At 43.0% G+C, this 115,343-nt stretch carries 90 protein-coding genes, 1 tRNA gene and 1 pseudogene; 27 read left to right on the top strand and 65 right to left on the bottom strand.

Features of this window, described 5'->3' with window-relative positions; genetic code table 11:
• Positions 1–11: 11 nt before the first annotated feature.
• The 3 genes from AAEY75_RS03110 to surE form a co-directional block, all read right to left on the bottom strand.
• A complete protein-coding gene (locus tag AAEY75_RS03110) occupies positions 12–1,316 on the bottom strand; it encodes a lytic murein transglycosylase (protein WP_110922330.1) in 1,305 nt (434 codons plus the stop codon).
• Between the two features lie 124 nt (positions 1,317–1,440).
• Positions 1,441–2,232, bottom strand: a complete 792-nt coding sequence (locus AAEY75_RS03105) for a LysM peptidoglycan-binding domain-containing M23 family metallopeptidase (protein ID WP_352258340.1) — start codon at positions 2,230–2,232, stop codon at positions 1,441–1,443.
• A 177-nt stretch (positions 2,233–2,409) separates the two neighbouring features.
• Positions 2,410–3,222 (bottom strand): 5'/3'-nucleotidase SurE, encoded by an 813-nt coding sequence (surE, locus tag AAEY75_RS03100; protein WP_352258338.1) that lies wholly within the window; start codon positions 3,220–3,222, stop codon positions 2,410–2,412.
• A gap of 485 nt (positions 3,223–3,707) precedes the next feature.
• On the opposite strand from surE, the gene AAEY75_RS03095 reads away from it, so the two are divergent.
• The gene (locus tag AAEY75_RS03095; RefSeq protein WP_110922327.1) at positions 3,708–4,142 is read left to right on the top strand and encodes an MCR_0457 family protein; all 435 of its coding nucleotides are present in this window, start codon (positions 3,708–3,710) and stop codon (positions 4,140–4,142) included.
• Between the two features lie 464 nt (positions 4,143–4,606).
• Positions 4,607–5,773, top strand: a complete 1,167-nt coding sequence (locus AAEY75_RS03090) for a D-alanyl-D-alanine carboxypeptidase family protein (RefSeq protein WP_201548491.1) — start codon at positions 4,607–4,609, stop codon at positions 5,771–5,773.
• A 129-nt stretch (positions 5,774–5,902) separates the two neighbouring features.
• Here the strand turns inward: AAEY75_RS03090 and AAEY75_RS03085 are convergent, their stop codons facing one another.
• From AAEY75_RS03085 to AAEY75_RS03030, 12 genes are all read right to left on the bottom strand, one after another.
• The gene (locus tag AAEY75_RS03085) at positions 5,903–7,840 is read right to left on the bottom strand and encodes a sensor histidine kinase (RefSeq protein ID WP_352258335.1); all 1,938 of its coding nucleotides are present in this window, start codon (positions 7,838–7,840) and stop codon (positions 5,903–5,905) included.
• Between the two features lie 184 nt (positions 7,841–8,024).
• Positions 8,025–9,449: a ribosome biogenesis GTPase Der gene (gene der / locus AAEY75_RS03080; protein ID WP_110922324.1), complete on the bottom strand. Its 1,425-nt coding sequence runs from the start codon at positions 9,447–9,449 to the stop codon at positions 8,025–8,027.
• A gap of 481 nt (positions 9,450–9,930) precedes the next feature.
• Complete coding sequence (gene bamB / locus AAEY75_RS03075) at positions 9,931–11,139, bottom strand: outer membrane protein assembly factor BamB (protein WP_352258333.1); 1,209 nt, start codon at positions 11,137–11,139, stop codon at positions 9,931–9,933.
• 255 nt (positions 11,140–11,394) lie between these two features.
• The gene (locus AAEY75_RS03070) at positions 11,395–12,192 is read right to left on the bottom strand and encodes a YfgM family protein (protein WP_201548500.1); all 798 of its coding nucleotides are present in this window, start codon (positions 12,190–12,192) and stop codon (positions 11,395–11,397) included.
• A gap of 63 nt (positions 12,193–12,255) precedes the next feature.
• Complete coding sequence (gene hisS, locus AAEY75_RS03065) at positions 12,256–13,545, bottom strand: histidine--tRNA ligase (RefSeq protein ID WP_352258331.1); 1,290 nt, start codon at positions 13,543–13,545, stop codon at positions 12,256–12,258.
• Between the two features lie 65 nt (positions 13,546–13,610).
• Positions 13,611–14,726, bottom strand: coding sequence for a flavodoxin-dependent (E)-4-hydroxy-3-methylbut-2-enyl-diphosphate synthase (gene ispG / locus AAEY75_RS03060; RefSeq protein WP_110922320.1), 1,116 nt, complete (start codon positions 14,724–14,726; stop codon positions 13,611–13,613).
• Between the two features lie 97 nt (positions 14,727–14,823).
• Entirely contained in the window at positions 14,824–15,639 is an 816-nt protein-coding gene (locus tag AAEY75_RS03055; RefSeq protein ID WP_197100690.1) for a helix-turn-helix domain-containing protein, read from the bottom strand.
• Positions 15,636–16,571 carry a type IV pilus biogenesis/stability protein PilW gene (gene pilW / locus AAEY75_RS03050; protein ID WP_352258328.1) on the bottom strand — a complete coding sequence of 312 codons (936 nt, stop codon included), beginning with the start codon at positions 16,569–16,571 and terminating at the stop codon, positions 15,636–15,638. The genes AAEY75_RS03055 and pilW overlap by 4 nt, the downstream gene beginning before the upstream one ends.
• A gap of 376 nt (positions 16,572–16,947) precedes the next feature.
• Positions 16,948–18,177 carry a dual-specificity RNA methyltransferase RlmN gene (gene rlmN, locus AAEY75_RS03045; protein WP_352258326.1) on the bottom strand — a complete coding sequence of 410 codons (1,230 nt, stop codon included), beginning with the start codon at positions 18,175–18,177 and terminating at the stop codon, positions 16,948–16,950.
• Between the two features lie 512 nt (positions 18,178–18,689).
• Positions 18,690–19,121, bottom strand: a complete 432-nt coding sequence (gene ndk, locus AAEY75_RS03040; RefSeq protein ID WP_201590058.1) for a nucleoside-diphosphate kinase — start codon at positions 19,119–19,121, stop codon at positions 18,690–18,692.
• Positions 19,122–19,463: 342 nt separating this feature from the next.
• Positions 19,464–20,753: an adenylosuccinate synthase gene (locus AAEY75_RS03035; RefSeq protein WP_110922316.1), complete on the bottom strand. Its 1,290-nt coding sequence runs from the start codon at positions 20,751–20,753 to the stop codon at positions 19,464–19,466.
• Between the two features lie 222 nt (positions 20,754–20,975).
• Entirely contained in the window at positions 20,976–22,277 is a 1,302-nt protein-coding gene (locus AAEY75_RS03030; protein WP_352258324.1) for an ATP phosphoribosyltransferase regulatory subunit, read from the bottom strand.
• A 480-nt stretch (positions 22,278–22,757) separates the two neighbouring features.
• Between AAEY75_RS03030 and AAEY75_RS03025 the strand changes: the two genes are divergently transcribed.
• The 3 genes from AAEY75_RS03025 (at position 22,758) to AAEY75_RS03015 (ending at position 25,265) form a co-directional block, all read left to right on the top strand.
• Positions 22,758–23,147 carry a DUF2237 family protein gene (locus AAEY75_RS03025; RefSeq protein ID WP_197218343.1) on the top strand — a complete coding sequence of 130 codons (390 nt, stop codon included), beginning with the start codon at positions 22,758–22,760 and terminating at the stop codon, positions 23,145–23,147.
• Positions 23,148–23,332: 185 nt separating this feature from the next.
• Positions 23,333–24,547 (top strand): magnesium/cobalt transporter CorA, encoded by a 1,215-nt coding sequence (gene corA / locus AAEY75_RS03020; RefSeq protein WP_197100678.1) that lies wholly within the window; start codon positions 23,333–23,335, stop codon positions 24,545–24,547.
• A gap of 274 nt (positions 24,548–24,821) precedes the next feature.
• A complete protein-coding gene (locus AAEY75_RS03015; protein WP_197218342.1) occupies positions 24,822–25,265 on the top strand; it encodes a hypothetical protein in 444 nt (147 codons plus the stop codon).
• Positions 25,266–25,445: 180 nt separating this feature from the next.
• On the opposite strand, the gene AAEY75_RS03010 is transcribed toward AAEY75_RS03015, so the two are convergent.
• The 17 genes from AAEY75_RS03010 to AAEY75_RS02930 form a co-directional block, all read right to left on the bottom strand.
• Positions 25,446–25,964 (bottom strand): phosphate-starvation-inducible protein PsiE, encoded by a 519-nt coding sequence (locus AAEY75_RS03010; protein WP_194196915.1) that lies wholly within the window; start codon positions 25,962–25,964, stop codon positions 25,446–25,448.
• A 108-nt stretch (positions 25,965–26,072) separates the two neighbouring features.
• A complete protein-coding gene (folD, locus tag AAEY75_RS03005; RefSeq protein WP_197218341.1) occupies positions 26,073–26,951 on the bottom strand; it encodes a bifunctional methylenetetrahydrofolate dehydrogenase/methenyltetrahydrofolate cyclohydrolase FolD in 879 nt (292 codons plus the stop codon).
• 297 nt (positions 26,952–27,248) lie between these two features.
• Positions 27,249–28,448, bottom strand: a complete 1,200-nt coding sequence (locus AAEY75_RS03000; protein ID WP_197218340.1) for a DegT/DnrJ/EryC1/StrS family aminotransferase — start codon at positions 28,446–28,448, stop codon at positions 27,249–27,251.
• Between the two features lie 102 nt (positions 28,449–28,550).
• Positions 28,551–29,174 carry a sugar transferase gene (locus tag AAEY75_RS02995; protein ID WP_197218339.1) on the bottom strand — a complete coding sequence of 208 codons (624 nt, stop codon included), beginning with the start codon at positions 29,172–29,174 and terminating at the stop codon, positions 28,551–28,553.
• The gene (locus tag AAEY75_RS02990; RefSeq protein ID WP_197218338.1) at positions 29,171–30,352 is read right to left on the bottom strand and encodes a glycosyltransferase; all 1,182 of its coding nucleotides are present in this window, start codon (positions 30,350–30,352) and stop codon (positions 29,171–29,173) included. The genes AAEY75_RS02995 and AAEY75_RS02990 overlap by 4 nt, the downstream gene beginning before the upstream one ends.
• A gap of 31 nt (positions 30,353–30,383) precedes the next feature.
• Positions 30,384–31,247 (bottom strand): glycosyltransferase family 2 protein, encoded by an 864-nt coding sequence (locus tag AAEY75_RS02985; RefSeq protein WP_197218337.1) that lies wholly within the window; start codon positions 31,245–31,247, stop codon positions 30,384–30,386.
• Complete coding sequence (locus AAEY75_RS02980) at positions 31,247–32,287, bottom strand: EpsG family protein (protein WP_352258320.1); 1,041 nt, start codon at positions 32,285–32,287, stop codon at positions 31,247–31,249. The genes AAEY75_RS02985 and AAEY75_RS02980 overlap by 1 nt, the downstream gene beginning before the upstream one ends.
• Positions 32,288–32,433: 146 nt before the next feature.
• The gene (locus AAEY75_RS02975) at positions 32,434–33,546 is read right to left on the bottom strand and encodes a glycosyltransferase (protein WP_227681510.1); all 1,113 of its coding nucleotides are present in this window, start codon (positions 33,544–33,546) and stop codon (positions 32,434–32,436) included.
• 53 nt (positions 33,547–33,599) lie between these two features.
• Positions 33,600–34,592, bottom strand: coding sequence for a glycosyltransferase family 2 protein (locus AAEY75_RS02970; protein WP_197218335.1), 993 nt, complete (start codon positions 34,590–34,592; stop codon positions 33,600–33,602).
• Positions 34,589–35,671, bottom strand: coding sequence for a polysaccharide pyruvyl transferase family protein (locus AAEY75_RS02965; protein WP_352258317.1), 1,083 nt, complete (start codon positions 35,669–35,671; stop codon positions 34,589–34,591). Before AAEY75_RS02965 ends, AAEY75_RS02970 begins: the two co-directional genes overlap by 4 nt.
• A 13-nt stretch (positions 35,672–35,684) precedes the next feature.
• Positions 35,685–36,875 carry a hypothetical protein gene (locus AAEY75_RS02960; protein WP_197218333.1) on the bottom strand — a complete coding sequence of 397 codons (1,191 nt, stop codon included), beginning with the start codon at positions 36,873–36,875 and terminating at the stop codon, positions 35,685–35,687.
• Positions 36,868–37,884 carry a glycosyltransferase family 2 protein gene (locus tag AAEY75_RS02955; protein ID WP_352258315.1) on the bottom strand — a complete coding sequence of 339 codons (1,017 nt, stop codon included), beginning with the start codon at positions 37,882–37,884 and terminating at the stop codon, positions 36,868–36,870. Before AAEY75_RS02955 ends, AAEY75_RS02960 begins: the two co-directional genes overlap by 8 nt.
• A 69-nt stretch (positions 37,885–37,953) precedes the next feature.
• Positions 37,954–39,270 (bottom strand): lipopolysaccharide biosynthesis protein, encoded by a 1,317-nt coding sequence (locus AAEY75_RS02950; RefSeq protein ID WP_197218331.1) that lies wholly within the window; start codon positions 39,268–39,270, stop codon positions 37,954–37,956.
• Positions 39,271–39,343: 73 nt separating this feature from the next.
• A complete protein-coding gene (locus AAEY75_RS02945) occupies positions 39,344–41,347 on the bottom strand; it encodes a polysaccharide biosynthesis protein (protein WP_352258313.1) in 2,004 nt (667 codons plus the stop codon).
• Positions 41,348–41,401: 54 nt separating this feature from the next.
• Positions 41,402–43,663 (bottom strand): polysaccharide biosynthesis tyrosine autokinase, encoded by a 2,262-nt coding sequence (locus AAEY75_RS02940; RefSeq protein WP_352258311.1) that lies wholly within the window; start codon positions 43,661–43,663, stop codon positions 41,402–41,404.
• A gap of 31 nt (positions 43,664–43,694) precedes the next feature.
• The gene (locus AAEY75_RS02935) at positions 43,695–44,171 is read right to left on the bottom strand and encodes a low molecular weight protein-tyrosine-phosphatase (RefSeq protein ID WP_352258309.1); all 477 of its coding nucleotides are present in this window, start codon (positions 44,169–44,171) and stop codon (positions 43,695–43,697) included.
• 9 nt (positions 44,172–44,180) lie between these two features.
• Entirely contained in the window at positions 44,181–45,272 is a 1,092-nt protein-coding gene (locus AAEY75_RS02930; RefSeq protein WP_352258307.1) for a polysaccharide biosynthesis/export family protein, read from the bottom strand.
• A 553-nt stretch (positions 45,273–45,825) separates the two neighbouring features.
• Between AAEY75_RS02930 and rluB the strand changes: the two genes are divergently transcribed.
• Entirely contained in the window at positions 45,826–46,773 is a 948-nt protein-coding gene (gene rluB, locus AAEY75_RS02925) for a 23S rRNA pseudouridine(2605) synthase RluB (RefSeq protein ID WP_194362818.1), read from the top strand.
• A 136-nt stretch (positions 46,774–46,909) separates the two neighbouring features.
• On the opposite strand, the gene AAEY75_RS02920 is transcribed toward rluB, so the two are convergent.
• The 3 genes from AAEY75_RS02920 to AAEY75_RS02910 all read right to left on the bottom strand — a co-directional run bounded on the left by AAEY75_RS02920 (position 46,910) and on the right by AAEY75_RS02910 (position 49,162).
• A complete protein-coding gene (locus tag AAEY75_RS02920) occupies positions 46,910–47,461 on the bottom strand; it encodes a hypothetical protein (RefSeq protein ID WP_352258305.1) in 552 nt (183 codons plus the stop codon).
• Positions 47,462–47,506: 45 nt separating this feature from the next.
• A complete protein-coding gene (locus AAEY75_RS02915) occupies positions 47,507–48,190 on the bottom strand; it encodes a hypothetical protein (protein ID WP_352258303.1) in 684 nt (227 codons plus the stop codon).
• 240 nt (positions 48,191–48,430) lie between these two features.
• Entirely contained in the window at positions 48,431–49,162 is a 732-nt protein-coding gene (locus tag AAEY75_RS02910; protein WP_352258615.1) for a hypothetical protein, read from the bottom strand.
• Positions 49,163–49,345: 183 nt separating this feature from the next.
• Between AAEY75_RS02910 and AAEY75_RS02905 the strand changes: the two genes are divergently transcribed.
• On the top strand, positions 49,346–49,948 hold the full coding sequence (locus tag AAEY75_RS02905) for a LysE/ArgO family amino acid transporter (RefSeq protein ID WP_197218320.1): 603 nt from the start codon (positions 49,346–49,348) through the stop codon (positions 49,946–49,948).
• 197 nt (positions 49,949–50,145) lie between these two features.
• On the opposite strand, the gene AAEY75_RS02900 is transcribed toward AAEY75_RS02905, so the two are convergent.
• The 4 genes from AAEY75_RS02900 to AAEY75_RS02885 all read right to left on the bottom strand — a co-directional run bounded on the left by AAEY75_RS02900 (position 50,146) and on the right by AAEY75_RS02885 (position 54,826).
• Positions 50,146–51,528 (bottom strand): trimethylamine monooxygenase, encoded by a 1,383-nt coding sequence (locus AAEY75_RS02900; RefSeq protein ID WP_352258301.1) that lies wholly within the window; start codon positions 51,526–51,528, stop codon positions 50,146–50,148.
• Positions 51,529–51,804: 276 nt separating this feature from the next.
• On the bottom strand, positions 51,805–52,446 hold the full coding sequence (locus tag AAEY75_RS02895) for a MarC family protein (protein WP_110922289.1): 642 nt from the start codon (positions 52,444–52,446) through the stop codon (positions 51,805–51,807).
• 332 nt (positions 52,447–52,778) lie between these two features.
• Positions 52,779–53,639: a carboxylating nicotinate-nucleotide diphosphorylase gene (nadC, locus tag AAEY75_RS02890; RefSeq protein WP_197218317.1), complete on the bottom strand. Its 861-nt coding sequence runs from the start codon at positions 53,637–53,639 to the stop codon at positions 52,779–52,781.
• Positions 53,640–53,809: 170 nt separating this feature from the next.
• Positions 53,810–54,826 (bottom strand): NUDIX hydrolase, encoded by a 1,017-nt coding sequence (locus AAEY75_RS02885; protein ID WP_197218316.1) that lies wholly within the window; start codon positions 54,824–54,826, stop codon positions 53,810–53,812.
• A gap of 418 nt (positions 54,827–55,244) precedes the next feature.
• On the opposite strand from AAEY75_RS02885, the gene nadA reads away from it, so the two are divergent.
• The 3 genes from nadA (at position 55,245) to AAEY75_RS02870 (ending at position 59,251) form a co-directional block, all read left to right on the top strand.
• Complete coding sequence (nadA, locus tag AAEY75_RS02880) at positions 55,245–56,384, top strand: quinolinate synthase NadA (protein ID WP_197218314.1); 1,140 nt, start codon at positions 55,245–55,247, stop codon at positions 56,382–56,384.
• 1 nt (position 56,385) lies between these two features.
• Positions 56,386–58,296 carry an L-aspartate oxidase gene (gene nadB, locus AAEY75_RS02875; protein ID WP_197218312.1) on the top strand — a complete coding sequence of 637 codons (1,911 nt, stop codon included), beginning with the start codon at positions 56,386–56,388 and terminating at the stop codon, positions 58,294–58,296.
• A 79-nt stretch (positions 58,297–58,375) separates the two neighbouring features.
• Entirely contained in the window at positions 58,376–59,251 is an 876-nt protein-coding gene (locus AAEY75_RS02870) for a phosphatidate cytidylyltransferase (RefSeq protein ID WP_352258297.1), read from the top strand.
• Positions 59,252–59,314: 63 nt separating this feature from the next.
• Here AAEY75_RS02870 and AAEY75_RS02865 read toward each other — a convergent pair whose 3' ends face one another.
• Genes AAEY75_RS02865 through AAEY75_RS02855 form a run of 3 tightly spaced genes read right to left on the bottom strand, consistent with a single transcriptional unit; the run spans position 59,315 to position 64,110 of the window.
• Positions 59,315–60,130 carry an SDR family NAD(P)-dependent oxidoreductase gene (locus AAEY75_RS02865; RefSeq protein ID WP_352258295.1) on the bottom strand — a complete coding sequence of 272 codons (816 nt, stop codon included), beginning with the start codon at positions 60,128–60,130 and terminating at the stop codon, positions 59,315–59,317.
• Positions 60,127–61,314: a patatin-like phospholipase family protein gene (locus AAEY75_RS02860; RefSeq protein ID WP_352258293.1), complete on the bottom strand. Its 1,188-nt coding sequence runs from the start codon at positions 61,312–61,314 to the stop codon at positions 60,127–60,129. Before AAEY75_RS02860 ends, AAEY75_RS02865 begins: the two co-directional genes overlap by 4 nt.
• A 3-nt stretch (positions 61,315–61,317) precedes the next feature.
• Positions 61,318–64,110 (bottom strand): alpha/beta fold hydrolase, encoded by a 2,793-nt coding sequence (locus AAEY75_RS02855; protein ID WP_352258291.1) that lies wholly within the window; start codon positions 64,108–64,110, stop codon positions 61,318–61,320.
• Positions 64,111–64,479: 369 nt separating this feature from the next.
• Between AAEY75_RS02855 and AAEY75_RS02850 the strand changes: the two genes are divergently transcribed.
• On the top strand, positions 64,480–65,391 hold the full coding sequence (locus AAEY75_RS02850; protein WP_197218303.1) for a LysO family transporter: 912 nt from the start codon (positions 64,480–64,482) through the stop codon (positions 65,389–65,391).
• A gap of 71 nt (positions 65,392–65,462) precedes the next feature.
• Here AAEY75_RS02850 and AAEY75_RS02845 read toward each other — a convergent pair whose 3' ends face one another.
• The 3 genes from AAEY75_RS02845 to AAEY75_RS02835 all read right to left on the bottom strand — a co-directional run bounded on the left by AAEY75_RS02845 (position 65,463) and on the right by AAEY75_RS02835 (position 69,444).
• A complete protein-coding gene (locus AAEY75_RS02845) occupies positions 65,463–66,686 on the bottom strand; it encodes a hypothetical protein (protein ID WP_197218302.1) in 1,224 nt (407 codons plus the stop codon).
• 56 nt (positions 66,687–66,742) lie between these two features.
• A complete protein-coding gene (locus tag AAEY75_RS02840; RefSeq protein WP_352258288.1) occupies positions 66,743–68,011 on the bottom strand; it encodes an FAD-dependent monooxygenase in 1,269 nt (422 codons plus the stop codon).
• Positions 68,012–68,109: 98 nt separating this feature from the next.
• Positions 68,110–69,444: an FAD-dependent monooxygenase gene (locus tag AAEY75_RS02835; RefSeq protein ID WP_197218300.1), complete on the bottom strand. Its 1,335-nt coding sequence runs from the start codon at positions 69,442–69,444 to the stop codon at positions 68,110–68,112.
• A gap of 567 nt (positions 69,445–70,011) precedes the next feature.
• Here AAEY75_RS02835 and AAEY75_RS02830 point away from each other — a divergent pair.
• Both AAEY75_RS02830 and ybeY read left to right on the top strand, forming a co-directional pair.
• Positions 70,012–71,103: a PhoH family protein gene (locus AAEY75_RS02830; protein WP_194197127.1), complete on the top strand. Its 1,092-nt coding sequence runs from the start codon at positions 70,012–70,014 to the stop codon at positions 71,101–71,103.
• A 190-nt stretch (positions 71,104–71,293) separates the two neighbouring features.
• Positions 71,294–71,908 (top strand): rRNA maturation RNase YbeY, encoded by a 615-nt coding sequence (gene ybeY / locus AAEY75_RS02825; protein WP_197218299.1) that lies wholly within the window; start codon positions 71,294–71,296, stop codon positions 71,906–71,908.
• 26 nt (positions 71,909–71,934) lie between these two features.
• On the opposite strand, the gene AAEY75_RS02820 is transcribed toward ybeY, so the two are convergent.
• The gene (locus tag AAEY75_RS02820) at positions 71,935–72,819 is read right to left on the bottom strand and encodes a mechanosensitive ion channel family protein (RefSeq protein ID WP_110922273.1); all 885 of its coding nucleotides are present in this window, start codon (positions 72,817–72,819) and stop codon (positions 71,935–71,937) included.
• A 122-nt stretch (positions 72,820–72,941) separates the two neighbouring features.
• Entirely contained in the window at positions 72,942–73,829 is an 888-nt protein-coding gene (locus tag AAEY75_RS02815; RefSeq protein ID WP_110922272.1) for an energy transducer TonB, read from the bottom strand.
• Between the two features lie 531 nt (positions 73,830–74,360).
• Here AAEY75_RS02815 and AAEY75_RS02810 point away from each other — a divergent pair.
• The gene (locus AAEY75_RS02810) at positions 74,361–75,158 is read left to right on the top strand and encodes a hypothetical protein (RefSeq protein WP_201589988.1); all 798 of its coding nucleotides are present in this window, start codon (positions 74,361–74,363) and stop codon (positions 75,156–75,158) included.
• Between the two features lie 108 nt (positions 75,159–75,266).
• Here the strand turns inward: AAEY75_RS02810 and AAEY75_RS02805 are convergent, their stop codons facing one another.
• The 14 genes from AAEY75_RS02805 to ndhC form a co-directional block, all read right to left on the bottom strand.
• Positions 75,267–76,100, bottom strand: coding sequence for a ferredoxin--NADP reductase (locus AAEY75_RS02805; protein WP_352258284.1), 834 nt, complete (start codon positions 76,098–76,100; stop codon positions 75,267–75,269).
• A gap of 271 nt (positions 76,101–76,371) precedes the next feature.
• Positions 76,372–77,850: an NADH-quinone oxidoreductase subunit NuoN gene (gene nuoN, locus AAEY75_RS02800; RefSeq protein WP_110922269.1), complete on the bottom strand. Its 1,479-nt coding sequence runs from the start codon at positions 77,848–77,850 to the stop codon at positions 76,372–76,374.
• Between the two features lie 3 nt (positions 77,851–77,853).
• The gene (gene nuoM / locus AAEY75_RS02795) at positions 77,854–79,479 is read right to left on the bottom strand and encodes an NADH-quinone oxidoreductase subunit M (protein ID WP_197218294.1); all 1,626 of its coding nucleotides are present in this window, start codon (positions 79,477–79,479) and stop codon (positions 77,854–77,856) included.
• 1 nt (position 79,480) lies between these two features.
• Positions 79,481–81,355 carry an NADH-quinone oxidoreductase subunit L gene (gene nuoL / locus AAEY75_RS02790; protein WP_197100601.1) on the bottom strand — a complete coding sequence of 625 codons (1,875 nt, stop codon included), beginning with the start codon at positions 81,353–81,355 and terminating at the stop codon, positions 79,481–79,483.
• 4 nt (positions 81,356–81,359) lie between these two features.
• Positions 81,360–81,668, bottom strand: a complete 309-nt coding sequence (gene nuoK / locus AAEY75_RS02785) for an NADH-quinone oxidoreductase subunit NuoK (protein WP_041753378.1) — start codon at positions 81,666–81,668, stop codon at positions 81,360–81,362.
• Positions 81,669–81,766: 98 nt separating this feature from the next.
• Entirely contained in the window at positions 81,767–82,504 is a 738-nt protein-coding gene (gene nuoJ, locus AAEY75_RS02780) for an NADH-quinone oxidoreductase subunit J (RefSeq protein ID WP_197218292.1), read from the bottom strand.
• Complete coding sequence (gene nuoI, locus AAEY75_RS02775) at positions 82,501–83,049, bottom strand: NADH-quinone oxidoreductase subunit NuoI (RefSeq protein ID WP_110922265.1); 549 nt, start codon at positions 83,047–83,049, stop codon at positions 82,501–82,503. The genes nuoJ and nuoI overlap by 4 nt, the downstream gene beginning before the upstream one ends.
• Before the next feature lie 55 nt (positions 83,050–83,104).
• Positions 83,105–84,148 (bottom strand): NADH-quinone oxidoreductase subunit NuoH, encoded by a 1,044-nt coding sequence (gene nuoH, locus AAEY75_RS02770; protein WP_194196871.1) that lies wholly within the window; start codon positions 84,146–84,148, stop codon positions 83,105–83,107.
• 1 nt (position 84,149) lies between these two features.
• Positions 84,150–87,239: an NADH-quinone oxidoreductase subunit NuoG gene (gene nuoG / locus AAEY75_RS02765; protein WP_352258280.1), complete on the bottom strand. Its 3,090-nt coding sequence runs from the start codon at positions 87,237–87,239 to the stop codon at positions 84,150–84,152.
• 10 nt (positions 87,240–87,249) lie between these two features.
• Positions 87,250–88,674, bottom strand: a complete 1,425-nt coding sequence (nuoF, locus tag AAEY75_RS02760; protein WP_227685736.1) for an NADH-quinone oxidoreductase subunit NuoF — start codon at positions 88,672–88,674, stop codon at positions 87,250–87,252.
• Positions 88,671–89,180 (bottom strand): NADH-quinone oxidoreductase subunit NuoE, encoded by a 510-nt coding sequence (nuoE, locus tag AAEY75_RS02755; protein WP_045444735.1) that lies wholly within the window; start codon positions 89,178–89,180, stop codon positions 88,671–88,673. The genes nuoF and nuoE overlap by 4 nt, the downstream gene beginning before the upstream one ends.
• 174 nt (positions 89,181–89,354) lie before the next feature.
• Entirely contained in the window at positions 89,355–91,130 is a 1,776-nt protein-coding gene (nuoC, locus tag AAEY75_RS02750; protein ID WP_102092975.1) for an NADH-quinone oxidoreductase subunit C/D, read from the bottom strand.
• Between the two features lie 106 nt (positions 91,131–91,236).
• Positions 91,237–91,905, bottom strand: coding sequence for a NuoB/complex I 20 kDa subunit family protein (locus tag AAEY75_RS02745; RefSeq protein WP_110922259.1), 669 nt, complete (start codon positions 91,903–91,905; stop codon positions 91,237–91,239).
• Between the two features lie 164 nt (positions 91,906–92,069).
• On the bottom strand, positions 92,070–92,693 hold the full coding sequence (gene ndhC / locus AAEY75_RS02740; RefSeq protein WP_110922258.1) for an NADH-quinone oxidoreductase subunit A: 624 nt from the start codon (positions 92,691–92,693) through the stop codon (positions 92,070–92,072).
• 773 nt (positions 92,694–93,466) lie between these two features.
• Between ndhC and AAEY75_RS02735 the strand changes: the two genes are divergently transcribed.
• The 5 genes from AAEY75_RS02735 (at position 93,467) to argB (ending at position 100,614) form a co-directional block, all read left to right on the top strand.
• Positions 93,467–95,500, top strand: coding sequence for a UvrD-helicase domain-containing protein (locus AAEY75_RS02735; RefSeq protein ID WP_352258276.1), 2,034 nt, complete (start codon positions 93,467–93,469; stop codon positions 95,498–95,500).
• Positions 95,501–95,615: 115 nt separating this feature from the next.
• Positions 95,616–97,019 (top strand): magnesium transporter, encoded by a 1,404-nt coding sequence (mgtE, locus tag AAEY75_RS02730; RefSeq protein WP_197218284.1) that lies wholly within the window; start codon positions 95,616–95,618, stop codon positions 97,017–97,019.
• Between the two features lie 104 nt (positions 97,020–97,123).
• On the top strand, positions 97,124–97,588 hold the full coding sequence (gene dut, locus AAEY75_RS02725) for a dUTP diphosphatase (protein ID WP_197218282.1): 465 nt from the start codon (positions 97,124–97,126) through the stop codon (positions 97,586–97,588).
• A 126-nt stretch (positions 97,589–97,714) separates the two neighbouring features.
• On the top strand, positions 97,715–99,493 hold the full coding sequence (locus AAEY75_RS02720; protein ID WP_352258274.1) for a phosphohexomutase domain-containing protein: 1,779 nt from the start codon (positions 97,715–97,717) through the stop codon (positions 99,491–99,493).
• A gap of 218 nt (positions 99,494–99,711) precedes the next feature.
• The gene (gene argB / locus AAEY75_RS02715) at positions 99,712–100,614 is read left to right on the top strand and encodes an acetylglutamate kinase (RefSeq protein WP_197133096.1); all 903 of its coding nucleotides are present in this window, start codon (positions 99,712–99,714) and stop codon (positions 100,612–100,614) included.
• Between the two features lie 114 nt (positions 100,615–100,728).
• Here the strand turns inward: argB and AAEY75_RS02710 are convergent, their stop codons facing one another.
• The 3 genes from AAEY75_RS02710 to AAEY75_RS02700 form a co-directional block, all read right to left on the bottom strand.
• Positions 100,729–101,088, bottom strand: a complete 360-nt coding sequence (locus AAEY75_RS02710) for a hypothetical protein (protein WP_197133099.1) — start codon at positions 101,086–101,088, stop codon at positions 100,729–100,731.
• An 85-nt stretch (positions 101,089–101,173) separates the two neighbouring features.
• Positions 101,174–101,551: an arsenate reductase gene (locus AAEY75_RS02705; RefSeq protein ID WP_352258272.1), complete on the bottom strand. Its 378-nt coding sequence runs from the start codon at positions 101,549–101,551 to the stop codon at positions 101,174–101,176.
• Positions 101,548–104,418 carry a pentapeptide repeat-containing protein gene (locus tag AAEY75_RS02700; RefSeq protein WP_352258270.1) on the bottom strand — a complete coding sequence of 957 codons (2,871 nt, stop codon included), beginning with the start codon at positions 104,416–104,418 and terminating at the stop codon, positions 101,548–101,550. The genes AAEY75_RS02705 and AAEY75_RS02700 overlap by 4 nt, the downstream gene beginning before the upstream one ends.
• Before the next feature lie 172 nt (positions 104,419–104,590).
• On the opposite strand from AAEY75_RS02700, the gene leuS reads away from it, so the two are divergent.
• Genes leuS through holA form a run of 3 tightly spaced genes read left to right on the top strand, consistent with a single transcriptional unit; the run spans position 104,591 to position 109,170 of the window.
• On the top strand, positions 104,591–107,278 hold the full coding sequence (gene leuS, locus AAEY75_RS02695) for a leucine--tRNA ligase (protein ID WP_352258268.1): 2,688 nt from the start codon (positions 104,591–104,593) through the stop codon (positions 107,276–107,278).
• Positions 107,279–107,337: 59 nt separating this feature from the next.
• Positions 107,338–108,039, top strand: coding sequence for an LPS-assembly lipoprotein LptE (locus AAEY75_RS02690; RefSeq protein WP_352258266.1), 702 nt, complete (start codon positions 107,338–107,340; stop codon positions 108,037–108,039).
• A 60-nt stretch (positions 108,040–108,099) separates the two neighbouring features.
• Positions 108,100–109,170, top strand: a complete 1,071-nt coding sequence (holA, locus tag AAEY75_RS02685; protein ID WP_352258264.1) for a DNA polymerase III subunit delta — start codon at positions 108,100–108,102, stop codon at positions 109,168–109,170.
• Positions 109,171–109,529: 359 nt separating this feature from the next.
• Here holA and AAEY75_RS02680 read toward each other — a convergent pair whose 3' ends face one another.
• Entirely contained in the window at positions 109,530–110,468 is a 939-nt protein-coding gene (locus AAEY75_RS02680) for a 3-hydroxyacyl-CoA dehydrogenase family protein (protein ID WP_352258262.1), read from the bottom strand.
• Positions 110,469–110,650: 182 nt separating this feature from the next.
• Here AAEY75_RS02680 and AAEY75_RS17520 point away from each other — a divergent pair.
• The 5 genes and pseudogenes from AAEY75_RS17520 to AAEY75_RS02655 all read left to right on the top strand — a co-directional run.
• Positions 110,651–110,827 (top strand): annotated as a pseudogene (locus tag AAEY75_RS17520) (IS5/IS1182 family transposase); the annotation flags it as partial.
• The gene (locus AAEY75_RS02670; protein ID WP_352258260.1) at positions 110,814–111,005 is read left to right on the top strand and encodes a hypothetical protein; all 192 of its coding nucleotides are present in this window, start codon (positions 110,814–110,816) and stop codon (positions 111,003–111,005) included. The pseudogene AAEY75_RS17520 and the gene AAEY75_RS02670, both read left to right, overlap by 14 nt.
• A 266-nt stretch (positions 111,006–111,271) precedes the next feature.
• Positions 111,272–112,606 carry an efflux RND transporter periplasmic adaptor subunit gene (locus AAEY75_RS02665; protein WP_352258258.1) on the top strand — a complete coding sequence of 445 codons (1,335 nt, stop codon included), beginning with the start codon at positions 111,272–111,274 and terminating at the stop codon, positions 112,604–112,606.
• Positions 112,607–112,729: 123 nt separating this feature from the next.
• Positions 112,730–114,745, top strand: a complete 2,016-nt coding sequence (locus AAEY75_RS02660; RefSeq protein WP_502944366.1) for a MacB family efflux pump subunit — start codon at positions 112,730–112,732, stop codon at positions 114,743–114,745.
• A 291-nt stretch (positions 114,746–115,036) separates the two neighbouring features.
• A tRNA-Lys gene (locus AAEY75_RS02655) sits at positions 115,037–115,112 on the top strand.
• Positions 115,113–115,343 lie beyond the last annotated feature (231 nt).

Genomic DNA, 115,343 nt, shown 5'->3' with positions numbered 1-115,343 from the left:
AATAGCTTCTCTCACCATGATGCCAATGAAGATGCGCTACGTTGGGTAATAAAGCCATCTGGAGTCTGACCATTATCTCCCTGCCAGCGTTGAAATGCCATACGAGTATTAGTACCAACGATGCCATCAGCGCCTTTTGTGTCGTAACCTGCACTGGTCAAACGCTGTTGTAAATTGCGTACCTGAGTAGTCGATAACGGACGCTCATAGCGCGGCCATGACTTTTGTAAGCCACCTTGTCCCGTGATTGCTTTACCCAATAAGCTCACCCCTAGCGCATAGCTTGATGAGTTATTATAGACCTTGATTACATCAAAGTTTGGGCTTAACAATAGTACTGGGCCATCCTTGCCAGCTGGCAGCCATAGCTCCATTTCTGTATTAGCATCTAACGACACATCCGCTATTGTGTCAACACCCATTGCGGCCCATCTAGCCGCAGACTGCTTGCTACCAACGGTTGAATAATCGAACGAGGTAGGAACCGTTGCTTCATAAAATGGTGCCAATCCACGAACCCAACCTGAGTTGCTTAGGTAATTAGCCGTAGAAGCCAAGGCATCACCAGTGGCCCATGGATTGCGATGACCATCACCATCACCATCGACGCCATGTTTAAGCCACGTAGCAGGGATAAATTGAGTTTGACCCATACCACCAGCCCAAGAGCCTTCAAGCTGTGACCATGACACATCACCACGCTGTAATAGCGTCGCTAATGACAGTAATTGAGTTTCTGCAAACTCTTGGCGGCGACCGTCATAAGCCAAACTACCCAATGAACTTGGCAGACTACTATTACCAGTCACAACGCCATATGAAGACTCCATGCCCCAGATAGCAGCGACAATTTCTGCACTCACACCATACTGTGATTCTAACTGCGACAGATATGCACGTTGCTCAGAAAACTTACGCTTACCAGTACTTACGCGCCCATCGGATACAGCAGAGTCTACATATTCCCAAGGCATCTTAGAGAACTCTGGCTGTCCTGAGTCTAATGAAATCACTTGTTGATTTAAGTAAGCTGAGTCAAGCAGACGACGAACAGTTGCCGCATCATTGCCTGATGCAATCGCACGCATAGAAAAATCCGACTTCCAGTCATAAAAGCTGTTATAGCTTGGCTTTGCCACTGGCGGCGGCGTGACTACTGGCTTTGGTGTTGGTTTCACTTGTATTGTTTGAGTCTGGGTAATCTCAACATTGCCTTGACGCACGGGCTTGTTAGACTCTTGCATGGCCTGTTGGCTCGTACACCCAACCATGACTAGAGCTGGGAAAAAAGCAATGTACTGTTTTTTTAACATCATAAAAATTCTCAGGTATGAATAAGTAAAGTGACTCAAACAACACAACTTTATGCAAATCGCGTTCATAAAGCAATATCAGTCGCGCCACTAAATTCGCCAAGCAATTAAAAACACGGTGTCAAACTTAACGTCCCAATACCGCACGTGGGTCGATAGGATTACCATTTAAACGTACTTGGAACTCCAATCCCACTTGGTTGGTTGTACCACTGTTGCCCATATTTGCAATACGTTGACCCAGCTGTACCGTATCGCCTTCTTTGACAAGTAGCTCACTATTGTGTGCATAGGCAGTGATGTAGTTATCACTATGACGAATCATAATAAGGTTGCCATATTCTGTCAGACCATTACCTGAGTAGAGCACTGTTCCTGCTTGGCTGGCAAGCACTGGATCACCAACATTACCAGCAAACCACATACCCATCGTGCCAGCTGACACATCGAAGTTACGAGTGACTTGATTGCGACTTGGATATTCATAACCTGACGTTGCGTTTGCAGTTACTGCATAGACAGGGTTTTGTGAGTTATTCTGAGGCGCACTGGTTACAGGAGGTGTATAGGTTTGCTTAGGCTGTGTATACGTGTTATTCGCTGTCGTCTCTTGGCTGCCTTGCCATAGCTTGAGCCACTGACCACTATAAATCGTATACTTGCTGTCTAAGTTATTAAGTGCGCCGATTTGACGGTAACTGACACGATAGCGCTCGGCGATTTGGCTGACCGTATCACCGCGTTGCACGCGATGATAGTTAGGAATGCCTTGTGCATTGGTGACAATTGTAGGACCAGCTTGATTAGCTGATTGGTAAGTAGGTTTGGTGGCACAACCGACTATCGTTAAGGTTGCGACTGTTAGAGTGCCAATCAATGCCACTGTTGTAAAGCGTGATCCAGCAATAAGCTTCTTCATACAAGGTTTCCTATTTTTTACGTTACTCACAAACGTCTTGTGTGACTCACAAGCATGTTGCTAACTTTTATACTACTTAAATTTTTGATAATGACCATCATCGGTCACTTGATAATAAACACGTTCCTTTGCCTTTTACCACTTATCTAGCGCCATTCATCGTTTTATACAGCGCATTTATAAGGCTAACGCAGATAAACTGTCTAGCGCGGCAGCTGGCGTATGATGGAGTCGCACTGGTGATAGGCTAATATAACCCGCTGCCACTGCTTGGTCATCTGTTAATTGTATGGCAGATGACGGCATATCTTCCGTTTTTTCTGGCAACTCATGTTTACATTTGCGTAGCGACAGCCAATAGGCATCTCGCCCGCGTGGATCAACCACATGGTGCACAGGACGGGCAACCTGACGATGCCCCAACGAGGTTATCTTACGACCTTTGATCTCATCGGCATGATTAACATCCGGAATATTAACGTTTAATACGTGATAGGGCAAATTTTTGCAGGCATCTAATAGTGATGTTTCGGCTAATAGCTTAACTATCTCATTTGCCGCCAGCTGATAATCACTAACTTGCTCTTGCCCATCCCTTTTGGCACCGCCGCCTACTAAAGAAGTTGCGATGGCTGGCACACCAAAAATCTGCGCGGTTAAGGCTGCTCCAAAGGTGCCAGAGAACATAACATCCTGCCCTAAATTAGCACCTGAATTAATACCTGTAATCACACAGTCAAAGCGCGTATGACGATACAACTCATGTAATGCTAAATAAATACAGTCCGCAGGCGAGCCATTCACAGCGATAAAGCCAGATGGCAGTTCATGAGTATGCAATGGCGTGGTCACACTCAATGCACTCGCGTAACCACTCTGCTCACTATTTGGCGCAACCACCACCACGTCACCAATGGTAGACAATGCCTGATACAGTGCCAACAACCCTGGCGCATAAACCCCATCATCATTACTAATCAAAAATTTCATTGCTACTCAATATATTTATAAATGACCGCCTGTCCACTTATGAACTTTATCGGCATAAAATTGCTATAATTAGAACCGAAAACATCACAGCTATGAAAAAAATTCACGATATTAGTTCAGTATATCAAGGCTATGGTGCAATCATAATGATGAAAGATTATACCCTACATAGTATCCTGACACGAACCCTGTCTTTGCTTAGAATCTAGCTGATTTGTTATTTTACCAACGACTTTATCCGTATAGTCGCTGAATCGGCAGAGGCAAAAACATTGCTCTCCACGTTACAATAGGCAACAACGGACAACAATATAAACTTATATTTTTATGCTGACGTAACTTACAAGTATATGCTGCTGATATGTTGCTAGGAAATGCCTTTGGCTCACAAGACATCTACACATAAGTCAATATTTTATGTGACTTTTGTTTTTTTAGCCATTAACATATGACCATCAAATAAAGATAAGCGAGTGTAATGCTAAATGAAAAATCAATCGATATTATCTATAGCTTCTGTCATAGCGAAAACTGCACCAAAATTTGGTCTTGCAGGACTAATCACGTCTGCTGCTATGCTATCTCAAGCATCTTTTGCGGCGAATAACCCTGATACAACCATACCTTTAGATATGGCTGGCGTAAACATAACCAAGCATGAAATTGCGGTAATGCAAGTGTTGTCAGAGATATGTCCACCGATGCTGAATGGCAACCAAAAACAGCGTTTTTATAAATCCTATGGCGTGCAGCTGCACGAACTGATGCCATCTCTAGAAGATCCGAAAGCGGCTATTCAATATCTATCAACTCAACAAGACTACCGTCAAATCCTACAAGGTATTCGTAGTTGGACAATGGGCTTCTCAAAGCAAGAAAATAAAGCACTATGTGAAGACCTAGCGAATGCTGAATATTAGTCGCTAGACATTAATAACTGGCTTATTAAACAGTCGCTTGATAAAACCCGCTACCATTAACGATAATAAAACAGCGGTATCAACTATATAGAATAGATTATGTCATCTCTATATAGAAATAGACTTAAAAACTGTGTGATTTACTTTGTAAAATTAAAAGCTTGCTGTAGCCCCGCTCAAAATAATAGACGGTGCAGCAGGCTTTTTTGTGGCTATAACTTTCCCTAAATATTCTTCTTTGTTTTTAGTCGCGCCTTATTTTTTGTATTTATCGATTCCCCATCGGTTGTCATTTTGCTAAGATAAGGCGTTAATTTTATGTCTATTGCGCAGTCATTCATATTTTCGTCGATACATTATTTTAAACACTGCATTTAAGATATGCTGCTTAAAATAATGTATGAAAATTAGTACAGAATACAAGCAATAGATACATTTGGTTCCATGATGCGGTGTAACAATATATGACAGTAAAGCGTGTAAAAAATCAGCTAGTACAGCTGGTAGTTGGTGTAAGTATCTCAATGAGTGCAGTGATGGCCAGTGCTGCCATACAGCCGCCCGAGATGGACAATACCGCCTATGTATTAATGGACTACAATACTGGTGAAATCTTGGCTCAAAAAAATGCCAACGAGTCACTACCACCAGCATCTCTGACAAAAATGATGACCAGCTATATCATTGAGCAGCGCTTAGCATCGGGTGACCTTAAAGAAGATGATCAAGTGTTAATGAGCCCAAACGCTTGGTGCCGTGGCAGTAGTAGCCAGTCTTGTATGTATGTGCCAGTGAATAAGACAGCTAGTGTCATTGACATGCTACGCGGTATTATCATTCAATCAGGTAATGATGCGTCAAAAGCAATGGCTGAGCACATTGCCGGTAGCGAAGCATCATTTGCTATCTTGATGAATGAGCAAGCAGAAAAAATTGGCATGGAGAACTCTAATTTTGTCAATGCTACCGGTATGCCTGATGAAGGCCACTTAGCATCTGCTTTAGATTTATCTAAACTTGCGCGTGCTATCATTAAAAACAGCGGCGATTACTACGGTATTTATTCAGAAAAAGAGTTTACCTATAACGGCATTACTCAAGGTAACCGTAATGCTTTGCTCATTACTGACCCAACCGTTGATGGTCTCAAAACTGGCCACACTGATGCGGCAGGCTATTGCTTGGTTGCTTCAAGTAATCGCGACGGTATGCGTCTGATTTCTGTCATTATGGGTACCAAGAGCCAACAAGCTCGTGCTGATCAATCACGTGAGCTTCTCAACTGGGGCTTTGGCCACTTCACTACCGTTACCAAAGCGCCTGCTGGACAATTCGTCAGCAAAGTCCCTGTATGGTTTGGTGAAGCGGATGAGGTTGAGCTAGCCACTGCTGACAACTTACAAATTCTAACCAGCAAAACGCAAAAGAATAAAATCACCACCGTGGTTGATATCCCTGAAAGCATAGAAGCACCTATCAAAAAAGGTCAAGAAATTGGTAAAATGATGGCTGTTATTGATGGTAAAGCCGTAGCCTCAGTGCCTATCATTGCGACTAGCGATATTGAAGAGTCAGGCTTTATGAGCCGTACTTGGCAACGTCTCGCACGTTGGGTACAGAACCTCTTTTAAGTATAATATTAGATATGAACAACATGCCTGATAAGCATGTTGTCCAATAAAAAAGACGCCTTGATATAGGGCGTCTTTTTTATTGATTGTGATAAGAGATAAAGGATAAGAGATAAGGGACAGCTTAGCTTATTTCCATATCAACCAACGCTGCAGCAGATCACTTAACGCCTTACCTTTATAAGTAGCACTACGACAGTAATCGATACCTGCAACCTTCAAACCATGTTCAAAACTGTCTAAGTACTGGGCTCGATGCGGTGAGTACCAATACACTAATAACGCACGATGCTCGCTTTCAGATCGACGGATGAGATCGGCCAAGGATTCGGCTTTATTTACCACGATATCCTCTGCAAACATGACCATATTTATTTTTTTGACGCTCATCTCATCCATAACCAGCTGCTCATGCTGATGGTAGATGACTGTCGCGCCCAAACGCTCCAACTCATTCCCTAAAAAACCCACTTCATGATAATAATAATAAATGATCGTCAACCCAGCCAATAGCTGTTGCTGCTGAGACTGATGCTGGTTAGGCATTATGACCGTCAGCGTAAAATCTGTACCTAATCCTAGCGTACTATCCACTTCGATAGTAGCACCCATAAGCTGCGCTATTTGCTTAACGACAGGCAACCCAACACCTGAGCCTTCATACTGCCGAGTTTGTGATGAATCCACCTGAAAAAATGGATTAAAAATATCCTCTATATGATTGCGATCGATACCAATACCGGTGTCTTTCACACTGATTTGCCAACGATTACTTTTATCAAAATGGGTCAATTGCGACGTAATAATCACTTGTCCAGCAGGCGTAAACTTGATTGCATTACTGAGTAACATCGATAGAATTTGTTGTATTTTTTCAGCATCGCCCGTAAGACTATAGTCGATATGATGAATACGACTGGTTAATACTAAGCCTTTTTTCTGAGCAGCTGGTTCAAACTCTGCCAAGATATCTGCAATCAATTGTAATGGATTGAATTCGATAGAATCGATAGTTACTTGACCTTTTTGTATTTGATTCAACTGGATAATATGGTCAAGCGACGATACCAATTTATCACTACCACTACTAATGATTTCAATAGCATCTTTTTGCTCTCTATTGAGTAGGTCGTGATCCAATAACTGCAAACCGCCCACGATAGCATTTAGCGAGGTTTTCAACTCATGGGTTATCATACTTTGAAAGTTATGCAGCTGCACATCGAGAGACAAATCTTTGCTATGCAACTGCTTTTCAAAAGTCGCAAGCGATTCATAATCTAGGCTAACTTTTTGTAAACGATTAAACAAGGCTATAAAGGCTTCTTTGATTAGCATCAGTTCTTGAAAATTAAAATGTTGTGGAATAACTGGTAACTGCTCAAGCTCTGTGTTTTTTAACACGATGTCACAGGCTTCGGTCAGAGATTCAATATCTCTGACTGGCCATTTGAGTTTACGTAAAAGATATAAAGCCCAAAGCACTGCCAGTGTGGTAGTAAAGAGCCATAGCAGCAAGTTGCTACGATACCAATGCGACCGAAGTTGTTGCACATCTAAAGTAATATTAATATAGCCAACTAGTGCACTGTCTTTATCAACTTTATCGGCTGCTGACGGTTCATTTTTATTGCCTAATAAAGTGGTAGCCGATTGCTGTTTAGGCTTTAATGCATTAACGTCACTATCGATATTAATATAGTTGCTGGTTACCGGATAGTTAAAGCTGACAGTATCTGCAAATAATGCCGTTCTCCAATCATCCTTTGATTGGCTGACATCATCAACAGGCTGAGGTGTTGAATAAAACAAGATACTTTTGATACTTGGTTCATTCTCTAATAAAAACCTCACTTGCTCAGAAACAACATCAGCGCTATCAGCCGTCGATGCACTGGTCGTTAATAATGTAGCTAGCTGTTGCACATGCCTATATTTTTCTGTGTAGTGATAGACTAAACCATAAATAAAAGACAATAAAAAGCCTACTAACACAGCTAGTATGAGGGCCTGTGCGACAGAACGCCGGATTAGCACAGAGATGGTTTGCGGTGAACGGCTGTTCATATCACTCAACTAAGTTAAGATAACATTGATTTATACTACAGCTACTAGGAAGGTGTGATAGGTGAAACTGATAGATACTCACTCTTCATGACAGCTAAAGCAACCACAGATACAGTAGCGTACAGCTTACTTTATCGTGCTCTATGGCACGATAAAGTAGTAGTGAATGAGTCAACTGTCTTATCTATTTACGAGGTTTTTTATCTTTGGTGGTGAATTTTTGTGCTCGGTTGCGCTCACGTTGACGCAACTGCTGCTCTTTCGCTTTGGTAGGAGTATCGCTCTTGTTCGCATATGGGTTGTCATTTTGTTTAAGAATGACATTAAGCGGCGTACCTTCGAGCTTGAATACCTGACGGAATTGGTTTTCAAGATAACGCTGATAGCTCTTAGGTAATGAGCTGGTCTGGTTACCATGAATAACAATGACTGGTGGATTGTGACCACCAATATGCGCATAACGTAATTTAATGCGGCGACCAGACACGGTTGGTGGCGGGTTCGCAGTCACAGCATCCTGCAAAATCTGAGTCAAACGGTTGGTTGACACTTCAAACATAGATGATTTATAAGCGCGTAAGATAGACGGATATAAATTACCCACACCAGTACCATGCAGCGCCGATATCAAGTGAATTTTCACATAAGGGATAAAATTGAAACGACGATCCATCTCAATTTTAATGTAATCTCTTTGATCTTGAGTCAGACCATCCCATTTATTAATCGCCACTACCAATGCACGACCCGCATCCAGTGCATAGCCAATCATATGCAAATCTTGGTCGACGATACCTTCGTGGGCATCAATTACAATGACGGTCACGTTAGAATCTTCGATTGCTTGCAAGGTTTTGATGACAGAGAATTTTTCTACTTTTTCATCGATTTTACCGCGGCGGCGTACACCAGCGGTGTCAATCAATACGTAGTCTTTACCTTCACGCTTATAAGGAATGTAAATACTGTCGCGTGTGGTACCAGGCATATCGAAAACCACTACTCGATCTTCACCTAATAGACGGTTCACTAGCGTTGATTTACCAACATTTGGACGACCAATAATAGCAAGCTTCAAGCCTCTTGGCTCTACAATGTTATCTTGCTCAGGCATATCCGCTGTCAATACTTCAAGCAAATTACCAACACCGCGACCATGACTGGCAGCCATTGGGTACGGCTCGCCCAATCCTAATGCATAGAATTCTGCAGGCGCAGCATCATGGACGCCATCGACTTTGTTGGCGACGACATATACTGGCTTGCCAAGTGTGTGCAAAAACTTACCAATCTCAGCGTCGGCACCAATCATACCAGCACGAGCATCAACGACGAATACAATGATATCGGCTTCGTGAATCGCAGTATGCGACTGTTCAGACATATAATCATCGATGTTACCGCTACCATCATCCGCCTCACCGATACCACCAGTGTCTACAACAATGAAAGACTTATCTTCATAAGTAGCATCACCGTATTGACGGTCACGAGTCAGTCCTGATAAATCAGCAACCAATGCCTGCCGACTTTTTGTGAACTGATTAAATAAGGTAGATTTACCGACGTTTGGACGACCAATTAAGGCGACCACAGGCTTGATACTCATGGATTACTCTCAGTGAAAGGCAAAATGACGGACAGTACAGTTATTCTGATAACCAAAACATAACAGCGAACTTACCGCACTTGACCGTAAATTAAAATAAATAATAAAACGATAGCAAAAACAAGAATCAACTATTTTGCAGTTAATGCATGCTATATAAGGGGAACTACATGTTGTATAAACAATATATATAGATAACGCCTATGGCGTATCGGTCGCATAGAGTACGCGAAAGCCTGTGTTTAAACAAGTCATTTACACAAGGCACTAAACGCTGACTAAGCAGCGTTTGTATTTTATAATATCAAGATCAATCAAATCGCATAATAGCACTATAATCAATCCTCTATAAAAGAGTGATAGCGTTAACCTCGCTTGAAGTATCAGAGATACATCTGCACTCGGTTGCCTTGACTCTCTTTTAAACTGAACCAACTATATTAAAACATATTATTTAATTTAATGCTTATTAATCAATATCTTAGCGTGCCAACTGCCAGATTGCGACTTGTCCTGAAGTACTTTGAGTCATCAAACGACTGCCTTGTACCTGCAAGCTGTTTAACGCACCTTTGGTTTCTACACGGCTGACGATTTTCCCACTAGCAGGGTCAAATAAATGTACCACACCGTCTAAGTCACCAACTGCAATATAGTTGCCAATCATCACAGGATTGGTCAAATGACGATAAGCCAACTCTTCACTTTCCCACAATACTGCACCAGTATTGCGATCGTAAGCCACAACCTTACCATCTAAACCAGTCGCAATGACTTGCTGAGTGTTGACGGCAAGCGCTTTTAAGCTGGCTTGTTCATTGACGAACATCACTTGACGCGATGCCAAATCAATACCTAATAATTGACCACTATAACTAATGGCAAACATCTGATTTTTATCAACGATAGGCGCGCCATCAACATCACTCATGCGCTCAACTTCACTGCTGCCAGCACCAACGCCAACGCGTCTTGACCACTGTGGCAAGCCATTATCTGCTGTTACTGCATGCAAACGTCCATCAGCTGTGGCCAATAGTGCCGTCTTGCTATCTAATAATGTCGGTGCCGCACTGCCACGCACGCTGATAGCGGGTACTTGTGTGGCAAACTGCCATACAGACTGTCCAGTTTGTAGTGATAAGCCGTGTAAAAAGCCGTTGTTTGCTGATAAAACGACACGATTATTGGTAATGAGCGCTGGTGTCAACACTGACCCTGATAGCTGTTGCTGCCAGCGTTTTTCACCAGTGGCACTATCAAACGCCATTATTTTACCACTGCGCGTGCTAATAATTGCGGTTTGGCTCAATGCATCTAAAGCGACACCACCGGTGATTTGTTCGTCAACATTCACTGACCATAAACGTTCACCAGTATTATTAAAACCAGTCAATTCACCACCGCGTGATGCAGTAACGATTTGTTCATTGGTATAACCAACCTGCAAATCTAGTGGATCTTTTTTACTGACTTTTTTATTACCGACATCCGTACTAAAAACAGGTTGTAGTACACTAATAGGCTGAGCAATCTGTACTAGCTTTACCGGATCATTGACAACGGGCTTGATACCGCGATTACACCCAATCACCGCAGTGCTCATTACTGCCAGTACGGCCACATGCATAACCGTCGTTTTGATGGTTTTAGCTTTTGAGGTTTTGCTAGAGCGAATAGATTGAGTCATTATAAGTTCTCACTACAAATAAATTATTATTAATAAGCAAATTAGCTATCGATAAATAACTAGTCAACGAATAGTATTAGCAAAGCACGTCAAATCAGCGCCCTGTGTCTTAATGTGCTTCTGATTTACTGCGCCATTTAGTATATAGAACTGGTATATGGAACAATGTTAGGTACTGACCATCAGTTAGCTATTATCAAGTGCTAAGTAGAATACAAGTGCCATTATTAGTCAATAATATTTACGACGATACGGCTATTGCGTAACCTCAGCAGTAGGAGCTTCTGCAGAGTCAGCCGCCACTGGTAATTGAACAGCAGCATTTGACTCTTGAATAAGACTGGCTTGGTCTTCGATAGGCTCAGGTACCGTACCCAAACTTTCCATCTTTAACGCCAATACTGCACGCGTTTCTTGACGGCTACGTAACAGCTCCCAAGCATTGTTGTACGATTTAACTGCTGATTCTTTATTGTCTTGTGCTAAGTAGATATCACCTAGTAGTTCTTGCTGACTGGCTTCAAAAGAGCTTGGCATGTCCTTTTTAGCTTCTGCCAATGCAGCATCTGTATCACCTGTCGCCAACAACGTCTTCGCATAACGCAAACGAGTAATAGCCTCTAAGCCTGCATCACCCAAGTCGATTGCCAATGCTTTTTTAAAAGTCTCTGTAGCAGCAGCGAAGTCGTCATTATCAACTTCATGACGAGCTTTAATCATCAATGCTTGCCATGCATAGACTGACTCACCATGCGTACTCACCAACGTATCAATATCGCTGCTCAATTGCGTACGGCTCTGTTCGAGCGCTGCTTGTGCCTCTGCTTCTAAATCAGGGTTTTGTGAGGACAGACTGACTTCTTCATTCAACCGCTGAATATCGGCATAACTATCAGCAGCTACAGTATCTACCCGTGCATGATTGTCCTGCCAGTACGTCCAACCAAAATAGGCTGCCAATGCCAATAAAATCGCAGTGACAATGTAGCTGCCATACTGCTTTAACGCTTGCATTGAATTGTCTGCATTCGGCGAATTGGGTGTCAGAGCCATATCTATTTACCTGATAAATTTATATTAAATTGCTGATGCTAAAACTAAGGAAGCCGAAACCGATCAGTTACGAGAAAAATTGTCTTTATTCGACAACCAATCTGTCGCAACTGTCTGTTGTTCACCCGTCTGCATATCTTTCACACTAATGGTATTATCGTCCAATTCTTGCTGAGCAATAATAACCGTCAATGCAGCACCTGACTTATCCGCTTTTTTCATTTGCGCTTTTAGACTGGTTGCACTTGCCATTTTGACCCGTACATCTGGACGACTGTAACGCAAGTTTTGTGCATAGCCAATACCAGCACTATAGACCTCTGGATGAGCAACTACGAATACATCACAAGCAGGTATATCAGCAATCGGTGCGACCGCTTCCATCAATAATAATAGACGCTCAAGCCCCATCGCAAAGCCGACACCAGGCTCAGATTTTACTGGCTTATTGGCATCGGTACCGATTGACTTCAGCTGTCCGATCAAACCATCATAACGGCCGCCAGCACACACAGTAGCCTGACTACCAAGCTTGTCTGTCACCCATTCAAAGACCGTTTTATTATAATAATCAAGTCCACGTACCAGATGCGGATTAATCTCGAATTTGATACCAAGTGTCGTCAGATACGCTTGTACTTGCTCGAAGTGCGCCATGCTTTCTGCACCCAAAAACTCAGCCAACTTTGGCGCGTCTGCCAATACGGCTTGGGTGCTCGCTTCTTTACTGTCTAGAATGCGTAGCGGATTGGTCGTCAAGCGGCGCTTGCTGTCGTCATCGAGCTGATCTTTTTTATCCGTCAAATAAGCCACGAGTGCTTCGCGATAAGCGTAACGCTCATCAAGCTCTCCCAGACTATTCAGCTGCAAATGCATCTCGTCTTTTAGACCCAACTCTTGCCACATTAAATGGGTCATCGCAATCAATTCCGCATCAGCATCTGGCAATGCACTACCGAAGCTTTCGACACCCAACTGATGAAACTGACGATAACGGCCTTTTTGTGGACGCTCATAGCGGAACATCGGACCGATATACCATAATTTGGGTGTATCACCGCGCAGTAGGTTGTGCTCAATCACTGCACGTACTGCACCAGCGGTACCTTCAGGACGTAATGCTAATGGCGTTGGTGGATCAGATTTATCAGTAAAGCTATACATCTCTTTTTCGACGATGTCTGTTGCGCCACCGATAGCACGTGCAAATAAATCGGTTTGCTCAACGATTGGCAAACGAATATGCTCATAGCCGTATCTGCCCAAAACGTCAGCCAGTATTGCCTCTAAATGTAACCATTTTGCGGACTGGTCAGGCAAAATATCATTGAACCCTTTGATAGCTTTAATCATGGTACGGTCGTATCCTTAAAATTTTTAACAAGTATATCTATAATTTTTTTACTAACAGTGGCGTGTTATTTTACTCGAATGATCTCATTCTCACGTTTTTTGGCCAAATCTTCGGCGTGAGCGCGTACCATACTTTCTATTTCATCAACCAAGTTATTGGTATCAATAAGATGGCTTTTTTCACCCATACGATAGACTAGTGACTTACGTGCAGCGCCAACGATACCTATATCAGATTCCTTCGCCTCACCTGGGCCGTTCACTTTACAGCCAATCACTGACAAATTCATCGGTTCGCGGACATCTTCTAAGCGTGACTCTAATGCAGTCATCACTCTAATCACGTCAAACTCTTGACGTGAGCAACTTGGACAAGCGATAAAGTTAACGCCATTAGAACGAATATTTAACGATTTTAAAATATCAAAACCAATTTTGATTTCTTCTTCAGGCTCTGCTGCTAGAGAGATACGAATGGTGTCGCCGATACCGTCTAACAGTAGGCCACCTAACGCAATTGCAGACTTCACGGCACCAGTACGATAGACGCCAGCTTCAGTCACGCCCAAATGTAATGGATTGTCGATTTGAGCCGATATAAGACGATAAGCATCCAATGTCAAAAACACATTACTGGCTTTGACCGATACTTTATATTGATCAAAATTGAGACGCTCTAATATATCAATATGGCGCATCGCAGATTCGAGCATAGCAGCACCAGTTGGCTCAGTATATTTACGCTGAATGTCTTTTTCTAAAGAGCCGGCATTCACACCAATGCGAATAGGAATATTATAATGTTTGGCACAAGCGACGACTTCACGTACTTTGGCATCGCTGCCGATGTTACCTGGGTTGATACGTAGACAGTCCGCGCCTGCTTCGGCCACTGCCAATGCAATCTTATGATCAAAATGCACGTCGGCAATCAATGGGACACTGACCAATTTGCGAATTTCACCAAACGCTTTGACAGTATCCATCGTGGGCGTCGAGACACGCATCAGGTCAGCGCCTGCTTCAACACAGCGTTCGATCTGCGCGACAGTCGCTGCCACATCACAAGTATCAGTGTTTGTCATACTTTGCACACTGATCGGCGCATCACCACCAATCGCGACATCACCGACATATATTTTTTTGGTAAGGCGACGGTTAATAGGCGCTGACGTTGACATAGACAAACCCTTTCATTAGAGCAAAAAAATATAGAAGACACATGTTTATAATAACTATGAACAGCTATTGGCTTTAAACAGCTGTTAGTTTTGACAATTAAGGTGCTAGCTCAAAACTGGCTTGCTTATCAGTTGCTGCATAAGTATCCAATGCAACTGCTTCTTGGTTTAGCATTAAGCTAACATTATCGACGTCATCGATTTTCACACTGAACGGCGGCGTGCCTGACAATTGATAATCACCCGCTGTTTGCGAACCATCTATTAAAGTGCTACCAGAGGCATCAATGATACTTATGACCGCTGTGTCAGTCAGTTTGACTACTAATGCAGCCTGACCGACTTCAGCGCCACCTAAGTTTAATGCAGAGCCAGACGCACCAACGCCAGTCGAGCTATCAATCGCAGCACCTTGGGCTTGTTCTATCTCAGATACGTCGTCTACTGTAGGTACTGGTTCTGCATTGTTTTCTTTGCTGGCGTTGCTTACCATACGGAATAAGAAAATTGCCAAAACAATAACACCAATGACCGCCAAAATCAGTAATGGGTTAAAGCGAATACGGTTGCGAGTATCGCGCTGCAACGTACCCATTGGACGCAATGGTGTATTGGTATTATTAACTGATTTAGCTTTAAGCTCACTGGGATAAGCCGCATCAAAACTGCTAGCGACTTTGGTTGCATCCAATCCCAAAAATTTGGCATAGTTTATTGCAAAACCACGAGCAAACGTTGCTTGTGGTAAATCAGCAAAATTCTCATTTTCTAGCGCTTGTAAATGACGCTTTAAAATAAATAACTCGGCGGCCGCCTCTTCTAAACTAACTTGCTTAGATTTTCGGGCTTGCTGCAACATGGCACCAAATGATCCCTGAGCGTTAGATTGAGTGTTTAATGATGGGGTGGTCATTTCCATGGTGCCTCTGGATTGTTAAGCCAAGTCTTAAGTTTTTTTGCTTCATCACTTAATGGATAAGCGGATAAAAGTTGCTGTGCTAATCTTTGACGTGTCGGTATATTGTTTTGCGCAGCAGCAATTTTGATACCTTGTAATAGTACGCGTGGGCTAACACCCTGTCTTTGTACTATCACCAATGTTTCATCATAAAGCCTTTGAGCCTGTGGAACACGCTGTTGCTCAAGCAGCAAATCTACCAATTCGATATGGGCAATAATACTATTACGATTGCCATCAAGCGCACGTAAAAATGCTTTGGAAGCCGCACTGCGATCGCCGAGCTGTAAATAAGTACGTCCTAAGTTCTCTAACGCACCAATACGCCCTTCATAACCCAATGCTGAACCTGCAATCTGAAACTGCTCAGCCGCTTCACTATAGCGCTTCATCTGTGACAGATATACGCCGTAGTTGTTATTTGCTTGCTCAAAATCTTTATCGAGTGAGATCGCTTTTTTGAAATACTCATCGGCTTTTTCGAGATTGCGCTGACTGCCCTCTTGCTGCAGCAAAACGCCCATCATATCATAGGCTGGCGCGTAACGGCTATCAGCAATAAAGGCTTTTTCGAGTTGGCGTTGAGCAGTGTCGAGGTCTTTTTCGCGAATGTATTGTGCAGCGAGTGAGGTGCGCACACGAGCGACTTCTTGTTGATTCGATTTGCGGTTATCACTGGACCGTGTAGATGTCTGATAAGCCGTATTGTTAATCAACTCATTGGTCGATGTGCTTTGGCAACCAGTCAGCAGAACCCCCGCAAACGCCGTTGCCAGCATCACATGCTTCGACGTCGCCATTTGGGAAGTTGCTGTCATCAACTGCTTACCATCTTTAGAAAATAATGTTTGATATTTGAACTGACAAGAATTTTTAGAAGTCATCATAGCCGCCATCATAAAACTGTGATTCAATGCGTTCGATCAAAGAAACATCAGTTTAATAGATTTAACCCCCATAAGTACAATTTAGTTGTGATTAATTGCTGTACTCATCGATACTGATTGTTATTGCTACATTTTTATTACCATTGCGACAGATAAAAGACAGCTTATCTTTTAGGGTGTGACATCAATTAAACTGTAAGGCTTAAAATGAGAAAAATTGTAGATAAACAAGGAAAAAATTGCCGTTAATATGAACATATTGACAAAATTTCTAACGATGTTTAGCAAAATTTAGCCATTTTAAGGCCACTAAATGTATTGATTGATGACACGCCCTAAGACCGTTAAATACTAAACTTATGCGTTTAAGACCCTACTAAACGTTTTCACGGTCTTTGATGCTTTGCTGCCATGCCGCTGAGCGTCTAGTACGATCTGCCACTTGTCCAACCAATTGGCCACAAGCAGCATCAATGTCATCGCCACGGGTTTGACGAATGGTACAAACAAAACCTGCTTCGCTCAGTATATTGCTAAAGGCATGAATGCGGTTGTTGCTTGATTTGTCATAGTTTGCATGCGGGAACGGATTGAACGGAATCAAGTTAATCTTACTTGGTAGCCCCTCTAATAGTGCAACCAACTGATGAGCATGCTCGTTGCTGTCATTAACGCCATCAAGCATCACATATTCAATCGTGACGTGTTTTTTGTGACGTGGATTGACATCAAACACATAGTTTTTTGCCGCAGCGATCAGCTCTTCTAGCGGATATTTCTTGTTAATTGGCACTAGCTCATTGCGTAGCTCATCGTTGGGTGCATGTAATGAAATAGCCAATGCCACATCGATATCTTGTGCTAACTGATACATCTTAGGTACGACACCTGAGGTCGATAATGTGACGCGACGCTTTGACAACCCATAAGCATGATCGCTGAGCATCAGCTCCATTGAGCCAACCACTGGTTTATAGTTCAATAGCGGTTCGCCCATGCCCATCATCACAACATTGGTAACGTTGTTTTCCCATAGGCTATGATCGACATTTTCTAAGCTGTCATTTTCGTCAGTCATATAAGAGGCATTGGCCACCCACAACTGACCGATAATCTCAGCAGCAGTTAAGTCACGCTCAAACCCTTGCTTGCCCGTACTACAAAAACTACAGTCCAGCGCACAGCCCACTTGTGAAGACACACATAATGTCTTACGGCCGTTCAATTTGCTGTCATCTGCAGGAATAAGAACGGTCTCAACCAATGAGCTACCCGTGACTTCAAATACCCATTTACGTGTGCCATCATCGCTATATTGACGATGAATCACTTTTGGCGGAACGACACAAGCGTTGAGTGACAATTTATCACGCAATGATTTGCTCAAATTGGTCATTTGCTCAAAATCTGTCACGCCCTGCTGATATATCCACCTAACCACCTGCGTCGAGCGAAAAGGCTTTTCACCAATACTTTTAAAATACTCTGCAAGTTGCGCTTGCGTCATACCCAATAGATTGGTTTTTGCCTGAGCTTCATCAACTAGCTTAATGCTATCTGTTAGCTTAGCAGGGATATGTTGGATCGGTGATTGAACAGTGGACATAATAGATAACCTTTTTGCATAAGCTTAGATAAGCGGTGCAATTGTTTATATGAATGTTGTCATACATACATAATATATGAGTGCATGAGCAATCCGTTATGAGCGCATTCGATAAAAACATGCTGATAAGGGATTGATAACGCTACGTAAAATTAATAATGAGGCAAGTCATCAAGAATTTCAATGAATAATATGGTCACAGAACTCTAAAGCGGATACAAGGCAGCCGACTGCAGATTATACAAGTAGTACATCTAAGGAGGGTAATGCCGTAGCTGTTTAATAATTCTTTGACTATAGGATTATTATAATAGCTAAAACGGCTTATACCCATAAGATATAAGCCGTCTCGCGACACGACTGATTGACAGCTAATTTGCTACGTCAGTCGTATACAGTGAATCAAATATAAAACCAATACGGATAAGACGAGTGTAAATCGTAACTAGCTAATTATAGCAGTTACAGCAAACAAGTCTAATGCCGTCATCGTTTATAGTTGGTTTACTATATTAGCGCGTACGTGCACAAACGTCTTCTTCATTGAAGAAGTAGCTGATTTCACGTGCTGCTGATTCTGCAGAATCTGAACCATGAACGGCGTTTTCATCGATGCTGCTAGCGAAATCAGCACGGATAGTACCTTCAGCAGCGTCTTTAGGGTTAGTTGCGCCCATGATTTCACGATGCTTAGCGATAGCGTTTTCGCCTTCTAATACTGAAACCAATACTGGACCTGACATCATGAAAGATTTTAGGTCGTTGTAAAATGGACGTTCAGCGTGCTCAGCGTAAAAACCGCCTGCTTTTTCATCATCAAGTTGCATCATTTTAGCAGCAACAATTTTTAGACCAGCCTGCTCGAAGCGGCTGTAGATAGCACCGATGTGGTTGCCAGCAACTGCGTCAGGTTTGATGATAGATAAAGTACGTTCGTTAGCCATAAAAAGCTCCTAATAAATGATAAATTCGGTAAAAAATGAAAGAGTTAATGCTTTGTTTTATCTTTGGCCACAATGTTGACTTGGGCTGACTTAACCAACTTATTGTTAGTCAAATCTAAAACCTGAGCGCCAACATAGGATTGCTGCCTATTATAATGATTAAGACCATAAATGATAGGGCTAATTTATGACCGCACCTTGCATAAAAGTAAATTTATTATGTATTAATGGTTGATAATGCTATGAATTCTCACAAAAGCAAAAACCCCAGTACTGAGCACTGGGGTTTTATCGATCAATCTATCTATTAATAGTGAAACAAATATAAAGATGTTACTGCAATTACGCGTCGTATGGGTCACGCAATACGATAGTCTCTTCACGATCAGGACCAGTTGAGATGATATCAACTGGGCAACCAATCAATGCTTCGATACGTTTGATGTATTTTTTAGCGTTCTCTGGTAGGTCGTCATAGTTGGTTACACCAACGGTTGACTCACTCCAGCCTTGCATGGTTTCGTACTTAGGCGTGACTGACTCATAGAATTCAGCATCATGTGCGCCTGCACACTCAGTCTCAGGTAGGTTATAACCCACACCGATTAGCAACTCTTCAAGACCATCTAATACGTCAAGCTTAGTCAAGCAAATACCTGACATAGAGTTCAATACCACGGCACGGCGTAATGCTTCAGCATCGAACCAACCACAGCGACGCGCACGACCAGTGGTCGCACCAAACTCATGACCGACTTTGGCCAAATGAGCACCAACATCATCAAACAATTCAGTTGGGAATGGACCACTACCAACACGCGTGGTGTAAGCTTTAGTGATACCAAGTACGTAATCTAAATACAATGGACCGATACCAGTACCAGTAGACACGCCACCAGCCGTTACGCTTGAGCTGGTCACAAACGGATACGTACCATGATCGATATCAAGTAGCGTACCTTGAGCACCTTCGAACATTAGGTTTTCGCCAGCAAGACGCAATTGATTTAGGTCTTCAGTTACATCAGTAACCATACCCTTAATCTCTTCTTTCCACTCTTTGCAAAGCTTAAGTGTTTCATCAAAATCAATCGCTTCAACTTTATAATACTGAGTCAATTGGAAGTTATGATATTCGATTAGGTTACGTAGTTTTTCTTCTAAGTCTTCACGGAATAAATCAGCAAGCTTGATGGCACGGCGTGCAACTTTATCTTCATACGCAGGACCGATACCACGACCCGTTGTACCGATTTTACCGCTACCACGTTTGGCTTCACGTGCTTGGTCAAGCGCTACGTGATATGGCATGATTAGTGGACAATTCGGTGAAATGCGCAGACGCTCACGTACAGGTACGTTGTTGTCTTCTAGCTCTTTCATTTCTTTTAGCAATGCGTCAGGGGCTAATACGACGCCGTTACCGATGAAGCAAGTAACGCCTTCACGCAAGATACCTGATGGGATTAAATGCAGGACGGTGGTTTTGCCATCGACAACTAACGTGTGACCAGCGTTATGGCCGCCTTGAAAGCGAGCGACTGCTGAGGCTTTTTCGGTTAGTAAATCAACGATTTTACCTTTACCTTCATCGCCCCATTGGCTACCCAAAACTACGACATTCTTACCCATGATCAATCCTTACCTTTATGTATTGAGGTGTGTGCAATAACGGTTTAAAACGATGATATAGCCAATCCTATATAAAAGAGTGACAGCGTTAACCTCGCTTGAAGTATGACATATACCTCTGCACTCGGTTTCCTTGACTCTCTTTTAAACTGAATCAACTATAACTTTCGTTATCTTAATTTTAAAAACGTTAAAAAATGGTCATACTATTAAAATTAATGCTTAAATATTCTGTAACTGCCAATGATTATCGACAAAGCTCAGGCGATGCGTCATGCCAACTGGGCAATCTGCTATATCTAATGGCATGGTGACGCGATAACCTTGCTGGCGTAAACTCTCAACTTGCTGCAACAGCGTCTGCATTTGCTCTTGGCTTGCACGGCTCAATGCTTCATAGTCGACCAATACGATAATTGGCGCCTCAAGCTGAGTGTGCGCTAGCAAACGACTGACATCCATACTAAAGCCAGTGGCTTCACGTGGCTGATTGATTGCTAATTGATTGCCGCTTTGCATACCGTCGAAACGACCGCCACGTACCAGTGGCTGAGTCTCACTATTGATATAACCGTTGAATACGATACCAGTGTGATAATGATAGCCTGATAATTCCGTCACATCGATACTCACAGGGCACTGCCACTGCTCTTGCAGATGTGTTTTTAGACGTTGTAATTCATTGATAGCAGTTGCGACTTGCGTGTCTTGCTGCGCAGTCTCTGACAATCTCGCCAATAGATTGGTAATATCGTGGCCAAAGCGTGCCAATGCATAGAAATCATCACCCAATGGCAATGACTGACAGACACGCTTGAGCTCTGGCAAGTTTTTATTGGCATATAGATGCATCAGTTGCTCAGTGTCATGGTCAGACAATTGAGCCAACTCTGCTAAGCGCTTGAATATGGCGACGTGCCCCAAGTCTATATGTAGCGCAGCACTCATATTCAGTGTATTCACCATCGTGAACAACACATCTATCAGCTCAATATCTGCGGCAAGCGAGGCACAACCAAATATCTCAGCACCGAGCTGCAAAGGCGTACGTGAGCCAAACAGCCCTGATGGCAAAGTATGAATCACATCGCCTGCATAACAATAACGTGCAATACCCGTACCACCATGATGCGCATCAATACGCAAAATCTGTGGTGTGATATCCGCACGCAAGCCCATCAATCGGCCTGTCAACTGATCGATGATTTTAAAGGTTTGACGCTTTAAATCTTCTGAGGCACCACTTAGCAACGACTCAGTAAACTCAATCATTGGTGGGTTTACGAGTTGATAGCCATGAGAGATAAGCTGTTTGGTCAATTGATGCCTAAGCACTTCTTGCTTATGCGCATCTTCAAACAGCACATCGACCACACCATCAGGCAGTAGCCAGCTGTTGGCAACATCGCTAGAAAAATGACTTAGATACGGCGTAGATGCAGCAGCATCGTTGGCATGCTGAGTCGCTGCTTGATTGGTAGTATTTGACGGGGCAGGTTTTGCAAAATCAGGACTGACAGACACAATAAATCCTTGTTTGGCGTATCGCTTACCAAAAACGCGGTACTGATGCGGTACTTAAAGGTTATATTTACAATTGCATTGACGTCACGCATTTTTATTTTTAACGCACAACATCATTGACCCAATTATTTATAAACAAACTAGGTAACCGCAAAAGGGTGAGTAATAAGTATTATTTAGAATGATAAGACGAGTATCTTTATGCGCTAATAAACGGCGATAAATAATCAAGGCGCTTTACGGTTTTAGTTTAGCATAGCAGTTAAGGTTCGCCTAGTGACAATTGGCCACAATCACCATCTAATTACGCCTTATCAACACTAAAGCCATGAAGATTATCTATACCTTACATAAGTAATAGTTCGATTGAGAAACGTCACAATCATTCTATACAATAAAGAGCATCTTGCGCAGAGTTTCAACAACGACCTCAGTATAGACTCATGGTACACTAACGCATACTTTTATCTCGGAAGCCTTATGTCATCTGATTATCACCCAAACCCAGCCATCAACCAAGCCAACGTTTTAGGTACAGCACTTGCCAGCTGCTGCTTCGACCCTATCACTGGCTACTATCGCAATGGCTTTTGTCATACTGGCAATCACGACGTCGGCCAGCATACTGTTTGCGTCAAGATGACCAGCGAGTTTTTAAACTTTTCTGCCAGTCGCGGCAATGACCTTATTACGCCACTACCTGAATATAATTTTGCAGGCCTGAAACCTGGTGACTACTGGTGTATCTGTGCCCTACGCTGGGTTGAAGCACTAGACTTCGATATTGCACCGCAAATCAAACTCGAAGCCTGTCATGAGAGTTTATTGAGCTTAGTCGATATTGATACGTTAAAGCGCTATGCCCTTTAGAGCGTGGCATAAGTGCTAACATGAGTTGTGACATGAGTTGCGGTATCGATATATTTTTTTATACCACTCACAAAAATTAGAGTCGCAAGGAAAACGAGTGCAAGTACTACGCATTGTAGACTAAACAAGTTTGACACAGCTAATCGTATTTTTTGGGGTTGGTACTACTTATTAAAGGAGGGTGTATGGAAAACAATAATGATCCGTTGATTCAAAAAACAGCACGTATTGCACCCGACTCCAATATCAGCCGTCTTTATGCCGATATGAATGACTCACACTTATATTTAGACAATAACGGCAGTTATATCTACGGCGATACTGACGCAACGAATGAGGACACTATCGAGACCATGACGGTCTACGATCCTGACTCTGAGCGCTATGAAGATATTGACTTGTCGAGTGAGGACGAGGTTGTCAATTGCTATGCTTACTCGCGTAAGACGGGCGAAAAACTTAATAAAGTTGCCCTGAATGATGTGAGTCGCGCTTTGAGTAACAACGGTCAGTTTGTTTGGCTGGGTTTATACGATCCTAGCCTAGAGACCATGGTCAAAGTCAAAGAAGCATTTGGTCTGCATGAACTGGCGATTGAAGATGCTTTCGCTGATCATCAGCGTGCTAAAGTCGAGAATTATGACAACGACATGGTTTTCGTCGTATTGCGTACGGCCAAGCTGGAAGACAAAGTTATTCGTTATGGTACGACAGCGATATTTATGGGTAAAAACTACCTAATCACTATTCGCAATGGCCCATCAAACTCCTACGCACCTGTCCGCGAGCATTGTAATCGTCGACCTGAAAAGCTGCGTATGGGACCAATATTTGTGCTGCATGCCATTCTCGATTTTATCGTTGATAACTATATGCCAGTCACCGATCGCTTGGGCCGATATCTACGTGAGCAAGAGCGCTACGTTTTCACCTCTGAATTTGACAAGAGCACGCTAAAAAACCTTTATGAGCTGAAATCGCAACTGGTACATATGCGTGCCATTATTTTGCCGGTACAAGACATCTGTAGCTTTTTTATCAATCATAAAAAAAGCGAGCTGGTCTCTGGCTTCTCTCAAGCGGCAAAGCCCTATTTTCGCGACGTAAATGACCATCTATTACATTCACTAGATGCTATCAACGGGCTTAATGAGATGCTTAGCGTGGTCATGAACACCTATATGGCCATGGTCAATATGGGACAGAATGAGGTGGTGCGTAAGCTTGCGGCTTGGGCAGGTATCTTAGCTGTGCCCACGGCCATCGCTGGTATCTATGGGATGAATTTTGACTTTATGCCTGAGCTACACTGGCAGTATTCTTACCTTGTGATCATGCTCATTATTGGTTCGTTGTGTGGCTATCTGTATTATAACTTCAAGAGACTCAAATGGTTATAGCACACGTTTACCAATAAAGTTATTAATGGTTTTTTCAATAGTTAAATGAAAGGCAGTATCGCCAATGATGCTGCTTTTTTATTTAATTATTGATAATATTTCCTATTTGCAATATTATTATTAAGCTTGTCTCATGATTGATATAATCTCAATTTCAAAAATATGATGAGCCACGTCAAACTCGCAAAGCTTATCAAATGTAGTGATTGCGCCTCTACTCTTCGCTATGCTGATATTTTGACATGATACTACTGTGAACTTATTAAGGTTTTTTATGCGCTTATCTCACCTTATTCGAACCATAACTTTCGTTGCTACTGCTTTGGTAGTTGCAGCTTGTGGCGATGATGGTTCTGACATGGCCGTCGCTATCATTGATGGAACTCCGCCTTTATTAACCACCGATAGTAACTTTACGGATGGCTATAGCACGACTGCAGACTTGTTTGTCTCAGGCCAAGTACAAGACAGTAATGGTGTTAAATCGCTAACTTATAAGCTCAACGAAGAGTCAGCACACACCTTAGAAGTGGATACTGAAGGTCATTTTAAGGATCGTATTTTATTGGCTTTAGGTAGTAATACTATCCTCCTAGAAGCCACAGACAATGCCGGTAATATCATGCGCTCAACCAAAACCATTTATGTAGAAAGCACCTATTTAGAAAGTACTGTCGCCGCAGATGGCCTACATAGTACTGCTTTATATGATGGTTAGTTGTATAATATTGCTTAGGAAGATGATAGCGGTTAGGTGCATGATTAGAAGTTTGATAACCATGCCTAAGTTGACACCCTCGAAAGATATTTAAATCCTTAAAGGTAAAATATAAAGTTTGAGCGGGCAATAAAAAAGGGCTATCCGTTGGTAGCCCTTTTTTGTGCCGGTCATTATATATTACTCACGGCGATGCTTGGTATGGCTATCGGGCGCTTGCGCATTATCAGGCAACAGTGCTTTAACCGTTAAGTTTGCATGCTGTTTATCAAGATTATCCTCTGGGCGGCCAAAGGTTTTTGCTGTCCATGTCAGTATTACGATAGAAGCACTCAACAGCATAATAGCCACAGAAATCGTCGCCAGTAGCCACAAATGAAAATAATCTGAGACGGCCTGTACATCGACCACCAAATGCCGTGACAACGCCGTTATCGCAATGAATATCAAAAACTGTACTGGCAGACGGTGGGTTTTAAAATAAATACCTATCATGGCTAGTAGCTCAAGATAAATAAATAACATCAAGATATCTTTTAAGTCTGCTGAGCCTTTTTGGACGATCTCAATAAACTCCTTGCCTGCCGTCCACACGACCACCACACTGATTAGAAATAAGATAACGTAATGACAGATATCGACAAACTCTCTACCGATACTCTGTAGTCGCTCATGAATACCTACGTTTTTTTTAGCCATGTTTAGGTCCTATCAACTGAAATGTGGTTGATTTAGCCTGAGTTATTATTGCCTCAGGCCCCTTATATATCGGCAATCAGTATTCCTATCACACTCTTTTTAATCGAACTACAAACCTGCTGACTTTTCAGCGGCATCAACGGTCTGACGAATCAAGGTATTGATAGTCATTGGACCAACACCACCAGGTACTGGCGTATAAGCACTGGCGATATTCTCTACACCTGCTAGCTCGATATCACCCACGCCGCCATTATCAGTAGGATGGAACCCTGCATCGATGACGACCGCGCCCGCTTTTATCCACTCTGCTTTAATTAGTTCTGGCACACCTACAGCTCCAACCACGATATCAGCACGCTTAATATGCGACGCTAAATCCTGAGTTCTAGAATGGCAAATGGTCACTGTACAGTTAGCGTTCAATAGCATCATCGCCATTGGTTTACCTAAGATGGCACTGCGACCGACGACCACTGCTTCTTTGCCTGAGAGCTCAATATTGTGATGCTCTAACAAATGCATGATGCCCTGCGGCGTACATGAACCGTATGCTGATTGCTGCATAGCCATACGACCAAAGCCAAGGCAGGTAACACCATCGACGTCTTTTGCCAAATCGATCTGCTCAAAACACGCACGCTCATCGATATGCGCAGGGACAGGATGCTGTAGCAAAATACCATGTACGTCTGGGTTATTATTCAGCTCGTCTATCTTTGCCATAAGCTGCTCAGTGGTGGTGACACTTGGCATCTCAACCCGTATAGAGTCCATGCCGACACGCTTACAAGCATTACCTTTCATGCGTACATAAGTCGCAGACGCTGGGTCATCACCAACTAATATGGTCGCTAAACTTGGTGTACGTCCCGTCTTATCCTTAATAGCATCCACGCGCGTGCGCAGTTGTTGTTCTATTTGTTTGGCAAGTGCTTTGCCGTCCAAAATGGTGGCAGACTCTTGGGTAGTAGACGCAATAGACATAAGAACTCCAATAGAGGGTACGATAAAAAAATAAAGACAGCGCCGCAATTGCTTGCATGCCTGTCTTATCCTTAATCAAGGTGTGGTTGATAGTGATATTGTACCTGCCTGCGTCCAAAAATCCTAGCATGGCATAAGGTTAGATACTCATAAATTTCTATAAAGACTCTATTAAGCGATGTCACATTATTGTCAATAAACCTCTAATGACTTTCAATCCATACTTTAATGAACCATAAAGCTGATATCAGATTGGCATTTCTTCGGTACGGAACATCAATGCGTATTAGCAATGCTTCATTTAGCTATTGAACCAAACACGCTGTCGATAGCTTGAACGGTTTGCTCTATCTCTGCGGTGGTCAGTGTAGGATGAACCAAAAACATCAAGCTGGTCTCTCCCAACTGTTTTGCGACTGGCAATCTAGTCTCTGGGCGTAACCCTGTATCATCAAACGCTTTTTCCAAATACACCTCTGAAGCAGATCCAGAAAAACAAGGTACGCCTTGCTCATTTATCATTTGAATAATACGATCTCTGGACCAATCATTAGGTAGATTATCCGGTTGCACATATACATACAGTTTATAGTACGCATGTTTAGAATCTGAAAACTGAGCAGACGTTTCTAGTCTTGGCACCGACAGATAGCCCTGTGCCTCCCAACCAGTACACGCATCGAGTATCGCTTGGGCATTGGCAGTACGCTTGGCCGTCCAATCACTCATCCTCTCCAACTGAATCCGCCCTATGACGCCTTGCATCTCAGTCATGCGCCAATTGGTGCCAAAGCTTTCATGCAACCAATTATAACCGGGTTCATGCTCAGTTTCATAGACCGCTGCATAACTCTTACCATGGTCTTTATACGCCCACATTTTGCGCCACAGATGCTCATCATTGGTAGTGACCATACCGCCTTCACCACCTGTCGTCATGATCTTATCTTGACAGAAGCTCCACGCACCAATATGGCCGATGCTGCCAACACTACGGCCTTTATACTGTGCGCCATGAGCTTGTGCACAATCCTCAATGACATATAGTTTATGTGTATCTACGAGTGCCATGATGTCGTCCATATCACATGGCCAGCCAGCCAAGTGTACACAGACAACGCCTTTGGTTTTATCAGTCAACACAGCAGCGATGGTGTCGGCTGTGATATTACCTGTCGCATCATCAACCTCTGCAAAAATAGGCGTCGCACCGACATTGACTATCGATGAAATACTGGCAATAAAGGTACGCGGTGTAACGATCACTTCATCATTTGCGCCTATCCCAAGCGCTTGCAAAGCCACATCTAAGGCCAAAGTACCATTACCCATCGCAATCGCGTACTTGCTACCTGACCAATCAGCGAACTCCTGCTCAAACTGACGACATTCTTGCCCTGTCCAATAATTAACCTTGTTGGATAGCAATACTTGACTCACGGCATCGGCCTCTTGTTGCGTAAAACTTGGCCAAGGTGAAAAAGGGGTATTTAGCATATGTTCCTCTATGGTACTTATGTCTAATGGTTTATTACTTCTTACATAATACTTTTAATACTCAAAGACTTGATTGAATAGCTAGAGCGCGCTCTCAATCTATCAAAGCATCTTTTTACTAGGACATGCCCTAGTCTCATTACCCGTAAACTTGCTCATGGTTGCCTCACCTTCTGCGCTAATACCATCCTTTACGATGACTTTTTTTACTGTTTTGAGTAAGATTTTTATATCTAGCCATAGCGATTGATTGTCCACATACCAATTATCAAGCTCAAAACGCTCTTGCCAACCAATAGCATTACGACCGTTAATTTGTGCATACCCCGTAATACCTGGTCGTACCTTATGACGGCGAGATTGCTCTTCATTATATAATGGCAGATATTCCATCAATAACGGGCGCGGGCCAACCAAGCTCATGTCACCCTTAACCACATTCCATAACTCAGGAAGCTCATCCAGACTAGTATTACGCAGTGCTTTCCCAAACGATGTCAATCGCTCACCATCCTCCAAAAGATTGCCGTCTGTATCTACACTGTCTTTCATTGAGCGAAATTTTGTCATCTCGAACGGCTGACCATGCAGTCCTGGGCGAGTCTGACGGAACAAGACGGGTGAACCCAAATTCTTGCTAACTTTGTAGGCAGTTGCAACATAGACAGGAGACAGTACTACTAGAGCAGTTGTTGCACCTACAATATCGAATAGTCGTTTTATCATTGTTCAGCCCGCCTTTTTCCATCTACGCTGTTATTTATAACATCATCAACACTGGGCAAATAAAAACTTAAAAAGCTTTGCCATAACTTTTTTTGTTCAAAATGTACGATAGCCCAACTTCTTGCCTCAGGGTATTTATTTTTAAAACCCTTATCAGTAGTGGCGGCACTAATCGCGGTTGCCACCGCTGCCGCATCCTTAAATTTAAATTTTTGACCGCTAACACCTTCTTTCACACTGTCCTTTACACCGACAACATCATAGGCAAACGTAGGAACACCGCAACTTGCCGCTTCAATCGCAACACTGCCAAATCCTTCTCGATAGCTCAAAAATAAATGCAAATCAGCACACTGGAAAACCTCGTGTACATTTGGGTTGGCTGATATGTATACAGCTCTATTGTCTTTAACCATTTTTTCTACGACGGCTTGCCCCACATCATCTTCAAAACCTCCAATAAAGATAAAGTGGACGTTTTCTTTTTTGAGTGTTTCAGATATATAACCAATGTCTGTTAGACCTTTATCTTCACACACTCTTCCTACTACACAAACTAAAAAACAATCCAAAGGCACTTTATATTTTTCTTTTAATGCATCTTTTTTCTGCTGATCTATAGGACTAAGCAAATCAATATCTATGCCATTAAATGAGCCATTATCGATGACAGTTGATTTATTCTTTTTTAAAATCTTTTCTTTTAGACATACATCCAATAGCGACTCAGACACAAATAGAACTTCATGAGACAAGGCAAAGCTTAATGTATCAAAACCCTGAAATACTCGCTTTTTAAAACCTGAAAAATTCTCATAAGCTCTACCCACACTGAAAGCAATCCGTCTCTTTTGCAAAGTAAATGCACTTGCAATACTTCCTAATAATAGCGCTTTGGGAGTTAGATAAACCACCACATCAAAGCGGTTCAATAGAAAATAACGAGTTAACAGCGCCAGTGACTTAGTGTCTTCAAATAAAGACGGTTTGCGTTGAAAATTTAAATTGACCACTTTACCTATATTACGCGCACGTAAAATATCTAGCTGCGCCTCATTACCACCACAGATTAGCGTAATGTCAAAATCTGAATTGTCCCTCATATACTCAAGCTGATTGCGGTATAGAGCATTAAATGAAACGGCATCTGTCACAAGAAAGCATATTTTAAAACTCATTTAAGCACCTCATTGTTTCTCATTAGTGAACTCACTCAGCACAGATGCTATCAACGACAGCTTGATGACGTGTTTTAAGTGCATTAGACATCATTAATTTATTTCTTTTATTGGCTATGCGCTGCAATAAACCCATAGAGTCCAGCAATCTAACTGTTGTCATTTTTACGGTGAGTTTCAAAGACCCTAACCCACTACGTCCTTTATATTCACGGTAGGTCTTGAAGCTATCTTTGTATGATCGAATGATTTTTACTAATGATAAATTACCCTCTTCTCGATAGTAATATAATAAGTCTGGCAATACCGCCAATCTTAAATCTCGACTGGCTATGGCTCTACACCATAGGTCATAATCTTCAGACCTTGGATAATTCTCATCATATCTGTTGCGTTCATACCAACTCTTTCTTGCCAACACAGAGGCATGCACAATAGGATATGCTGGCGCAATTGCATCAAACTCTGTATAAATACGATCTACATGGCGACAGCCATATACCTTATTATTATTATCAATAGACACCACACCCGTGGACACCAGATCACAATCTGTATTATTTTCTAAAAATGCCATTTGAATCGTCAGTCTGTCTGGATGAATGAGGTCGTCAGCATCCATACGTGCAATATAGTCATATTGAGACTCATCAATGAGCTGATTTAGGCGAGTTGGCAGTTTTTTGTTTTTCCCATCAGAAATGACTTTTATTCTATTATCGGCTTTCTCAAAACGTCGAGCGATGGTTAATGAACCATCCTTAGAGCCATCATCAATTAATATCAACTCCCATAGCTCATACGTTTGAGCCAATACCGACTTTATAGCATCTTCCAAGTATGCTTCAGCGTTATAAATAGGAATGCCAATGGATATGTACTGCTGATTTTTCATTAGAAAACCTCAAATATCGGATTGAGAATATATGGACTCAAGTTACTAAATCTCGATGTCGTCAACATAAAGTAAGTGAGAAACAACAGCACACTAGCGATATAAAGATAAACGTTATTTATTTTTTTCAACATCACAGGAAGTATTAGAACTAACGTCCACGTAAAATAAGCCAGTAACCTTTGCGGACCTGAAGGACTCGTACCCAACATCGCTAGCGGTATGATAAAAACCACACCTGATGCATAAAACATTATTAATTTTTGGAAATTTTCATCTTTAATTTTATATACGTAACTCACAAGCATAATTAAAAGCATGAGGACAGTATAAAATCCTAGCGTTAAAAACCCACCTGCTTCTTCAGAAGCTTTTGCATAATTTTCATACCTATCATTGGTAGAAGAAATATAAGAGACTAGTACGCCACTCACCAATAATGACCCTAGAAATGTGGCCAAAATTTTATATACAGGTTTTACCTTTAAGTTGACGATAAAATAAAATGGGATGATAAATAATGCGGTAACGTGAAATAATGAAGCAACCGCACATACCAACAGATATGGAATAAGTCTTTTTTCTAATAAATATGGGACGGCCAATGTAAATATTGCCATCGCCAACCCTTGACGTAATCCATTGAAAAAAAACGTATAAACACCCAATGTGATAAATAAAAATACTGAAAACCAATAGTTAACGCTGTATTTTTTAATAATCTTAAGATAGCAGTACACAATGATTAAGCTGGTAATCGTTAAAAGCCAAAAGTAGCTACTTGTCACGCTCAACAATGCATACTCTAAAACTTGATAACCAAACTCAATGTCTTCGTTAAATCTAAAATACTCGACATTCAATTGACTGTTAAAATTTCTTGTATAGTTCCCTGTATCTGTACCGACACGATAACTCCGAGCGCCTGCAAATAAAGTCAGAATAATTAACGGCAACCAAAAAGACGTACGGTTGAGAGATTTTTTCTCCAGTACGATCCAAAAGATAACAAGGCTAAGAACCAGCAGGTATGGAAGCATTTAACCCTCGATAAGGTGGATATGGTCAATTCTATATAAGTCAGATACAGTATCAGGCTCGCTCAGCCTATTATGTGTAGTACTTTTACTCTCTTTCCTTGTACTCAAATCACGTCGGATCAAACTTAAATGAACAGTAAAAGCTGTCATTTCATATTTAAATACATTTGCGTTAATTTTTCCGCGTTTATCGCAGCACTAAATCCATATAGAGTTAGTGCTTCTGTTATTTCTTTTTCATTAGGCCGTATGTTTTTAGGTTTCAATAAACAATCGACCCACTCCTTAGCCGAATGAATAGGTAAAAACTGCACCAATCCGAGCCCTAAATCCACTTCAGGTGATACTTGATCAGAGACCAACGCTATTAACCCAACGGTTTGACTCTCTACCAATACAACCGGAAACCCTTCATGCAAAGAAGGCATGATCATATAATCTGCGCTGGCCATCAGTTCTGTAATATCCGTACGCAGACCCAAAAAATTGACATTGCTGCACAGTGATTTGTCTTTCACTTGCTGCTTTAGCATCGCAGCCAATGGACCTTGTCCAACGATATATAAGGTAAAATCAATCTGACGTTTTTTCAGTTGCTCAGCGATTTCTAAAGAAAATTGATGGTTTTTAACCTCATTGAGACGACCGACTTGAATAATTTTTAACCCTTTATCTCCAAATCCTTTAGCACCAAACTCCTGATCGATATAATGTCGTGATTGGTTAGCGACTGTCATCATCTTTTGTATATCAACGGCATTGGGAAGTAGCCACACATCTTTTGTAGTACCGAATAGGTAATTTGCAGCATGGTCACCGCAGCTAATTCTCTTAGTGGCTAATGTACGATTGGTAATTAATGCCCATTGCTCATATATTTTTTTAACGATATTGGTTTTACCGTTACTGGTACTATGAGAGTGTGAAATGCGATGCGGCACGCCAGCACTTTTAGCAGCCAACAGATGAAAAGCATTGTTCAACAGCATATGAGCATGAACGATTTGATAGTCAGGGTGTTGTTTAAGGAATCGTTTAAGCTGCCACATACGCGTCAATGAATGACTGGCTAAAATGGGTATAATTCTACCCCCCAACGCTTTTATCTCAGCATCATAGTCACCGACCTCATCGGTAAAGGTAATAAAATCAAACTGAATCTGATTATGATCCATATGGCGATATAGATTCATGAGCATGGTCTCTGCCCCAGCACGATCCATTTTCCCCACTATGTGCAGTACTCTCTGAATAGCCATCTCTTTACCTATTAAGAAACATAAAGCCAAACGTATTTTCAACCTGTCTTCTCTTAACCTTTCATTCTTGCTCTTTTATCTAGCGCTTGACGAAGCACCTGCAACATAGACAAAGCGACTTGGCTTGGCATACGTACTATGTTGCTGATCACTATATTCCTTAACGTCGAATCGCTCTCATAACCCTTTAATCGTAGCGTCTTATCTGCTTTCTTGGCTTGTACCAATGCCGTTGTTAAATAATCATTATCTATACGGGTAAGAATACTCCAATGACTTTGTCTGATTTTATTGGCGAGTATTTTTTTAACTTCGTCCGCTTGATAGCTCTCTACTAGACTCATGACTTCTGAGTGAATAACGAAAAGGTCTAATAGCTTTTTATCCGTTGAACCTGTGATCGACGTACCTCGCTGTCTATACAGATAAAAATCAATAGGCAGTTGATATCTCACCTTAGCAGATAAACCGAGATGCCAATGAAACGGCCAATCCTCGTAATATAGACCCACTGGAAAATGTAACGAGGCAGAACGCACGACACTAGACCGAATAAATTTTAGCCATGCAAAATGCGGTAGGCTAAAATAAGAGTCGTCTATGTTGGCAGCAGCGAATACTAAGCTGGCAGCTGGATACGGTAGTTCAGTCTCTACCACTCCCTCTTTGAACGGTACAAAACCATACGTCACTACTTCTGCATTCGTGGTGAGGGCGCAATCTACACAAGCTGCCACCAAGCGAATATCTACAATATCATCGGAATCCACGAACATCATATACTCGCCTATCGCAGATTTAATGCCGGTATTACGAGCAGCAGAAAGGCCACTGTTTTCATTATGTTGAATGACTTTTATGCGCTTATCTGTGAGATGTGGGGTTAGTGCCTGTTTTGAATTATCAGTAGAGCAATCTTCAACGACGATAATTTCAATATTTTTATAAGTCTGCTGCTTGATAGATGCTAAGCAAGCGTCAATATATGACGCGACGTTATATACTGGCACGATAATGCTCACTAATGGCTCGGCTGCAATGGTCATATTCTGGCCACCGATTTTTTTAAATCATTGTACTCATTGATGTGAACGGGTGACTCAATCATCGTACCGTGAGGTAGAGACAGAAGCCTATCGATGAACTTTGGAATCTCAGAAATCTCATCTAGTTCTAAAAATACGAGTCTTGGATGATTACGTAACCAGTCCAACTGCGTCTGTCTTATCTTATGATTGGAGTTCGGTAATACCAAGCAAGGCGTACCCGATAGCAAACATAAAATCATGCCATGCAAACGGTCAGTTACAACCAACTTTGCAGCACGAAACTGGCTAAGCTTGTCAGTTAGCAACTTTGAGCAATGTGCCTCGTCCAATTGAGAACCGCCAGCATGGGTGTCTGTCTTTTCAATCTGATAACCAGTATCTGCTAAGGCTTTGTCTATCATTGCATATTGCTCACCTGATAGCGCAGCTTCTTTGTCATCTCGTAAGCAGCGCAAAATACCTGAAGGTGCTAACTTATCTGTCGTTCCAAGTACTGCTGCGTTTGCACTCATGACGATATCTGGCACAAGACCAATATGAACATTGCTATACTCAGCAAAAAGCTTGCTAAGCTTGGCCGCTGTCATCGACTCTCTGGCAAAGATATGTATATCTGGATGTTTGGCGTAGACGTTTACGATACGATGCAATACACGCTTAGACTTAGCAGAATCACTCCAATCCAATGTCTGAGGAAAACAAACAATGCGATTGGTAGGAAATGACTTGATGACTAATTGGCGCAGCTCCTCAATATCAGGATACGTGCCACCCATATTACCGCCGCCGATGATAGTGACGATATCCGTCTCTTTTATTTGCTGTTTAATTGAATTGAGCACAAATCTGGTTTGACTGATAGCCACACTAACAACATCATAATCGGTCAGCACACGTCGCAAATACTGCTTTTGCGCGTGAAAAATAGCAATATCACCAATATTGCCATAGTCAGCGGCAAGAAAAATAAAGCACCGTTTACCAGTTGGTAACGGTAAACCTCTCGCCCCCATATAAGCGGCTAAGTGTTTTTTTAATCTGAGCGGAATGAGCTTTTTTATAGCAGCAATATTCATTTTTAATGCTCCCTTATTTGTTTCTCATTAACATGTTTTTCACCCACATACGACGCCTTGAGCCAACAGGAAACAACCCATTCAATTTAGGAGATGGTTTACGTTTGAGTACTTTTTCAATGTATGGAAGCCATTCAAGACCTCTGCCCGTTTTAATTATCTCATGACGAATTAGATTCCAATCTATACGTACGATTTCATTTTTTAAAACCATCGATTTAAGAAGTGATGAATCAATGGGCTCGCTAAAACATTTTGGATTATCTATACCTGCGACCAAAAAATTGAGACGCGTTCTAACACATTTTTCACAGCGGCCGCAGTTGCTATCATTCTGGTCGCCTGCCCAACAAAAACGCAGGCTTTCAATACCCAAGGGCCATGCTGAAAGCGCTTGAAGCTTCTCCGATCGACTAAAGCCAGCGCCATCATGAATCACTCTAAAGTCGCCAGAACTCAGCAGCGGATCAGTAATTGGATGTGAGCCCCAAGGACTAATTAATACATCATAAGAATCACCACTACCGATGAGTCCAATACCAGCATATTTTTTTAAGCCGCATAATACTGAGGCAATAGCAGCAGCATGATAGTCTTCCCAGTTGATAGACCAAAGCGTGCGAATATTTGTCTCAACTGGCAATAGCTCGATATTGATATCTGCAAGTGTTTTTGCCGCTATTTTTGCTGCACTGGCAAAGCCTTCTGTATCCTCTAAAGGTATATCAAATCCATGCACAAAAACCCCAGCTTTAATAGCTCGTGTGGCGTATCCTGCTCTGCCTGTCGCATGACGATAAGCGGTAAACTGAGCATCCACACCACCAGAAAATGCAGCAATCGCACCATCTACTTGTACGTCGCTCTCTCTAATACGATCAACTTGTATATCAATCAGAAAATAACGCTCTGGTAACCATTTATTCCAGACATACTGTAGTTCTGTCAGGTTGGCTAATAGCTCGTGGGACACGCTACCATGGACACGAATAGCCGCACGCAGCTGCATCGCAGGCAACAATGTGGCTAGTAAATAAGAATCGCAATCATCGTCTTCTGGCATTGGTAAATTAATAGGATACGCAAACCACAATTCTTGTTCGGTAGAATTTTCGCTCGCAGCCGTTTGTTTCAGCAAACAAGAACGAGTCTGTCCGCTTTCATCACTCTTTAATGCCTGAGGAAACAAATCAATATTAAACATGTCTTTTTACCTTTGCTTTAGTCCAAGACAGTTGAAGAAAAACCAACGTCATAACATACCAATGTCGTGAAAAACATGAAATCAAGATACGAATGCCTCGTGCTGGGTGTCGTTGATGGTAATGTGGTAAACATTTCTGATAAACGAAAGACTGGCGTATTTTTATCAGCTCTGTGCGACGTTTCCGCACCCTAATATGCGCCAAATTATTGAGTAAATATGGCAGCATATGCTCGATATAACTACGGGCAAAATCTGATAGCAACACTTGCTTCTCAGTAGCACTGATAGACCAGTCATGTATCCTAATTCTGGCTTTATAGTCTGCTTCAATAGACTCCAACAGCCCTGGCTTATATTGCAAACTCGTCATCGAAGTAGCATTTTCATAGTAGTTATATGGACAGTCGGGTACGACAGATAAATGGTTCGCTTTATCCAAGCACTCAATATTAAAAATACCATCTTCACCAAGCTTTACGTCACAATTAAACCGTAAATCCGCTATCAGGCTTTTGCTATAAACCTTGGTAGTTACATACCAATATATATTTCTATTCTCTGTCACTCTCAGCTGTAGCATTTCAATATCTTGCCGTGAATATTCTGCTGAAATATTATGGCGCTCGATTACATCACCATTTAGCATGATGCGCTTATGACCAAACGCCAACATCTCGATATCCCGATCAACCGCTTGTGCAATGACAAAGTCAAAATACCAATCGTCGATAGTGTCGTCCGCATCTATAAAAACGACGTAGTTGCCGGTTGCGATATCAAGCCCTGTATTACGAGCATCTGCCACACCCCCATTTTTTTGATATTTCACCGTAATCCATACCCTATCACTTTCCCATCTATGCAATAACCTAGCAGTCTCATCATCAGAACCATCGTCAATAACTATCAACTCAATCTCATGGCTTTTTTTCGCAACGTCAATACTACTAATACAACGATCAATAGTGGCAGCGGCATTAAATGCGGCGATAATAACTGAAATCATAGTGAGCCTCTTGAGTTGAGACTTCTAATGCATATCCTTTGTGCCATCCAACGCAGTCAAGATATTTACCTACTGCTGCACTTCATGGATATGAACAAGACGCCGAAAAGCGACATAAACGATAGATAAACTAAGCAATACCCCAACAAATGAGAACAGGGCAATAGCGACCATATCTGACTCAAAAACGTAAAAACCTATATACAGCGCTGCAGCACGAAATATCACTGCAAACACTTCTCTAATCAAAAGAAAACGCTGCAAACGTAATGCTGGCAATGCCGCAGTGCTCGCACCCGATACCAAGCTGGTCAAAAGCCAAATAGAAAGCCACTGCGAATAACTACCTGCTAACGCCCACTCTGCGCCAAACACTAAAGAAAAAAGATAATCGCCAAAAACGAACACTGTACCGAATGGAACAATACCAACCACCAATAGAATTACCGTCACTTTTAATAAAAATTGATAAGCTTCTGGTGACTTTGCTGTGATCGCACGCGTAATCTTAGGATAGAAAACCTCTCCAACAGCTTGGCCTAACAACATTGCTGGTGCGCCAAGCACAAGAACAGCCAACGAATACTGCCCAGCAGAAGAAGCACTAAATAGTGATGCTAACAAGATAGTGGGCAACCCTACTGAAGCAGCATTAAGCATGCTCTGTGGCATGCGATATATGGCAAAGTCACGCTGCGATATAGCAGCGTTACGAATACCAACCGTGCCAAACCAGTTTCGGACATTTAATACACCAATCCTAGGCACGCGAAGCATCTGCATCATAAAATTCGTGAGCTGCCCTGCTATCGTTAATAAAATAAGCAACATACCAGAGGGGGCCCACATACCTCCTATCAACTTACTGGTATCTGTCACAAGCTTGCTCTCTACATAAGCACGAGCTTTGGCTTTAAACAAACCTACTCTGATAGCAGACTGATCAGCAACAGATAGAAACGCGCCTGCCAATAGCGTCAAAGGTATGAGATACAACATGTATGGTGTACTTTCCATACCCGTCCATCGTGCCAAATAAACATTACCAAAATAGACAACGATGAATGATATAGCAGCGACAAACAAACTGAGTAACACAGACAACCTGATAATGGCTGCAGCATCCTCGTCACTATCAGGCATCACAATGGCATTGGCATAACCCATGGTCGCAATCGGAGTAATAATACTGATGATTGCGGCAAAGGTAGCAGCAATACCAAAATCTTCAGGGCTATATAATCTGGTGAGAAACGGCATAAAGACCATAGCGATTGCCTGACCAGCCGCAATACCGCCGCCAACCATGGCCACATCTCGTACAAAGTGACTGGTTTTCAATCGACTGATTACGCTCTGTATCGATAAAAACACTTCAGAGGCCATTACTCATCATCCAATTTTATGTTTCATATAACTTATAAAAAACTAACAATCTTGTGGTTACCTGTCTACTGTATTAACCAATCTCATCTACCAGCGATGATGTCAGTTTTTCGACCTCAACCCTGACATCATCCCCTTCTCGATAACCTTCCACAAACGCTCTAAATTGTGTTTTTAGCCATGCCACATCCTGTTGTTTGGCTTTTTCTATGAACTCAAACAAAACATTTTCGATATCTTCCAAAGGAAAGCTATGCTCCATTGCTTGCATGATTAACGGATGAAACGTGGTTTCGATATTATCTTCGCCTATGATTAACTCCTCATAGAGCTTTTCACCCGGCCTCAATCCAGTAAACACAATTTCTATATCTCCGTTAGGATTGTTCGCATCTTTTAACTCGCAGCCAGTCAGACGAATCATACGCTTAGCAAGGTCTACAATTTTGACGGGTGCACCCATATCAAGTACAAACACTTCTCCACCAAATGCCATAGCCCCTGCCTGAATCACCAAACTGGCCGCTTCTGGAATGGTCATAAAGTAGCGTGTTATGTCTGGATGGGTGATGGTAATCGGACCACCCTGCTCAATCTGTTTGGTAAATAACGGTACGACAGAGCCTGAAGACCCTAATACATTGCCAAAACGCACCATGCTAAAACAAGTGTGACTACTATGCTGGCTCAAGCCTTGGCAAACCAACTCAGCCAAGCGTTTGGATGCGCCCATGATGTTAGTAGGTCGCACGGCTTTGTCCGTAGAAATCAATACAAAAGTATCCGCTTTGGCCTGTATCGCAGCACGAGCACAATGATAGGTGCCTTTGGTATTGTTAATCGTTCCCTCAAAGGGATTCGACTCAACAATCGGGACATGCTTGTAGGCAGCTGCATGATAAATCGTATTTATATGGTTAATTTTGAATATATTGATTAATTTTTTTTCATTACCCACGTTTCCAATAATACTAATAATCTCAATATCTTGATAATCGATATTTTCTATCTTTTTATTTCTGAGCTCTTGATCTATCGTGTATAGAGCATATTCAGACTGCTCATATAACACCAAGCATCTAGGCTTATTTTTAATAATTTGCCGACACAATTCACTACCAATAGAGCCACCAGCACCTGTCACGAGGACGTTTTTGCCAGTGATGTTTTTTTGTAGCAACTCAGCGACGGGTTCAACAGTATCGCGTTCAAGCACATCCAAAATATCGACAGGTCGTATATGACTGACCGTCACCCGCTCGTCTGCTAACTCTCGTAAGCTCGGTAGGTCTTTTATCTTCACAGAAATGCCTGATAAGCTATCCATAATCTGCTTTTTTCGGGCACGGCTCATAGAGGGCATCGCCAAAATCACCTGTGCCACAGCAAACTTCTCTATTAACAATGGCAAAGCATGATCAGCATATATTTTTTTACCATGTAAATAAGCACCTGTCAGCTGTTGATCATCATCGATATACGCCACCACGTTATATTTATGGGAATGTCTCAAGCTTTCTAGCAGTTCTCTACCCGCTTCTCCTGCACCATAGATAATCACATTATCACAGCAATCATTTGGACGGCGTTTTTTGTCTGTTTTCTGCAGCCGTTTCAAAAAGGTACGTATTATCAGGCGACTGTTCCATAGCCAGATAAAAAAAGAAAATAGAAATATGATGGGTACTGAGCGCGGTATCATTGATAGGGGATTTACATAGATAAGCACTTGGTAGACGATAATAAGCAACAAAAACAACTGTAATACACGACCCATTACCGCATCAAAAAAACCTCTAGAAGCACCTCTATAAAACCCGATAAGATACAGGCTCGCCACAGGGATAAATGCATATGAAACCAATATTATAAGACTGACATGATGCGCCACATACCCTTGTCGTAATGCCAATGCTAAAAATAAGCAAGAAATTGATACAGCATAATCTATGCTAAATAAAATAGAGCATTTGACAAACCGTGGTAATGATAATAAAAGCAGAGCCGCACGCTTCGACCATTGATGCAACTCACCAGTCGACCGATAAGCATTGTTAGACTCTGTTTTTATAAACATAAGATCCACTCACTTAAATTGTATTGATGATAATGAACAACCACAAAATACTAATTAGCGGTTATTTCCATAGGCATAATGGTAATGATAGCTGTATTTGTTCATACGGCTTTGCTGTACATCATTGAGAATAATGCCATCTACTTGCACATTGGCTTTACTCATCTGCTTGACCGCATACATCAGCTGACCTTCTACTGAGCGATTAAATTTAGTAACGATAAGCACCTTGTCCGCATGTTGCGCCAACACCATCGCATCTGAAGCTGCCAATATTGGTGGTGAGTCAATGACAATATAGTCATATTGCGTCTTCAGCACTTCCATTAGCTGGTTGAACTTTTGACCTATTAATAATGAAGTAGGATTGTTTGACGACTGTCCGCGCGATATAAAATCAATGTTTTCCATACCAGTAGGATGAATAAAAGTCTTAATCTCTGGACTAGATACCTCGCTGTCGGCTTGATTACTGATAATGGGAGACGCACTCTTTTTATTCTGCAACAAATAATCGGCGAGACCGTCTTGCGGGCTCAGCTTAAACATCTTATGCAGCGCACCTAAACGCATGTCACCATCAATGACCAAAACTTTTTTATCAAGCTGTGCAAACACCTCAGACAAATTAGCAGCGATAAAAGACTTGCCGACACCTGGGCTCTCTCCAGTAATCAATATGACTTGTGCGGACTCGCCAGCCACTGCGCCTGTGGGCATACCAAACATCAGGTTTGTTCTCAAGCTTTTGATGGCTTCATAACTCAAACTACTGTGGTCCACATGAGCAAGCATTCGATCGGTAGTCTTTTTATTTTTACTCAATCTGGACAGTAAAGGTGAGCGCGGAATAGTGGCAATCACCGGAATACCTGTCTTAGACTCTAAGCGCTCTGGATCTTTTACAACCGTCCTCATTAAGTTTCTGAGTAAAACCAATATCACTCCAAGCATCGTGCCGACCAGTATGGCTAGCATCATGATTTGTAGCTTATTAGGGGCAATGGCATTAAAGGTACTGGTGGGTGTATCGATGACACGAGCATAGCCGACCTGGCCCGCTTTCACGATTTTTAGTTGTTCATAATTCTTGAGTAACGTCAGATAGATTTCTCTATTGATGGCGGTATCTTCTGATAGTTTTAAAAATTCTCGTTGAATTTCAGGTAGACCCGACACCGTATTTTCGATTTGTCTCGTTCTATTACTCAGTACTTTGAGCTGCTCATTAATTTGAACGACCAAGGGATGTTCTTCAGTATAATACGTGGTCAAGTCTGCTTTTTTGAGCTTAAGATCGTTTAGCTGCCCGTCGATTCGGGATTTTTCATTTAATAGCAACTCAGCTTCTTGAGCCACATCGATAGTACCGTGTTTTTTACGAAAATCGTTAAATAGTGCTTCAGACGCCTCTAGTTTCCCTTTTAATAGCGGTATCTGCGTTTCCATAAAGGTGAGCGTTTTGGTGGTTTCTTCAGAACCACGCGACTGGTTTTGATCCACGTAAGATCGAACTATTTGATTGAGTATGGTCGTGATCTGCTCTTGATTTGTACCCGTCATCGATAGCCGAATAATGCCCGTGCTTTGACCTTTTTCTTCAACTGTTAAGGCGCTATTTATACCATCGGTCGTGGCTTTTAATGTCTGTTTACTAATGCTAATCGGGTAATTACCCGTCGGTAATCCAGTCACGGTGATGTTAATCTGACCTTTTGCCCCTTTAAACTGATGAGGCTTACCAAGCTGACCTTTAAAATTATCAATACTATTGCTTAAAACAAATCCAGTGGCAGATTTATTCAAAGTAAAAGATTGATTCAAATAAGCTTTCGATACATCAAACTGACTAATTTCTACTACGCCATTTTCGGTATTCAGTGACACTTCATCAGTTGTATTAACTTGAGTCTCTATATAGTTTCTTTTGATCGTATCAATATATCCAATATTAGAATCCGTGAGCCTAATACGTAGATGCAGTAGATCGACTACAGGCTCTAGTATCATGCGTGATCTTATAAGCTCTGCCTCTGTTTCTGCTTTGCTTGTTTCTGCACCGACCAACTCTGAGATACTCGCGCCAAGTGCCTCCACCCCTTGCACATTTTCTTCAATTTGTATCAGCGCATCTGATTTAAACGTTGGATTGACATGACGGGTATACAAAAAGCCTATCAATAAACCCAATACCACCATGAGCGCTATTATTTTCCAACCGCGCAGCAATACTAAAACCAGCGCCATTAAGTCGATGTCGTCAGTGTCTTTTTTGCCCGTAGGCATTGATAGGTTTTTTGAATCTGTTTTATTCATAACCATATACTCACTACCCAATGTTTATCGCTTAATAGCACTCACTAACCTTCAGTTCTTTTATTTCAGTCGCTTGACTCATCTTAATAGCCCACTGTTCAAGACTGTCGTCAATATCTTGTCTACTCGTCTCAAATACCGATTTATCCTGCTGATAAGGATCTACAATATCTTTATCAATCCAATGCCCAATTCGAAAAATTCTGCCACGGCAATGTGGCCACCGATTCTCAATCCACTTGGTTTGACTAGTTGTCATCGTCAAAATTAAATCTGCATGACTGACTAACGCTTCGCTGATGGGTTTGGCAATATGTGAGCTAATATCTATATCGTCAATGGTCATCAACTCTATTGCTTTGATATCTGCAAAGTGCCCTACTAACGCTGATAGACCCGCAGAATCTACGTGCTTGTCTGGATAGCGCTCTGTCAAAATAGCAGCGGCCATCGGACTACGGCATATATTGCCAACGCAGACGAATAAGATACTGTCAAACGTATTCATGATTGACTCCTATATCCCTGAAATCAGATTGATTGCTGATGTTGAGGGAAGAATGGCGCTGATGATACGATTCCAGCGTGCTAAACCTGTTGGATCTACATAAAGTATGTCGTTGGCCTGCATGTCAAAACGGCTCGCCAATGCCAAACTTGTGATGCTCTGCATATCGACATAATAAATATGCGTATATTGTGATTGCGGGTTATCACGAACGATATATACTTTTGCAGCATTGGCAGTATTAGAATTTAGCCCGTTCGACTCGCCTAACACATGTGCCAAGCTCAGCCCTTGCTCAGGAATAGAAACTGGTTCAATTTTGCCAAACTCACCCAATACATAGACTCTATTACGGCTTTGGCTGTTGACATGAATGGCGTCACCATCTTGTAAATATATTTGATTGGCAGACAGTCCCATTTGCTGTAATGATTGGATACCTAGCTTGTAACTCTTGCCTTGGCGATTTAATACAATATGATTTGAATCACCAGTATCAGTCGTACCACCTGCCATAGAGATTGCCCCATATACGGAGACTGGCACATCAGCAATCGTAAACTCACCAGACTCCTTGACTTCACCATCTACAAAAAACTTGCTACCACGATAGTTGATAATTTTGACCTGAGGATCTGAGTATTTCAGATAGCGTTGTAGTTTACTTTGTAAGGTTGCAGTGAATTGCGGCACACTCATCCCGCTGGCTTGAATGCGTCCTATCAGTGGGAACTGTATAAAGCCTTGCTGATCAACGGTTAGGCTAGATGTCGATGCATTAATATCTGGATAACTGGTGAGTATGATGTTGAGAATGTCGCCTTTAGCAATTCCATAATTGACTCGACCAGACGTTTTAATTAAATGATACAAATCCTGATCTGGGGTAATGGCTTCTGTACGTGGCAAGGTCGCCAAATTCAAAGGTTGAATATAAAACTGTAGGCCATTTTCTGCAGTAAATGCACCCGATTCAGGCACATTTCCAGACTGAAGTCCTGAGTTGACTGTGCAACTTGCAAGTGAGAGTGTTAATAACAAGCCAACAATGCTCGTCATTAAAAAGCGCTTGCGTACAGAAATGATGTATTTATAAACCATAACAGTTACTCATATTTATAATATTGCATAAAATCGAAGCCGCTCACTATGATAAGTATATTCACTAAAAAGAATGTATATATCAAATATACACTCAAACTATACACAACGCAATATTTATAAATCCTCATATAGTTACGTCTAATTATTTTATATTTTTAATACAGCCCTTTTATAACAATACCTAACCAATTTATTTGAAAACAGATCAAACTAGAAGGATTAAATAGTGAGCAGATAGCAAAGAATACAAGTAATAATTCTGTAACTTTTAAAAATTGATGTCGCTCTTTATATTTCAACCGATAATTTAGTATCAATTAAACAAGGCTGTCTTTTATCAAAATACAACTCTCGATATAATTGAGCCGACATCTGCTTGAAATAGCTGTATATAGTTAATAAACTTTTATTCAATTTTATTTTCCTAACAACAACTTATATAACTAGTAACAACAGGTTTGTGTGCTAAAGCCGCCAAAATAGCGTAGAATAGTCAATCCAAATTTTTTTACATTGAGAAATGTAAACCCACCGACTCAAGGTTATGATTATGAAAGACGAAAAATTACAGAAAGCCCTCGCCCGCATGGGTCTTGGTTCACGCCGTCAGATGGAAGAAGTCATCAAAGCTGGTCGCGTCACTGTCAATAACGGCCCAGCAACCATCGGTGATCGTGTTGAACAAGGCGATGAGATTCGCGTTGATGGCCGTCAGATTAAATACACCTCTGAAAATGAGAAGCGTCGCCGTGTTATCGCTTACTACAAACCTGAAGGCGAAGTCTGCTCTGCTAAAGATCCAGAAGGCCGTCCAACCGTTTTTGAGCGCTTACCAAAACTGACTCATGACCGCTGGGTTATGGTTGGACGTTTGGACATCAATTCAACAGGTTTGTTATTGTTTACCAATGATGGTGAAATGGCGCATCGCTTGATGCATCCATCTGGTGAAGTCACTCGTGAATATGCGGTACGTGTATTGGGTGAAGTGACACCTGAGATTGCCCGTGCATTAACGGCTGGCGTCATGCTAGAAGATGGCCTCGCAAAGTTTGAAGATATCAAAGACGGTGGCGGTGAAGGCGTCAACAAGTGGTATCACGTCCAGCTAAAAGAAGGCCGTAACCGTGAAGTACGTCGCTTGTTTGAGTCGCAAGGCCTAAAAGTCAGCCGTCTACTACGCACGCGCTACGGTACAATTGCCCTGCCGAAAGAGCTACGTACTGGTCGTTTCTTAGAACTCGACAGAAAAGACATCAATACCTTGACCGATCTTGTGAGCTTGCGTCCTCGTTATGGTACGGGTCTGCATGGTGCAGCGAAAGAGAAGCAAGAGCGTATCAGAAGCAAGCCGCTTAAAGCACGTCGCGCTACTGATAGTCGTAGCGATAGCCGCAGTGGTAGCGACAATCGCAACAGCAGCGCAAAACCTAAAAGCAGTGCTAGCCCTGCCAGCCGTGGTACGCGCAATACTCGTGACCGCAACGATAAGCGTTAATAATATTGATCTATCGTGACTTTAAGTCTTCAATAGATTTAGAGTCACCTATAAAAAAGCTGCCAGTGATTATTTATCATTGGCAGCTTTTTTTATGTCATTTATAGCAAGTCGTTGTAATTCTGACGATGTAGACTTAGCTATCATGACTGTTGATATAGTTTTTCATGACTCGTAACTCCTGCAACTGCTGCGTATCTATTTGCGCTAGCAACCTATCTAAACGCTGCTCAATATTATTTAACACGCTCTGCAATAGCTCACTGGCTTCTATTTTCTTTTCGTCATTCCTATTATTAACACTTATACTTGTTAAATGGTAATGACTGGCTAACATTTCTGGAAGCCGAGTATGCAGCATCTTATTCAATACAAACTGCTCTTCTGTTATCGCAGGCGTCTTATGCTGAGCTTTTAGTGATTTCTGATACGCTTGATAGTGATTCACTTTTTCGTCGATGCGTTTTAATTGGCTCAATTGCTGCTCTGGCAGATTTTGCAGGTGTTTCTTATTTAAACTTAGTTGCTGCCAACTGAGTTTGGATAATGACAATGGTGCATTATCATTTTGATAGACGAGCACACCTGGCGTAATACCAACAGCTTTATGGAAAGCTTGCCAGCCTTTTTTACCCAAATAAAAGGTAGTGACTGTCGTTACAATGCCAATGCCTATTAAGATGCTCATATATGCTTACTCTTCATTTTGCCCTTTAATCACAAAACCCTGCATTTATAGTTTAATATCCTCAGCACTTACATTGGTACCCGTTGGGCTTTCAATCGCTTGAATACTTACATCATTTCTCACATCACTTCTGGCACTACTCACATTGCTATCGAGCTTTTGCGTCTCTCTATTACTAGCAGGATTATCAAAGCGTTTTTGTAGATAGCGATTGGTCGCGAGCAGCTTTTGTCCATCTTGATGATAGGAAGCATTAAGCAAATCATTGAACTGCGTATTGATCGTACTTAGCACATCTAATAGCGCTTCTTTACCAGTGACATTAGAGTGCTTAATCTTGGTCGTATCAGCGAGTGCACCATCCCTACCATCTAAGTCATGCAAGCGGCGATAGTCAGCCACCGCAAGCGGTACATGCCTGTCCATTAAATTTTGAATCATGATATACGTTTCGGTGACAGTATCCTTATCATCAATCTTTCCATCATTATTGGTGTCGCCATAGATGACACGCAGCTTCTCACCTTTTTCATTGATTTGCTCTAGTGCTGTTTTGACTTCAACTGGTAGGCTCTTTTCAGGGATATAACCCAATTGCGGCATCGCTTTATATTCAAGCATTTTGGGCGCGGTAAACTTTTTGATACCACGATACCCTAGGTATAACCCAGCGACTGGCAACAGCCCATACAAAAAAAACATGACGAACATCGCAGTGACTTGGGTCATTAGACTGTCCTTATTATTTAGTAGAATTTTTGAAAAGCTTATTATTATTTTTGATACGTCTTGATGCTTAAGCCATTCATATTTTTATGAGTTGCTATTATTAAACAAAAAAATAAGGCTTTATTAAAGCCCTATATTGTTGTGCGTCATATCGTTGTGCATCATATCGTATTGAATCGATTATAGTTAATGACACCTAACCGTCTCAAATGAACAGTGATCATTTGAAGTCATTACTAACTAACTTTTTGTGCGGCTTTTAACGTAACGATGCGTGGATGCCAGACGATTCATCACCGTCTGATGCAACTCATCTAGCAACTCATCAAGCTCATAATCAATCTCAAGAAACAAATCGGTCAACATATCCCCTGCGGTCATCTTACCTTGTACCGTGTTGTTTTTTGTACGATGTGGGCTGAACCGCTGTAGTTGCTCATAATGATGTAGCGCTTCTGGAATACTCTCAGACACCAGCTTATCGATGACGAACTGACGCTCATTATGCTGCTGCTGTTGCTGCTCGTTGAGCTCGCTGCTCCATTCACGGTAACGCTTCAATTTACCATTAATTCGATCTAGAATTGCGACAGCCTCAATAGGCATGGCATTTAGGGTGGCTTCATCGACCACATCAACAAGCTCAGTCATAATCGGACAGCGTCCATGTTTGAGATACCACAAAGTATCTGGGTCAAAAGGAGGTCTATTGGTCGGGCGCATTTGGGCACGATTGGACAAATAGCGGTCGGTCAAGGGCGTCGGCGTTCGAATGTCACTCACTTCTGCTAATGCATCACGAATACGGCCTGCACGCTCAGGTGGCGTAAGCACAGAGCGCTGACTGATAGCTTGATCATTTTCATCATTGCTATCCTCCACCTCTACATCTTGGCTGACACTCATCTGTTGAGCATTTTTAGCCGCTTGTGTTGGCAGGTCTTCTTGAGCTTGCCCAAATGACTTTAGCATTCTTGTCAAACTTACCACCATGACCTACTTTGCCTCTCGTTCCGTGCACTCGTATTGTGCAAGTATTGCATATATTGATTCAATGACGTATCTTAACAGCTTTTTTTGGCACTGCCAGTAAGCAAAGTGTCAATATTCCTATACCTTAAAAACATCTACTCTCTAAATGATAAGCACTTTACTATGAACGCGACCGATTATACCTCTGGCTTTTTGCTTGGGCTATCGCTTATCTTAGCAATTGGATCACAAAATGCTTTTGTACTTAAACAAGGCATCAAACGTGAACACATCTTTTTTATCTGCTTATTCTGTGCCGTTAGTGATGCATTATTAATATCAGCGGGCGTTGCTGGTTTTGGCGCGGTGACAGCTCGTTATCCACATGCAGTAGATATCGCCAGATTCGCAGGCGCGTTGTTTTTGCTGGTTTACGGTTTGCAAAGTTTATATGCTAGTGTTCGACGCTCACATGCATTAAACGTCGATGGTCAAGCCGTTACCAGTTTGAAAAAAGCACTGTTGCTGTGTTTTGGCTTTACATGGCTCAACCCGCACGTCTATCTAGATACATTGGTGCTCGTCGGTATGGTTTCAACGGGTGCTAGTAGTAAATTGGCCTTTGGTGTGGGTGCTGTCAGTGCTTCATTCTTTTTCTTTTTTGCTTTGGGTTATGCTGCACGATTGCTTAGACCGTTATTTTCCAAACCAAAGGCATGGAATATACTTGACGGATTGGTGGGCATACTGATGCTGTACTTGGCTTGGCATTTGTATAATAGTTAATATATCGTCAATCCTCTATAAATTGGATACTGTGTCAGTCTCCACATTATATTGAACTGACTATAGTAGCTGAATGTACCGCGCACAAAAAAGCCAAATACATCTAAACGTATTTGGCTTTTTACTTTTTATATCAGATGCTTTTAATAGCAACTAATTTTTTACGGCCACTACTCTTTGTAGCAGCGACTATCTGTCTACGATGCTTTCTTGCGCTTTTTAGGCTTAACAAAGCTTAAGTTCAAAAAGTGCTCAAGCGAATCATCAAGGACATCTAGCCAAGGCTCTGGCAATTCAGGTGATAGCGTACCTGTCAATGTTGAACGATAGCCTTTTTCTCTAAAAGTCATGATATTATCGGTCTTATCTTTTTGCCATTCTTTTAGGATTTCACCCTGCTTCTCTACTGCAAACTCTGGATAATCTGTCGCATTGGTTAAATCTCGAATATAGGCGGCTTGGAAGTCAATTGAGTCGCTCACCGTGACGCACTTAGCATACGTTGCCAACCATTCTTTTTCGTCGACCTCACGAGTCGCCAAATCAGGAAGCTCGATATCATCCATGATGACATCACGTGCATACCACGCTTGAGCATCAAACATGTTAAAGGTGAAATACTGATCATGCATGCCTAAGTAAATGAGCTTTGGATTGGGCTGCCAAAAAGTCCCTTTGTATAGATTGGCTGGATATAAGCAATTATGTGTCTGCAGGCGTAACTCATCCGGCATAAACGGGAAGTGGAACAAATAACCAGTACACATGATAATAGCATCAAACTTTTGACTCGTACCGTCAGCAAAATGTGCAACATCGTCTTCAAAGTGGGTGACAAGCGGCACTTCTTTGATACCCTCTGGCCAGTCATAACCCAAGGCTTGCGTACGATAACTAATGGTTACTGATTTGGTGCCATATTTATAACACTGTGTACCAATATCTTCAGCTGAATAACTACTACCAATGAGCAAAATATCTTCGTCTTTAAATTCTAGCGCATCACGGAAGTCATGAGCATGCAAGATACGACCTGGGAAAGTCTCTAAACCTTCAAAATACGGCATATTTGGTGTTGAAAAGTGACCGGTCGCTACCACGACATAATCGAACTCTTCGACTTCTTGTTCGTTCGTTTTATGGTTCATGACTGTCACGGTAAACTTTTGCGTGTCATCGTCGAATGAGACCCAACGTACTGGGCATTCAAAGCGGATATACTTTTGGATGTCTTGCTTGTCGATACGGCCCATGATGTAGTCTTTTAGAACTTCACGTGGCGGATATGAAGGAATGGCATCACCAAAGTGCTCATCAAATGAATAATCAGCAAACTCTAAGCATTCTTTTGGGCCATTCGACCACAAATAACGGTACATACTGCCGTGAACGGGTTCACCGTTTCTATCTAAACCAGTACGCCAACTATAATTCCACATACCGCCGATAGCATTTTGCTTTTCATAACAAACTATCTCAGGTAAGTCGGTTGCACCAGCCAATCGTGCTGCTTCAAAAGCGCGTAATTGTGCTAAACCACTTGGACCTGCCCCTAAAATAGCAATTATTTTATTACTCAAAACTAACTCCTATGATAATAGTTGTTCCTCCACTGTAACATGTTTTTATAGGTGGCATTTTTTCGAATACTTTTGGTGATTGATAACATTATTTTAGACATAGCTATTCTCTAAAAATCGCTTTTAGCCATTTTTATAGAATATTTAGAAGTTTTGAAGAGTTTTAGAGGTTTTTTAGCTAATAGTAGAAGTAAGATATAAGCTTTCTTTACAACCTAAAAATTGAGGGGTAACTCTAAATAAAATAAACAAAGGTACAGGCAATCAATTTTTTCGTTAAACTAAAGCAGGAAACAGCGTGCGTAGGCCATTAACGATGATTTCAATAGAAACTGCCGCCAACAACATGCCCATGATTCTGCTCATAATGTTCAGACCCGTATCACCCAATAAACGGCTAATACGACCTGCTGCCATCAATGCCAAATAACAAAACAAACTGATCAACAACCCAGCTATTAATATGGCCGATACTTGTAGTACACCAGAAACTTGTGAAGAATAAATAATCACCGTTGAGATACCGCCCGGTCCAATCATCATTGGGATAGCGAGTGGAACGACAGCAGCTGCCATTGAGACTGGCGAATCTTGTACATGATCGACATCGAAGTTTTCTTGATCAGGCTTAACAGGATTACCATCGCCATTCATCATATTCAGGGCAATCAAGAATACCAAAATACCACCCGCCAACTGAAACGAGCCGATTGAAATACCAAGCGCTTTTAGTAGCGTCTCACCTGCGACCGTAAAAAAGCTGATGGTGATAAAAATCGTCAAACAAGCCACACGCGCGACTTTACGTCGATTATTCATTGAATAACCGCGGGTCAAATCCAAAAATAACGTCAAAGCGCTAAAGGGATTAATCAACACCATAAAGGCTAAGATTATCTTAATGATTTCAGTATTCACTGAGCGCTCGCTTGTCTATTGATACAACTGCTGAAAAAAGTAAGGCCATCGTGCGAGTGCAACGATGACCCCATATCTGACTAAAACAATATCTGACTAAAAATAGCATTGTAGCTTGTATTGTAACATAGGCAGATAAGCTAATAAAATCATTAACTTTGCTTAAGGCGTGTCCTCAATTCGAATCATAACTGTTAAATGGGTTAAAAATAAAGACACGCCCTAATTCCTCTGTACCATCTCATTAAAAAAGTTAAGTGCAGAGCAACGCTTCTAATCAGCTTTATACATAAGATAAATAGACTTTTTACCATGAAAATTCAGTCGCCTACCTATGCGCTAAAATCCAAGCCAATATCCAATGCAGTGGTGCTGTGAGTTAGATACCCCATCGCAATAAAATCAACCCCTGTCTTGGCGGTGGCCTCCACGGTCGCAGGATTAATACCGCCTGAGGCTTCTGTTCTGGCGCGACCTTTACACATGGCTACTGCCTTTGATAACACGTCAGGGGACATATTGTCCAAAAGCACCAAACTCACACCAGCATCCAACGCTTGCTCTAGCTGCTCCAAAGTATCCACTTCCACTTCTACTGGAATCAGGTGACCAGCAAAATCTTGGGCTTGTTGAATGGCCGTTTTTATATCGCCAGCGATGGCAATATGATTGTCTTTGATCAAAATGGCATCATCCAACCCTAGACGATGATTGCGCCCGCCGCCGCAGCGTACTGCGTATTTTTGTACAATGCGCAAGCCTGGTATGGTTTTACGTGTGCAAGTAATTTGCGCAGGATATTGCGCCACACTGTCTACAATTTTTCTGGTATCTGTAGCAATGCCACTGAGGTGCGTCATAAAATTAAGCGCAGTGCGTTCGGCTGTCAATAGATGACGTGCATTTCCGCTGACACTGGCCAATACTGTGCCCGCTTCAACCAGTTCACCATCATCTACTTGAGCGATAAACTCAATTTGAGCATCAACCAAAGCAAATGATAAACGCGCCAAGTCCATACCGCATATCACGCCTGCTTGCCGCGCCTTAATCTCTAGTTTTGCTTGCAGGTCAGCAGGGATAGTCGCTTGAGACGTTACATCACCACGTCTGCCCAAGTCTTCAGTCAAGGCGGCTTCTACCAAAGGTCTTAGCAACACTTCATCCAATGCAGGTTCTTTTTTAACAGTCATTTGTCACCCCTATATGCGCATTATATTGATATCGGTTCAATTTAATTAAACTCAAAATGAGCATAAATATAGCGTAAAGTTGACAGTACCGCAAGGAAATGAAGTATTTCATGCAGTGGCTAAAAGCGGATAGTCATAAAAACGTGAGAGCACTTACCGCTTATTTAAGCCTATTTACGTTTAGGCAATTTGCTATCCATCAATAAACTTTGCAGTTCGATATCGTGGCAAAAGCGATAAAGCTTGGCAGGACGACCACGTTGCGCACTACTACTCTGCCCTGTTTCTGTCACTAAGTTTTGTGAATCTAGCAGACGGCGGAAGTTTTGCTTGTGCAAGCGTACGCCTGAGAGCGCTTCTACACTCTGCTGTAGCTGCGATAAGGTAAAGACATCTGGCATCAGACCAAAGATAAGCGGTCGGTATTCAATCTTGGCACGTAGCCTTGAGATGGCAGTTGCAATGACGCGTCGATGATCATAGTACATCGGTGTACCTATGATTTGTGCCCAATGCTTTGGCAGTTTTTGCGGCTGATAGTTAGATGATTCTGGAATCAGCCCTGCTTCGTAAAGCATCTCATAGCGCAGTAATACATGCTCTGAGACCCAGTCATAACCGTTAATGGTACTTGGTTGATGATAGGTATTTTTATCTTGAGCTGAGTTTAAGAACTCAGTATCTACACCCCAACATAAATGAATACGCTGACGACGGCGCTGCTGAGTGATTGAGTCTGGCGCATTATTCGCCCAGTCCAATAATGCTGGCACAATAAAATCCATAATGATATTTGGCATACCATCTAGATGATTTTCCCATGGAAAATAATCATACCAATCTCGCCATAGGGCTTTGCTTTGGAGCGCCTGCATTTGCGTCTCTTGCACCAAGCCCAAGTAGCTTACGTAAACCAATGCATGGCCGTCAACATTACGTCTATTGGTATCGACAAAGGTATATAACTGTTCCAAATAGCCAAGTGGTTGCTGCGTCTGTTCCTCAACCCATTGGCGCACACCAGCTTGCAGTGAGCGATGTAATGGCATGAGTGGTCCGTTGGGCAATAACTTGCCTTGATCAACTGTTAAAACTCGTGCCGTATGATCTGTGATCGCAACTAGAACTGCAACGACTTCAGTGGTGCCGCTACCTTGCTGATGCGCATGTGAATAAGACAACGTCATGATTTTAGTAATTACCTTTTACCTTTGAGCGTGCAATAAGAAAGCCATCACACTTATTGTTTATAGTACGACTTAGTATAGCTTGAATCCAAAAATATCATAGTCTACCGATGTAAATATAAGCGGCTGAAGGCAAAAGTGACAGAGAGTATTTTGCATAAATACCTACTGTACTGAAAGTAGAATATAAAAAACCACTTGTATTTATGCTCAAAATGAGCATAATAAAAGCTCGTTTACTTTAAAGCTGTATTTAGGCAGCTTGTATTCTTCCTAAAAATTAGAGTAGTAAGAAAAACGAGTATGAGCACTCTTCTTAGTAGGCTAAACGAGTTTAGTACGGCTAATCATATTTTTGAGTTTGGTATCATTTTTAGCGGCATATAACGTGTCGTTATCGCACACAAGGTTTGCACTTATGAAAACTTATCCCTATGACGCACCCATCATGAGCAATGACAACCGCATTGCGACTAAAATGAATATCGAGTATGCCAAAGCTAAGATGCCAACGGATCTGCCGCGTTCAGAACGTATCGTGGTTGAAGAAAATATTAAGCAATTATTGAAAGATAATAATGCCGTACTGGTCGCACACTACTATGTCGATCCTTTTATTCAGGATTTGGCATTGGCCACTGGTGGCTGTGTTGGCGATTCTCTTGAGATGGCACGCTTTGGTCAAGCACATAGTGCACAGACATTGGTGGTCGCAGGCGTACGCTTCATGGGTGAATCGGCAAAAATATTGAGTATGGAAAAAACGGTACTGATGCCAGACTTAGAAGCCGAGTGTTCGCTTGATTTGGGCTGCCCTGCTGATGAGTTTTCTGCATTTTGTGATGCTCATCCTGAGCGTACCGTCGTGGTGTATGCCAATACGAGCGCTGCCGTAAAAGCGAGAGCGGATTGGGTAGTGACCTCATCGGTTGGTATCGATATCGTCCGACACTTACATGCTCAAGGTGAAGCTATCATTTGGGGACCTGACCGTCATTTGGGTAAATACATCGCGCGTGAGACTGGTGCAGATATGTTGCTTTGGCAAGGGTCTTGCCTCGTACATAATGAATTTAAGGCAACCGAACTGCTGCAGCTGAAAGATGAGTACCCAGACGCCAAGGTCTTGGTACATCCTGAATCACCTGATAGCGTCGTTGAGCTGGCAGATGTGGTCGGCTCAACCAGCAAACTACTACAGTCAACCTATGAGATGGATGCAGATACCTTTATCGTCGCTACCGATTTGGGCATATTACACGAGATGCAAAAGCGCTCGCCCACCAAGCGATTTTTGGCGGCGCCTACCGCTGGTGAAAGTGCCAGTTGCAAGAGCTGTGCGTTTTGCCCTTGGATGGCAATGAATGGTCTAAAAGGTATCGAACAGTGTTTAACGCAGTTTAGCGGTGAAGTATTGATGACACTAGAGCTAGCAACAGCTGCCAAAAAACCTTTACAACGCATGCTTGATTTTGCTGAATCACAGAAACAATGTGTGGCCGCTAGCGGTGATATTGTCAAAGACCGTACACTGTTCGCTAACGTTGGGGCTGCCTAGTATGAGCGCGGATAATGTCAGGCAAACAGACGTACTTATTATCGGTGCAGGATTGGCGGGTTTAAGTACTGCGCTATCATTACCAAAATCGCTAAGTATCATAGTACTGAGCAAAGCCGCTTTGGAGGTTTGCTCAAGCCATTATGCGCAAGGTGGTATCGCTGCAAGTTTGGACCAAAACGACTCCGTGACCGACCATGTCGCTGATACCTTAATCGCAGGCGCAGGGTTATGCGACGCCAATAATACGACGGAGATACTAAGTGAAGGACAGCAGGCCATACAGTGGCTATGCGAACAAGGTGTTCCTTTTACTCAGAACACACAACAAGATACGAAGCAAAAAACCTTAACTGATTTGAATAATACTAATTTAAATAGTACTGACTTAGAAATTAGCAACTTACACCTTACCAAAGAAGGTGGTCATGGCTGCAGGCGAGTTGCCCATGCTGATGATGCAACGGGTCGACACGTTATGGAAGCTTTAATTATAAAGGCACATGCTGCAAGTAATATTACGATATTACCGTATCATGAAGCGTTAAGTCTGCTGAAAGACAATAGAGACAACCATTGCCAAGGTGCACGCGTTTTTGACCACAATAGTCATCGTCAACTCACTGTTTATAGTCGCGCAGTCGTACTGGCCAGTGGCGGTCTAGGACAGCTTTTTCAACGTGCCAGCGCGCCCAATGTTTGTGTCGGTGACGGCGTAATGATGGCTTGGCAAGCGGGTTGCCGTTTGGCAAATTTAGAATTCATTCAATTTCATCCGACTGGTCTCGCACTCGCTGACAGCAGTTTCTTAATCTCTGAAGCGCTACGCGGAGAAGGTGGACGCCTATACTGTCCGCAGACAGGTCGACGATTTATGCCAGACGTTGATGAGCGTGCTGAATTGGCTCCAAGAGACATCGTCGCACGAGCAATAGCTGAGCAGATTAATGTAAATGGTCTTGGCTACGTACATCTTGATGTCAGTCACTTGCCAGCGCCATTTTTACAAGAGCATTTTCCGCAAATTTATCAGACGTTGCTAGCGCTTGGTATTGATATCACGACGGATCCGATACCAGTCGCCCCTACCGCCCATTATAGTTGCGGTGGCGTTGTCACATCTGTGAACGGTATGACTGATGTAGTGGGTCTTTATGCAGCAGGCGAAGTTGCTCATACCGGCTTGCATGGTGCCAACCGTTTGGCGAGCAACTCGCTATTAGAGTGCGTGGTCGTAGGACGCAATATCGCTGCTGACTTGCCTCGTTATTTGACAGAAATTGAAGTATTAGATGCAGAGCTACATACATCGGCGTATCGTCATAATTTGAATGTAAGTGCCGATGACATTTGGAAAACACCCATACTGAAGGACACCCAATCGATTACTCTGCCATATTTTGCATCATCGAGATCAAATTTATACGATTATCATGAAGCTAGTAAGTACTGCCATTCTGATGCTGACATGACAGAAATCATTGCAAAGCTAAAAGCGCTGATGACCGCCAACATGGGCATTACACGTAGTGCTAAAGAGTTAGAGGAAGCGCTTGAACAGATACAACAATGGCAGCAATGGCTAAAGCAATCTGAGTCAAGTTCATTTAATGGCAGTGGCATTAATAAGAATACTAATTGCAAAAAAAGCGCTATCACCCTTGATGAACTCATGCATTTGCAGTTAGCAAGGCAATTACAATTAGCGACATTGATTGTACAGTCTGCCTATCAGCGCATTGAAAGTCGTGGTGGGCATTATCGAGAGGATTATCCAAATCTAGCCGTCACACCTCAGACGAGTGTGATTAATCCATTATTGAAAACGAGAGAAGGTAGTATTGACTGGCTCATTCAGCCTATAATTGTTCATTCAGGAGCTAGAATAATAAAAGCGACGACTGCCACCTAAAAGCAGCAGTCAATTGGTATTCTGGTCATTATTAAAGTGGTTGATGACTGCTTTTTATATCTCTCAAAGTGTTAAAAACATGTCTACTGATACGCTGTTTGTGATTGCCCTGATGACGGTGGTCAGTTTGGTTTGGGGCATACTGGCTATCCCTCGTCTGCGTACTCGCTTGCCTAAGATTTATCTGATTGCTCGCTCTTGGTGGTTCATGTTAGTGGCTCTGTGCATATGCTACGTTATCGCCAAAATAGATAATAGTCAGCATGGCCACCCTTATCAATGGGTACTCATTGCGTTTTTTATTTTAATCGGGCTACGCGGCTGCTATGAGATTAAACGCGTATGGAGCATATATGACAAAGCAGGGCTGATTAGCAAACTCCAAGCGCGCGGGCTACAACCAAAAATCATATCTGATAAACCAAAATCAGTACTGATACACTCATATACTCGTCTCAATCTATTGGACATCATATTTAGTAGCGCCTTTATCTTTCTTATTCTGAGCCTTATCGTATTGCAGCAACTGACATGGCAGCGTGAGCAATATGGCATCTTACTTTTTGTATTTTTTGCCAGTCAGTTCAACGATATTGCCCAATATTTATGTGGGCGACTACTGGGACGCAAACTGTTTAAGCGAGGTCTCGCCCCGACTATTAGCCCAAATAAAAGCATTGAAGGCGCGGTCTTTGGCAGTTTTTTTGCAGCGATGTTGGCAGCAGTACTAGGTCACTGGCTCACACCTTTCAGCGGGTGGCTTTGTTTATTAGCAGCCTACGGATTGGCAGTAAGTGGTATCGCAGGCGATTTATTAGAGTCAGCATTTAAGCGCCAACATGGGGTAAAAGACACTGGAACGATGCTCGCTGGACATGGCGGCGTATTAGATCGGATAGATAGCTTGCTGATTGGAGTGCCAGTATTCACTCTGCTCTATTGGCTATTTGGCTGAGCTGCCCATTTTTGATTAAGACAGTGTTTGATTAAGACAGTGTTTGATTAAGACAATGCTTGGTTAAGAAGACTTATCTAGCTTACTGCGCAATATCCAATTGAGTAATGGCTTGGGTAAGTGGTTTAACGCCCGAGTAATATAGCGCATTGAGCGTGGGAATATTGCCAATTCAACATCATTATCAATCGCCTGCATAACCTCATCAACCGCTGTTGGCGTGCTCATGATAAAGGGCTTATGACTGGCATCACCGTCATTTAAATCGCGCAATGCTTGGGTATCGATATAGCCTGAGGCAATACAATTCACTTGGATATTATAAGGTGCAAGTGCTGCTCGATAAGCACTAACAGTCGCAATCATCGCGCGTTTACTCTTTGCATAAAGACTGGCATAAGGATAATCCATCGTGCCAGCGATAGAGGCGATACAGATAAGGCTTGGTCTACAGTCTTTGGCAAAGTCCAATGACTGATGTTGCTGCTTTGACTGCGCGCTTGCCCATCTAAAAACCTGCGCAAATGCCTGCAAGTTAATCGCTAACATTTTATCACTGTCTGCTTGGTTTAGATGATGAACACGTTCATTGGTATAACTGCCAGCACTATAGATAAGCCTTTGAAAGCTTGTAGCTGACAATTTATCTAACAAACTCTGTGTTTGGATAACATCCGTTAAGTCGCACACATAAGTCACGATGGTAGGATGCTGGTTATTAATGTCGGCTATCTTTGCCTCGTTACTACCAACAATGCTCACCTGCCAGCCAAGCTGCAAATGATGCAGAGCCAATGCCAAGCCAAGACCACTCGTGCCACCAACGACAATAATATGCGGCGTATGATTTTCGGCGGTATCTTCTACGTGAGTTTTCATAAATTATGCTGCTGTATGTAATCAGCCGTACGCTGGTAGCCATATTGCCATTGCGCCTGCATTTGCTGCACAAAGCCGTCGTAATTACTGTGTATCAGCTCAACAGTCATTTGTTTTATATTAAAACGCTTTTGCACATTTTGGCCCGCTAACTGCTGCGCATTATCGGCAAAGGGTAGCCAGTGTAGCCGATGTTTTTCGCTAGCAGTATTAGTGTGCGACGACACTTCCATCGGTTGATAACCGTGTACTGCTGCCAGTCGCTCATTAGGATCAAAACCAAAAACACGCTGAATCGCGGGAGCAGCCAGCCATGAGTCATACCCTGCCTTGGTCTCTGCAAATACGCTGTCACCCAACTGACAGGCTAGCTCAATCGGTGTGAGATTAATCACCCCACCTAAGCACCAGCCAAGCGCAGTGATGTGTGTGGGCGGCAAGTAATACATGTCTGCCATAGAAGCACGAACCACTGGGGCAAAATCCCATTGTGTTTCTACCTTTACAGACGGATGTATGCGCTCATTTGCAAATGCCTGTGCTGGTGATCTCAATTTCTCGTCAGTCAGATTTGATGCAGAATGCTCAAAGCGTGGCGGTGCAAATAATAATTCTTGCAGCGTTAGCTTTTCATTATATAAACCATCAACAGGCGCTTGATAAAGGCGACTGGCAATGATGGCTATCTCAGGGGTATTAGCATTAGACTGACGACTGCCATTTTCGCTAGATGCAAAGCTAGATAGCTCATCGAGCCATCGCGCCTCGTCATCGATACGAAACATCGCCAACTGCTGTAACTCGTCTAATAATTGCCCATAGCTGTCTGCTTGCTGCTGTCTTTGTCCATTGCCTTGTTGCTTTGACAATCGCCAACGGTTGAGCGCACTGGTCATATAACGCATCTTTAGACGTTTATTGGCTTCATCTGGCGCGACATGCCTAATCGCAGCAATGGTACGATACAACTCACGACTGCACATCAGCGCTTGCAAGTCTCTAGGGTCAGGCGCTAGGTTGACCAAATAAGCGGATAAGCTCCCGCCGCAAGTACCAATGATCATATCTGGCGTCAAATCATGTGCAACTAATGCTGCATAGCTACCTAAGTAATAGCCAAAACGTGATCCGCCTCCGGAAAAAAGTTGGACGCGCTCATAAAGCTTGATGGATTTATTATTCATTTATTACTTATCATCGATTGATGCCGTTTTAATCGCCAATGACACGGTAAAGATACCAAAGCGGTCGATACGCATGGCAACCTTTTTAAAGCCGGCGCGCTCAACCAATTGATCCATCTCCGCTTGCGAGCGACAACGCATCACCCAACTACTACCACGATGGTTGTTCAACGTCTTACTGATAAACTCTTGCTCAGGGTGCCACGGTTGGTTGGTGTAAATCAAATAGCCGCCCGCTTTTAAACTGTCATAAATACCTGCCAATGCTGCCGTTAGTAACGCATTATCAGAAAACAATTCAAACACGCCTGAGCTGATGGCCACATCAAATTTTGTGTTATCAGAATCAGGGTAACTTGCTACGTCAAAAGCATCTTTTTGACATGTAGTGACTCGATCAGCAATCGCTAACTGCTCTGCTTTTGCTTGCAATGCTTGGATATTATGCATCTCATAATCTCGTAGCTCCGCATGCAAACCAGTAAACTCAGTCAACAGATCAAACGCGTAAAAACCATGACCACTGGCAATATCTAGCAGCTTTGGTTTGTATGGTTTAGTACTATTTTGATTTTTATCTTCAATATCTGCGAATGCTATACGTGCCAGCTCCAATATATGGGCGCGGCGAATACGAATGCCTTGCCAGCCAATATTACTTAAATAAAATTTATCAATTGCTTGACCAAATTTATTCTGACCACTGGGCTGATTATAATAAACGTGATCCAGTGAATGACCCGAGTCAAATCCATGTTCAAGCCCTGTCGCAATCGCATCGCTAACATGACCGAACTTCTGCATCGCAAAACGCGTAATGGCAAAACTCGGATTAAACGGCTTAATCGCTAAGCGGTCTACCTTGTCTTTACTGGCGCTATTCAAATGAGCGGTACTCAAATCAGGTGCTTGGACGTGTGTGCTAAATACTTGTTCAGCGAAATCAATGCAGTCGGAAAAGACATCTGCTCTATTGGTCTCATGAAAAATCGCATGATAGCTGTCTGGGTACAACTGCCAGCGTTTGGTAGGTGTATTAATCGCTTCATAAAACGTGCGTTCAGCCTGCTTATCGACCACATAATCCTTGCCTGCACACAATACAAACGTCGGTACAGTGATAGCCCCTGCATCGTCTAGCAAGCGCTGACCCGTCGCATGGGTATCGATGAGTAAGTCGGTTGAAATGCTATTCGATATCAATGGATCAGCATTATAAGCTTGCTGCGCGTCCTTATCATGAGTCAATACTTGTGCTTTGACATAACTACTGACACGTGACATCAGACCAAGCGTGCGCGCCACCTTTAATGACGGTATCGCAAAAGGCATATACAAGCGAATGCTTAGCGCAGGCGTGCCCAATATCATCCCGCGAATACTGGGCGCATAGTCATGTACCCATGCTGCTGCCAGCACCGCACCGATACTGCTGGCGACGATTAAGGTATCCTCGATAGCAATACCCGTTTGCCCGATGACCAACTGCACAAAACCGTCTAAATCGCGCTCAAGCTCAGTGACGCTCTCGGCATGGTCTTTGATACCCCCTGAGCGCCCATTGCCACGTGCATCCCACGCAAAGACTTGATAGCCAGCTTTTGCAAACTGCTCTCCTAACTCTGCTAATCGACCCGAATGCTCATGTCCACGATGCAATAGAATAACTTGACGCAGAGGCTGATTGGCTTTGTTTATATGCGATTTTTTTATATCGGTTAAAGGCATCGTTAACCAATATCGATAATAGATAGCAGTGCCGTCGTAAGCGTTATAACAGCTTTCACCATTTATAATTTTGATTACAGGCGAGTCAAAACCAATGTCATCTTGTGCAAGTGTTGGTTGGCTCTTGAGCTGATTTTGGTTATTGAGTTGATCCTTGCTAGGTGTAACGGGCATCGTGTTGGACTCCAAAAAGGAAGTTTGAGTAGCAGAATTTGACATAGAAAGGGTTGCTGTAGAACCATCAACAGATAACGTATCAGCTTGACCAAACTCAGTATGACGACTCATGAGAGAAATGGATTTATCTGACGTTTCTTTGGTCAATCTAAAACTGTCTGAATTCACAGACCGAAGCAAAGGTGGGTCACGCATCAAGTACAACGCTGCCATATAACGCATGCGGTTGAGGCAGGTCTTTAGTAGCATTACCTCTGTCAGTATAAATAATCGACCTATTCTGATATGAGGCAATGATAACGGTGCTTTAATACATACTGGTGCTTTAGCTTTAACACCCATAAAAGCACCAAGCATGCCTAGCACCAAAGCACGATCACTTTTGCCCAATGGCCCTTGGTTAGCCCGCATGCCTAACATCGTATGGCTAGCGATACCAAGTAGCTCGGTGCCAATACTAAGCGCGATGAGACTGGTAATATGGTGCTGATGGGTTGGTACATTAGTTAATACATTAGTCGGTGAATCAACTACTGCGGTTGAGCATTTTTTATTACTAACATGAGGGGTCAGGCTCGCCAATAATGCCGTATCGGCAATAATATCGCCCATTTCATTCAGCATGGCTCCTAGCGTTGACGCCTGCCCATGCTCACGCGCCATCATACCGTCGATTGCATTGAGCGCCATACGCACGAACAATGATGATGGCAATAAAAGCCACAGCCGTTGCTGCTCAGCTGCTGGCTTGGCAATCACGTAAGCCGTACCCACACTCAATAATACTGCGGATACGGTTACTTGATTGGCCGTAAAATTTTTCTCAACTAAGGTATCGCTTATCGGGCGCAATTGATCTTGAAATTGAGATTTGAGCTGATATAGCGACATGATGCTAGCCAAATATTTTTGATGCCATAATGTAACAACAAAAGTTTGTTAGGTAAAGCATTACCAATCATTCAAAATTTCTCAAATATGTTTAAAAAGATAACTATTATCATGACTATAGTTTATTTAGTTTAAAAAAGAGTCCAGGCAACCGAGTGCAGATGTATGTGTGATACCTCAAGCGAGGTTAACGCTGTCATACTTTCATAGTGGATTGACTATATAACCGTCTAAGCCTTCACTTCTGCATCAATAAAGACCATGATTTACCATGAATATCAGTTGCTCATGTCAGTATTGCTAGCCTGATATGATACAATCTTCAGCTTCTTAAAAACGCCTTGTTAAAAACGCTGCGAGCCTATCATCATGCAAAGCCTCATTACCCTTGTTCTGGTCCTAATGCCAATGTTTATTGGCTTTGCCATTCCTTCTAACCCCACCATGACGAAGTTGGCTGACAAAGGCTTATCTTATTTGGTTTACGTCATCTTGGCACTGATCGGTATTGAGCTGTCACAGGTAGAAGGGCTAGGTAATCAGCTGGGTGAAATTGCGCTGTATGTCACTGTATTATCGATACTGACAATTGGCACGGGTTTATTTGGGCTGATGTTGTTCGATCACCTGCGCCCATGGCATGCCAAAAAACCCAGCGTAAAATCCAAAGAGCATCGCGTCAGTATTCGAGGCAGCCTCGCCCAAGTCGTTTGCGTGGTGATTGGGATGGTGATTGGCTATTTCCTACCCGCTGATTATATGCCGCACGAAAACTCTATGACCGTCATGCTGATGATCTTGATTTTATTGGTCGGTATCGGTTTAAAAGGTTCAGGAATTACCTTAAAGGAAGTGCTCCTCAATAAACGCGGCGTAGAAATGAGCATCATTTTTACGCTATCAGTATTGGTCGGTGGGCTTGTTTTTGCGCTATTGTTTACGGATGTATCGTGGACGAAAGGCTTGGCACTGTCATCAGGATTTGGTTGGTACTCCCTATCCGCCATTGTGATGACCGATGCATATGGTGCGGTCTGGGGTAGTGTCGCCTTATTCAATGACTTGGTACGTGAGTTCTTTGCGTTACTATTTATTCCCGTATTTATGCGTAAATACCCATCAGCAGCGGTAGGGCTTGGTGGCGCAACCAGTCTAGATTTCACCTTGCCAATCATTCAACAATCAGGCGGTCTAAAGGTCGTGCCATTGGCAATTAGCTTTGGCTTTATTATTAATATTGTCTCGCCCGTATTGATGGTGCTGTTCTCGTCTTTGGGGTAACGTTAAGTTTTGACACGCCCTAGTATAAGTCCTTTCATTATGATTAGTGATTAGGGCGCGTTGAACACGCCCTAAGCCATCTCCAGCTCTTTATCCACCTGACAGGCATCGTCATGCCACTTGATAAAAGCATCAATGGCTTGCGTAGAGGCTGTATTTCTATCAATACCTTCTTTACCAGAAAAACTCTCCACATAGCGACAGGCTCTATAGTTTTTAGCATACGTATCGTAATTTTTAATCCACTCTTTTCGCGCCTTTAACTCTTTTTGACGTTGCTCAATACTACTATATGCATCCGTGCTCTCAGCATCAAACCAAAAGTTTTTAGCAGGAATATCTTTAGCCAGTTTCTTACCCTCGACCTCAGTCATGCGCCATGGCTTTGCAGTAAGCCGAGCTCGAAAGCACTGCTGCGCCTGACAGAGACGCACGTAATTGGCATCGGCATGGAAATACTCAAACCAGTCCGCGACTAACGCATCATTTGGCGCGATAGTATCGTGGGTAGCAATAATACGAAAGCCTGCAGGCGTCTCATATAAACGAAAGGATTCTTGTGGATGGCTGGCGACACGCTGCTGAATCAAATCCGTTATAAAAGGCTGTAACGAATTCATTTCAGCAGTATATTTTTGCATATATGCTTTATCTCTTTGGCTGGCTTGTTGCCACAAATAGACGGTCGCGCCAATCATAACCACTAACAGCCATAACCATGATAGTCCGAGCCAAGCGATAACACTGGCGATAAATATAAAGAGGATAATAAACCCCCAAACTGGTAATTTGTTTGATGACTTAGTTTGATAAGTAGGTATAGCAGGCATAAAGCCATTAGGACTGTAATGTTCGGGATATAGATGGCCTAATAGATCTTTATTATCAACATCGATAATCGCAATATTATTGACATTGGCAACCTGTGCACCGTAACTGTTACGCGTGACAACAAGCTGCGTATCAGATGCCTTACTCTCTAAGCCAGTTTTAGTTAAGCCATTCTCTGAAAAATTCTGCTTAGAAATAATCTGCTCACGGATAGGAATGCCATTACTTTCGTTATACTCTTCCCTACGCTCACGTCTGACAATATCCTCGCCCTTTAGCCAGCGTTGATGAGTCTCTTTCACTCGTGCCTTCGCATGAGCCAAGGCCTCTGCTTGACTGATATCTGACCAGCCATAGCGCTTAATAGTTGCTTGCTTAGAATTAAAGTCATCGGATGCGTTATCAGCTGTTTCTGACAACTCAAAGCGCTGTTTATATTGCGCCCAGTATTTAGGAATGAGCATAAGGGATTACCTTAGGATATTTGGTTTAAGATAGACGGTGGTTGAGCTTTAAGCGCTTAGACGCCACTCGCCTGCTTGGCAAACAAACGCATGAGCGGCTTCATTTTGCCAACACGGTACATGCCTTCGCTACGTATCTGCTGTACGGGACGTAATTGCGCAAGCGACCCTGCGAATAGCCAATTAAGCGCAGAAAAGCTGTGCATCATCAGGCTATTATGCGGACGACGCAGACGCTCATAACGACGCAATGTTTGATTACTGCCCCAAATCGTACCACCACTACGAGTAAAGTCGTGTGCCAATTGCTCGCTCAATACTTGTACATCAAGCATGCCCAGATTCAGCCCTTGACCTGCCAGCGGATGCACACCATGTGCCGCATCACCGATTAATACCAAGTTATCAGCGACGTAGCTTTTTGCTTGTTGCGCGGTTAGCGGAAAACTAGCGATCGATTCAATCTGACTGATAGCGCCCAACTCATAATGACAGGCAGCAGCCAGTTTATCAGCGATAACCCGTGCATCTTCCTCTATCAATGCCAATGCTTGATTGCGCGGTAACGTCCATACAATCGATTGCCAATGCTGTGGATTGGCTTTATCGTCATCGGTAATATCCGCTAATGGCAATAAAGCCAGTGTGCCAGTCGGTAACATCGCCTGTCGCGCCGTCGCCTGATGCGGTTTTTCGGTGTGAATCGCACAGCAAATCGCGGTTTGATTGTAATCGAGCGTGTCCAGTCCAATCGCCGCCTGTTTACGCACAAATGAGCCGCGACCATCCGCGCCCACTAATAATTGAGCGTCAATCACAGTACCATCATCAACGGTAACACGGTATCCTAATGCCGTGCCTAGCCAATCCATGTTTGTGACTTTTTGTCCCGCGATGATGGTCAAATAATCACTGACATCATCCTCACACAGACGTTGCCACAATGCATGCTCAATGACGGCTGGCTCGACCATGCTACCGAGTATTTGCGGCACGACAGAATTAGACGGATCATCGCTACTCTCACCAAATAGCAGCTCGCCCATGCCGTTCAGTTGCCATACCTGCATTTGCGAATAATCAGCCTTACGCTCAGAGCTCACAATCTTTTGCCAAGCACCCACGTCTTTCAGCAAATTAATACTGGCCAAACTCAGCGCATACACTCGAGCATCACGTTTGCTCAGTACACCTTGCCAAGCTAAGGCATCACGAGCCGGACGAGCATCAATCAATGTCACGGGCATTTTTGCTTGAGCCAGTTTTAGCGCAAGCGTTGCACCAACGATACCACTACCGATAATCAGCGTATGGTTGTTTTTCATAAGGTGTCTCTCAATACTGGTCAATATTAGAATACTTGTTATCAATCTTACTTCAAGCAAGATTAACGCTGTCACTCTTTTATAGAGGATTGGCTATACTATGATTTTAAGCCCATCGCGTAGGTCGCAACCAACGGCTTGATATTTGGCAGTTTATCAAAGGCAACTAGAGCCACATTTCTTGCTAGCTTTATGACTGGATTAGGATGGGTAAATCCATGTACCACAGCATCGCAAAAACGAATGACTCGTTTTTGATCGCTTAGACGTGCTTTTTCATAGCGTTTGAGTAGCGTTGGATCACCAATATCTGCGCCCTTCAGTACTTGCGCATTCATCATCTGCGCCAATACATGCGCGTCACGCATACACAGGTTAAAACCTTGCCCTGCTACGGGATGCAGTGTGTGAGCAGCATTGCCCATGACCACGCAGCGACCATCTACTTGCTTGTCTGCTAGCACACGTGTCAATGGATAAGCACCGCGACGACCAGCAGCGATGAATTTGCCAGCTCGTTGACCAAAGGCTTGCTGTAACGTCTGTAAAAAATGCGCATCGTCTTCTAGATAGCGTTTCTCTTCGCCCTTTGGACATACCCAAACGACCGAGCGTCTATAGCCATTCTGATACTCATCATTGCCGTCGCCATTTGGATCTGTCAGTGGTAGTACGGCAAGTGGACCTGCTGGGCTAAAGCGCTCAATCGCGACATGCTCATGCGCCTTGTCAGTTTCTACCACACCCACAATAGCTGTTTGTTGATAGTCATAAGTGGTTGTGCCGATATCCAATAGCTGACGCACGGTAGAATCACGTCCATCACAAGCGACCAACACACTGCCCTGCAATTGCTGCGCTTGTTCCTCTTCACCGTAATAACTAAAGCTCAGCGTGACACCATCCGCTTTTTGTGCCACTGCGCTGACATTGGCATTATCAATCAAGGTAATCAACGGCTCATGTTGCGCGGCCAATAAAAGCTTGCGTCCGAGCCATGCATTTTCTATTACTTGACCAAATGACTCTACTTTTTCCTCGGCTTTATTGAGCTGCGCACGGCCAAAGCTGCCTTGTTCGCTAACCTGTACTGCATCGATACGGCAGGCATGGCTTTGTAACTCATCCCATAGGCCAATCTCTTGGTAAATCTGTACAGTGCGGCGTGATAATGCGGTATTGCGACTGTCCAAATAATGGCTGCGATTGTTGTCATCATTTGGACTGATGGTCGGATAGCTGTTTTTTTCTAATAACGTGCTCGCAATGCCATGATTCGCTAGCAGCAGTGCAAAGGATAAACCGACATGCCCGCCACCTGCGATAAGTACTTGCTGCGCCGTGATTGCCTTACTGTTATCAGCTGTGATTCCAACTACATTCTCAACTTTGCTTTGAGCATTCGATAAGTTTACATCAGTATTTTGTATCATTATTATTCCTACTTTATTGTATGGGAAGTGCTTTCTATAATTGATGAATGGGCTATTAATTGCCACTAGCAGCCACTTAAATTTTATAATCCTGCTCATTTTATTCGTGTTTTAAATTTAATTATAAGCGCTATGATATCACTCATAGATTACCACAAATTATCTATCGCTCCGTGCCCTTAACAGTAGACAAAGCGTGTACTAAAAATTCGTGATATCTTGTATTACTGAAGACTAATTTAATATCAGATTGACATGCAAAAGCCATTAACCTCATAAAAGCATTCAATAAAGCATGACCGTTGCAATCACCATACAAAAACAACGTCACGTATATGATGTATGGCTTGAAATTTAAAAACTATCTACCATAATAAAGGCAAGACCGTTACTTATCACCACTCCTAAAACAAACAACAAAACCAACAGCATTGCTACCGTCATTTCTATCTCTATAATTTGAAGCCAAGACAATAACGACCGACTACTTTATCTCTTAAGTCCAAAGCTTAATAAAACAACATCACTTTGGGCACACAATAAAAGGATAATCGCTTGACTGATTCCATGAGCCGCCGTATAAAGTTTGAATCATTGACGCCAGCACAGCTTAAAATCGTGCTAGGTGAATACAACAATCACATGAAATATATCCAAAAACGCCTCGATATCAAAATCATGCAGCGTCAAGGTGACTTTTGCCTGAGCGGTGATGTGACCGGTGTTGAGCGTGGTGAACGTATTATTTACAAGATGGTGGATGAAGCTCAAAACAAAAAAGACATCAGTGCAGAAGAGTTGCATCTCATCATCCAATCCAGCATCTCTCGTGACGAAGACATGGCAGCCGATGCACAACAGGCAGAAGAAGCTGCCAAAGAAGAAGATTTCGATATTGCTAGTGAATTTACGCCCGTTAGCTTGCGCACCCGTAAGGGTCGTATTATTCCTCGCGGTGGCAATCAGCAGACCTATGTCCAAAGTGTGCTGAACTCTGACGTCTCATTTGGTATTGGTCCTGCTGGCACTGGTAAAACGTATCTAGCCGTTGCTTGCGCCGTGGATATGCTCGAGCGTAATGAGATTGAGCGGATTTTACTCGTGCGTCCGGCCGTAGAAGCTGGTGAAAAACTGGGATTCTTGCCTGGTGATTTAACGCAAAAAATCGATCCTTACTTGCGTCCATTGTACGATGCGTTATATGAGATGATCGGTGTTGAAAAAGTAGGCAAGCTGATTGAAAAACAAGTCATCGAAATCGCACCCCTTGCCTATATGCGCGGTCGTACATTAAACAACTCGTTTGTCATCTTGGATGAAGCGCAAAACACCACGCCTGAGCAAATGAAAATGTTTTTGACCCGTCTGGGTTTTGGCTCGCGAGCCGTGATCACTGGTGACGTGACCCAAGTGGATTTACCCCGTGGTCATAAGTCTGGCTTGGCACAAGCGATGGAAATCTTAAGCGGTATTGAAGAGATTCATATCACTAAGTTTGACTCAAAAGACGTGGTACGTCATCAACTGGTGCAAAAAATCGTCGAAGCCTATGATGTGTTTGATGAAGAACAAATCATATTAGAAGAAAAGCGTAAGTTTGAGCGCATCAAAGAGCAAGAGCGTAGACAAGCCATCGCTAATGCCGCAGCCAAGCTATAAGGTGGTAGGTTTGATATTTGCCACCTTAAAAGCGCAAATATAAAAACGCAAAACCGGATTACTGACTAGTAGTCCGGTTTTTTGCTGCTAGACTGATAATTAGCGTCGTAGATTGGGGTTGGTAAGTTAACCTTGGGCAGTTTTAGTAAGTTAGACAAACGACATGACAATATAGTAAGGAGAGAACAACATGAGCCAGTATAATAACGATGACAGTTTTAACCAAAACAAGGCAACGGATGTCACTAATAATGATGAAAGCTTTGAGGTATTAGACATCAGTGCAACGAGTAGTATTGATGACACACTACTCGATACTTTTTATCATCGTGACACGCTACTACCTGTGATGATGGCAACTTTAGATTACATAGATGAGCAAATTAATAGTGGTTTAGTACTGCCTTATTTTGCAGATATTGATGTTGAATTATGGCAAGAAAAAGCCAAATCACTCGATATATATATCACTGATGAGACTGAAGGTCGTGAGTTGAATTTGGAAGCACGAGGCAAGGATTATGCGACCAACATTCTGTCTTATCCTAGTGACTTGCCAGCCGCTATCATCGAGCTGATGCCAACCCTAGCGCTTGGTGAGCTGATTATTTGTCATGATGTGATAGTGCGTGAAGCCGCAGAACAAGAGAAAACAGTCGCACAGCACATTAGCCATCTATTAACACATGGTGTGCTGCACTTGCTTGGATTTGATCATGAGCTTGGACAAGCTGAACAAGATGAGATGGAGCAGTTTGAAATTGAGGTTTTGGCAGGCCTAAACCTACCAAATCCCTATTTATAGTGAATGCGATTTAAACATCTTTATCTTTAGAGGTTTTGATCTTTGTCTAAAGATGGCAATGGCGATTCGTTTTTGTTGCCCATCAACATCTCCAAACCCTTAACATGTACACTGCGCTGCGGGAATGGAATGTCGATTTTATTGTCATCAAGCGCGTATTTAAACTGCTCAAGCAAATCACATTGCATGCTCCACCAATCCGCATTGGTGGTCCAAACGTTTAAGGTCAAATCAACCGAATTATCCCCTAAGTTGGTCACACGGACGATAGGTGCAGGATCAGTAAATGCCAACGGATTATCGGTGGCCAGCTTTATCATGATATCTTTTGCTGTCTTAATATCGGCATCATAGCCAATACCGATAGTGATATCCACGCGGCGATTGGGTAACGACGAATAGTTGATAGTCGCGGTTGTGGTGATGTCACCGTTAGGGATAATAATATCGTGATTGGTGGTCGTGGTCAGATGCGTATTAATCAAACTGATCTCTGTCACCGTGCCTGTGTGACCCAGTATTTGCACGTAATCACCGCGTACAAATGGGCGAAACGTCACAATCATAATACCAGCGGCAAAGTTAGACAGTTGATCCTTTAGTGACAGACCAATCGCAACGGCAGCACCACCTAATATGGCGACAACTGAAGTCGTCTGCACACCAACTTTGCTAAGTGCTGCTAGTGCAACTACTACCAATAGCACGCCGTAGATTAAACGACCCAAAAAGCTAGCAACCGTGTCATCTAAGTGACTACGCAGCATAATTTTTTGTGCGATAGCGACGGCTTTTTTGGCAAGCCAACGTCCTACGACGAATATCAATATCGCTAGTGCTACTTTTATAACCAAACTTACTGCATTACTGGTTAAGGCCGCAATATCTATGGTAAAACCTAAAAATTCCATACTGACTCTTTATTTTATAGCTGTGTTTTATGAATTTGGGTATCTGTCATATAAAAACTAGGGCGTGAATTGTTATGCTAGTTTTCATCATTGATTACATTCGAACCATCTTAAGAAATACCTTAATAAGTCACATTCACTTTATCGCTGTATTGATAAGTACGAATCAAACGTAACTCGACAATATCACTCATATCTTTGGTGAATGCACCAAAAGGCGCGGCTTGTCTAACCGACTGTTTGGCCGCTTCGTCTAGTATCGTTGAGTTTGAGCTCTCAAGTAAGCGAATGGCTTTAATATTACCATCGCTACTAATAATGACCATCAGACGTACTTCACCAGTGATGCCTTGCGCGCGCGCTTGTACGGGATAATGTAGATTGCCGATGCGCTCGACATGCTCACGAAACGTATTGATATAGTCCGCTGCTGCACCGCGTGTCGTTGAATTACTATCGACAGTCACCACTTTCGATTTGGTGGCATACACTTGCTGGCGCTGAGATAACTGAGCTTCCAAGGTGGCGACTTGTTTTCGCAGACGCTCTTCTTGTGCAATCATGTCATCTTGTGCTTCTTTGCTGTCATTATCCGACTCTACATTGGCCTGACGCCAACTTAACGTCGTGCGTAGATAGCTCTCTTGATACTGCTGCTGTCGAACCTGCCGTTGCAAGCTAATCACATCTTGTGTCTCACTCATTTGCTCAGCGGACAATGGGCTAATCTGATCCGTTTCTTGCCTCAGTTGCTCTTGTACCGTACCCCCACCTTCTTGGGAGGCATCAGCAATAAAGTGAGCATCCTCATTTGGCTTCATATTGTCAGTCAGCGCTTTTGCGACATCTTGCATCATCGCAGCAGGGTCTTTCCCCATAGAAAAGCTAACACCAAAAATAATAAGCACATGTACACCAACTGCGATAACGATAGCAACAGGTAAGCTAATATCTCGCTTAGGTACTTGTGCGGAAAAGTGATAGCTTTGTGAATCTTTAATATAGGCCACAGTCGATCTCAGCTTATGGGTACGAGCTTATAAATACAAAACAGCAAATAATAAGCATCATAATGGTATGTATGATTTATTCTGGCGCTATCATACCATGACATAGAATTATGTCGCCACGAGAACCTGTGCGTTAGCAATCTAACCTACCCACGCAAACTTTACAATTCTTTAGGCAAACGCTTAAAAAAATACTGTCAAACTTAATACAAATCCCATACGCCAGATGATAAAGCGTTAATGATTTAGCAGTAGGTATCTTAGGCAACAATATATATAACGTACATAGCAAAACCAAATAGGCTTTTTTATTATCCGAGATTCATATTTCCTAAAACATAATCGCTGTCAGTGCTGTCTTCTGATATTCAATATCGACCAAATGAATGACTACAAAGTACATGTGTGCATTTTGAAGCCATCATATTTAATATATACTGTTTAATAAGCATCGTATTATCAAATAAACGTTCATCGACCATTTTTGATTAGCGATTCTGAGCGCGCGCTATACGATGATGCACCCCTATAATGATAAGGATAAGAAGTTTGAGTGATTTTGACAACATGGATACTTCAGACAATTTTGACGAATTCTTTGACAATTTAGGCTATCGATTCGATGAGTCGTTTAGCGGTGGCTGGGAGCGCCTTACCCAATCTATCAGACAGATATATGATAGAACAACGGATAAATTTGAAGATGAACTTGCGCTGCCAGTGACACAAGAGTACGTCAATGACTCGCTACAGAAGTTCGTCACTGATAATGTAAAGGCCATCTTAGAGTTGCGTGTTGAGATGCATGATGACTGGTTTCGCTTATACTGTACGATTAACGTGGCAGGCATTTATGTGGAAATCGCAAGTAACTTTGGCTTGATTCATGTTCAGCTCGATCGTAATGTCCAACGTTTTGTATTTGGTCAGCAGACATATACTGACGTACTCAACTTACGCTGCGAGTCTTTTCTTAAACGCCAAGGTGTCAAACTGTTCGTCTGGTTCTATCACAGTATTCTTAAAAAAGATCCGTTAGGATTTCTGCTCTCTTATATCAATATTGCCCGTGCAAAAGATGAAATCATCTACATTGATATTAATCGCTGGCTAAAAAAGAATAAAAAAATCATGAGTACCTTGCATAAGGTACAAGTGAACTATGGCGAGCTTGAAGAAGAGCAAATGATTTTAAAGACTCAGATTAATTATCGTGACTTACTAGCCGCAAGTAGCAACGAAGATATCATTAGTGACGATGATGAACCTGAGTTGATGCAAGGTCCTGTCAATCCCGTAGATGATGCGACTGAACCAAGCCAAGTTTAACTATTTCACCGTATAAAAAACGCTGACCTTCAAAAACAATAGTCTTTGAAGGTCAGCGTTTTTGTTTTATCACAGCAGATCTATAGAATACTCAAATCATTTATATGGCTACCAATAGTTTTCTACGGCAATATTACCCTCGCCTCGGCGATTCATCACCAGTCCTAGCGACTTTAATGCTTCTTTGGTGTCATCCACCATATCTGGGTTGCCACATAGCATGACATGGGTAGTATCGATATCTAAATCGATGCCTGCACGTGCTTGCAACGTGCCATCTAGCAGTAGCTTGGGCAGACGTTCTGTTAATGCGCCTTCAACAGGCTCACGAGTAACGATAGGTATGAAAATTAGCTTAGCTGGATTCTCAACCAACGAGCCAAAGTCTTCTTGCAAACCTTCAATCTTTTTGACATAAGCTAGCTCTTCTATCGAGCGTGCGCTATAAGCCAATACAATGTGCTCATAATCTTCCCATGTTTTTAAATCTTGTAGCATGGATAAAAATGGTGCCAGACCCGTACCTGTTGCGAGCAACCATAGATCCTTGGGCAGTGGCTTTTGATAACGCGCCAATGTTAAAAATCCAAATGGTAAGGTGTTGAGAAGCAACTCATCGCCCACTTGCAGATGCTGTAATTGTGACGTAAATGCACCATCAGGAATCACAATAGAGAAAAACTCTAACACTTCGTCGAATGGCGAAGAAATAATCGAATAAGCGCGAAAGATATCTTCATCTAATGCCTCATCAGATATATCAGCATCAGACATACCACTCTGCTCTGTATAGTACTTCAGTCGGCTAGGATTGACACCCAAGCGTACGAACTGACCGGCCGTAAATTTAAAGCTGTCAGGACGGCTGACCGTAAAACTAAATAAGTTTGGCGTCCACGTGGTTTTGCTAAGCACGGTTACCGTTTGAATATTGTCACTCATAAGAAATGGCCACTCGCTTTTTATTGTTATAGTCAGAGAACCACTAAATAGCTACGGCGTTACCCTCCTTAGATGTACGACTTGTACTATCTGCAGTCGGCTGCCTTGTAGCTGTTTTAGACTTCTTTGACTATAGTTATTTTTATAAAAATTTTAAACGATACAAAATAAAAGATGCGCCAAGCTTATCACAAAGCTGGCGCATCTTGGTTTTCTAACCGTAATAGCAGATAAGTCACATGCAGTGACTTATCTCACCTTTCTCTCAAGACTACCAGATACGTGCCAAACTTGACCATTCAATCATATTGCTCGGCAAGATACCGAAGAAGATAATCATTGCTGTCACCGCAATAATCATGATACCGCCTGTGCGCATCGCCCACTGTCCAGAGACGTCAAACTCGATAAACTGCTTAGGACGTTTGAACAGCGTAAGCATCACGCGCAAATAATAGAATAGACCAATCGAGCTACCTAAAATAATCATTGCTGCTAAGAACCAGTTGGTTCCTTGTACCGCAGCCAATATGGCAAATAGCTTAGTAATAAAGCCAGCCGTCAACGGAATACCCGCCAGTGACAACATCATGATAGTCATGACAGCAGTCAGCACTGGACGACGCCAGAACAGCCCTTGATAATGAGTCAACTCATCAGCTTCACCAGATAGACGATAAGGACTCGACATGAGAGTCACTACGCCAAAGGCACCGATAGAGGTCAACGCATAAACGGCCATATACATACTAGAGATGCTATCCGCTGCCGTACCAATACTGACAATCACGATCATCACATAACCCATATGGGAAATAGAAGAATAACCCAGTAGGCGTTTCAGACTGGTCTGACGTACGGCTAACAAGTTACCGACCAAGATCGATAAAGTCGCCATTACCATCAATAGCATTTGCACAGATGGCAGTGCTAGCAAAGCGGTATCAATTAAGAAGCGAACCGCAAGCGCCATCATTGCAACTTTTGATACGGATGCCAAGAAGGTCGCGATAGGTGCTGGTGCGCCCTCGTACACATCTGGCGTCCACATATGAAAAGGCGCAGCAGACAATTTAAACGCAATGCCAAACATCATCATCGCCGCGCCCAATATCAACAGTGGCGATTCAAAAAGATTGCTCAATTCTACACTAATAGGCTTAAAGGCCAGTGACCCTACTTCTGCATAAATAAACGCCATACCCATCAATAAAGTGGCCGAGGCCGTTGCAGATAGCACTAGGTACTTTAGACCAGACTCTAGCGAGTTTTTGCGCATATAGGTGTATGACAGCATACCGTACAGTGGTATAGACAGCATCTCTAAGCTCATAAAGAATGACGCTAAATGCTGAGCACTGACCATCAGCAAAGCACCAATCGTCGATAACAACATGAGCAAATACAGCTCTTCTTTATTATCCTTGAGGTTTGCTAAGTACGCATAAGACAGCGTACAACAAGCCAATGCACAGATAAAAATGATTACCATATTAAACTGAGCAAAGTTATCAATCACAAATAACTGTTCAGCACTTGGTATCATGGTTCCACTATTCACGATGCCAGTCATTTGACCAAGCAAAGTAAATAAACCAATGTTTAAGCCAACGACCGTAACTGTACCCGTCACCATATGGGAGCGTTTAACTGCGATGGCAATCATAACCACCAGTACCGTAATCACTACAGTAATGATTGGCGCATAAGGCAACAATCCCATCAAATCATTCATCGTAATATCATTCATGACTTAACGTGCCTCCATTGCATCAAGCAGGTGCGACGCATCTACTTGTGTTACTTGACTATAGGTATATGCATTGTTAATCCACTGCATTGCGTGACTTGAGGTATCAAGGAAAGGCTGTGGATATAGACCCAACCAGACCAGTCCAGCAGCTAACATCAGTAGTAATGACAACTCACGCTTGCCCAAATCTTTGAGTTTGCGCGGTGGCAAACCATGTGATTTGGTTTCTTGCATTGCGACTTCTTCGATGTTGTTTTTACCAAATAACGCGCGATGAATAAGAATCAGCGAGTATAGCCCTGCTAGTACCAAACTGAATGTCGCAAAGACGACAAACACAGGATATTGAGCAAATGAGCCAAATAAAATCATGAACTCGCCAATGAAGTTACCTGTACCTGGGATACCCAGTAACGCTGCGCAGAAGAACATCAATATCGGCGCATAATAACGGAACTGCCCCCACATACCACCCATCAAGGTCAAATCACGTGTGTGCAAGCGCTCATATAACTGACCAGCCATAATGAACAATGCCGCTGAACTCAGACCGTGTGCCAACATCTGAATCATCAAACCTTGTAAGCTGAGTAATGTACCAGCATAGATTGCCAATACCACAAAACCCATGTGCGAGATGCTGGTATAAGCCAACAAGCGCTTCATATCGGTCTGCATAAAGGCTAGCCATGCACCATAGAAGATACCAATCGTACCTAAGGTAATGGCAATCGGCGCAAACTCTTGTGACGCTACTGGGAATAATGGTAAGACAAAACGAATCAGACCATATGCCGCAGTTTTAATCAGTACACCCGCCAAATCCACTGAACCTGCTGTTGGTGCCTGTGCATGCGCATCTGGCAACCAGCCATGGAAAGGGATAATTGGCAACTTCACCGCAAAACCGATAAAGAAACACAGCATGATTGGATATTCCCAACCACCCAACGACGTACCGAGCAAGTCATTATAGTTAAAGCTTACGACACCTTTTTGGGCATAGCTAATAATGACCAACATTAAGATACCAATGAGCATGATAAGCCCAGAAGCTTGGGTATAAATAAAGAACTTGGTTGCTGCATACTCTTTGGTTTTGCCAACCACATCATGACCCCAAATAGCGATCAAGAAGTAGATAGGAACCAGCATCATCTCCCAAAAGAAGAAGAATAAGAACAAATCAATGGCTAAGAAAACACCAATGACGCCGCCTAAGCTCCATAGCAAGTTCAGGTGAAAGAAACCAACTCGGCGTTGAATCTCATTCCACGAACAGGCAACCGCTGCAATACCGAGCAGTCCTGTCAATGCCACCATCATCAGTGACAAACCATCTAACGCTAAATGAAAGCTAATACCAAAGCTCGGTATCCATGGCACACTGAATTCAGCGACCCAAGGCACGTTTGCGCTTGGGGCAATCACTTGCTTACTCATTCCGCTAAAGTCACCGTAATGCCACAATACTAGTGACAATACAAAGGTCAGCGTCATGCCGATTAAGGCAATCCAGCGCGGTAGACGTTTATTAAACCGTTCGACCAACCAACATAGCAATCCTGCAATAAAAGGAATTGCGATTAATGCTGGTAGCATCCACGTTTGTTGTAACTCAATCATCTTATACCACCGTCATCATTACCAGCACCAGCAATACAGCCATACCCAAGCCAAAGCTTGCAGCATAACCTCGAAGTGACCCTGTTTGCGTCGCAGACAACACCTTATTACCTGCTGAAGCCAGCTTAGGTAGGATGAGCCACGTTTTATCAATAGGGTCGGCTTTAAGTAAGCGGCCGATGAACAAAAAGGGTTTTACAAAAATTACATCGTATAGCGCATCAAAACCTAGGCCGTGATAGCACCAGTGATATAGCGCCCCGCCAATACGTGAGCGCTTAAAGCTGGTAAGCATTCTACCTTTATCTACGACGTATAATAATGCTGCCAATATCAAGCCCGCGCCCATTGCACCCATCGCGATATACTCTGCAGTATGCTTAGCATGTGCTTGACCCGCGACTTCTAATAAGTGACCAACACTCTCTGGTAAGACACCATCTAATGGCGGTGTAATCCATGCACCAACGGCGGTAGATAATACTAGCAATACCGTCAAAGGCAACCAATACGACATACCTGATAATTTGTGTGCAGGCGTTTTTTCTTCACCAAAGAAGATAATCCAAATCATACGGAATGTATAAATCGCGGTTAAGAAAGCGCCGAACACACCCATATAAAACAATACTAGATGACCTGTGGCATAAGTCTCCCAAAGAATCGCTTCTTTAGAATAAAAGCCAACGGTGACCCAAGGTATGGCTGCAAGTGCACCACCACCGACGACATAGCACCAAAATACCAATGGTATCTTTTTGCGTAGACCGCCCATCTTGAAGATATCTTGCTCATGGTGTACTGCAAGGATGACCGCACCTGATGATAAGAACAGCAGCGCTTTAAAGAAAGCATGCGTCATCAGATGGAAGATAGCCCCTTGCCATGCCCCCACACCGAGTGCTAGGAACATATAGCCGATCTGACTCATCGTTGAATAAGCAAGGATGCGTTTGATATCCGTCTGTGCCAGTGCACAGAAACCTGCAACGATAAGCGTCAATGCACCGACACCACCGACCCAATACAATAAGATACCAGGCGTTAGCTCAAACAATGGATGTAGACGGGCGATTAAGTAAACACCCGCTGTTACCATCGTCGCGGCGTGAATCAATGCCGATACAGGTGTTGGACCAGCCATCGCATCAGCAAGCCACGTATGTAGTGGTAGCTGGGCTGATTTACCCATCGCGCCGCCAACCAACATCATCGTAGTCAGCATCATCGTTGGATTATTGATATCGAATACTTCTGGGGCGCGCGTAATAATCTCTTGGATATTAAGCGTGCCAAATTCTCGAAATAATAAAAACAAACCAAACGCTAGGAATACGTCACCTACACGCGTGACGGTAAAGGCTTTCATCGCCGCAATACCATTGGCTCGGTCATGGTAATAAAAACCAATCAACAGGTAAGAACAGATACCGACGCCTTCCCAACCGAGATATAGCAAGAACAAGTTATCTGCCAATACCAGCAATAGCATGCTGGCGACGAACAAATTCATATAGCTAAAGAAACGGGCAAATCCAGTGTCGCCTTTCATGTACCAAGCGGCAAACAAATGGATTAAAAAGCCAATACCCGTAATGACACCCGTCATCGTTAGTGCCAAGCCATCAAAACTAAGACCAAAGCTTGGCGCAAAATCACCAACTTGGAACCATGTCCAAAGTGGAATCTCGACCACAGTACCTGCTGGGTTACTGGTTAAAAAAGTATAGCTAACGAATAGCGTACATAGTGCTGATAACAGCATGCTACCCACACCGACAATCGCTGCCACCTGCTCTGTTAGCTTGTCGCGCATAAAGGCTAAAATCAAAAAGCCAACGAGCGGGAATATAAAGGTTAATGGTAATAAACTCATGACATCATCCTTTCATCTCATTGGCGCTATCGACATCTAAATGCCCACGCTGATGATAAAACCGCAATAATATTGCCAAACCAATGGCGGCCTCTGCTGCTGCTAACGTCAAAATAAAGATAAACATAATCTGTCCATCTGGATCGACCCAGCGACTACCTGCCACCACAAATGCTAGTGCTGCCGCGTTCATCATGATCTCAAGGCTCATAAGCATAAAGAGAAAATTGCGACGTACCATGACACCACATAGACCGATAGCAAATAAAATACCTGCCAAAATCAATCCATGGCTCATGGGTATCAGGCCCAATACCTGTTGCACCTCAACAGCTGGCTGTACTAAGCCTGCTACTTCATGGGCAAACGGCACATTCGCGACCTCTTGTGCCACGCTCGCTGCTAGTACCATTAGTCTGACTCCTTGCGCGTGACTTTCTTCGTACTCATCTGCGTGCCTACATTCATACTTACGTAGTCATGCGGATCTACTTCTTTATATTCGTAGGGCTCAGCTGTTTTCACGGCATCGTTATCTGTGTGTGTACTGTCTGGATGAATGTTATCGTATTGCTTAACACGACTGTTCGAGCGTGCTGTTTGGCTATCATGACTGATAACCTCATCATCTACAGACTCTTTGCCCAAATGATAAGCGGCGACCAGAGCAGCTAGTAATAATAATGCAGCCACTTCTATCAGCATCACGTATTTAGTAAATAATACCGTGCCGACTTCTTTCGCCGAAATTGACGTCACACCAATCATTGCTGCTTCGTCATGATTGAGACCAATCATCGCATATAGCACAACCGCGATAATAATCGTCAATCCTGTCGGTATCGCCCAAGTGCCCGCATCAAGCCAGCGTTCTTCACGCTCATCATTGCTCATGCCCAAGTTCAGCATCATAATGACAAAGACAAATAGCACCATAATGGCGCCAGCGTAAACAACGATTTCTAGTGCCCCTGCAAATGGCGCACCGAGCACAAAGAATATGCCAGCAATCGCTAACAATGACACAATCATCGACAAAATAGCATGCACTGGATTGGCTTGGGTCACCACGCGCAAACTGGCAAATACTGCCACTGCTGCGAGCGAATAAAACCCTGCCAACTCAGGATGGTTCAAAATGTTCATCATGGCAGCAAACTCCTTAGGTCAATAGGTGCAGCTTCATTTTGCGCTGCCCCTTTTGGTTTGTCCGCTACCGCCATACCCGTCACACGATAATAGTTATAATCGGGATATTTACCTGGTCCTGAAATAAGCAAATGCTCTTTTTCATAAACCAAATCTTGGCGCTTATATTCACCCAACTCAAAGTCAGGTGTCATTTGAATGGCTGTCGTTGGACATGCCTCTTCACACAATCCGCAAAAAATACAGCGCGAAAAGTTAATTCTAAAAAACTCTGGATACCAGCGGCCGTCTTCACGTTCAGCTTTCTGTAATGAGATACAGCCAACTGGACATGCCACAGCACATAAGTTACAGGCAACACAACGCTCATCACCATCAGGGTCACGCGTCAGCACAATGCGCCCACGAAAACGCGGTGGTACTGGTACGGGCTCTTCAGGATAAAGAATGGTGTCGCGTGGCCTGAGCGCATGACTATTGACCATCCACATACTGCGAACAATGGTAAATATACCAATGACGGTCTTTTTTATGGTAGTAAACATGGGATTATTATCCTTATCAGCTTTACCCTAGTTCATCAATGATGGCTAGTAATGATTATAACGTTGGGGAAAAGATCAAAATGACTGCAGCAGTAACCAATAGATTAATCAGTGTTACTGGCAGACAGACTTTCCAACCAAAATTCATTACCTGATCATAGCGCGGACGCATAAGTGAGCCACGAGCCAAAACAAACATCGTCATAAAAAACAGTGTTTTAATCATGAACCAAAAAGCTGGTGGAATAAATGGAATATCTAAATTAAAAGGTGCCAGCCAACCGCCAAAAAACAAGCAGGTCATCAAGGCAGAAATCAAGACAACGTTGACATATTCTCCGATAAAGAACATACCAAACTTCATGCCAGAATATTCAACATGATACCCTTCGGCCAGCTCTTGCTCTGCTTCTGGTTGATCAAATGGATGTCTATGCGTAACGGCAACACCGGCAACCACAAAAGTCAAAAAGCCAAAAAACTGCGGAATGATATACCAACCGTCTGCTTGTGCTTCAACAATGGCACGTAAGTTAAATGAGCCTGTCAGTGCAACCACACCCATCAAAGATAAGCCTAAAAAGACTTCGTAACTGATAGTTTGTGCCGCTGAACGTAAGCCACCCAATAACGAGAACTTGTTGGCAGAAGCCCAACCACCGAACATCACTGCATAGACAGCAATACCTGCCATAGCAAAGAAGAACAAAATACCAATATCCCAATCAACCACGCCAAGCGTTGGCGAGATAGGAATGATGGCAAATGAGGCCAAGGCAGTAAACATTGCAACCGCAGGTGCCAACGTAAACATAAACTTATCAGTAAAGTTCGGCGTCCAATCTTCTTTAAAGAAGATTTTGAGCATATCAGCGACCAGCTGCAGTGAGCCAAATGGACCCACACGGTTTGGACCATAACGATCTTGCCATAAGGCCAACATACGGCGCTCATAGATAATCATCATAGCCGCAACCAATACCACGACTAAGAAGATAACCAGTGACTGCCCAACCAGAAATAAGATAGACCAAGCATCAAAGCTCAGGCTACCAGTCAAAAAGCTTGGCACATCAGGGATAATACGGGTAACTTGCATATTACACCTCCTGTGTGGTGATCGGCGCTGTGTTCATTTGCGCAGTATCGTTAATCATGTCATTATTGTTCATCATATCGTTAGCCATACTGCCCATCATCGTCACTGGTGCATCAACTTTACGTACCGACGCTGGCATCGACGGGTGAATGATACTCACCTGCCCAACTGGGTAACCGATACAACCTTCCGCTAAGTAACCGACAATCTGTACTGGCAAGGTGATTTGTTGCTTATCAATCTCAATCGCCAAGTAATCACCAGCAGCAATATTCCAGTCCTTAGCATCATCCATACCGATACGCCATGCAGCAACAGGCAGTTGCTCAGCGACGACTGGACTACGAGAGGCCATCATTGAGCTGGCGTAGATATTATAGATAGGTACTAGTTTCGCTTGGCCTTGCTGCATATCTGTTGTAGTCGCAGACATCGCCTCTGGTGCAACATACTGACGAATAGCTAAACGTTCTAAGTGATCAAATAAGCGTACGCCTGGATCACCATTTTTGAGATGACCGCCGACTTTGTCTTGGTATTTGTTCCACGCTTGCGGTGAGTTCCAGCCTGCCGCATTGGCAAAAGGAATCATTGAGCTTGGCGTTTCTTTACCGCTATAGCCTTCCATTGAGAAAGTTAAACCGGTATCTAAATCTTTTGGTTGCATCGGCTCATGAACTGATATCGGGGCACGCATAGCGGTACGACCTGAATAGCGGCGTGGCTGACGAGCAATTTTCAGACCAGTCATACGGTAAGCAGCATCAGGTGCAGCGCCTTTAATCCCAGCAAGCTTAGGATGCGTAGCGATTAGTGCATTGATGACATCATCTAGCTGCGTCCAATCGACATCACGACCCTCGATGCTGCTATGCACTGCATGCAACCAGCGCCAGCCTTCTTTGATACTACTCATCGGATGGTAATATTCGTTGTCGTAAACTTGGAAGAAACGCTGTGCACGGCCTTCAGCAGATATCAATGTGCCGTCTGCTTCTGCAAAACTAGCCGCTGGCAATACGATATCGACATCTTTATGCCAATCAAGTAGCTGATGATCTAATGCAATGACCGTTTTATCCGTCAATAGCTGCGTCAATTTATTGGCATCAATGGCATCAGTCAGCTGGTTTTCAGCAACGATAACCACATCGAAATCAGTCGCTAACAACTCTTCTACTGATTGACCGCCGAGCATGCAAACACCCATGCTATTAGCATCGGTAACCGTTAAGTAAATACTTGCTTGTGCCTGATACTTACTGTTTACTTCTTTTAATTCGAGCGGTTCAGCAGGTTCGCGCTCTACATTATCTTGTGCTTCAGTATTTACACCTGTTTCAGGTTTGTTCGGCTTGGCAGATAAATCTTGATCTTCTTCAGGCTGGTCATTAGCAGACTGCGATTGAGCTTTTACTTTGGCGTTATGCGCTTCAACTTGCTGTTGCTCAGTCGCTTTGATTGCCGAGCGTTTTTGCGTCAATGCTTGAGTAATCTGCGCCGCTGCTTCTATCAATGCGGTAGATGATAAACTGCTACCCGAGATAACCAGTGGCTTATCGGCTTGAATCAAGTCATAAGCGATCTGCTTCGCTAATGCTTGCATACCGTCAGTCTCAGTACTGGCATCAGCATTTTGTTCAATTGCTTGTGGATCTACGATTTCTGCTAAATCATCAGCGAAGTTAGCAATCTCATCAGCGACTTTAAAGCCAAGCTTAGTGATATCTTCAGGTGTCGCCACCACGCTCACTTTACTGATGTCTTCTAGCTTAGTTTGCGTTACATCGATGACATAGACTGGGCTTAACGCATCTTGAGCAATACGCTTAACAGGCTCTGCAAGCCACGGCTGCGTTTGCAACGCCGCTGCCATTTTCAGGCCTTCATTTTTTGCCGCTTGACGTACTGACAGCGCGACACGTGATGAGGTTTGCGTGATATCTTCACCCAACACTAATACTGCATCATGGCTTTCAATGTCCGTCATACTTGGGTTATAAATGCCATCAGTACTCAATACTTCGATGCATTTATTAACCAGTGCTTGCTGCTGATGGTTCAAACCTGTCGAGAAGTTATCAAAGCCAACGAGATTTTTTAGCGCAAAGTTAGTCTCTAGACTGGCGCGTGGTGAGCCAATACCGATGACTTTTTTATCTTTGATACGCTTGATGGTTTCATCGAGTGCGTAGTCAATATTGATTTTGACATGCTTATCATTAATACGTTCAAGCGCTTGGGTTGGACGATCTTCACGATTGACATAGCCATAACCAAAGCGACCACGGTCACATAAGAAATAGCGGTTTACTTCGCCGTTATAGCGGTTTTCGATACGGCGTAATTCACCATAGCGCTCACCTGGTGAGATATTACAGCCAGCCGAACAGCCATGACAGATGCTTGGCGCATACTGCATGTCCCATTTACGGTTATAACGTTCAGAATGCGTTTTATCGGTAAATACACCGGTTGGGCAGACTTCCGTTAAGTTGCCTGAGAATTCGCTTTCAAACTGACCATCTTTATCACGACCAAAATAGACGCGATTGTTTGAGCCATAAACACCCAAATCTTCGCCGCCTGCGTAGTCTTTATAAAAACGTACACAGCGATAGCAAGCGATGCAGCGGTTCATCTCATGAGCGATGAATGGGCCAAGCTCTTGATTGTGATGCGTGCGTTTGGTAAAGCGATAGCGACGACGGCTATGACCTGACATATATGTCATGTCTTGCAGATGGCAATGCCCACCCTCTTCACAGGTTGGACAATCATGTGGATGGTTGGTCATGAGTAACTCAACCATCGACTTGCGAAACGCTTTCGCTTCATCATCAGTGACCGAGATGTACATGTCATCGCCAGGGGCGACCATACATGACATCACGAGACGACCACGACCTGCTTCCATATCTTCTTTGTTTTGAAATTGCTTGACCGCGCACTGACGGCACGAGCCTACTGAGCCAAGGGCTGGATGATAACAAAAATACGGCACATCAATGCCGAGGGATAAACAAGCTTGTAGCAAGTTATCCGCGCTATCTACTTCGACAGTGGTTCCATCAATATGTATGACTGCCATGCCGCTCTCCTTATTTCACTACTGGCTGTTGATTGGCTGCAGCATCAATGATATCTACACCAACCGCCTGAGTGATTTTTTGATCAAACTCTGGACGGAAATATTTAATCGCACTCATTAGTGGCTCCATCGCACCTGGGGCATGCGCACAGAATGTTTTACCAATCCATAAATCACGCGTGAGGCCCTCTAGTTTTTCTACATCGCCCACTTGCCCTTCGCCATCATTGATAGCAGTAAGCAGTTTGACGCCCCACGGTAGGCCGTCACGGCATGGTGTACACCAACCGCAGGATTCGCGTTGAAAGAAAATTTCGAGATTGCGAACGAGTGGCACCATATCTTGCGCTTCATCCACCACCATAATCAGCCCAGTACCCATACGGCTACCTGCTTTTTGAATGGTGTCGAAATCCACCACCACATCTAAATGCTCAGTGGTTAGAAAGTCAGTAGAAGCACCGCCTGGTAGCCAAGCTTTGAGGGTTTTGCCATCGATCATACCGCCCGCTAAATCTTCAATGATTTCGCGTGCCGTATAACCAAACGGTAACTCCCACAGACCTGGGTCATTGACTAAGCCTGAACAACCAAACAGTTTGGTGCCTGGAGTCTGGCTCTTACCTTTGATATTAGATAACGACTGATACCATTCGACACCATGGTTCAAGATAGCTGGCATATTACATAAAGTCTCAACGTTGTTGACAACCGTTGGACGACCCCATGCGCCAGATATTTGCGGAAAAGGCGGTTTGGTACGTGGGTTAGCACGGCGGCCTTCTAGACAATTAATCAGTGCGGTTTCTTCACCGCAGATATAGCGTCCAGCGCCAGTATGCACATGCAGATTGAAGCTAAAGTCTGAGCCTAAAATGTTCTTGCCCATTAGATTATTGGCCAAGCATTCTTCGATAGCAGCGACCAAACGTTCAGCGGCCAAGATGTACTCACCGCGGATAAAGATATAACCATCCGTTGCGCCAATCGCATGCGCGGTAATCAACATACCTTCAATCAGCTGAAACGGTAGACGCTCCATCAATAGACGATCTTTAAACGTGCCCGGCTCCATCTCATCAGCATTACAAATGAGATAACGCGGTAAACCATCTGGCGGTGACATGAATGTCCATTTCAAACCAGCATTAAAACCTGCACCGCCGCGGCCTCTGACGTTGGCAGCTTTGATCATATTGCCGACTTCTTTAGGCGATTGACTCAAGGCCTGCTTTAAACCAGTAAAGCCTTTTAGAGATTCGTAGGTGGCCAAATCAAGCACTGCGTCATGATGTGCTAGACGCCATGTTAACGGCTTGGTTTCGCTAGTCGCTGTGGCTTTATCACCATAAATTGGAATGCGCTGCTCATTAAGCTGGCTTGGCGCTTTGCCTTGGCTACGTTGAGCAATTTGCTCTGAAAGCGTTAATCTCATGCGTATAGCTCCAATAATTGCGTTACTTCTTCAGGCTGGACAGGGCCATAGGTGTCTTCGTCAATCAACACAGCAGGACCCTTATCACAGTTACCTAAGCAGCAAATTGGCAATAGCGTAAAACGACCATCAGCCGTCGTCTGACCATATTCAATACCCAGTTGCGATCTGATTTCAGCCGATAACGCCTCATAACCTGTCAAGAAACAAGCCACTGAATCACAAATAAGGATGACATGGCGACCGACAGGCTGACGATAAATACGGTTAAAGAAAGTGGCGACCCCGTCCATATCTGACATCGGAATGTCTAGAATATTGGCAATGGCATTCACTTGTGCATCGTCGACCCAGCCATTGCGCTTTTGCACGATTTTTAGCGCATCGAGCGAAGCAGCGCGCGCCTGTGGATAATGGTGCATAAACTCATGAATAGCCGCAATTTCCTCGCTAGTGAGGATGCTTGCCACATCTACTTTTGGCATTTTGTCGGAAACAATTTTCATAGTCTTCTATCTGTCCTCACTCATCACGCTTTATCAGCTAATAGTGACAGTCTTATGAGTGTCGCTACATGGCAAGATATCAGCGTTTTGGTGTGCCATTTGGCAATGATATATTGATAAACGTATTTCTTTAATAACGATAATTTTCTGATCAAAGCATGAACGATCAAAGTATTAGCGATCACAATCGGCCATCACAATATCAATCGATGCCAGATACATAATGGCATCAGAGACGAGCGAACCATTAATCACTGATGGCATCTGCTGCAAATGCGCAAATGTCGGCGTACGGATACGGGTACGATAACTCATCGTCGCCTTATCTGAAGTGATGTAATAGCTGTTCAAACCTTTGGTCGCTTCTACAATCGTCGTACACTCGCCCGCTGGCATCACAGGACCCCAAGATACTGAGATAAAGTGATTAATCAAAGTCTCAATATCGTTTAAGGTACGATCTTTCGGCGGTGGTACCGCTAATGGATGATCCGCTTTATAAGGGCCTTGTGGCATATTGTCCATGCACTGGCGGATGATACGCAATGACTGACGCATCTCTTCGACTTTGACCATACAGCGGTCATAAGCATCACCGTTGTAACCGACTGGCACTTCAAAATCGTAATTTTCATAGCCCATGTATGGACGCGCTTTACGCAGATCAAAGTCAACGCCTGTCGCGCGCAGACCTGCACCAGTGACGCCCCAAGCCAATGCTTGCTTGGCATTATATTGAGCAACACCTTGAGTACGGCCTTTGAGCACGCTGTTCTGTAATGCTGCTTTGACATACTCGTCCAAGCGTTTTGGCATCCAATCTAGGAACTCACGAACCAGACGCTGCCAGCCACGTGGTAGATCAGCAGCTGTACCACCGATACGGAACCAAGCGGGATGCATACGATAGCCAGTCACGGCTTCGATGACGTCATAGGCTTTTTGGCGATCGGTAAACATATAGAACACAGGGGTCATACCGCCCGCATCCTGAATGAACGTACCGACGAATAGTAAGTTATTGGTAATACGGAAAAACTCGCTCATCATCACACGGATGGTCTCAGCGCGCGGTGGAATGGTGATTCCAGCCAGCTTTTCGACCGACATGATGTACGGCAGCTCATTCATCACACCGCCGAGATAATCGATACGGTCGGTATAAGGGATAAATGAGTGCCATGTTTGACGCTCAGCCATCTTCTCTGCGCCGCGATGGTGATAGCCAATATCAGGGATACAGTCGACGACTTCTTCGCCATCAAGCTGTAGCACCAAACGGAACGCACCGTGAGCAGAGGGATGGTTAGGACCGATGTTCAAGAACATAAAGTCTTCATCGCGACCCGAACGCTTCATGCCCCATTCTTCTGGGACAAAACGCAAGTTTTCTTGCTCGTATTGTTGCTTGGCGGTATTCAAGAAATACGGGGTAAATTCCGTCGCACGCGCATGATACTCTTTACGCAGTGGATGACCTTCCCAGTATTTCGGCAATAGGATACGGGTCAAATGCGGATGGCCCGTAAAGACGATACCGAACATGTCCCATACTTCACGCTCATACCAGTTGGCGTTTGGCCAAATATTGGTGGCGCTCGGTACGTTGACGTCGTCTTCGCTCAGCGCGACCTTGATACGTACGTCACTATTGCGCTCAAGCGACATTAGGTGATAAAACACCGTAAAGTCACTGTCAGGTAAGCCTTGACGATGCTGGCGCAAACGCTCATCTATCGCTGACAAGTCAAATAGCATGACGTATGGCTGTGGCAATTTACGCAGGAATAAGAGAACATCGAGCAAATCCGCACGCGCAACCCAAACCGTTGGAATCTCATCAACAGTGTGCTGCACGACAAACTTACCGGCATACTTCTGCTCCAGCTCTTTGATAACCGCTGGGACAGGCTTAATCTTAGGATCTATGTTTTCGACTACCGTGACCATGAATGATGTATTCCTTCATTAATCATAACTGATTCATCATAACTACACTGTGATGAGCGTATAAAACGTTGAGGTTGTTACTGTGAATCTAAATGCTATCTAGAATCTAAATACTGTCTGGGCTACGCAAGTTTTTAACAGCAATACGATCTGCTTGCTTACGGTCACGCTCAGGCGTCATTTGTGGCTTATAAACACCCTGCTCATTGACATGGATACCTAATGGACGACGCTCTTTAGTGATAGATTCTTGCAATAACATCAAACCTTGAATCAAAGCTTCTGGACGCGGTGGACAACCCGGCACATAGACATCGACTGGAATGATTTTATCTACGCCTTGTACCACAGAGTAGATATCATACATACCACCAGAGTTGGCACAGGCACCCATTGAGATGACCCATTTTGGCTCAAGCATTTGCTCATATAGACGCTGAATAACAGGCGCCATTTTGACAAAACAAGTGCCGGCAACGATCATGACATCTGCTTGACGAGGCGAGGCACGAATAACCTCAGCACCAAAGCGTGATAAATCATGAACGGCTGTCAGGGTGGTGGCGTATTCTACATAGCAGCAAGAAGTACCAAAGTTAAATGGCCATAGTGAGTGCTTGCGCCCCCAGTTTGCTGTCGAATGGACGAGGTCTTCGAGACGACCCATAAAGACGTTTTTATTCACTTCGTCTTCGATAGGGTCATTGACCGTTTGACTGGTCTGTGCAGGATAGGTATCTGCATCAGGGTTGGCTTTTGTTAATGTGTATTTCATAACATACAACCTTTATATTAGACGTCGCGTGGCAATCGTCTTGCCCTCGCTAGCGCCTTAACTTCTATTATTAACAAGTGATCATTAATCCAAACATACTCGCGTCGTCGTAATCTTACTACTAGCCTTTATAGACTATCGAAAACTAAGACCGTTTAACAAGACTAACGCTTACCGTTATCTTGTCGAGCAGACGTCGCAAAATCTACAGAAGTAACATTACCTGTAGTATTAATATGATCGATATTTTCTAAATGATGACGATTGACTTCAATATTGTTCGAGACGTTGATTTGTCCTGAGGACTGTGCGGGTACTTTGCCTGTCGGATCGACCATCAGCTCGTGAGCACCATCGAATTTGGTGATGTCTGCTAGGTTGAAACCAGCAGGTGCGGCATATAAACGTACTTTTTTGCGCAGTTTATCAGCAGGTGCCCAGTTCATCGCGCCCAAACTTAGCTCATAGATCAAACCGATGATTAAGATGGTGATAAATATAGCAGCAGCGGCAAAACCTAACCAGCCAGCCTCACGTACTGAAACGGCGTAAGCATACAAATACAGCGCTTCTAGATCAAAGATGACGAAGAAGATTGCCACCAAATAGAATTTGGCAGACAAACGAATACGGGCGTTGCCAGATCCGACAACACCCGCTTCAAATACTTCTTCTTTTTGTGAGCCATGAGAGCGACCGCCAAGCAAACGCGGCACGACCAGCATGAAGACAACTAGCCCAATGGCGGCTAAGATAAAAGCGATTGCTGACCAATTAAAAGCAGACATGATAATACGTGCTCCTCACCCAATCGAGTGTTTAGCACAGCGCAAGTACCGACCTATCAAGGTCGTCTAGCCACAGGCATCACACAAACGAAAACACAAAGCGACTGTCATTCAGTCGCTTTATTTAAGCAACTGTTATTAAGTCACATTTTAGGTATTTTGCTAGTAACAACCAATTATCAAGTGTATTGACGACGATGTCAGACATAACCAACGGCAGGGATTCCGATATACGCACGGAAAGATGGCTGGTCGTCTAACGCATCTTCTAAAAACGTAAGATCAACTTATTAAATCAATATCATATTCGATAGTTTACTTAATTGATTTAATAGCTCATTACACGTAGTCAATAATGACGAGACAACTGGCATAAATTATGTACGTACTATACGCATTTCGGTGTCCAAAAGCTAGTTTTTAACTGTATTGGACGGTCATTTTATATGTAATAAAACATGTTTTTTTTATCAAAAATTATGATAGGGGTCTTACCTTATATTAACATCAAATCCATCTTATGAATTATCATAGGCCGTAATTGTAAATATGGTCAAAAATTCAGCCTTTAAACCCCTGCTCTTCACCCAACTCATTCCCCAAAGTTCATGTTTTTGCTTTATAATAACCCACTTAATTTTATTGCCTTTATTGGGTGTTTTTTGATTAAAACATCATCATGACACTCATATTAATAAGGCAATCGGCGTATATTTAATGATGCCGCCATCAGTGCCACTCTCTTTTTTTGCTTTTGTCTTACAGGTTACGTTATGAGTCAACTCAATCCCAAACAACAAGAAGCCATGCTCTACGTATCTGGTCCGTTACTTGTCCTCGCAGGTGCAGGCTCCGGTAAGACGTCCGTAATTACCCGAAAAATTGCCTACCTGATCGAAGAATGCGACATGCCTGCTGAGCGCATCACGGCGGTGACTTTCACCAATAAAGCTGCCCGTGAAATGAAAGCCCGTGTCAGTAAACTGCTACCAAGTGAAAAAATGCGTGGTCTGACCGTGTCGACCTTTCACCAATTCGGCCTACAGTTTTTGCGCTACGAGCTGATTCATACCCCGCTAAAGGGTAACTTCTCTATCATGGACAGCGACGACAGCAAGCGACTGCTGATGGAGCTGATGATGCGTGACAACCTAAGTGGCGCTGAAAGTCGTGAGTTGGTTGGTAAAGCAATCAAAATGATTTCCGACTGGAAAAACGATCTGATTGATCCTGACAAAGCAATGGAAACGTTAGACGATCCAGAAGATATGATTTTTGCCACGTTGTATGCATTATACGAGCGTAATCTGCGTGCTTATAACGCTGTCGATTTTGATGACTTGATTGTCTTACCAACGAAAATATTGCGCGAAAATAGAGAGCTACGTGATAAATGGCAAAACCGCATTCGTTATCTCTTGGTCGATGAGTATCAAGATACCAATACGGCCCAGTATGAAATGATTAAGTATTTGGTTGGCCCGCAAGGTCGCTTTACCGTGGTTGGCGATGATGACCAATCTATCTATGCGTGGCGCGGGGCAAAGCCTGAAAACATGGCACTGCTGAAGGAAGATTTTCCAAAGTTAAAGATCGTCATGCTAGAGCAAAATTACCGCTCAACCACTCGTATTTTGACCTCAGCCAACGCAGTCATTATGAATAATGAGCATTTATTTGAAAAGAAACTGTGGTCAGATAAAGGTCAAGGCGAAAAAATTCGTATTATCAACTGCCGTAATGATGACGATGAGTCCGAACGCGTGGCAAAAGAAATCGTCACTCATAAACTGCGCTTCGGTAATGAGTGGGAGCAATATGCTGTCCTTTATCGCAGTAACTTTCAGGCGCGGATGTTAGAAGCGCAACTGCGTCAGCTACAAGTCCCTTATAAACTGTCTGGCGGCCAGTCTTTCTTTGCACGTAGTGAAATCAAAGATATCATGGGGTATCTGCGTCTGATTTTGAACCCTGAAGATGACAGCGCGTTTTTGCGTATTATCAATACGCCTAAGCGTGGTATGGGACCAGCAACGCTTGAAAAACTTGGTCTGTTTGCGCAAGAGCACAGCATATCGCTGTTGGCCTCTTGTACGCATGCTGGCTTAACCCATGTGTTACCGTCTAAATCTTATGGCACCATAAAAGAGTTTGGTGAATTTATCGAGCACTATACTCGTGAGTTAGACCAACACCCCGACCCTGTGCCAATCGTACGTCAAATGATCGATGAGACAGGTTATATTGACTTTGTGCGCAGTGATGCCAAAACACCGCAGCAAGAAAAAAATCGTATTGATAATATCGATATGCTCTACACCAGTATTCAATCTTTGATTAATCGCGCCGAAGAAGACGAGGATCGCACGATTGATACCATCATTCGTAAGCTGGTATTGCTTGATATGCTCGAGCAGCAGCAAGAAGAAGAAAATACCAACAAGGTCAACTTAATGACTTTGCATGCGGCAAAAGGCTTGGAGTTTGATTTCGTTTATATCATGGGACTTGAGGAAGAGATGCTACCGCACCGCAACTCTATTCTCAGCGAAACCGTAGAAGAAGAACGACGATTGATGTACGTAGGTATCACTCGCGCTCGTCGTGAGCTGACATTGACGCTAGCCACACAGCGCCGTGCAGGTGGTCAGATGCGCATTACGTCAGAGTCGCGATTTTTAGATGAGTTACCAGAAGATCATATCGACTGGCCAGCCAAAGCGAAAAAGAAAAAAGCCACCAAAGACCCAGAAGCTGTTGCTGATGAGTATTTGGCAAATATTAGAGCGTTATTAGGCAATCGCTAGTCTTAATGAAAATGCCTACATAAGAATGCTTGAAAACACACGCCTGAGACTGGGCGAAAAATGACTATTTTAGTCGTTATTGTTATTTATATTTTTTGAAAACCTTGGAAATTTTATGCCTACCCCTATGCCGAATCAAGAACGACCATCTACGCTACAGGGAGATTACAATCCAGCTGAATATAATGCTGAATATAAGCTGCTGTATCTGCAGGGGCTGGTGGCTGATAAGGCATATGAAGCCATTACCGAGTTTTTAACAAAGCAGTCTGAATATGAGATCGCCAACTTACTAGAGTCTTTTCCGACTCAAAACCGGCTCTTAATTTGGGCGCAGGTTCCAGAGAGTATTAAAGGTGAAGTTCTCGCTGAGCTAGATGTCGATACTCGCCAGCCGTTGATGGAAAACATCTCTTCAAAAGAGATTTCTTTATTTACCCAAGACCTCGATGCACAAGACATCTCTGAGATTTTGGATACTGTGACCGAGAGCGTACGTACCTCCGTCATGGCAACGCTAGACGAAGAGACCCGTGTTCAAGTCAACAAACTCGATACTTATGAGGATTGGGAAGTTGGTAGCTATATGGATCCTGATATTATTCAGGTGCGAGAAGACATTACGCTAGAAAAAGTGCAACACTGGCTACGAGAGAATGACGACTTGCTTGATGATGAGAGTCAGGAGCTGTTGGTCGTTGATCAAAGCCAGCAACTACTCGGTCTACTAAGTTTGGTTGATTTGATTAAACACCATCAAACCACTTTAGTATCCGAATTGATTGACACCGCCATTACGATCAATGATCGCTTAGATATCCAAGATGCCGCTGCGATTTTCCGTTCAGAAGATATTCGCTTCGCCCCTGTAATCAATAGCCATGGCGAGCTGGTCGGTCAGCTAAATGGTGAGGACATCATGGAGATTATCCAAGATGATGTCGACAGCACCATGAAAAATTTGGCGGGTGTTAGTCAAGATGAAGAGCTATTTGCCCCTATTCTAACCAGCGCCAAAAGCCGTAGTGTTTGGCTAGGTATTAACTTGTGTACCGCCCTATTGGCTGCAGCAGTGATTGGACAGTTTGAAGAAGTATTGGCACAAGTCGTGGCGCTAGCGATACTCATGCCTGTGGTTGCCAGTATGGGTGGTATCGCCGGATCTCAGACCCTTACCGTTGTCATTCGCGGTATGGCTATGGGTCAAATAGGTGGTTCTAACCGCGTGTGGCTATTAAACAAAGAGCTGTGGGTCGGCGCGATAAACGGCATCATATGGGCTATAATCATGGCATTTATTGCCCAGCTGTGGTTTCATGATATTAAGATTAGTGCGGTCATAGGCTTTGCCATTGCGATTAATATGACGGCCGCAAACGTTTCTGGCATCAGTATACCGCTGATGCTCAAACGTATGAATATCGACCCTGCGCTATCTGCTTCCGTTATTTTGACCACCGTAACTGATATCGTCGGTTTTATGTCATTCTTAGGCTTAGCCAGCGTATTAATACTATAATCAAATACTGAGCTCTAAAAAACATCGTCATTATTTCAAAATATTGAATAAGCTTTGTTCAAAACCATAATTTAAAAACCATCAAATCGTTAAGTGAGTTCGTTATGCAAGCTGTACAAGTTAAAGTTATCAACCCTAAAATTACTGAAGACGCAGCATTTTCTCTTCCGACTCGTGCCACCGATGGCAGTGCGGGTATCGACTTGCGCGCTTGCATAGATGAGCCATTAACCATTAAAGCAGGTAAAACACACTTAATCGGCACAGGTCTCGCCGTTTATATCCAAGATCCTAATTATGCAGGTATGATTTTACCGCGTTCAGGTCTCGGTCATAAACACGGTATCGTTTTAGGTAATTTGGTCGGGCTGATTGATGCTGATTATCAAGGTGAGCTGATGGTTAGTATTTGGAATCGCAGTAACGAAGACTTTGTGCTTAATCCAGCAGAGCGTATGGCACAATATATCGTTGTACCTGTTGCCCGCCCTGAGTTTTCAGTGGTAACAGAGTTCAGTGATGAAAGCGAACGCGGTGCTGGTGGATTTGGACATTCAGGTCGCCAGTAGTCAATCAGTAACTATTACTGATTTACCGTTTTAACTATTTATTGTTACTCATCACGATAATAACAATTACGATATTAACAATAATAGCCACAACCATCATAACCACGATTATAAGGAGAGTAAGCGATGCCATCTTTTGCTGCGCAGCAATCCTTATTTCGTGCTTATGATATTCGTGGTTCACGCCAGCATTTCACCACTGACTTTATACAAGCACTCGGCCATGCTTTTGCTAACCTTTATAGTGATTTACTCTGCACATCAGAAGATAGCGATTCAAAAGACAGCCTGCTAACGCAATCGTTAACTTCTTTAGAAACCATTATTGTTATTGGTTATGATGTGCGTAATGGTAGTAATGCTATTGCACAGAAACTCGCTGATATATTGGCTCAACGTGGTTTGCAAGTGGTGCAACTAGGTCTCGTTACGACGCCAATGATGGTCTTTTGGGCAGAGCAATATCAGGGGCATGGCATCATTGTGACGGCCAGTCATTCTGCTAAAGAGATTTTAGGCATCAAATGGTTGGTAAACCACCAATCCCCTAGTAGCTCAGAGATTCAATTGCTTTATCATCAGTTGACTAAAAGCAATTCAAAAAATAATAGCGTCATTCAAGCGAATACTCTCAAGCAAAATACTCAGGATACAGGCTTATCTACTGAGGACATAGCAACGGCTTATATTGAAGCAATCGCTCAAGTTTTTCAGCAGATCTATCAATCCAGTAAGCCACATTCAAATAGACCACATTCAAAAGTTACTCAGCAACCCTTATCTAAACTTGATTTTCGAGTCGTTATTGACTGTATGCATGGCGCGACCAGCGCTATTGCGCAGCGTTTATTTGGCCATTTTTGCCAAGATGTCATCATGATGAATGACATAGCAGATGGCAACTTTCCCTCTGGTAACCCTGACCCTACTGAACCGCACCGCCTCACACAATTACAGCAAAACGTACTTCACCATCAAGCAGATATAGGAATTGCCTTTGACGGTGATGGCGATCGACTGATGATCGTCGATACCAACGGCAAAGTCGTCTCGCCTGATCATTTGCTATACCTATTAGCGCAAGTGGCTATCGCTGAACGCCCTGACACTTTATCTGATGCAGACTCAGTATACGATACAGACTCAATAAGCTCGCAACGCTCACCTCAAGTCCTTTTTGATATTAAATGCTCACATCATTTACCAAAGCTATTATCTGATCTTGATGCAACACCTGTAATGAGTAGAACGGGTAGCAGTTTTATGCGCCAACAGATACAGCGCTCTGATTATCAAATTGTCTTTGCTGGAGAGTTATCAGGGCACTTTATCTTTAATGACAGCCGCTTTATTGTTTATGATGATGCCATGTACGCAGCATTACGACTGTTGCACTGGTTGGCTACTGACAATCAGGTCGATAGCCAACGAGCACTGACAGACATTACGGAAAGTCTACCTGCAATGGTAAGTACAGCGGATCATTATTTGCCAATGCCAACAACTTTTGGCACAGAGTATTCACTCGTAGAACAGCTGGCCAGATTCTGTCGTTATTTACGCCAAATTTTGGAAGCGACAGCAGCAGATTCTGACCATCATTTGATAAATACTGACCTGCTATTAGATTGTTACTGCTCAGTGGTAGAGCCTCACTTAACACTCAAGCAAGCCAGAGACTTAATGCCCATAGGGACAACGCTGAGCTGTATCGATGGCGTTCGTTTGGATTTTCCACATGGCTTTGGGGTGCTGCGCCAATCAAACACCAGTCACCATCTGACGGCACGCTTTGCTGGTGATAGCATCGATGATCTAACAGATATTCAGGCAAAATTTGCCGCATTATGTCGCCCATTTGATAAAGAATTGGCAGCCAAAATTGTCGCTATTCCTGCCGAATAATTGTATTAAACACACTATGGCCTTATCAATAATATTGACGATATGGATATGGTCGATTCAATTTAAAAGTAGTACAAGGCAACCGAGTGCAGATGTATATGTGATACCTCAAGCGAGGTTAACGCTGTAATGCTTTTATAGTGGAATGACTATAGTGGCGATAGATTTGTATCGCATAAATAACCAACCCGCTCAAAACCGTACTTTAGGAGTTTGTAATGACGCTTAACTTAGATGATGCCAAAAACACCGCTGAAGTATTGACCACGGCACTGCCTTATATCCAGCGCTTTGTCGATAAGATCATCGTCGTCAAATACGGCGGCAATGCGATGACTGATCCTGCGCTTGAAAGCTCATTTGCCCGCGATATCGTCTTGTTAAAAACCGTTGGCATGCATCCTGTCGTCGTACATGGCGGTGGCCCGCAAGTGGATAACTTGTTAAAAGAGCTTGGTCGTCAGTCTAAACGTATCGATGGTATGCGAGTCACTGATAAAAGCACCATGGATATCGTCGAGATGGTGTTAGGCGGCGGCGTCAATAAATCGATTGTTAGCTTAATCAATAAGCATGGTGGACGCGCGATTGGCCTAACTGGTAAAGATGCCAACTTAATCCTAGCCAAAAAGTTAAAGATGGAAAAAATCGGCGAAGATGGTATCGCTGTTCCTATAGACCTAGGGTTCGTCGGTGATGTGGTCAGTGTCAATAAAGACGTGATTAATATGCTTATTGCGTCTGACTTTATCCCTGTCATCGCCCCACTCGGCGTCGATGCCGAAGGCAATACCTATAACATCAATGCTGATCTAGTCGCAGGTAAAGTCGCAGAGTTTTTGCAAGCCGAAAAGTTAATGCTGCTGACCAACATCAAAGGCGTATTGGGTCGTGATGGCGAAGTCGTGACTGGACTAACACCAAAGAAAGTCGACAGCTTAATCGAAGATGGCACCATCTCAGGTGGCATGATTCCTAAAATTCAGTGTGCGCTTGATGCCGTACGTAGCGGCGTAAAAAGCGCTGTTATTGTCGATGGCCGTGTGCCTCATGCTACTTTGCTTGAGATTTTCACCAATGAAGGTGTCGGTACATTAATCAGTCGTGAATTGGATTCATAATTGCGCTAGCAGCCTATAATTACTAACACTGATACTAACACTGAAAAGCCCGAGCTTGGATACCAAGATCGGGCTTTTTTATGGTCTATCGATGCTCATTTAAACGAGAGAAATTTAATAAGCACAGAACTCGACAGAACTATGGCTACTATTGCCATAAACCTTCATATAATGATTGCCTTTACTCTCAGTAATGTAAGAAGTTTCATTGTCATAGCGATCACCATCCAAACGACCACTTGGCCCTGAGACATAAGCCATATTGATGCGGTCATCACCAACATTACGAATCACTAAGTTTTGATCTGATGCAAGCCATAGACGAAACACTTTTCCGTTTTTAATGTTACCTGTAAAGCTACCGCAATAGCTGTCTTTTGCGAAGGTAATCTTAGTAGAAGTGTCCGCCGCTTGCACGCTTGTGACCATGAGAGGTGCTGCTGCAAGGGCGGCTATTAGTAATAGTTTTTTCATGATTTTATCCTTGAACATTATAAACGAGCAAACTTAATTCCATTGATGGAATCATAGTTTATAACGTGTCAAAGTGATAGCTTTTTTATGGAAAAGTTATATCGAATACAGCCTCATCAAAACCGCACAGTAATATCGACTGACCTTGGTTTTTATCGTCGATCTGACCTTCTACAATCGGACGCTTAATCATACTGGTATTCTCTACTAGCAGGTCAATCGCGTTATCTACATTGGCATCAGCTGATTGCTTTTGCTCGTCAGTCAACTTACGCCATGTGGTGCCACGCTTGTTCAGTACTTTATCAATGCCTAGCTCATTTACCCAACGCTGTACTGTTTTCTTATCAACACCTTGTTTCTTATAATCATGAAAATCATAATTGACGTTTAGTTCATCAAGCTTAGTAAATGCTTTCTTCATCGTGCTGCATGATTTGATACCGTAAATAGTGATGGTCATTTTTCTTCCTCTAATTTCTCTTCTGACGTGTATATGTTTTCTAAAATAGTACCCTTTAGGTTAGAACCTTTGAAATAAGCCTCTTCATGATTCGTGCCTTCAAAATTACCGTTTACAATATTTGAATCAATAAATCTCATATTCCCAATGCTAGCATTCTTAAAGTTTGCATTTTCAAGATTAGAATCAATAAAGTTAACTTGCCCAGCAATATTAAACGAATCTTCAGATACATCTATATTTTCGAGATTACATTCTTTAAAGTCAATCTTCAATAAAACTGTGTTTTCAAAAATCAATTTTTTCAAATTACTGTTTCTAAATTCTGTATCTATAATTCTTGCTTCAGAAAAATTAACATTTAAGAAATTATCATCATTAAAATTAACACCTACCAAAAATGACTCTTTCATACTAACTTCTTTAAAATTACACCCCTGAATTTTATTAAACATTAGAAAACTACCATCTAATATAGTTGAATCAAAGTCACATTTATTAAAACTATTCTTAAATGTAAGGTTAGCTAAGTTCAGATGATTTAAGCATGCTTTTCCTAAATAATTCAATCTAGCCAACCAAACGTCAAATGATTCCTGCTCTTTATAAGATACATTCTTAATTATCTTTTTTGTACGTTTTGCACATAAGGAATGAAGCTCTAACAATGCAATTTCAGAATTGCAACTATACTCTAAATCCTCACTGAAGCTATCTAGACCTAATTTTTTGACAGGCGACTGGCCATTTACAGCCATCTGTATAAGTTCTACAAGTAGCTCTTGAAACTTGCTTATCTTCTGCAAACCAGCATCAGTACTAGCTAATATTTGGATTTCGCCTGCTAAAAACTCTCTTAGATATATATCTATTCTTTGAGGTCCACAAACACTTATCCATTTTCCAAATGCATCTTCTAATGTCCAACCTGAGTCAGCCTCTTCTTTAAACCGTTCTACTTCATTTAACATTTTAGACAGTTCAAGCATTATTCGTTTTGCTGTCAAATACTCACCAAAGCTTTTATGAGTAAACTCAAAAGTTTCATCGCTATTGTTTCCATCAAACTTTCTAAAATAAAATGCCATCAATAGGCGGATAACGCCTGACTCTGCGTCCTTAGTAAACTCTTTGAAGTAGCTATCAATATTAGCCTTTTTACATTGTTCAGTAATCTGGCTAACGCTAGCAGTTCGCCCATTCTCATGCCAGACCGTTAGAGCAATTTCCTGTAGAATACGTATGAATTTTCTCTTATCCATATTATCGACACTTCTGTGTGTACCGCTATCCGTGTATTTGCGCTCATGTACTGAATCTAATAAATCGGCATATATTTCATTTAAATTAGTATTTTCTGAAAATACAATACCGTCTTCTTTCAAATAACTTAATGACACAAGATAATTAAGTAGCGGTTCGGTAGTAATAGGCTCTAAATGTTTAGTAGCTAACTCTGTTGGTATATCATCAAATTTACAACCTTTCAACTCAGCCAATTTTTGCCACCACTCACTACGCTGGTCAGTCATCAATAAGCTATTGGCATCATTGAAATCTTCTCTATTTTCTTCATCAACATAATAAGGCAATAAATAATAGATAGTTTTTGGCTTCTTAAGCTTATGCTGTTGAGACTGAATAGATAATTCACGGCCTGTAATAATTGCTTTCCAATGAACGTTTTTTCTTTCTCTTAAGGCATCTTGCACTTCAGTAATAAATCTGTTTGATACCTCTGCTGCGTTAGTACCACTTTGCATAGATAACTCATCTAAACCATCAAATATAAGTAACAAACCTTTCTCTTCAGTCATATTTGCATGAGAAAGTATTAGTTGATTGTCGACGAACTTCTTAATAGCTTCTAGTAGATAGTCACTGAGATGGAAATGATGTAGAGGGATAAATAAGATTGGTATATTTGATTGTTCAGATAGATTAGCAGCTAATATTTTAGTAAATGACGACTTACCAGAACCAGGACCTCCACTGATAACTCTTAACGTATCATGCTCATTGTATTCCTTCAGCCATTCCTGAATTTCACTCTCTAAATTGCATACAATTTTATTCATGTGTTTATGGGTTTCAATACCTAAAGGTTCTATCAGTTCTTGATCAATTATCTTTTCATCTTGCTCCTCTGGTTTCACATAGTAAGCTCTCAAGGGAACATATATCTGTTTTAACCCAAATGCTTCATCAAACATACGCTCATTAACTTGTTGCTGTAGCCACGAACGATAATGCCTAATGCTTCTCTGCTTTACAGTAGCCTTCGTAAATGGCGTATTTAATTGATCTATAATTGAGGTGTATTGTGAAGCGTTAGTTAACCATTCTTTATCAAGTGAAAAAGAAAATTGACCTTTCAGACGTTCATAAGTTGATTTGGCTTTGGCCTCATCAAGTCCTAGTTGCTGAAGCCATTCAATTAAAACCATTTCCAAGTCATCTAATAGAGCTAAATGATGAGGCGCTTCAAAAAAATCGTTATCTATAGCAACTTCTGACTCATTAATCTTATTTTCTATATTAGTAGCGACACTTGTTATCGCTGCTTCATCAATATTACTACCGAATAAATCCTGATCGCTAGTTAGCATCTCAGTAATAGCCTGAGTTAGGGAACGGGCAATAAGCAACCATGCTAACTCTTCAACCTTTAAATCAAGCTCTGTAGTCTTAGATATATCAAATACACCTTTAACAATCGTCGCTGCACTACCTATTAAGTTTCCAGTTACCCCTTGAGCAGTAGCTTGAACAGCTGTTTTAGATGCCTGAATAAAAAAATCTTTAATATCAAAGCTTATTTTTCGATTGAGCACGCTGACAGGTTGCTTAAGAATAATTTCACTCATGTTATATCTACTGTATAGGTAATAGGAATATCATTAACTTACGATGATTAGCCTACTATTTTCGACTATAACAACTTCACAATCAATCGCAATTTTCGCCAAATTACGCTATGCTATGGCATTGTCGAATTCCACCTATTTTTTATCTGTATTAACCAATTTCGAGCCCACTATGAGTAATACTGTGACATCTGACCAAGCAGAAAACAATTATTATAACCCACAAGCTATCGAAGCGGCGCAACAAGCCAAATGGGCAACTGATAAGCGCTATGAAGTAGGTAATGAGCCTAGCGACAAGCCAAGTCGTTATATGCTGTCTATGTTCCCTTACCCAAGTGGCAAGCTGCATATGGGCCATGTGCGTAACTATACTATCTCGGACGTACTGAGCCGTTACTATCGCCTCAAAGGCTATGAAGTCATGCAACCAATGGGTTGGGATGGTTTTGGCCTGCCAGCGGAAAACGCTGCGATTGCCAATCAAACACCACCTGCCAAATGGACGTTTGCCAATATTGACAACATGCGTGCACAGCTTAAATTGCTGGGCTTATCTATTGACTGGTCACGTGAATTTGCCACTTGTAGCCCTGAGTATTATCAGTGGGAGCAGTGGTTGTTTTTGCAGTTATACAAAAAAGGCTTAGTCTACAAAAAGCTAGCGACAGTCAACTGGGATCCGATTGACAATACTGTCTTGGCCAATGAGCAAGTCATCGATGGCAAAGGCTGGCGCAGTGGCGCTGCAGTCGAAAAGCGCGACATCCCAATGTACTACTTCAATATCACTGATTATGCCGATGAGCTATTGGATGATTTGGACGATTTGGAAGGTCATTGGCCATCTGAAGTATTGACCATGCAGCGCAACTGGATTGGTCGTAGTGCGGGTATGGAAGTGCATTTCCCATACGAATTGGCTGGTGAAACAAACACTTTAGACGTGTTCACTACCCGCCCTGATACCTTGATGGGTGTGACTTATGTCGCGGTTGCCGCCGAGCATCCACTTGCACAATATGCGTCTGAGAATGATGAAGCGATTGCAGATTTTTGTGCCCTATGCAAAAAAGGCTCAGTCGCTGAAGCTGACTTGGCCAAAGCTGAAAAAATCGGCATGGACACAGGTCTCACCGTAACGCATCCATTGACGGGTGAAGAAGTACCTGTTTGGGTGGCCAACTATGTCCTAATGAGCTACGGTTCAGGCGCGGTCATGGCAGTACCGGCACATGATGATCGCGATTATGAGTTTGCGACCAAATACAGCCTGCCTATTAAGCAAGTTATCGATGTACCTGCTGGTTATTTTGATGAAGCAGAAGCAGATGCCAAAGCGAATGATACTAAAATCAATCTTGCCTATACTGAACGCAATACCTTAGTCAATTCAGGCGAATTTGATGGTCTAGATTTCGAACAAGCGTTCGAAGCAATGCTTGCCAAGCTTGAGCCACAAGAATTGGCCAAGAAAAAAATCCAATATCGCTTACGTGATTGGGGTGTATCGCGTCAACGCTATTGGGGCTGCCCTATCCCAATGATCAATTGCGAACATTGCGGTACGATACCTGTCGAAGAGCAAGATTTGCCAGTCATTCTACCGACTGATGTCGTTCCTGATGGCCGCGGTAACCCACTCAAAAACATTCCAGAATTTGTAAATACCACCTGCCCTAAATGTGGCAACCCTGCTGAGCGTGAAACCGATACCTTTGACACCTTTGTTGAGTCAAGCTGGTACTATGCGCGCTTTGCTAGCCCAAATGATGCGCAAAGCATGGTCAACAAATCTGCTGCAAACAAATGGCTACCTGTCGACCAATATATCGGCGGTGTTGAGCACGCGGTTATGCATCTACTTTACGCACGTTTCTTCCATAAACTTATGCGTGACGAAAACTTAGTCTCAGGAAACGAACCGTTTGCCAACTTGATGACCCAAGGTATGGTACTTGCAGGTACTTTCTATCGTGTCAACGCTGATGGCAGTACTACTTATTACTTTACCGAAGATGTCGATATCGATTATGACGAGCGTGGTCAACCGATCAAAGCCATCTTAAAGACTGATGGACAGCCAGTGACCATTGGCAAAATCGAAAAAATGTCTAAGTCAAAAAACAATGGTGTCGATCCACAAATCACCATCGACAAATATGGTGCTGATACGGTTCGTCTGTACACACTATTTACTGCGCCTGCTGATCAAACGCTAGAATGGTCAGACGATGCGCTAAAAGGCCCTTATAATTTCGTCAAAAAAGTCTGGCGTCTGGCAACAGAGCACACGCAAGCGCTTAGTGCAGCGAACTTAGATCTTGCGACGCTGAATAGTGAAGCATTGAACACTAACGACTTGAGCAAAGCAGCCAAAAACCTACGTCGCAAAACTCATGAAACCATTGCCAAAATTGATAATGATTTGGGTGATCGTTTGGCATTGAACACACCAGTATCGAGCCTCATGGAGCTTGCCAATGAGCTTACGAGCTTTAAGGCGGCTAATGAGCAAGACCTAAAAGTACAGCACGAGGCTGTGACTGACTTGCTTATCATGTTATCAGTGTATGCACCGCACGTTGGTGAGCACTTACTTGAGCAGTTAGGCTTAGACACCGTCACGCTAAACTACCCAGCCGTGGATGAAGCTGCACTGGTGCAGGATATGATCACGATGGTCGTACAGGTCAATGGTAAAATGCGCGGTAAGATGGATGTGGCGCCGAATAGCGATCCAGAGCAACTAAAAGCACAAGCTCGAACCATGGAAAGCGTGGCAAAATTCATCACTGGCGAAATCAAAAAAGAAATCGTCGTCCCGAATAAACTCGTGAATATCGTGGTTGTAGGTTAGATATTTTAGGCTTAGTAGATACTCTATCTAAGCCTTCTTATCATTTGAGGATAGCGATTATGTCGTATAAGCAGCAAGCCCTATCAAGTAGCAAAAGCCCTACTGCAAAAAAGTCCGGCGGACAAAAGCTAGTAACTGCATTACTTACTGCACTGCCGATGTTTACAGTGCTCGGTGCAACGGCTGCGCTTAGTGGTTGCGGCTTTCAGCTACGTGGTTATGATGCGCCGATGCTCCTCGATGTTGCCAAAACAGCGGTCATTATCGAAGACAATCGCACCGCTTTCCCGCTTAAGCTACCATTAACGCGACGCCTAGAAACATTAGGTGTCGATGTTATTAGTAACATGACAGCCGCAGACGTTGCGCTTAATAATAAACAAGCCAGCGCTGATCCTGTTTCTGTTATCAGCGTCAACAACCTGCGCTTTAGACAGTATGAATTAGTCGGTGTATTAACAGAGATTCGCTTGATCATATCAGCAGATGTTAGCTATCAAACCACTGAAAATGGTAAGCCCGTTACACTGAGCAATCCTATCCAAATCGAGCGTAGCTATCAGTACAATGACGCCTCGGTGAGTACGGATGATCAGCAAGGCGATCAAATTCGCGAATGGCTCTATGACAGCTTGGCACGCCGTATCACTGATCAGTACGTTGCTATCTCTCTGCCTAAAGTACCGTCTACTGGCACTAAAACACCAGTAAAAATCGGCAATGGCTCATCATCGACAGCCGTGGTCGTACCAACGCCTTAACGTCTCATTACGATACGTTCCATACTTATTTCTATTAACCTGTGTACTACCCATCTATTTATGCAAGATACCTTTATACAAGCCTATCCAAAACTACTACAACCCTCCGTTGCAGTAGCGGGCTTGTGGCTGGCGCACGGTGATGAGCCGTTGCTTAGTCAATGGCTCATCGATGCGCTGCGTCCACATTGGCGCGCGCAGAATTATGCCATCAAGCGCATAGAGCTGATATCAGTCAAAAGCTGGCAAGAAGTACTGTCAGAGTTGGGTAGCCAATCATTGTTTGATGATGCCAGCGCCTTAATCGTGACCGGCAATCATAAACCCGATAAAACTGTCATTGCTGAGCTCGAACGCTTTGCGATTGAAGCACAAGCAGGTACACACGGTCATAGTGTATTATGGCTTACGCCTAAGCAAGACAAACGTAGCCAGAGCAGTAAGTGGTTTGCGCCATTTTCTCAATACGGTCACATCATTGATTGTAATTTATACAACGAGCAGCAACGGCAGCAGCTATTGCAGATTCAGGCTCAAAAGTTTGGGTTACGGCTGTCTCAAGAAGCATGGCAACTACTGATGTCACATACTGAGCATCATCTATTAAGTGCTTATCAAACCTTGTGGCGACTGTCTTATCTGTTTGCGCCGCAGTTAATGGCTCCTCATGAAGATACCGAAACAGCTGGCGATTTTGCACAGCCTACAAATACTGTGGCACTCGATATCACAGATTTACAAGCAGCATTGGTCAGTGACGCTCAATTTAGCGTGTTTGATTTGTCGGATGCGATGCTGGCAGGTAATAGTGCACAAGTGGCAAAAATCATCTTTCAACTCAAAGCGACTGATGAGCCAACGACCTTAGTATTATGGGCAATTAGTAAAGACATGCGTCAGATTATACAACTGATGGACGGACAAGATCCGCAAACGCTTGGCATTTGGCGCAGCAAACAAGGGTTATATCAACAAGCCTGCCGTCGCCAATCAAAAACGCAAACGGCTGAATGGCCTGCGCTCTTATACCGCTGTGACCAAGCCATCAAAGGACTGGTTCGCCAGCCAGCGTGGGAGTTACTATTGCAAGCTGCGCTAGAACTAGCAGGAAAGCGTCTGTTTACCGTTTGATGGGTTGGAAAAATTCAATAACTTAGTGTTTGATATTCGATCATGGCACTGGCAGAGATTGTTTTTTAGACAGTTCGACGTTAGAAATAGTAAGTTTAATCATTCTAAGCGTCTATGCTTGTCTCATACCGAACGCCAGAGCTTGATACCACTGACTCATTAATTATTCAAAAGAGTATTTCCATCTATTTTGAATAATTAATGTGATAGGCGTTTTAACTACAGTGACCCAAAACGTCAATTACATCAGCTAAAACTATGGGTCACGCAGGAACTGAACTGGTTATCTAGGGCGTGTCCTCAATCTGAACGAAATAGCCTCAATGGGCTAAAAATGAGGACAGCTCCTACTTTAATTTTTATATTCCTGCTTTCAAATCATTTTTGAGGAAATAAATCAGTGTTTTTTCCCGTTCTTCATTCATTTTCGCCGACACATCTGGTTCCCACGAATAAAAGCCCTCTCCTGTTTTATCTCCTAGCTTATTTTCATTCGCAAGTTGAGACAGCACTTTACCTGAACGTTGATCTGTCGACAAATCTTCGAATAAATAATTGGAAATAGACGAGCAGACATCTAGCCCACCCATATCCGCAGACATCAGTGGCCCTGTCACAGGCAGCCGGCGGCCTATACTATAAGTCACAGCAGCATCGATATCTTCTTTTGAAGCAGCTCCAGCATCTAATAATGCTTGTGCTTCCCGGAACAGTGCATACTGCAAACGATTCCCAATAAACCCTGGGATTTCTTTGTTAAGTACTATCGCCTTTTTGTTCATCAACATTAAAACATCCATTGCTCGCTGGACTGTAACTGCATCTGTATGCTCGCCTTTTACCACCTCCACCAAAGGAATGAGATGAGCTGGGTTCCAGAAATGGGTTACAACAAAACGTGCAGGATGCAGCATATCCGCCGCTAATATACTCGGTGTAAATCCTGAGGTATTACTGGCAATCACTACATCGTCTTTAACTAACGCTTCCAACCTGCTATATAGCTCTTTTTTTAAATCTAAAACCTCAGGGATAACTTCAATAATAAAAGTTGCCTCCGACACTGCTTCTTCTAGGGAAGTAGTAAATTGGATACGTTGTCTAATTTCGTTCATTTGTTCGGATGTAAACAGCTCGTTTTCAGTCATTACCTTGAGCTTATTGTTCAAGCCTTTAACAGCGTTTTCAAGATCATATTCATCGATGCCGTATATGTTTACGGTTTGGTTGGCCCATGCTGCTGATAAAGCAATTGAATGCCCCATCGTCCCAGCACCAAGAATTGTAATATTTTCCATTTTCTATATTCCTTTATATCTGGATTGTATGACGCAGACTACCCAACAAACCTTTAGGGCGTGTTAAACATTGGTCATAAGGTGATGATAAAAATAGCAAACCGTTAATCTTTAAGTTCTCACGCCAAAAGACCTCGTTTCCTATGCCTCGCATAATACTCAAAGATGAACACTGAACCAGACTGAAACCTATATTACTGGAACTTAATGTTTATAACAAAGAGAATGTGAGACAAACGGTTGGAGGCGTCTTTATCATATGCGCGTTGGCTGTCCTTGCCGTGATCTACCGATTACTTCAACAGACCCTAATCACAGATTCAGGCCTTGAGCGGGCATTTATAGATGGTACTCATATTAATGAAGTTTGTGCCATGGACGGATAAAAAGAAAGTAGCGGTTGATCTAAAAGTATCTTCTGCGCTCTTATACCGTTGTGACCAAGCCATCAAAGGACTGGTTTGTCAGCCAGCTTGGGTGCTATTACTACAAGCGGCATTAGAGCTAGCGGGAAAGCGTCTGTTTACTGCGCGATAAATATCTATCACTATCGCCATTCCTGTCTTGCAGCAAATGCGACGCTTTAGACAGTGACACCTATCACCATCTCTAGCACAGCTTCTACCCTTTCTATCATTCTCAGACTCACCCGTTTTTACTATTCATCACTCAACTTCTATTATTTCTCTATTCCCACCACGTTCAAAAACACCTTAACCTTTCTTAAACTAATTGCCATTCCCTTTTAGGGATGAAGCATCTACTATAACCATACTTGAGTTTACTGTGATTGGATTGTTGTTATGCGCAAAATAAGCAAAAAATCTGCTATCAAATGGGGCGTCATTGTCCTGATTATTGCCGCATTGGTGGCGTTGGCTTATGCTACGTTGAAGCCAGAAGAAGAAGGCCCAAACTACTTAACTGCCACGGTTGAGCTCGGCGATATTGAAAAAAATGTCATGGCTTCAGGCAAAGTCAAAGCCTTAAATACGGTTGATGTCGGTGCACAGGTCTCTGGTGAAGTAACACGTCTCTATGTGGAAGTGGGTGATGAGGTACAGAAAGGCGATTTGATCGCGCAAATTGATCAAGTCACTCAAAACAATAACTTAAGCAATCAACAAGCTGGCCTTCAGCAAAGTGAAGCCGCACTCCAAAGTGCAAAAGCAGAAGCACTAAGCAAGCAAGCCAGTCTAAAAAGCGCCTATGCCGACCTTGCCAGCCGTCAGTCTGAGCTGAAGCAAGCAAAGTCCGATTTTTCTCGTTTGCAGTCTTTGGTTGCCATTGATGCCATCTCTCAGCAAGAGTATGACACGCAAGCAACTAGCGTTGAGACAGCCGAAGCAGCCGTTGCTAATGCACGCGCTGCCATCGATACAGCAAAAGCAGCAATCGCTACCACAGATGCTAATATTAATAGTCAGCAGGCAGCCATACGCATATCACAGACGAACGTAAGTACCGCAGAGGAAGATCTCAGCTATACCACTATTCGTGCGCCTATATCCGGTACGGTCGTTTCTATCACAACCGAACAAGGCACGACCGTCAACGCCAATCAAACGGCGCCGACTCTGGTTACCCTAGCCGATTTATCAACGGTTCGTATCAATGCACAAATCTCCGAAGCTGATGTCATTAACGTCAGTGCTGGCATGCCTGCTTACTTCAATATCATTGGTAATCCAGACAAACAGTATGATGCGACCTTGACAGCCATTGAGCCAGCACCTGAGGAGATTAGTGAGACCAGCTCAACGGACTCTGCAATCTACTATGTCGGCTATGTAGAAGTGCCAAACCCTGATCGATTATTCCGCATTGATATGACTGCTCAAATCTATGTCATTATTGATGAAGCCAAAGATGCACTGCTTGTACCATCAACGGTCGTACAAGAAAGGGCTGCTAAAAAGAAAGTAGAAGGCCAAGCCCAAACCAGCAAATATGTACGAGTGCTAAAAGATGACGGTAGCGTCGAAGAACGAGCCGTAACAGTAGGTATCGACAACCGAGTAAATGCGCAAATATTAAGTGGTTTAAAAGAAGGCGAGGAAGTTATCATCAGTGGAGAGAGCACTAAAAAATCAGGTAGCGGGCGTGGACCTGGCGGTGGTGGCATTCCAGGCATGTAACCTATTCTTTGTATATGTTGATTGTAATAGAGCTGGTACAAATCAGCTCTGCTGCACCGACGCTCACGACACTTGATTAAAGACATTGCTATGACTATATCTCAATCTTCTAAACCGTCGCCTATGAGCACTGACGTCTCAGCAGAAACCCCAAAGAATAATGTATCCTCCATCGCTGATAATCCTATTATGCAGCTGTCGGGGATTATTCGAGAGTTCCCTGCTGGTGAGCAAACCATTCGAGTCTTGCATGATATCAACCTGACCATCAATCAAGGTGAAATGGTTGCTATTATCGGACAATCAGGTTCAGGCAAGTCCACTTTAATGAACATCTTGGGCTGCTTAGACCAAGCATCAGCTGGTGATTATAAAATTTATGGCCAATCAGCAAACAGGCTAGATGCTGATGAACTGGCTAAATTGCGCCGTGAGCACTTTGGGTTTATTTTTCAGCGTTATCATCTGCTCGGTGATATCAATGCCAAAGACAACGTCGCTGTCCCTGCCGTATATGCTGGCATGAATACTGAGGCACGCATCAATCGTGCCGAAAAGCTCCTGACAGACTTAGGACTGGGAGAAAAGGTAAACAATCGACCTAGCCAGCTCTCAGGTGGTCAGCAGCAGCGTGTCTCGGTTGCTCGTGCTCTGATGAATGGTGGCGATGTTATCTTAGCCGATGAACCAACGGGTGCGCTAGATAGTAAATCTGGCGAAGATGTGATGGCTATACTGCACGACCTAAATGATCAAGGTCATACCATCATTATGGTTACCCATGACCCCAAACTTGCCGCCCAAGCCGAACGCGTGATTGAGCTGAAAGACGGTTATGTCATTGCTGATTATAAAACTGAGCATTATAAACCGACAACTCAACAGCCTGAGCCTATTCTGAGCCAACATCGAAAAAGCGCCTTTGGTAGCTTTGTCGATCGTTTGCTCGAAGCCTTTAAGATGTCCTTGCTTGCCATGCGTGCACACAAGATGCGCACTCTATTGACCATGCTCGGTATTATTATCGGCATTGCAGCAGTTGTGTCTATTGTGGGTTTAGGTCAAGGCTCGCAACAGCAAATTCTCGCAAATATTAGCTCACTCGGTACCAATACTATAACAGTGAATGACGGCTACCCTAGAGGCGACCCAAGACGCCGTTACAATGATGACAACCTCACGCCAGAAGACTCAGAAGCGGTCGGCAATCAACCTTATGTCGTTAATGTCAGCCCTCAAGTGAACGCCACCTCTAGTGTGCGTTATCGCGGTGTAGAAGAGAGCTCAACTGTCAATGGTGTGGGGGAATACTACCTAGGAGTCACCGGTGAGACATTGGCACTGGGTCAAGGTTTTGATGCGCAAAGTATCAGCCTGCGCAGTCAAGACATTATTATTGATAGCAATGCTCAAGAAGCCTTCTTTTCAGACGTTGCAAACCCAGTTGGTGAAGTACTACTTATTGGCAGTGTACCTGGGCGAGTCATTGGCGTCTTAGAGGAAAGCGACAGTGGTTTTGGTCCAGACGTTACCACACCTACCATATATATGCCCTACACCACCGTGATGTCACGTATTACTGGTAGCGCTAATATCGACCGTTTTATTGCGTTGTTAGATGATAGCATCTCCTCTAGCGCTGCTGAGTCTGCTATCTCCGACTTAATAGAAGGTCGTCATGGCAAAGATGACTTTGAGATTCGTAACTCAGATTCTATTCGTCAGACCATTGAATCGACGACAGGCACCATGACGCTGCTTATCTCATCCGTTGCTGTTATCTCATTAATAGTTGGTGGTATTGGCGTTATGAATATCATGCTGGTATCTGTGACCGAGCGTACTAACGAGATTGGAGTACGAATGGCCGTAGGCGCACGGCAAAGCGATATTATGCAGCAGTTTTTGATAGAAGCGGTACTGGTCTGTATTTTAGGGGGCTTACTGGGTATTGGCATGGCCTTTGCCATCGGTGAATTGATCAATCGATTGGGCGGCGATAGTTTTAAAGTTATCTATTCATCAACTTCTATTATTGCAGCCTTCGTATGCTCAACGCTCATCGGGGTTGTTTTTGGCTTCTTGCCTGCCCGTAATGCTGCCAAACTTGACCCTGTGGATGCCCTCTCTAGAGATTAATAGTGAATGACAAGCGAGCTGAATCATTATAATTAGGGTCTGAAACGGCTCTAATAGCGAAATCCTGAAGAAATATAACTTTTTTTCTAATATTTGCACTTTATTTATCATTTAGGGTTGTAATTGTCATAATAATATATATAATGTGCTCTCACGTTTAGGGATACAAAATATTTAAACGTTGAAACAAACTTAATGTGCTTATTAAAATTAAGTTTGATTAACAAAGTTTTTGTTTAAAGAACTTTGACTTGTAGAACTAAAAAGCAATGCTTTTTTATGTGTTCTTCAGGGCCGATAGCTCAGTTGGTAGAGCAGTTGACTTTTAATCAATTGGTCCCGCGTTCGAGTCGCGGTCGGCCCACCATATTTAGTATTACGCTTGTTGTGTACCTTACCCTATCAGGTAGCGGCATAATAAGTCACAAAGTTTAAGAAGATTTCTTTTAGAAAACTTCACCGAATTTACGAAACTGTAAATTCACTTGTAGAGTTAAAAAAGCCAGTGCTTTTTTATACGCTCTTCAGGGCCGATAGCTCAGTTGGTAGAGCAGTTGACTTTTAATCAATTGGTCCCGCGTTCGAGTCGCGGTCGGCC

The sequence above is a fragment of the Psychrobacter sp. TB55-MNA-CIBAN-0194 genome (genome assembly GCF_040309505.1).
In the GTDB taxonomy this organism is placed as follows: Bacteria; Pseudomonadota; Gammaproteobacteria; order Pseudomonadales; family Moraxellaceae; genus Psychrobacter; species Psychrobacter fozii.
This window is presented reverse-complemented; position numbering and strand designations above follow the sequence as displayed.

Coding starts and splice junctions, on each gene's coding strand:
- AAEY75_RS03110 (WP_110922330.1), bottom strand. CDS start 1,316: ATGATGTTAAAAAAACAGTACATTGCTTTTTTCCCAGCTCTAGTCATG.
- AAEY75_RS03105 (WP_352258340.1), bottom strand. CDS start 2,232: ATGAAGAAGCTTATTGCTGGATCACGCTTTACAACAGTGGCATTGATT.
- surE (WP_352258338.1), bottom strand. CDS start 3,222: ATGAAATTTTTGATTAGTAATGATGATGGGGTTTATGCGCCAGGGTTG.
- AAEY75_RS03095 (WP_110922327.1), top strand. CDS start 3,708: ATGAAAAATCAATCGATATTATCTATAGCTTCTGTCATAGCGAAAACT.
- AAEY75_RS03090 (WP_201548491.1), top strand. CDS start 4,607: ATGACAGTAAAGCGTGTAAAAAATCAGCTAGTACAGCTGGTAGTTGGT.
- AAEY75_RS03085 (WP_352258335.1), bottom strand. CDS start 7,840: ATGAACAGCCGTTCACCGCAAACCATCTCTGTGCTAATCCGGCGTTCT.
- der (WP_110922324.1), bottom strand. CDS start 9,449: ATGAGTATCAAGCCTGTGGTCGCCTTAATTGGTCGTCCAAACGTCGGT.
- bamB (WP_352258333.1), bottom strand. CDS start 11,139: ATGACTCAATCTATTCGCTCTAGCAAAACCTCAAAAGCTAAAACCATC.
- AAEY75_RS03070 (WP_201548500.1), bottom strand. CDS start 12,192: ATGGCTCTGACACCCAATTCGCCGAATGCAGACAATTCAATGCAAGCG.
- hisS (WP_352258331.1), bottom strand. CDS start 13,545: ATGATTAAAGCTATCAAAGGGTTCAATGATATTTTGCCTGACCAGTCC.
- ispG (WP_110922320.1), bottom strand. CDS start 14,726: ATGTCAACGTCAGCGCCTATTAACCGTCGCCTTACCAAAAAAATATAT.
- AAEY75_RS03055 (WP_197100690.1), bottom strand. CDS start 15,639: ATGACCACCCCATCATTAAACACTCAATCTAACGCTCAGGGATCATTT.
- pilW (WP_352258328.1), bottom strand. CDS start 16,571: ATGATGACTTCTAAAAATTCTTGTCAGTTCAAATATCAAACATTATTT.
- rlmN (WP_352258326.1), bottom strand. CDS start 18,177: ATGTCCACTGTTCAATCACCGATCCAACATATCCCTGCTAAGCTAACA.
- ndk (WP_201590058.1), bottom strand. CDS start 19,121: ATGGCTAACGAACGTACTTTATCTATCATCAAACCTGACGCAGTTGCT.
- AAEY75_RS03035 (WP_110922316.1), bottom strand. CDS start 20,753: ATGGGTAAGAATGTCGTAGTTTTGGGTAGCCAATGGGGCGATGAAGGT.
- AAEY75_RS03025 (WP_197218343.1), top strand. CDS start 22,758: ATGTCATCTGATTATCACCCAAACCCAGCCATCAACCAAGCCAACGTT.
- corA (WP_197100678.1), top strand. CDS start 23,333: ATGGAAAACAATAATGATCCGTTGATTCAAAAAACAGCACGTATTGCA.
- AAEY75_RS03015 (WP_197218342.1), top strand. CDS start 24,822: ATGCGCTTATCTCACCTTATTCGAACCATAACTTTCGTTGCTACTGCT.
- AAEY75_RS03010 (WP_194196915.1), bottom strand. CDS start 25,964: ATGGCTAAAAAAAACGTAGGTATTCATGAGCGACTACAGAGTATCGGT.
- folD (WP_197218341.1), bottom strand. CDS start 26,951: ATGTCTATTGCGTCTACTACCCAAGAGTCTGCCACCATTTTGGACGGC.
- AAEY75_RS03000 (WP_197218340.1), bottom strand. CDS start 28,448: ATGCTAAATACCCCTTTTTCACCTTGGCCAAGTTTTACGCAACAAGAG.
- AAEY75_RS02995 (WP_197218339.1), bottom strand. CDS start 29,174: ATGATAAAACGACTATTCGATATTGTAGGTGCAACAACTGCTCTAGTA.
- AAEY75_RS02990 (WP_197218338.1), bottom strand. CDS start 30,352: ATGAGTTTTAAAATATGCTTTCTTGTGACAGATGCCGTTTCATTTAAT.
- AAEY75_RS02985 (WP_197218337.1), bottom strand. CDS start 31,247: ATGAAAAATCAGCAGTACATATCCATTGGCATTCCTATTTATAACGCT.
- AAEY75_RS02980 (WP_352258320.1), bottom strand. CDS start 32,287: ATGCTTCCATACCTGCTGGTTCTTAGCCTTGTTATCTTTTGGATCGTA.
- AAEY75_RS02975 (WP_227681510.1), bottom strand. CDS start 33,546: ATGGCTATTCAGAGAGTACTGCACATAGTGGGGAAAATGGATCGTGCT.
- AAEY75_RS02970 (WP_197218335.1), bottom strand. CDS start 34,592: ATGACCATTGCAGCCGAGCCATTAGTGAGCATTATCGTGCCAGTATAT.
- AAEY75_RS02965 (WP_352258317.1), bottom strand. CDS start 35,671: ATGAATATTGCTGCTATAAAAAAGCTCATTCCGCTCAGATTAAAAAAA.
- AAEY75_RS02960 (WP_197218333.1), bottom strand. CDS start 36,875: ATGTTTAATATTGATTTGTTTCCTCAGGCATTAAAGAGTGATGAAAGC.
- AAEY75_RS02955 (WP_352258315.1), bottom strand. CDS start 37,884: ATGATTTCAGTTATTATCGCCGCATTTAATGCCGCTGCCACTATTGAT.
- AAEY75_RS02950 (WP_197218331.1), bottom strand. CDS start 39,270: ATGGCCTCTGAAGTGTTTTTATCGATACAGAGCGTAATCAGTCGATTG.
- AAEY75_RS02945 (WP_352258313.1), bottom strand. CDS start 41,347: ATGTTTATAAAAACAGAGTCTAACAATGCTTATCGGTCGACTGGTGAG.
- AAEY75_RS02940 (WP_352258311.1), bottom strand. CDS start 43,663: ATGAATAAAACAGATTCAAAAAACCTATCAATGCCTACGGGCAAAAAA.
- AAEY75_RS02935 (WP_352258309.1), bottom strand. CDS start 44,171: ATGAATACGTTTGACAGTATCTTATTCGTCTGCGTTGGCAATATATGC.
- AAEY75_RS02930 (WP_352258307.1), bottom strand. CDS start 45,272: ATGGTTTATAAATACATCATTTCTGTACGCAAGCGCTTTTTAATGACG.
- rluB (WP_194362818.1), top strand. CDS start 45,826: ATGAAAGACGAAAAATTACAGAAAGCCCTCGCCCGCATGGGTCTTGGT.
- AAEY75_RS02920 (WP_352258305.1), bottom strand. CDS start 47,461: ATGAGCATCTTAATAGGCATTGGCATTGTAACGACAGTCACTACCTTT.
- AAEY75_RS02915 (WP_352258303.1), bottom strand. CDS start 48,190: ATGACCCAAGTCACTGCGATGTTCGTCATGTTTTTTTTGTATGGGCTG.
- AAEY75_RS02910 (WP_352258615.1), bottom strand. CDS start 49,162: ATGCTAAAGTCATTTGGGCAAGCTCAAGAAGACCTGCCAACACAAGCG.
- AAEY75_RS02905 (WP_197218320.1), top strand. CDS start 49,346: ATGAACGCGACCGATTATACCTCTGGCTTTTTGCTTGGGCTATCGCTT.
- nadC (WP_197218317.1), bottom strand. CDS start 53,639: ATGACTGTTAAAAAAGAACCTGCATTGGATGAAGTGTTGCTAAGACCT.
- AAEY75_RS02885 (WP_197218316.1), bottom strand. CDS start 54,826: ATGACGTTGTCTTATTCACATGCGCATCAGCAAGGTAGCGGCACCACT.
- nadA (WP_197218314.1), top strand. CDS start 55,245: ATGAAAACTTATCCCTATGACGCACCCATCATGAGCAATGACAACCGC.
- nadB (WP_197218312.1), top strand. CDS start 56,386: ATGAGCGCGGATAATGTCAGGCAAACAGACGTACTTATTATCGGTGCA.
- AAEY75_RS02870 (WP_352258297.1), top strand. CDS start 58,376: ATGTCTACTGATACGCTGTTTGTGATTGCCCTGATGACGGTGGTCAGT.
- AAEY75_RS02865 (WP_352258295.1), bottom strand. CDS start 60,130: ATGAAAACTCACGTAGAAGATACCGCCGAAAATCATACGCCGCATATT.
- AAEY75_RS02860 (WP_352258293.1), bottom strand. CDS start 61,314: ATGAATAATAAATCCATCAAGCTTTATGAGCGCGTCCAACTTTTTTCC.
- AAEY75_RS02855 (WP_352258291.1), bottom strand. CDS start 64,110: ATGTCGCTATATCAGCTCAAATCTCAATTTCAAGATCAATTGCGCCCG.
- AAEY75_RS02850 (WP_197218303.1), top strand. CDS start 64,480: ATGCAAAGCCTCATTACCCTTGTTCTGGTCCTAATGCCAATGTTTATT.
- AAEY75_RS02845 (WP_197218302.1), bottom strand. CDS start 66,686: ATGCTCATTCCTAAATACTGGGCGCAATATAAACAGCGCTTTGAGTTG.
- AAEY75_RS02840 (WP_352258288.1), bottom strand. CDS start 68,011: ATGAAAAACAACCATACGCTGATTATCGGTAGTGGTATCGTTGGTGCA.
- AAEY75_RS02835 (WP_197218300.1), bottom strand. CDS start 69,444: ATGATACAAAATACTGATGTAAACTTATCGAATGCTCAAAGCAAAGTT.
- AAEY75_RS02830 (WP_194197127.1), top strand. CDS start 70,012: ATGAGCCGCCGTATAAAGTTTGAATCATTGACGCCAGCACAGCTTAAA.
- ybeY (WP_197218299.1), top strand. CDS start 71,294: ATGAGCCAGTATAATAACGATGACAGTTTTAACCAAAACAAGGCAACG.
- AAEY75_RS02820 (WP_110922273.1), bottom strand. CDS start 72,819: ATGGAATTTTTAGGTTTTACCATAGATATTGCGGCCTTAACCAGTAAT.
- AAEY75_RS02810 (WP_201589988.1), top strand. CDS start 74,361: ATGATAAGGATAAGAAGTTTGAGTGATTTTGACAACATGGATACTTCA.
- AAEY75_RS02805 (WP_352258284.1), bottom strand. CDS start 76,100: ATGAGTGACAATATTCAAACGGTAACCGTGCTTAGCAAAACCACGTGG.
- nuoN (WP_110922269.1), bottom strand. CDS start 77,850: ATGAATGATATTACGATGAATGATTTGATGGGATTGTTGCCTTATGCG.
- nuoM (WP_197218294.1), bottom strand. CDS start 79,479: ATGATTGAGTTACAACAAACGTGGATGCTACCAGCATTAATCGCAATT.
- nuoL (WP_197100601.1), bottom strand. CDS start 81,355: ATGAGTTTATTACCATTAACCTTTATATTCCCGCTCGTTGGCTTTTTG.
- nuoJ (WP_197218292.1), bottom strand. CDS start 82,504: ATGATGAACATTTTGAACCATCCTGAGTTGGCAGGGTTTTATTCGCTC.
- nuoI (WP_110922265.1), bottom strand. CDS start 83,049: ATGTTTACTACCATAAAAAAGACCGTCATTGGTATATTTACCATTGTT.
- nuoH (WP_194196871.1), bottom strand. CDS start 84,148: ATGCAAGTTACCCGTATTATCCCTGATGTGCCAAGCTTTTTGACTGGT.
- nuoG (WP_352258280.1), bottom strand. CDS start 87,239: ATGGCAGTCATACATATTGATGGAACCACTGTCGAAGTAGATAGCGCG.
- nuoF (WP_227685736.1), bottom strand. CDS start 88,674: ATGAGATTAACGCTTTCAGAGCAAATTGCTCAACGTAGCCAAGGCAAA.
- nuoE (WP_045444735.1), bottom strand. CDS start 89,180: ATGAAAATTGTTTCCGACAAAATGCCAAAAGTAGATGTGGCAAGCATC.
- nuoC (WP_102092975.1), bottom strand. CDS start 91,130: ATGGTCACGGTAGTCGAAAACATAGATCCTAAGATTAAGCCTGTCCCA.
- AAEY75_RS02745 (WP_110922259.1), bottom strand. CDS start 91,905: ATGAAATACACATTAACAAAAGCCAACCCTGATGCAGATACCTATCCT.
- ndhC (WP_110922258.1), bottom strand. CDS start 92,693: ATGTCTGCTTTTAATTGGTCAGCAATCGCTTTTATCTTAGCCGCCATT.
- AAEY75_RS02735 (WP_352258276.1), top strand. CDS start 93,467: ATGAGTCAACTCAATCCCAAACAACAAGAAGCCATGCTCTACGTATCT.
- mgtE (WP_197218284.1), top strand. CDS start 95,616: ATGCCTACCCCTATGCCGAATCAAGAACGACCATCTACGCTACAGGGA.
- dut (WP_197218282.1), top strand. CDS start 97,124: ATGCAAGCTGTACAAGTTAAAGTTATCAACCCTAAAATTACTGAAGAC.
- AAEY75_RS02720 (WP_352258274.1), top strand. CDS start 97,715: ATGCCATCTTTTGCTGCGCAGCAATCCTTATTTCGTGCTTATGATATT.
- argB (WP_197133096.1), top strand. CDS start 99,712: ATGACGCTTAACTTAGATGATGCCAAAAACACCGCTGAAGTATTGACC.
- AAEY75_RS02710 (WP_197133099.1), bottom strand. CDS start 101,088: ATGAAAAAACTATTACTAATAGCCGCCCTTGCAGCAGCACCTCTCATG.
- AAEY75_RS02705 (WP_352258272.1), bottom strand. CDS start 101,551: ATGACCATCACTATTTACGGTATCAAATCATGCAGCACGATGAAGAAA.
- AAEY75_RS02700 (WP_352258270.1), bottom strand. CDS start 104,418: ATGAGTGAAATTATTCTTAAGCAACCTGTCAGCGTGCTCAATCGAAAA.
- leuS (WP_352258268.1), top strand. CDS start 104,591: ATGAGTAATACTGTGACATCTGACCAAGCAGAAAACAATTATTATAAC.
- AAEY75_RS02690 (WP_352258266.1), top strand. CDS start 107,338: ATGTCGTATAAGCAGCAAGCCCTATCAAGTAGCAAAAGCCCTACTGCA.
- holA (WP_352258264.1), top strand. CDS start 108,100: ATGCAAGATACCTTTATACAAGCCTATCCAAAACTACTACAACCCTCC.
- AAEY75_RS02680 (WP_352258262.1), bottom strand. CDS start 110,468: ATGGAAAATATTACAATTCTTGGTGCTGGGACGATGGGGCATTCAATT.
- AAEY75_RS02670 (WP_352258260.1), top strand. CDS start 110,814: ATGGTACTCATATTAATGAAGTTTGTGCCATGGACGGATAAAAAGAAA.
- AAEY75_RS02665 (WP_352258258.1), top strand. CDS start 111,272: ATGCGCAAAATAAGCAAAAAATCTGCTATCAAATGGGGCGTCATTGTC.
- AAEY75_RS02660 (WP_502944366.1), top strand. CDS start 112,730: ATGAGCACTGACGTCTCAGCAGAAACCCCAAAGAATAATGTATCCTCC.